This is a genomic window from Rhodoluna sp., assembly GCF_024639375.1.
In the GTDB taxonomy this organism is placed as follows: domain Bacteria; phylum Actinomycetota; class Actinomycetes; order Actinomycetales; family Microbacteriaceae; genus Rhodoluna.
In genome coordinates this window covers 1-112,893 of record NZ_JAHEIM010000011.1, presented here as the reverse complement: position 1 = coordinate 112,893, position 112,893 = coordinate 1, and the positions used below count along the sequence as shown (strand labels likewise).

Here is a 112,893-nt window from a genome sequence, read left to right as displayed (position 1 = left end):
ACCCAATTTTTGGCACCAACGAAGATTTCGATGTGCTGTTGGCGAAGGCAAAAAAACTTGGCATTCGAATCATCGTTGACATCGTGCCAAACCACACGAGCGATCAGCATGCATGGTTTCAAGCAGCGCTGAAGGCATCCGAGGGTTCAATCGAACGCGATTATTACCACTTCAAAGATGGCAAGGGCGAAAACGGCGAATTGCCCCCGAACAACTGGCAGTCAATTTTTGGCGGCCCGGCTTGGTCGCGCACCACTAACGCCGATGGCACACCTGGCCAGTGGTACCTGCACCTTTTTGACTCGACACAGCCTGACCTAAATTGGAACAATCCTGAGGTTCCAAACGAGTTCGATGAGATCTTGAGATTCTGGTTGAAAAAGGGCGTCGATGGTTTCCGAGTAGATGTTGCGCACGGAATGGTCAAGCGTGATGGTTTGCCTGATGCCACGATTTACGACGAAAACTTACGTGAGCGTTCAATTTCTAACTTGACGCTTGAAGAAGCTGAATTGGCTGTGCCTTATTGGGGCCAGCCTGGTGTGCACGATGCCATTCGCCGCTTTCGCCGCGTGATCGACGAGTTTGATGACCGTGCAATGTGCGCCGAGGCTTCGATGAGCCCGTTGCCAAGATTGGCAATGTGGGTGCGCCCGGATGAGTACCACCAGTCATTCAACTTTGACTACATGCACAGCGCCTACGAGCCTTATGCGATTCAAAAAATCGTCACCGACTCGATTGTTGAGTACGCCAGAGTTGGTGCCTCAAGCACTTGGGTTCTTTCGAACCACGATGGAATTCGTCACGCCACCCGACTGGGCATTGCCCCGGAAAACACTCCGCGACCTGGCGATGGAATTCACCCAACCGACCCGATGCCCGATGAAGCACTAGGCCTTCGTCGCGCTCGTGCCGCAACCTCGTTCATGCTGGGTCTGCCTGGTTCTTCTTACCTTTACCAAGGTGAGGAACTGGGCTTGCCAGAGGCTTGGCAGCTTGAGGGTAAGTACCGACAAGACCCAACCTATGCACGCACCAAGGGTGAGCGAATTGGCCGCGACGGCTGCCGTGTGCCGCTGCCTTGGGAAGCTGGAGTGGGCGCCGCAAACGGATTCAACACCACCGGAAAATCTTGGTTGCCTCAGCCAGATAACTACCGAGTGTTCTCGCGTGATTTGCAAGAGGGCATCCCTGGTTCAACTCTTGAGCTTTATAAGCGACTGCTGAAGGTTCGCAAGGCCGAGGGTCTTGGTGCTGGTGCAATGCGTTGGGCACCGGAGTATCAAGACGACCACACATTGGCTTATGTGAACAACGGTGTGCTCGTGATTGCAAACTTTGGTGGCGATGCATTTGCATTGCCTGAGGGTGAACTGCTGGTGACCACCCAGCACGACCTAACCATCGAAGGCGTGCTTGAACACGACCAAGTTGCATGGATTAAGTTGTAGTCATGGATATTTCGACTGCGGCTCGTCACTCTGCTAACTACGGAAAAGAATGGTGGCGAGCTGCCGTCATTTATCAGGTGTACCCGCGATCGTTTGCTGATTCAAATGGCGACGGCATGGGTGACCTGCCCGGCATCACTTCGCGATTAGATTCACTTGCAGCACTCGGCATTGATGCAATTTGGTTGTCACCATTTATGCGTTCGCCGCAAAAAGATGCTGGCTACGACGTTAGTGACTACACCGACGTTGACCCGCTGTTTGGCAATCTCGATGACTTCGATGCGATGGTTGCCCGTGCACACGAATTTGACATTCGAGTTTTGGTTGACCTTGTGCCTAACCACACCAGCGATCAACACAAATGGTTTCAAGCAGCCCTTGCTGCGGCACCGGGTTCTGCAGAACGCGCTTTCTATCACTTCAAAGATGGCAAGGGTGCAAACGGTGAATTGCCCCCAAACAACTGGCTGTCTATGTTTGGCGGCCCAGCTTGGACTCGCACCACAAACTCAGATGGCACACCTGGCGAATGGTATTGCCACCTGTTCGATTCATCGCAACCTGATTTGAACTGGGAAAATCCAAAGGTTCAAGAAGCATTCGAAGACATTCTTCGTTTCTGGCTAGACCGCGGTGTTGACGGTTTCCGCGTTGACCAACCTCATGCAATGGGCAAGGCTCCTGGCCTGCCAGACCACCCAGATGTTGATCGCGCGGGAGCCGGCTTTATTGAAGGCGAAGCGTCACCACCGATGTGGTTCCAAGAATCGGTGCACCCAATCTTCAGAAAGTGGCGTGCAATTCTCCAGAGCTACCCTGGCGAGCGTGCGATGTGCGGTGAGGCATACGTGCTGCCACTTTCATTCATGGCTCTTTGGGTTCGACCAGATGAGTTCAACCAAACTTTCAACTTCCGCTTCTTAGATTCAGAGTGGAAGCCAGAGATTCTGTTCAACTCAATCAACGAATCCTTTGATGCGTTTGATTCGGTAGGCGCACCTTCAACCTGGGTGCTTTCAAATCACGACATCATTCGTCACGCCACTCGCATGGGTGGCGTTAAGGGTCGACCAACTGCCTCGGATGGCATTGGCCCTAATGACCCACAGCCAGATCGCGAACTAGGTTTGCGTCGCGCACGCGCGGCAACTTTGTTCACACTTGCGCTGCCGGGTTCGATGTATTTGTACCAAGGTGAAGAACTTGGTTTGCCAGAGCACACCACTCTTGCGCCTGAATATAGGCAAGACCCAACCTATGCACGCACCAACGGTGTGCGCGTTGGTCGCGATGGTTGCCGTGTGCCACTGCCTTGGGAATCTGGCGTTGGTGCAGCAAACGGGTTCAACTCGACCGGCAAAGCATGGTTGCCGCAGCCAGAAATTTATGCGAAGTATTCACGCGATCAGCAAGAAGGCGTTGAGGGTTCAACTCTTGAGCTTTACAAACACGCATTGAAGTTGCGCAAAGAACTTGCTATTGGCGAAGGCTCATTCGAGTGGTTGCCGGGTTATGTTGGCGACAACGTGCTTGGTTTTAGAAACGGCGACGTAGTTGTGATTCACAACTTTGGTCACGAACCAATCGACTTGCCTGCTGGCAAAATCTTGGCTTCGAGTTTGCATGGCATGACCGAAGGTCACGCACTTGCTGCAGATCAAACTGTTTGGATTTTGGCACTCGACATCGAAGAAAACGCCACTAACTAAAAACTAGTCGTGCTCTAGCGGCATACGATCGCGATCAGTGGTCGCGGTTGTGTAGCCGTGTGGCATCGGGCGGCCTTCTTTATCGAGACCAACAAACACGATGTGATCCACGGTCAAAATATTTTTGCGGGTAACCATGTTGCGCACCTCGGCGCGCATCGTGATTGATGTGGTGCCAAACTTTGTTGCAACCAGACCCATCTCAATTAGGTCGCCAGTGATTGCCGATGCGACAAAGTTGATTTCGGAAATGATCTTGGTCACCACTCGACGGTTGCCCAATTGCAGAATTGCATAGATGGTGGCTTCTTCGTCGATCCACTTGAGCAGGCTGCCACCAAACAAAGTGCCGTTGGCGTTTAGGTCTTCGGGGCGCACCCATTTGCGGGTGGTGAATTCAATTTCAGACATCAAGGCACCTTTGCTTTGGATAGTTTGTTAATACATAGTATCCGCAACCCCGCCGCCTGGGTAGCCCCAATTACTCAGCGGCTAGTTCAGCTTTTGCCTTTTGTGCGTATCGAATTGCGTGCGGTGCGTGAGTAATAACGTGTGCCACGGATGCCGCCTGGCCGCAAGAGCGCGCTGCATAACGCGCGGGTAAGTCTGAAACATCCCTGGCTGCTTCGTGAGCATCGAAAGCAGCCTGCCGCACTTCGCCCACGGTGGCGTTGCCCTTCATCCATGCGACCAATGCATCGAGCGCTTTGCTAGGTCTATCGTCGCCAGGTTCAACGGCTAGAAAAATCGGCAAAACCTCGCGAGCTGCAGCCAATGCTTCTTCGGCGGCAATAAGTTGATCGGTGCTTGGTGACAACTTTTTTACAGCGAGTCGATTGCGTGGTTCAAGGTTGCTGAAGGACGCATCGCCTTAAGAACTAGTTCTGCGTTTGGTAGGTAGTAGCCGCCAATTTCTACCGGCTTGCCCTGAACCGCAATTAGCTCTTCAACAATCTTTGATTCGGCATCGGTTAGGGTCTTGGCAACGTTGGCGAACTTTGCAGCCAATTCAGCATCCGCAGTTTGTGCTGCCAATTCTTGCGCCCAGTAAAGACCGATGTAGAAATGACTGCCGCGGTTGTCGATGGTGCCAATCTTGCGACCAGGTGAACGATCTTCTTCCAAGAATGTTCCGGTGGCGCGGTCAAGAGTGTCAGCAAGCACTTGAGCCTTGCTGTTGCCCTTGGTTGTTGCAAGGTGTTCGAACGATGCGGCGATTGCAAAGAATTCGCCGAGTGAATCCCAGCGAAGGTAGTTTTCTTCGAGGAACTGCTGCACGTGCTTAGGCGCCGAACCGCCAGCACCGGTCTCGAATAGACCGCCGCCGTTTAGCAACGGAACAATCGACAACATCTTTGCACTGGTGCCAACTTCAAGAATCGGGAACAAGTCAGTTAGGTAGTCGCGCAATACGTTGCCTGTTACTGAGATTGTGTCTAGGCCCTCGCGAATGCGACCGAGTGAATACTTGGTCGCAGCAGCAGGCTCCATGATCTCGATGGTCAAACCATTGGTGTCGTGATCACCTAGGTATCGGTTCACCTTGGCAATTAATTTCGCATCGTGTGCGCGTGCTGCGTCTAGCCAGAAAATCGCTGGCACATTTGTTGCACGAGCACGAGTCACAGCAAGCTTGACCCAGTCACGAACCGGCTCATCCTTAGTTTGAGTCGCACGCCAAATGTCGCCCTTTGCAACCTCGTGTGAAATTAGAACTTCGCCGCTTGCGTTGACAACATCAACGCGACCTGCAGATTTGATTTCGAAAGTCTTGTCGTGGCTGCCGTATTCTTCGGCGGCTTGGGCCATCAAACCAACGTTTGGCACCGAGCCGATAGTTGCTGGGTTTAGCGGACCATTCTCGATTACATCTTCGATGGTGGCCTGGTAAACGCCGGCATATGAAGAGTCTGGAATAACTGCGAGTGTGTCGGATTCAGAACCGTCTACGCCCCAAAGCTTGCCACCGTTGCGAACCAGCGCTGGCATCGATGCATCGACAATTACGTCAGACGGAACATGCAGGTTAGTGATTCCCTTGTCACTGTTCACGTAGCTCACGCGTGGGCCAACAGACAACTGCTGATTGAAGTCGGCGATGATCTGTTCTGCTCCAGCAACATTTGCAAGACCAGCAAGAATTGCGCCTAGACCGTCGTTGGCATTTAGACCCGCTGCTTCAAGGGCTGAGCCGTGCTTTGCAAAGACATCGGCAAAGAAAACCTTGACCACGTGACCAAACAGAATTGGGTCGCTCACTTTCATCATGGTTGCCTTCAAGTGCACAGAGTAAAGAACGTCGTCGGCCTTGGCTTGCTTTAGTGTTTCAGCCAGGAACTCATCCAAAGCGGCAACATTCATGAAGGTTGCGTCAACAATTTCACCGGCAAGAACTTTGAGCCCGGTTTTTAGGTCGGTTGTTGAACCATCAGCGGCAATGTGGCGAATGGTGAGCGCGTCTGCTGCGGATAGAACCACTGACTTTTCGTTTGAGAAAAAGTCGTCGTGCCCCATGGTTGCAACACGCGTTTTTGAACCAGCAGCAAAAGGCTTGTTCAGGTGCGGGTGCTTGCGTGCGTAAGCCTTGACCGACAGTGGAGCGCGACGGTCGCTGTTGCCTTCACGAAGCACTGGATTTACGGCACTGCCCTTGACCTTGTCATAACGGCTGCGTGCATCGCGGTCGGCATCGGTTGACGGCTCGTCTGGGTAGTCCGGAAGATCGAATCCGAGGGCCTGCAATTCAGCAATGGCTGCTTTTAGTTGCGGAATAGATGCAGAGATGTTTGGAAGCTTGATGATGTTGGCTTCAGGAGTTTTTGCAAGCGCACCAAGTTCGGCAAGCGCATCGCCCACACGCTGGTTCTCTTTTAGGCGGTCACCAAAGACGGCAAGAATTCGGCCCGCAAGTGAGATGTCACGAGTCTCGATGTTTACATTTGCCACCTTGGCGTATGCCTGAACGATTGGCAAAAGTGAAGCGGTAGCAAGTGCTGGGGCTTCATCGGTGTAGGTGTAATAAATGGTCGATTCGTGCACGGCGCGTGGTTCTCCGATTCTCTTTGTCTGCAACTAGTGCTTCAAGACTACCCTTTGGGCCTAAGGCGCCTTTTGGATAGTGAGGGATTCGTCGCTGCCCTCGCTAGAAGCCAGATGAGCAAAAAACCCGCCCAACCGGACGGGTTTTTTGTTTATGTGGCTAGTGAGGGATTCGAACCCCCCGAAGGCTGAGCCGGCTGATTTACAGATGGGTGCGAAATAGGTTTCGTGCCCGAGTCCTCGATAAAAAAGTCGGTGACCTAGGGGTTCTCTGTCTTGAAGGCGAAGTAATAAGATCTAGGGTCAGGTCCACCAAAGGTTACCGCCTTGACTTCAACGGCTACGATTTTGAAAAGGGTTGGAACGTCGAAAACCCAAAGAGCATCTGCACTGAATCCAGGGTTCATGAAGACATTGCAACCTGGATTTCCTTCAACCCTATGTCGGTTAGGTAAATAGCTAAATCTCCGGAATGAGGTGTCGATGACCTTCACTTCAACTTCGAACGAGCAGGTTAGATCAACCCATTCATCGGTCATGTTCAATACATTCAACTTCACCCCATGCAGCTGAGCGCCCGGGCTAGGTAACAGATCTCCGTATCTGCTCTGCTGTGGAACAAAGCTAGGCTGACTGGTCTCTAGAAGCCTTAAGACAAGACCCGCGGATTCAAATGTGTTCTCTCGCGTTGCCGTCAAAAGAAACTTCGGACTTGCTTTGGTCCAGGCTCCAGACTGCATAAACTCAATGCCTACATATCCGCCATATTGCAGCCATGATTGTGACATCCGAGGCATCACAAAACCGAGTTTTGTCTTGCTGCGATTAGTTAATTTCGACAGAATCACCCCACCGACGCGAACCCGAGTGACTTTGTCCAAGCCTTTACCGGTGACAACTATTTTGTCGCCGCCAGCTGAAGAGGCTACATTTGGCGAATAACTCTGGATTGATAGAGAGGCTGCCTGTGCCGGGTAACTTGGCAAGGTTGCAGTGAGCAACACCAATGAGACGATTGCCGCTAGGAGCAATGAACTCCTGCTTGGTTTCGCTGATTTGATCGAACTACTGTTCATTAGGACCCCCGCGACTTAGCCTACTCAATTTTTGTTTGACCGAGCCAAGAGTGCTAAGCACTGGCAAGGTCAAAAATGTTTACAAAAACAATAGAAGTCGATCTGGTTCGTCGACACCTGCAGGAACCGTTTGCCACGGTGAATCCCCTGGAGGAGCATCCGCGAGTCGGGTCAAACGGAATGTAAACGGAATAGAAAACGAACCTAGAACCTCGTTTGATGCGACTCCTCAGTCAGCAAGCAAAAAACCCCTGATTTCTCAGGGGTTTCAAGCGTGTGGCTAGTGAGGGATTCGAACACCCTCACGCCTAACAACATCTAGGAACAAACTGTAGCAACTGCGCACCTAGAGCGACCAATTCTCACGCGACAATTCACATTAAGTGCATCGGGATACGTCTAGAGACACCGACGGCAGCACAAGAGATTGCACACGCATGTGCAAGACTTCGCAGTTAGCGAAATTGAATTCGAACTTGGGACCCTCTCCGAAACCAGTGCTATTATTAGAACAACTGCTTCAACTTAGACAAGGAGGACAAATGTCCGAAAACGTGGATTTCAAATGGATTTCCGAAGACTCGGACGTTCCCCTGAGTAGCGTCTACCTCTACAACCGCACGGGCGAGGGCCCGCGCTCGTACAAAGTTGGTCGTCGCTATTGGGTGACGCGGGCTGATTACGACCAATCGCTTCGAGAAAAACGTGGCCAAGCCTAAAGAAAAAGAAAAAGAAAAAGACCCTGGCGGTAACCAGGGCCTTCATTCACAACCGAACTAAGCCAGTACATCAATACAAGCCAGAAGCTGCTCCCTCAATTATATCAGGGTTCTTTCTTCTGGAGCATCGCCCTCTTCCCAGCTTTACAGTTTGGCCATTTGGCCACTTTGGACACTGGCCAGAGGTTCGCGTACTTGCCCTAAAGAGTAAGAAAGATTTTCTTTCTTTATTCATTTTTTGGCGCGATTGCGCGAATTCGCAAAACGCTTGGCCAAACGGCCAAATGTCCAGAACATAAGGAACCCTCAAATGACTAACTACAAAGAGGCCTCGCGCCTCTATCGCACTTTGGGCTGGGACGTAGTTGCCCCTTCAAAGCCTGCACCTGATTCAAAGAAACCAGCGGAAGTAATTTCCAAGGTTTTCGGACGCGGCAACACTGCCACTTCAGAGCAGATGGATTTTTGGGAGGAAAACTATACCGACCGCAATTGTCTCCTAAAAATGCCCAATGGAATCATCGGCATCGACGTAGACCACTACTGGAAAAAGCGTAAAGACGGCACCTGGGAACTTAAAAAAGGTTATGACTACCTGCTCGAAGACATTGTTCGAGTTGGCGACCTACCTCCTACATACTCCTCAACATCACGAGGCCCACAGCAATACTCTCGAATCCTTTTTTACAAAGTTGAGTCGGGAATCGAATTTGAAACACAGCCGTATCGAGATGTTGAGTTAATTCAAAATCACCACCGATACGCGTGTGTGTGGCCTTCTATCCACCCCGACACAGGAGGCGAGTACAAATGGTACGACCCTGAAGGCAAGGAGTGCGCTCCTCCTCAACCAGCGGAAATTTCCGAATTGCCTATCGAGTGGTACGAACCATTACTGACGTCAAGTAGGAATCCCAAGAAGACTCAGATAAAGACTTCTCCGCACACAGGCACTTCAAGTCACCAGGCGTATTCAGGTTCTGCAGAGGACTGGGTTGATGCCCTAGACGATTCTGAAATGTCGTTCCACATGCACCTGTTTTGGAGTCAGGTGGACGAACGCGCAACTCCGCACATCGGCCACGACGAACTTCTCTCAGTGCTTGGCAAGCTCAATCACCTTCAGTTCAACCGTGGAGAACTTGGCGCTCGCCGAGTCTTTGACCTGATTATCGAAATCTACCTAGCTCACACCAACGAGATTAACCCAATGACAGAGCTAACAAACGCAATCAAGTACGTAGCTGGAAAGGACTTCAAATCATGCCAGAACTAAAACCTGATATGACCTATACCGAAAAAGAGTTTTGGGGCGCTAGACCGCTTCTGAAGCGCGTCAAACTCGTTGCTAGTAAAACTCGTAAGTCCCCTCACGCAATTCTGGGCTGGCTAATGGTTTGGATGCTAACTCGAATCAGCTATGAGACGACTTACGCGACTGAAGTAGGAAAAGCTTCCTTGAACATGCTCTTCCTGATGAGCGCTGCGACGGGCGGTGGAAAATCAGCGGCCAGAAAAGTTGCCCAAGATAATTTCGTTTTCCAAGACCTAGGTTTGAGTTGCCCTTCGCCTGTACAGGCAGGTTCAGGTGAAGCTATTCCCGATTCCTTTTACGTGCGTGTAAAGCAAATTAACGAAGAAGGCAAGGAGGTTTGGACGGAAGAGTGGCTAAACCCTAATCACTGTCGCATTTTTTACAACGACGAGATTTCATTCCACAAAGGTAAGGCGCAGCAGAACTCAAGCACTTTAGAGGCAACTTACCTGAGCATGTATTCGGGCGACTACCTTGGCCGAACTTTGGCTGGCGGGAAAGGCAAGGAAGTACCCGCTGGAAAATACCGTGCAATTACAGTTTTCAATGCGCAACCAGAGAACGACCCATTTCGAAGCGACGCATCGATGGCATCTGGCATGCCAAGTCGTTTGCTCAATTTGAATGCAAGCAATCCGACCGCACGAGCGGATTATGAGTCTGCATCAACTATTCCTATGCCACAACCTTTCAAGATTCCTCTCTTCGGAAGTCCTGGTGACGCGATGCGTCCGCAATTCCGAGCCTTACCCGAGATGGAAGCTGCACATGCAGAGGAGGACTTCCTTGCTAACGAAGGATTACGTGAACACGGACGCTCGCACACCTTACTGACAAGAGCTAAAACAGCTTGCGTATTAGCGGCTCTAGAAGGTCGCGACTACCTGGTAATCGAGGATTGGCACCTAGCGGGTCACCTAATCGAACACTCGAATGCAATCGACTTCTCAATCAAGAGGGCGCTCAGCGTAGCTGCCCGCACAGAGGCTGGAAAAGCTGGCGCGATTCTAGGCGTGAAGCTTGGCGCATCTGACGAATCTAAATACCTATACGCCGTTGAACGTGTGGCAAAGAACCTAAAGAAACACGCCAAGGAGTGCGGATATGACCTCTCTCGACCACGCACCGACGACGTCAACTTGAAGCCCATGAGCGCCTTAAATCTAAAAATTTCTGGACGCGATAGAGACCTGATTGAGCCCGCCTTGAACTCAATCATCAATGAAACGAATAACAAGAAAGAAGATAGTAATGAAAACTAAAAAACATGTTGAACCAAACGAGCTGGGAAGTTTGCAAGAAGTTGTTGGATTTGCCATGAAGACCTCTTACGAACATGTGGAGAGGTTCCGCTTCATTGGGCCAGTCTCTAAGGAGGTGAACTAATGAATGCAAATCGCATTCCAATTGCTTGGCTTCCAGCCGACACATTTAGCGAGCCATCAGAGAATAAGTTCTTAGACCTGTTTACTGACCTAATCTCAACAGGCCCCTCATTCAAAGTTAAGTTCTACACATTGAACGAAGACCGCTACGAGCTTGCAGTTGAGGCGTCTATCGCTAGAAGTTCAGCAGCTGTAGAGATTAGCCTCCAGGCTTCTAAGCGACTCCAGAACAAAGCAAATGTCGCTGAGCTTGAACGCCGTTCTTATAAACGCAACCATCCGACCTCAACTAAGTGGACGCGAACCATGGCTGGAACCCCTGCAGCTCACATGGTGTCAAACCATTTATTGAGCGGTATCAAGCACCTAATTGGTTTTGACACTGGCATGTGGTTTAGCGTCTCTGCTGAAAGCAATCAGACACAGAAGATTCTTGATAATGTCCTGTCTAAAAACACTTCATTGCACATTGCAGCGCACGGAGGTGTTTACCGCTTTGAGACGCGAGTACCGCGTATTTAGCAGAGCGGTTGTCGCTCACTTTGTACATAAGAAATTGAATGTTGTTACTGTATAAGGAAAGACACATTTTTAGTACCTTATGACTACAGAGTGGGCGACTAATCGGCTGCTATCAAACACTCCTCTCGGTTGTATCCCCGCCCGTCGAGCAAGCTATATCATCGATTGCAAAGTATGCAACATCTGCACTGTCTGTTCCCACTTCGACTACTTCACCCGACCTAAATGTCGAAGCCGTTATCACGTGTGTTTGGCTGTCCAAGAACAAGTCCTTATCGTCCGAGACGGTGAAGGAAACTAATACGTCTGCCGAGCACGCAACTCTCTCCTCAATTACAAGAAATACGCAAGACTCATAAATGCTGCAATCGGGGGAAGGTTCATACCACCAGGCATTAAAGTACTCATAGCTCCATTTGTCATGTTCCCAGGGCGATGCAACGGGATTAGCTGAATTCAATTGAGCTTGAGCAATCAAAGCAATACAGCTGGTCAGAGCACATAGGCTGGCACCAATCTTCCAAACGTCCACTTGAAACACCCTTCTCGGGTGTAACGGTATTCGGCACGTATGACTTTTTAATAAGGGCATCTTCAATTAGCGAGCAGTTTTCGCAGAAATAATGTGCAGCTCCCTGGACCTGAGAAATGTCAACTAGGTAAAGCTCACAACTAGGGCAAATAGTCTTCATATCTCAAACGGTCGCAGGATATATCTAGAAGGCCTTAAGTTATCCACAGGGGAAAGAGATTAGTTCATGTCAAAAACCCTCTCACGGGCATCACAAGGCCTTCTGAGATATATGTAGCGCCCGTGGCGTGGAGCTGATGTTATTCGAGTGCTTCGAGGTCAGAATCACCGTTGTTTGAAACGGTGCTAACCCAAGCTTTTGTCCATTCGGACAGCACAAGATTCTGTTTATCGGTTAGACCATATAGTTCAGCGACTAGTTTGTTGAGCTCTTCGTCGCAGGCCTCCATCCCGCGAACATCATCGGTCATTGCAAAACGATGATTCTGCTTTGCTAATTCTGCAATACGTTTGAAAATTTCTCTATTTGCACTGGTCGGAGCTGGTATCGGCGTCGCGGAAAGCGGCTCTTCATACATCTCGATGAGGTTTCCCTTGCGTTTTCCCCGCTGCCAATACCAGGCGTTCAAAAGTTCAGAATTGAGGATGCCGAGTAACGCCCACAACGAAATCTCGCTGTTTCTTTCGGTAATGAAATAAATGTCACCTGAACCGTACCAAGGCCCCTCTGCCATCGAGAACCGAACTCCAGGAGTTTTGTACGGAGTAACAATCTTCGGCACTTCGTAGTTAATAGACCGAGGCCTATGCATGTATGGGCTATTCGAACTGGCTGCATCGATTATTTGGCGGTACAGATTTAGATGCTCAAGAACTTTGGGGCGGGACTCTAAGGTTTGTTGCCGCTTGTCGGCGAACAATACGACTTCAGAATTATTCGTATTCAGCTTGTACCGACGAATATCGCTATTTTTGAACCAAGGCTTAACTATGGCTGATTCATGTTCATCAAGGGATAGCTTGCTGAGTTCGTCAGGACTCAATACAAAGATTCCTCTGCCTAAGTGCTCTTCTGGCAAACCAAATTTACGAATATGCGCCTTAGAAACCCTGTCTGCCTGTGTCTGAGCACCTTGCTGCGCGTTAAAATGCAATCCGAGGGTGTGCGAGCAAGCCGCTACCACATTCAAAACACTTTCAATAGCATGCGATTCCGCATTAGTTAGACGAATTTGATTATTTGTAAATAAATCGTCGAAGTGTATGTTTTGAACCTCGACAAAATCAGGATTCTGACTAAAGACACCGTCCAGGAAGTCTTCCGTGGCTTTAGAGTCCTTATCAGTTCGTGCTACAAGTGTTTTGCAGTCTCCATGAGATTCGTCCTTTGAGACCAAAGTAATCATGTTGTGTTGGCCAGCTGCAGACTCAAAGATTTTCAACTCACCGAAATTCAAGATTATTTTTGGGCTTGTTCGTTGCGCTAAGTCAGCTCGTAACTTGTTGGCGTAGGTTGCCGTAGTGAAATAGTTAGTCGTTATGAAGCTTAGGACGCCACCCTCCTTCAATAGGTCTAGGCCACCGTGGAAAAAGAAATAGAAGTAATCCATTTTGCCCACGTAGAAACGCTTACCTATTTGTGAATACCTAACTGGCCGAAAAGTTTCTCCATGACCCTTTTCGCTTAGGTAAGGAGGATTTCCTATGACTACATCAAATCCACCTTCAAGACCGAATATGTGCTCAGCATCGAAAAATTCAGCGACTGCGTGAGGCGAAAAGGGGTTGAAGGTTTTAAGTTGCTTAGACCGTTCGTCAAATTCATCGAACAAGCTTGGCTCGATTAGGCTCTGATAATCGCTTTGCAGCTTGTTTTTCTTAGTCGGAGTATTGGCTTTAAAGTACTCAGTGCGCAACTTGGAGAGTTGAGCAATTAGTTTTTCGTCAGATAGTAGACCTTCTCCGTCGAGCGGAACAAGGCTATTTGCTGCAACGAAATTGAATTCAAGGTTAGGAAGAGGCTGTACTGCCTTCGACCCTCCCTCTTCGACAATTAGAGAGAGCCAAGAACGTAACCTTGAAATCTCAACTGCCATCGGCTCAATGTCAATTCCGAAGATGTTGTTCTGGAGAATTGAAAGCTTGGCTGTGTAAGTATCTAACTTAGGGTCGAGCCTGTGATGAATTTTTGCTAGAAGGTGCAAAAGACCCAGTGGAAAGGCCCCCGAACCACATGCAGGGTCGATTGTTTTCATTGAACCGAGATGTTCAACGATGCTCTTACGCATATCTGCTGGGATGTCTCGAACACTATTTGAGCCAGCAATCGCCCAGTCTTGGTCGCTTGTATCTAAAAGTTTTGATACTACAATCTCACTTCGACCGTCAGCGCCTAACTTCGTCAGCAAATACTGACGTACGGTTTCTTTGACCATATATGCAACAACCGCACGAGGCGTGTAGTAGGCCCCTTTAGCCTTTCGCCCTTGCTCTCCAGTACTTTCAATCTGACTTGCGAGCAAACTTTCAAAAACTCGCCCAAGCATCTCTGGGTCGATTGCCACCTGCTCGAATTCAGGGGTCGATTCATCTGTCGTGAAGTTGAATTGGGAGAAGTGCGCGTAGAGACGAGTGAAATAGAAAGCAGGGAACGTGACACTTGTATCAGCAACCCAGTCATCTTCACGCGGAGAAAAGAGACCTCCATTGAGATAAGGCGTATCCAGGTCAATAATTCCGCCCTGGTTGGCACGATTCTCGACAGGAGTATTCAGGGTCCCAAAGAATAGAGGCTCAAGTTTCAGGCGGTAGTACTCGCTTGACTCCATGGAGTCAGCCTCGAAATACTCCTGACTCTGTGACACCAGATCCATTTTGCGCAAAAACCAAAGAAAGATTAATCTGCCCAAGAGTCTGCTCGTAAATAGCTTGGCTTCTTCGGGGTCCTTACCGAGAATTACAAGATGAGCAACTAGCTCGTTGAATGCATCTGAAACACCAGCATAGAAGAACGAATTTACTGTCTGTAACTTGAAACTCTCCCAAAGAAGAGTATGTAAAGCCTCATGATTTGTCGAGCCTTCAACGGTTGTCCACTTTTCAAATATTTCTACTTGAGTGTTGGTCAACTTCTTTTCAAGTTCTAGAACTCGCAGGCGCCCTCGATTAGAAAGTACGACTGTTATCGATTGCCCACTTGGCGATAAGAAGAAATCAACGCCAACTTTGAAGTCGACTGTGCGTGTGAAGTCGTGGTCTTCCCAATTTTTAGTGAAGTGCACTGCCCCAGCTACAAATGCTGTGCCTTTTTTCTTGAGCCAATAAAACTTTGCCTGTAGAGGCATTGCGGAAGAGTCGACTAGCTCAAACGCAGACCTCTCTCCTCTCATCCAAGGGTGTTGCTGAAACCAAGGGTCCTGGCGCTCTGAATTAGGCAACTTCAGAAGTCGACCATCAACGACATCCGAACTTTGAGGGGCATCTGCAACGCCAAGAAGGCCGAGAATGTCCAAGGAGATTTGAAGGCCCAGGTCTAAGTCGGGACCGTACGACAACTGTTGCAGCTTGTCGTTGAGATTAGTAATTGCCAAGCGGAATTTATCGTCCAAAATGCAGTACTCCGACAACTCCAGTGGACGATATTTCTTTCTGAGGGAGAATCTTCTTTGACATTTGCATAGAAAAATCAGCTAGCTCGGCGACAGTTTCACTTGCCAAAATTCCACTGCCTTTAATGTCTCGATTGCCTCGCTCGACCAATGCGCGGGCCCGCTTGCTCTCCTGTTTTGTAGTTATTTTCCTGAAAGCATCGTGCAACTCTGCTTGAGGTGCTTGTGCCTTGAAAGCATCAAGGATTTTCGTGACAGAAGGAGTTAGCCTGAAGAATGTTGGCGTGTTCCTTGCATGTGCCCGTGCAACTTGAATCGCTCTTTGAGCAATCTTCCCTCTTTGAAGATTGATGTTGTCAGGCTCAAAGTTCTTGTCAGTTTTGGGAACTCTTAATGCAGACAACGCATCCATCGTCTCCACGGCACCGACGGAATCGGTAGTGCTTACAAAGATATGATTCTCAAAATTCTGCTCCATGCCAGCGACGGTTCCAACTACCTTAACTAGGGAAAGCGCTATCGAAGAATCCAACTTTGACGAGCCTTCTTGAGTGATTCTCCCCCACTTGCCTGTTGGAATTTTGGAAATTAACGCCCTTTCACCAGGAGTTGCAGAACGCTCAAACTCTCGTAAGTCCAATATGAACTCATCTTCGCTGAGGAGACTCTGGTCATCGTCAAGTTTTTGAAGTGTTGCCTCGGCATTATTTGCGCTGTACAAAGCAAGTGTGACTTGTGATTCAGAAATCGCTTCGTCAAGGTCATCCACATACTCGATTGGATTTGCATCTTCGCCAAGAACTGATTGGTCTGTTCCAACGGTGTATCGAATCCTGTCAATCTTGCGCTCAAGACGATTGACCAACGCCAAATACTCATCCAGGTCCACGTCAGGGTGAATGTTGTATATGAAAACCTCCTGGTGCTTTGAGCCCAGGCGGTTAATTCGACCATTCCTTTGAATCATGCGCACTGGATTCCAGTGCAAGTCAAAGTTGATAAGAATCCCACAGTCTTGAAGGTTTTGCCCTTCACTAAGTACATCCGTCGCAAAGAGAATATCTATTTCACCCTGGTCTGCAACATCCTCCGCGCCACCTTTGGAGTTTGGTGAAAAGCGCTTTGCCAGGGTTTCAATTTGCCCCTTAGTCTTACCACTCGTGAAAGCCGCTACCGAAGGAATTGATTCTTTTTTGTAATAGTTGCCGAGGGAAGACTGCAAGTACTCAATGGTGTCTGAATAGTAACTAAAGACGAGCACTTTCTTGCCTGCAGGTTGCACGGTCCTCAAATGTTCCAACAAGGAGCTGAAATTGGAAAGCTTGTCGTCGTGCTTGCCCAGCGTCTCGCACATCTCAATTAAGACTTTTATGAGCAACCTGTCTCTATCAAGGTCAGCCTTTAGCGATTCCAAATTGAAAACCTTTGGGTCTGCAACGACGTGTTCAACTGCAACTCCGTCGGACTCTAGGTCGAGCAGTTCAAGGTCATCGCCAAACTGTGCTTTGAGATTGCGAATATCTTTCACAGAAGAAATCACATTCTGTTTTAGCAAGATGCTTTCAAATTCTTCAAGTCGATTTAGGTAATTTATAAGAGACTTTTTAAGTGCAAATTGCGAGGATTCCAAACGCTTTAGAAGAGTTACCCTCAACATGTTGTGCACACTGAGTTGGCTATTCACCTTGAATGACTCTTCGGGCTTCAGTCGGAATGTCTTGAATTCTTCAGGTGACTTGTTGTAAAACTTGTGCTTATAAATTTCTGTTTTATAGGGAGCAAATCCAAGGAGAAGTAGGACCTGAAAGATTCTCTCGAAAGCTGTTTCAGACACTCCTTCGCTTCTATACGATTCTGCAGTGACTGTGTCCAAAGGATGCTGGGCTCGCTGGGTTAATTCCAAAAGCCAGGTCAAGCTCAAGCGTTCGGGAATTATTTCACCAAAAACACTTGAGTTTGCTTTTGTGATGCGAATTAGCTCGTCCAACAATCCAGGAGAAAATTCATACGGCGTTGGAATTACTTTTGACTCAGGGAACTTGCGGACTTCGCCATTTGGCAAAGTGATTCCACCAAACTCACGCTCAATTCCACTCCTGGTCGTGCGAACCAGAAAATGTCTAAGCCCTTGGCGCATAACACGATTGACCTTGTCAAAGTCTGGCTTCTTATCTTCTCGTTCAGCGGTGTTGATGTCTTTAGTTAGTCGTTTCACCGCTTCAAAGAAATCTATGACTTCAGTCTTTTTTGAGGTTGGATAAACCACTGGGAAAGATTCGAGCTTGCCTTTCGCTGCAAGTTGAATCTGGTTTACAAAATCTGTTAAGGAGTTATTTATTGGCGTAGCGGTCAGAAGTAGCACATGGCTATCTGGATTCTCGCTGAACCAGTCGAGCAGTTCGTCGTGCCTACTGCCGCCGCCACTCCTAAGGTTGTGAGCTTCGTCAATAACGAAAAGGTCCACGCTGGCATATTTGTCTATCGCTCGTTCTGCCTTGATGCGACCCAAGTCTTGCATGGAAATTACTTCAAAACCGTGGAAGAGCCCGTGGACTTTTGCAAGGTCCTGCTTCCACTGAAATGCCAGGCTTGCTGGAGCAATAACGTAAACCCGTTTCGAACCGAATTCCTCAAGGTAGTGTCGAACGACCGCTCCTGCTGTAATTGTCTTTCCCAGGCCAACGGAGTCAGCGAGCATAGCTAGGCCATTTTTCTGGAGCTTCTTGAGTAGGAGTTTCGCATTCCTAAGCTGAAATTCGTAGAGAACATCCTCAATGTTTTTTGAAACTTCAGTATCAGGCACAAGTTCGTCAGAGTAAATTTCATAAAGGGCTTTGATGTACATCAGATATGGCGAAAATAGTTGGTCGCCCACGGGAGACTGTTCAAGAATTTCTGTGAACTTTCCATCCCATTCTTCTGATGAAGGGGAAGTCCATAGTTCCTCGAACCAACTCAAGTGTCCATGTTCATCAGTCTGTATGTGGGGTTGAGATTTCACAATTCGAGCATCATCCTCTAAGGCGTTAAGCTCAACATTTCGTGTAAGTCCAGCTTTTGTGAAATTCGATGAGCCGATAATGCCGACGGCTTCTTTCGAATTGAGGTCGCCAAAAATGTATGTCTTGGCATGCATGAAGTCTCCACGATAAATCTTGACTTCAAACTTTCCTGCCTCGATTAGCTTCTTGAGCGCAACTACCAGTGCGCGTAGTTCATTGGAATGCTCCAGCGACTTAAGGTTTTCCACCATCTGAAACTCAGGAAATGTTTCGTCAAGGGCTTGCAAGTCTAAATTGGAGGCGTACTGAGGAGGCAGGGGCTCCTGGCCAATTAATAGGCGAATTGATTCATAGTTACTTATTGACTCAAATAGCTCTTGTAAGCCTGGGAGGTCCCAATAGCCTGTGGCTATTGATAAGTGCTTGTGTTTCGGCGCAATCTCGTTCAACACTGTTGCAAGTTGAACGCGCTTGTTGTCTATTATTCGAGCACCCATGGAATTAGAGTCTACTTTTCGCCATACAAAAGTCTGAGGACCGCCTCGTCTTGGTGACTTTAGGCGTGCTCATCGTCTTCACCACTGAAATAGTCTGCTGCGTATCCCCCGTCATACCCCATGCCCTCTCGCCCACCTGGGACTGAATGGATATTCCCTTCGTCACCAGCGGTCAACGTCGAGTCGGTTGAACCATTCGCGACACTTGGTGCACTAAATCCAAATAAGAACCCGAAGCATCTTTGTTTGTTAGTTGTCATGTTCCCCCACCACTTTAAACCTACGCATAACCTCAGACTTTTTAGTTTCCCCGCAACCTTTGCCCCGCACTCTTCTTTTTCTCAAGCGAGTGGGCTCCAGGAAGTGGAAAGTTTCGGGCAATTTTTGAAATATGGAAATTTGCATTCGTGCGTGACCATTTCATGTAGGCCATGATGCTGCCTCTTGGGCTCCCCCAGCTGATGTGTTCGAACCAGTACACCTGAGCAAGGAAGGTAGGGCCTTCACGCTTAAGAATCTCATTTGCATCCAGGTGAGCCCAAAGTCTTGCGTTTGGGACCACCTCAATGGCTATAGCCCTGATAACTGCAGGAAGTGCCAACTGGGTTAGGACCTTCGTAGACACAAACTTCCCGATACTTTGCACAGAAATGGTTTGAATTTCGAGTTTGTCGCCTGTGAATACGCATTCCACAAGGGCGGAAATGCCCAGGTCTGGATAAATTACCCGACGTGTAAGAGTTTCGGGAATTGACTGCTGGGTGCCTGTTTCATGGTCAAAAGGCCCAAATTCAACAGTTTTACCGTCAGGTACACCAGCAGATTCAAGTTTGAACGACAGAGACATAAAACCATCTTACTAGAACCCCTTCCAAAAAGGGTATTGACAAGTTGCAAAGTGCTCGGTATTGTTTTCAATAGTACCTTCACCGAAGGGAGTTCTAACCAACTTCTAATGAAGCACCTGGCCCCAGGACTTCAGAATTGGAGCAAAACATGTCACTCGAAGATATCGGACAGCCAAACGACGCGGTAATAACGCGCTCGCAGGCTGCACGTCTATTGAAGTGCGACCCACGCACTGTCTCACGCGGAATCGAATCTGGTTCAATTCCCGCTATCAAGCTTGGGCGCCGTCAGGTTATCCCTCGCACTCCGTTCCTTAAGCTCCTTGGCCTAGTTGGGGGTGACATCTGATGGCAAGAAAGAAAACACGCAGTTATGGCAAGGGCTCTGTTTACGCCTACAAATCCAAGGCGGGTACCCGCTACCGTTGGCAGGCGAGTTTTCGCATTGACCCTGACGATGAGAACAGTCCGCTTGAGCGTCTTGCTAAGGGCGGCTATGAATCGATGTCACTCGCTAATGAGGCCATGCAACTAGCTCTTATTGAAGCCAAGAAGGGACTCAGCCCAAAGACAAGCTCAGAGAAGTTTGGAGCGTATGCGATGAAGTGGCTCGAAATTCAAAAGTTAGCGAACTCGACGATTAAGGGCTACGAAAAGATTATCCGTGTGCACCTGATTCCTGAATTCGGGTCGCTGACACTTGGTCAGATTATTCCAAGTGCAATAGCAAAGTTCTATAAGGAATTAGAGACTTCGGGTAACAAGGGTCGGCTAACAAAAGGTCTACCTTTGTCTGCGAATTCTGTAAATAAAATTCACATCGTTCTTGGTTCGATTTTGGATTCTGCGGTAGCTGATGGATTAGTGCGGGTGAATCAGGCACGCAATAACCCAAAAATTATTCAGGCCCCGACGGGACGTTCCATTCGCATGCAAAAGAAAGAGCTCAAGACTTGGACCACACAAGAAGTAAATGACTTCCTGAAGTGGAACAAGGAAGTTTATGAAGATGAGTTTTATGCTTTGTGGCACGTCTATTGCTGGTCAGGAATGCGTCGAGGTGAAGGCGTTGCTCTCCAGTGGGATGACATAAATTTCGATACTGGCGTCATCTCCATTAGGCGCGCATCCGACTCTGGCCTAAGAAAATCTGTAAAGCAAACAAAGACCTACAAAGAGCGCGCCGTGCTTATGGACGAGGATTCATTGGTGATTCTGCGAGCGCATAAGTCAATGCGTGCACAATTGGGACTTCAGTTTGTGCGCGGCGACTCATATGTGTTTGGAAATCTAGATGGCACAGTGCGCAACCCTGGCGACATCGGGGAGAAGTGGTCGAAGACCCTTAAGAAAGCTCAAGCTGAGATTCCTGACCTCAGCCACCTGACCATTAAGGGCATTCGTCACACACACGCAACTTTGCTGATGGAAGCGGGTGTGAGCGCAAAGGTCGTTCAAGAACGACTCGGTCACAGCAATATTTCTACGACGCTAGACATCTATGCGCACGTGACGCCTACCTTGCAACAATCTGCCGTCGAGGCTCTGGGTAAATATCTAAAAGGCGCATAAACCGAAGTGACAAACTAAGGGGGCTACGGAGTTCCGCTAACCAAGTTCATATTTGGTTGGCGGCACTGTCGTTTAATCGGTGCCGACTAGGCAGTACTCGAAAATCTATGCCCCTTGGTCGGCCGCAAACTCATTCTTGGCATGCAAGGCCTAGCTAATGGTGAGGAATTGACACCCTATCTCCCCAGAGCTTATGAGGCTGCAATAGAGTTCTAAGGGAGATATACAGGGGGATTCATGTTCAGAAAAATTATTGGAGCTTTGCTCGCAGGTCTGATTGCCGCGACGCCAACGGCGGCATTCGCTGCAGTAGAAGACACGGTAGTCGCCCTCAAAGACTCCAACGGAGTGGGAATTCCTGATGTTGAACTCTGGGTTTACGCCTCAGCTCTAGGCACCGACTTGAAAATAAAGACAGATGCCTCTGGAGTAGCTCGACTTCCTGCACTCAAAGGTAAGGGAAGCTTTCAAATAAATCACTGCAAGCAGGCTGCTTCATCAATCGCTCTTCAAATCTACGACGTTAATTATGGAGATGGCGGTCAGATACTCACCATCCAACTGCCTGCACGTCCAAAAACCTATGAGTACCAAATCAAAAGCTCGAACGGACTAAGCATCCAACGGCCAGAACAAATCGGTGTATCAGCTACTCCGTCAGCATATTCTTGGGTGCAAGATTATGGCACTTTTTCAACCCCACTGGGAAAGGCTCGAATTTCCTCTTGTGGAAGCGCATGGTTTACAAACGACGTTCTGCGTGTTGCTCCATTTGCCTCTTCGGAGTCTGAACCCCAAGTTGGTCTGCCACAAACAATCACAGGGGGAACGACAAATCGTCTGTACCCAATAAGTGAGTTTTCAACCACGTCAACAAAGACGCTCATCATTGAGAATTTCAAATACATCGAGGTTTCCGATGTGAGCAAAACTGTCTATGCTCGCCAGCCGACTAGGGTGACTGGAAAGTTTCTCGGAATAGCTTCGCCTTCAGACGTGCCGCTCAACTCGTTCTATGGCGTGCGTTGCCTATCAAAGTCAAACATTGGAATGCAGGCGGGCGGCATGGCTTCAAAGGTGAATGACGATTTAACTTTGGAAGCTACGGTGACCTTCGAGACCGAAGGCACGTTCAGGTGCCTCCTCGGAGGAACTAGCATCAGCGCCACAAATTCCCTGGGCTTTGACGTGAAAGTCCTACCGATTAAAGTGTTTGCCAGCGCAACGAGCAAAAAGTACAAGAGCTGCGCGGCACTAAACAAATTCTTCGACGGTGGACTTGCAAAGTCGATTAAGGCCCAAACTTCCAACTTAACTTCCGAGTACCTTGCCGCGGTTTCAGCTGCAGGTTACAAGCTAAATTCGGCGCTCGATAAAGACAAAGATGGGGTTGCGTGCGAGCGGTAGCACAATAAATTGCACATTAGATAACGGAAAACCCCGCTAACACTGATACTTGCCAGTGTTGGCGGGGCTCCCCTAGGTGGCTAGTGAGGGATTCGAACCCCCGAAGGCTGAGCCGGCTGATTTACAGTCAGATCCCTTTGGCCGCTTGGGTAACTAGCCATTTGGTTTAGTTTGCAAGGCAAACGAACCTCAAGAAGTTTAGCCCAATAATGCTCGGGGGTGAAACCAGACTTAAATCAGTTGTTGTATCCCTTCGATGGCCAGAAGAAGCTCTTCTTTGAAATGAACGCCAGTGCTGGCACAACCACTGTGCGCACCAGCAAGGTGTCAAGCAGCACACCGATGCAAACAATCACACCGATTTGCGCCAAGGCCACCAAAGGCAACACGCCCAGCACAGCGAACACCGCGGCAAGCAAAATACCTGCGCTCGTGATTACTCCACCGGTTGCCGATAGCGCCTTGATCATTCCCTGCTTCACACCAAAGTTCGCTGCCTCTTCGTTAGCTCGAGTAACCAAGAAGATGTTGTAGTCAACACCAAGCGCCACCAAGAACAAGAAGCTGTAGAGGAACACACTCAGATCAAGCGCCGGAAAGTTGAAGAAGTTTACGAACAACAACCATCCGAGGCCCATGCTTGCAAAGAATGACGCAACCACAGTGGCTAGCAACAACACCGGTGCAACCAGTGCGCGCAGCAACAAAATCAACACGATGAAAACAAGCCCCAGGATGATAGGAATCACCAGACCCTGATCGTGTGAGTATGCATTCTTCACATCAAGCTGTTGAGCATCGAGCCCGCCAACCAAGGCGTTCGCTCCGTCAATTTGCGATAGCTCGGTGCGAAGGTTGCCCAACGTTGCATAAGCAGCATCAGACTGGCTTTCGGCATCGAGCACCACATTGATCTTTGTGTATTCAGCAGTTTTGGTAGAAATTTCTGTCGACGCAACACCATCAACCGCCTTAGCTGCATCGGCAACTTGTTGTGCAAAGTCATTCTTGGCAACCACAACCGCCGGTGTGGTTGTTCCTGCTGCGAATGCCTCGGCCAAGATTTGCTGACCGGCAACGGCCTCAGGAGTTTTCAAGAATCGCTCGGTTGAAGCCAAACCAACTTGAATGCCTGATGCACCGCTGGCAAAGACTGCCAACAAAATGGCGCCTACGATGGCCACCGAAACCGGGCGCTTGCTTACGCCTCTGCCCAGCTTGCCCCAGACGCCTGCTTCGCTCTTGTTTACGCCACCAAACTTTGGCACGAAAGGCCAGAACAAACCGCGGCCAAACACAACAAGCGCCGCCGGCAAAACTGCAAGCGCAGAGATCATGGCAACGACAACACCGGTTGCACAAACCAATCCGAGTGCTCGGTTGCCTGCCAGGTCGGCAAAGCTAAGAGTTAGCAATGCCAAGGTTACGGTTGAACCCGAAGCGATGATTGCTGGGCCAGCACCCTTGAGCGCTTTAGCCATGGCCTCGTGACGATCTTCAAACTTCAACAACTCTTCGCGATAGCGAGCAATCAATAGCAATGCGTAGTTTGTGCCGGCACCAAAAACCAGCACCGACAAGATTCCAGTCACCGAAGCGTCTGCGTTAATTCCAAACAGGCTGGCAACTTGTCGAGCAAGTTGACCCGACATGCCATCCGCGGTGCCAACCACCAAAAGTGGCACCAACCAAAGCACCGGGCTTCGATAGGTAATAAGCAAAAGAACTGCAACAACAATCACTGTGGATAGCAACAGCGTGAAGTCTGCGCCGGCGAATACCCCAGCTAGGTCAGCCTGAAAACCCTCAGGCCCGGTGACGTAAACCTTCAAACCCGAAGGCATAGCTTCTTTGGCAATTGCTCGAATGTCGGCAACGCGCTTTGTGATTTCATCCGAAGCCTGGAGTTTGTCCATCGGAATGGCAATTACAGCGGTTGTGCCGTCGTCAGACAAAGTTGCTGGCGGCACAAATGCTTTACCGGCTACTTCTGCGTTTGTGAAGTCAAGAAACTTTTCATTAGCTCCACCTGCAGGCATGCGAGTTTGGGCATCGAACTCACCTTGAACCCAAAGTTTTTGTTCATCGGTCATTGCCGAAGAACCAGAGGTATAGACCACAACTGTTGCCGTGGCATCGCTGCCAGGCATGGTCTTCAAAATCTCGTCAACCTTGACTGACTCTGCGCTCGATGGCAGACCAACGCCAGGTTGAATGTCGGTAGTGGCTGCCTTGAGAGGGCCAAATGCAAGGCCCGCAAAAATGAGGCCAAGCAGCAAAGTTACCCATGCGGTTTTCTTGCCGGTGATGAAATTGATTACGCGATTCACAAACGTCTCCTTCGTTGACGATTTCACAATAGCGAATATAGTTTGATAATCAAAATTCTTTATACACTAAACTTTAGGCACCATGAAAAACCTCCACTCAGCGCACGAAGCACAGGTTGCGGCTCAGCCGGCAACCAAGCTGCTGCGCGAAGTGATTGAGCAAAGTGCCGACTACTCAAGAATGATTGGCGCTCACCTCGATGTGAACCCAACCGATTTCGAAGCCATGGAACACCTAATTGAGCAGGGGCCCATGACTGCGGGTGACTTAGCCAAGGCGGTGGGCATTAGCCCCGGATCAGCCACTGTGATGATTGACCGCTTGGTGGCCGTGGGTCACGTGACCCGCGAACCAAATCCGAATGATCGCCGTGGCGTACTGGTGGCTCCGAACCCTAAGTCGGTTGCCCAGGCCTGGAAGCACATTAGCCCGCTGATTTTGGCCAGCGAAAAGGCCCTTGCGGACCTAATACCCGCAGAACGTAAGGCAATTGAGCTTTATCTCACCAAAATGCTTGAGGTTTACAAAAACACCCGCTGATTGCTTTGTAAGCGGTTTACACCTAATCTTTGTAAAAGATTTGTGGTTTTACATTTTTTACAGAGAGAATCATGGCTGGCATCGAAGACGTTGCAAAACTTGCGGGGGTTTCCACTGCAACGGTTTCACGCGCGCTCTCTGGCAAAGACCATGTTTCAGACCGTGCCCGTGAAAAAGTCGAGGCCGCTGCTCAAGAACTTGGTTACGTTGCCTCTCACAGTGCCTACACGCTAGCCACCGGCCGAAACCGAAACATCGGCGTAGTCATGCCATATGTAGACCGCTGGTTCTTCTCGGCTGTTCTAGAAGCCATCGAGTCAACCCTCATCGAAAATGGCTACGACCTAACCCTTTACAACTTGAGTGGTGGCCAAGAACAGCGCACCAAGATCTTCAACGAATTTCTACTTCGCCAACGCGTGGATGCGGTGCTAACCGTTGCAGTTCACCCAAACGAAGCAGAGCTTGAGCAACTAAACAAAATGGTGAAGCCAATCATTGCAATTGGCGGCCAGGTGCACGGTGCTCGAAGCCTTGCCATGGATGACCACCACGCTGGAAAGCTAGCTACCGAGCACCTGATTGCGCTGGGCCACACTCGCGTTGCAAACATTAGCGGTGCGATTGGTAGCGACCGCGAATTTGATCAGGCCAATAAGCGCAAAGAAGGCTACCTCGAAGCCATGCACGAGGCCGGGTTAGAGGCTCGACCAAACTGGCTTGCCGAAACCGACTACACCTCGGCCGGTGCATACAAAGTGACTAAGCAAATGTTGGGTGAACCAAAGAACGCACCAACTGCGATTTTCTGCAACTCAGATGAAATGGGCTTCGGCGCAATCATGGCCGCCAAAGATCTTGGCCTGCGAGTGCCACAAGACATTTCGGTGATTGGCATCGACAACCATGACATGTCTGAACTCTTCGGATTAACTACTGTGGACCAACGCGTTCGTGAACAGGGAGCCGAAGCCACTCGCCTATTGCTCGAAGTGCTAAACGACCCTGCGCTTGATTCACACGTGAACATTGAAGAAGACGTTGAATGGAAGGTGAGCCTGCTGGTTCGTTCAAGCACCGCTCGCCCATCCCAAGGTTCTCGCTAACCGCATTTGCACCGCTTGCTGGGTAAACTTGCCCCATGGCTGATTCAACATTCGACATCGTAAGCAAAGTAGACAAGCAAGAAGCGAACAACGCCTTGATGCAGGCGCAAAAAGAAATCGAGTCGCGCTACGACTTTAAGGGCGTAGGTGCAGAGATTGACTGGAGCGGCGAGAAGATTTTGATGAAGGCTTCGAGCGAAGAGCGCGTGAAGGCTGTGCTTGATGTTTTTCAATCAAAGCTAGTTAAACGCGGCATCTCGCTAAAGAGTTTTGACGACGGCAAGCCTTACCCATCGGGCAAGGAATACCGCATCGAAGGCGAACTAAAAAACGGCATCGAGCAAGAGCAGGCAAAGAAGATCTCAAAGATCATTCGCGAAGAAGGCCCAAAGAGCGTTAAGTCACAGATTCAGGGTGATGAATTGCGCGTTCAGAGCAAGAGCCGCGATGACCTGCAAGAAGTTATGGCTTTGCTAAAGGGCAAAGACCTAGAAATCGATATTCAATTCACGAACTTCCGCTAAAAACTATTCAGCAATAATTCCCATTGCGCCGGTAGGCGGAAACGCATTCGTAACGGCCTCGTGGTGCTTTGCGCGCTTGGCCACAAACCCTGCCAGCACTCCAGCGATAAACAAAGTAAGAGTTGGCAACAAGAACGCGATGGTCAGGCCAACACCTTGAGCCAAGCCACCCATGGCAATCTTTGCCGCCATGATGAGCAGCTGGTTCACCAAACTCATGCGAGCAAGTGCTTGCGCAGTATTTAGCCCCTTCACATAACCTGCGGCGCTAAAGAACGATGGCACCATCGGTGCACAGCCAAGGCCAACACCAACAAACAAAACAGAAACCACTACCAACGCCAAAGTTTCGTCTGTGTCTTTCAGCATTGAACCAAGAACAACTGCGGATACCAGAGACAAGCTGCCAAAGATTCCGGCGATGCGAGCCAGTTCACTCAGGTGACGTTTCACAGTGAGGCGGCCAATAGCCAAACGCCCAAGAATCATCGCCGCCGAGAACGCAGTGAATGGAATAGCAGCAAGGCCAAGGCTTAGGCCAAGCTCTTTCTCTGCAAACACAGATGACCAGTCCATAAGCGCAAGCTCAGCAAAGACACCGGTAAACAAACCGGCGGCCAAGAGCCAAACCTGCGGTGGTGATTTGAAGAATGGAATCTTGTTGACAACCGTGCGCTTGTCGCCGTGACCATCCTCAGAAGAAAGCAGCAAACCGCGACCGAAGTAAAACAGCGAGGCAATACCGATTCCAGGAATCAAAATCATGTGGGCCCAAAGTGGCATAAAGGTAACCAACACCGCACTAAGCGCAGTCGAAGTTGCAGCTCCGATACTCCAGGCACCGTGAAAGCGACCGATGACAACTTTGTTGAGCGCCTTTTGCAAGGCAACTGTTTGCGAGTTGAGCGCGATGTTTACGGTGGCACCGGCGAAGTTCATCGCCGCTGAGGCAATGAAGAAAAGAATTGGGTCATGAATCAAACCAAAGGTGCCAATAAATAGTGACTGAAAGGCACCACCGAAAATAACTACCTGGCGAGTTCCGTATTTGGAAATCAAACGGTTTGTCACCAGCAAGCCGAGCAAGGCGCCCATTCCAGAAACACCAACGATCAAACCCCAGGTTGCAAAGTCAACGTTGATGTTCTTGATCAGCTCTGGAATTCGAGGAATGTAGGTGAGGCCAACAATCGCTTGAATAAAAAAGATTGTTATGAGTGCAGTCTGTGCCGACTTTGCGCGTGCTGCGGTGAGTGCCAATTTAGACTCGACTAACTTCGATAAGCATGGCCTGCTCTGGGTGCAGCACAGGTGATCGCAATCCTACGGTGGCTAGCAAGGCGCCCGAAAGCTGCACGCCGGCATACCACTTTGGTGGCAACAATTGCATTGCGGTTGCTGGGCCGGCTGGCTCAACTACTCGCACTCGATATTCGGCATTCTCATCCAAGCCGGTGAGGCGAATGTTTGCCGGACGAGAATAATCCGAGGTCGTCAACTGCGCATACATAAAGATGGCTTCGCTCTTGTCGTTCGACACAACACCGTGAATGAAACTTGTGGTTTCGGTTTGGTCGGCACGAATGGTCTTGCCCGAGTGCAGCAAACCGCGCTTGCTCTTGTAATAGGCAGCCCAAGATTTCAGCAGCTCGCGCTCCTCGGCGTTCGCTTCGGTTAGATCCCATTCCAAACCGGCGTGGCCCCAGAGTGCAGTGACTGCTCTAAAGGTGTGGCTGTGAGTGCGACGAGTCGAGTGCGCCTTGGTTGGCCCAATGTGGGTGCCCAACATCTCTGGCGGAATCACGATTGATGTGTAGCGGTTGATTGACTGACGCTCAAGGGCGTCGTTGTTGTCGCTGGTCCAGAAGCGGTCGGCGTGGTCAACCATGCCAAGGTCAATGCGGGCGCCACCCGATGCACAGCTCTCAATTTCAAGCCCCGGATGCGCTGCCTTAAATTGGTCGAACATGCGGTAAATAGCCTGCACCTGGCGACGAACTGCAGCTTGGCCTAGGTGCGCAGCTTCGGTGAGCACGCGGTTGTGGTCCCACTTGATGTAGGCGATGTCATATTCACTCAGAATTGCGTTGACCTGATTGAACACGTGCTCAAATGCGCCCTCGTGCGCCAAGTCGAGAACCTGCTGGTCTCTAAACGTTGGTGGCACTCGCCCACCGGCGTGCAGAATCCAGTCTGGGTGGGCGCGGTAAAGGTCGCTGTCGGCGTTAACCATTTCGCCTTCAAACCAAAGACCAAACTCCATGCCAACAGACTTGACCTTGTTTACTAGCTTGCCCAAACCCTCAGGCCAAACATCAGCGCTAACTACCCAGTCGCCAAGGCCAGACTTGTCATCGCGACGTGAGCCGAACCAACCGTCATCGAGCACAAAACGCTCAACACCAATTTCGGCCGCGGCGTCAGCCAAAGCTGAGAGCTTGTCAAAGTCGTGATCGAAGTAAACGGCTTCCCACACATTCAATGTGATTGGTCGCGGGCGAATGTTGGTTGGGTGGTTTGCACGGGCACGCAACATTTGGTGCAAACGGTGGCTTGCGCCATTTACACCTTCATTTGAATAAACCGCAACCGCAACCGGTGCTTCATATGTTTCGTTGCTCTTCAAAATAACTTCGTCAGCCAACAGCAGTTCTCCGGCCGCAATGCTGGTGCGGCCAATTGCTGTGCGCTCAACGAGTTGACGACTGTTGCCCGACCAAGCCAGGCTCAAACCCCAAACTTCACCGCGCTCATAAGTTGCTGCTTCGGCCAATGCAAATTGAATTGTGGTTGCATCGTGACCGGTGCGGCCTTCGCGCCCTTCGCGCAACCAAGTGCCAACTCGAATTTCTTGACGCTGCGGTTGACGCTCGCGCATCCAACGACCGTGAAAATCAAGAACTGACTTTGTGTAATCAGGTACTGGCAAGAATGTTGTAATTCCATCAACGCGGTAATCGGTGAAACCCAAGTTGGTTACCTGCTGTGAAACTTTTAGAACACCTTGCGCAGTCAACTCAAAGCGCGCCAGCACCTCAAGTTCCGCCTCGGCATCCACAGAAATAAAAGTGGCAACGTTGCCATCGACTTTGGTGTCACGCAACACAAACTGATTGCTAAAGTCGCGGCCAGAGCGAGCGCCAACCAAAGTGGGCTGGCCAATAAAGCCACGAGAGTTTTCACGCCAAATGCCAATGGTCTGTGGCGCATCAAAATCACAGTGCGGGGTTGGCTCAACCTGAGTCAGCACTAGGTCATCCACGTTATGAATTGCAGGTAATGCCTTGCCCCAGTGCAAAATTGCTGGAGTGCCCGAGGTGGTGTCGATAACAACCGAAACGCCGGCCTGCGATAGGTGGATGGTGTTGCTCAAGGCGACTCCTTTAGCGGTGAGAAAGTACTAGTTTGAGCGGTCGATGACTGCTTGTGCAAATTGCTCAAGCGCTAACTTCACCGAGCCGTTTGGCAGCGGCTGAATAGCTTCAACCGCCTCATCTGCCCATCGCTTTGCTTCGGCATAGGCCTGCTCTCCAAGGCCACGATCGCGCAGCGCGGCTAGCGCCTGAGCCAAATCTGAATCGTCTTCAAGACCACCGTCAATAAGGGCCACAAGTTCGGCCGCACCAGCAACACCGGCGGCTGCATCACGGCGGAGCAAAAGCACCGGCAAGGTTGGCACACCGGCGCGAAGATCGGTGCCCGGAGTCTTGCCAGATGGGCCCGCCTCTGAAATGTCAATCACGTCATCAATCAGCTGAAATGCCACGCCGATTTTCTCGCCGAATACACGCATCGGCTCTTCATACTCGGCAGGTGCACCAGAAAGAATAATTCCCAAACGAGCTGAAGCCGCAATCAATGAGCCGGTCTTGTCGGCGAGCACCTGAATGTAGTGGGCAATTACGTCATCTCCATCGGCCGGGCCAATGGTTTCGTGCAACTGCCCCAAACACAAACGCTCAAAGGTATCGGCTTGCAAAGTTAGTGAAGCTTGACCCAGGTGTGAACCAACTTGGGATGCACGTGCGAACAGTAGGTCACCAGTCAAAATCGCAACCGAGTTGCCCCACTTCATTTGCGCAGTTGGCACACCGCGACGAGTAGGAGCATCGTCCATAACGTCATCGTGATACAACGTTGCCAGGTGAGTTAGTTCAACAACAACCGCTGCATCGAGCACTTCTTGGAGGTTAGGGTTGCCCAGTTGTGCGGTTAGCAATACCAAAGTTGGTCGCACGCGCTTGCCGCCAGCTTCAACTAGGTGACGTGATGCCTCGCCCGCAATTCGGTCTGCGTGAAAAGTTGCTTCGAGCAATTGCTCTTCAACTTTTTCAAGCCCGGTTTCGAGTGACTTTAGTAGGGCGCGGTCTGAAACTTTTCGAAGTTGCTTGGGCAACTGAATTTTTGTCACTTGGTTGCCTTCTTGCGAGCACGGTGAATAGCAACGATGCCACAGGTTAGGTTCTGAAACTGAACGCTTTCATAGCCAGCCTTAGCGATTTGCAAACCAAGTTCTTGCTGGTTTGGCCAAGCCATGATTGATTCCGAAAGATAGCTGTAGGCCTCTGGGGTTTTGCTGGCAATCGAAGATAGCGCCGGCAATAAACGACCCAGGTAGAAGTTATAGAAAGGGCGCAAGAAACGATTGCTCACCTTTGAGAATTCGCAGATCACCAATTGACCACCCGGTTTGGTAACGCGGTGCATCTCGCTAAGCGCCTTTTTCACATCTACAACATTGCGCAACCCGAATGAGATTGTGACGGTGTCGAATTCATTGTCGGCAAAAGGCAACTTGGTGGCATCGGCAAAAACAAATTCGATGTTCGGGTGACGCTTGCGGCCAACTGCCAACATGCCCTCAGAAAAATCCCCGGCTACAACTTTGACGCCATCGGCCAAAAACGCTGCGGATGATGCACCGGTGCCAGCTGCTAAATCAAGAATCTTTTGACCAGCGGTTGGGGCAACGGTTTCACGAACGGCATTGCGCCAGGTGCGATCTTGACCAAATGAGAGCAATGAGTTGGTGCGGTCATAGGTGGCGGCCACGTCGTCAAACATGGCGGCAACTTCGGCAGGTTTTTTAGCTAGATCGGCTTTGCTCACCCTGCAAGTCTACTTGCGACGAATTGCTCGGGTTCCGGCGGTAATTCCAAGAGCAAGGGCACCAATTGCCATTGCGCCAAGGCCTACATAAGCTGCCTCGATAAAAGTTTCAGCCGGTGTTTTTGCATCCGAATTGAAAGTGCTGATGTCGATGGCCGCTCCACCAACCGGATTGATTGAAACGCCCGTTGTTGTGCCATCTAAATTCGAAGCCGTGTCATTTAGCGATGAATCGGTTGCCTGAGGAGCTACAGCCACAAAGTTTTGAGTCGATTTTTGAACGCTGACCTCTGGTGAATTGGTTTTCGAAGACGTGCCAGTGACGTTTTTCAATGATGAACTCGATATTTTAGGATGCAATGTGGTCGATGACGTGCCCGACAAAACCTTAGGTCTTGGGCTGGCTACCACTTCATTTGGACGAACTCTGCGAATGACGATAGGCGGCACCGAGATGCGACCCGGGTTCATATAGATGCCGTCGATTTCTTTGTGCTTGTCTTCGGTCTCTTGTTTTTCACTTTGAGACTTGCTTGAACTGCTCGAACTGCTGGATGGCGAGTCGTCTTCATCATCATCGGCAAAAGCCGCAGAAGGCAAAAACAGACCCGCAAGCAGGGTAGCCAAAAGCACACCTAACGCCACTGGGGCTGGCTTGCGCATTTGATCACCTTTTCTGCGGAGGAGCTCTTCGGTTTTAGACTACTTATTGCTGCCGCTTGCCTGAATGCCAGATGCAAGGTTCTCAGCGAACACACAGATTGATTGATAGGGGCAAACCATGGCTTTGTCGCTTGTCACACAAGAACTCGAGCTGGCCGACTTCGATCTGCTGCAGCACCTGCCTAGCGATCCGCTCACCTTTATTCGCAATGGCCAAGGCATCGTGGGCTGGGGCGAGGCCGTGCGCCTCGAGTCATCCGCGGTAAATGGGCGCATTCAAGATTTGGCCGCCCAGTGGCAGGCGCTGGTGGCCACCGCACAGGTGGTTGACCCAATCGGCTTGCCGGGCACCGGCCTAATCGCCTTTGGCACACTCGCTTTTTCTGATGCCAGCAAAACCCCGAGCACGCTGATTGTGCCCAAAGTCGTTTTGGGCAGCCGCGATGGTCGTGTTTGGTTAACCACTGTGGATGGCGTCGATGCGCACGACTTTTGGTCGAAGCCGGCAACCTATGCGCACAACGGCGCAACCGTTTTTGCAAACGGCCAAGTGAGCCCTGCGCAGTTCAAAGAGAATGTTGCTGCTGCCCTTGAGCAAATTGCCGCGGGTCAGGTTGAGAAAATCGTTCTAGCTCGCGACATCACCGCAACTGTTGCGGTGGACTTTGATGTTCGCCCGTCGCTAGTGCGATTGGCGAATCAGTATCCGAGTTGCTGGGTTTACTCGGTTGATGGAATGTTTGGTGCCTCACCTGAACTTTTGGTTCGCGTTTCACACGGTCAAGTTTCAGCTCGAGTTTTGGCGGGCACTGCTGGTCGCGGAACGGACCCAGGTGTTGATCAAGCAATTGCCGCTGCACTCGCAGATTCTGAGAAGAACAAAAATGAACACGCCTTTGCCGTGAACTCATTGGTCGAGGCACTTACTCCATTTTGCGAACACGTTGATGCCGATGCGAACCCGTTTAGTTTGGCGCTGCCAAATCTTTGGCACTTGGCCAGCGATGTGCACGGCGTGCTCAAGCAAGATTCATCGGTGCTCGACCTTGCTGCGGCGCTTCACCCAACTGCTGCAGTTGCTGGCACTCCAACCGCAAAAGCGCTGAGTGCGATTTCAAAGATTGAAGACATCGACCGTGGTCGTTATGCCGGGCCAGTTGGTTGGATTGGCGCAGATGGCGATGGCGAGTGGGCAATCGCATTGCGCGGTGCGCAACTTGAAAAAATGAACAAGACACAACTCGACCACTCCGATGCGTCACAGGCCAGCGAACTAATTATTCGTGCATTTGCTGGTTGCGGAATTGTTGCCGGCTCAACCGCCGATGCAGAACTAGAAGAAACCGAATTGAAGTTTCGCCCAATTCGCGACGCGCTAATTTAGCTTTAGCTCAACCGCACATCAATTAGCACACGGCCCGAAGTTGCCAGCGCCTCGTCAAGTTGGCCACGAGATTCGACTCGCAAATATTGCCAACCATAAGCCTGTGCCAGTGCCCACAAATCTGCTTGCTGCGGAGTTTGAAAGAGTCGCTCAAACATTTGCGGTGAAAGTGTCTGCGCCATCTCGAGAGAATTAAAGATTGTGCCACCGTGGTCGTTGCCAACAATCAGCTGAAGGTTCAGATCGCCGTCTTGTTTGTCGATAGACAATGAACCAGCATCGTGCAACAGGGTTAGGTCGCCCATCAGCGCGCGAGTTGTGCCTTCACGCTCAACCAGAGCAATGCCGGTTGCCGTGGCAACAGTTCCGTCTATGCCAGCCAGCCCGCGATTTGAAAACACTCGGATGGCCTTGGCCGGAGCCCAAACATCGGCCTCGCGAATCAGGCGCGATGCCCCGAGCAACAATTGATCGGCGCCAGTGGTGGCACCCCAGACCGCTTCAACCAGGGCGCGACGGTCAAGCTCTGCGCCGGCATCCGCGGTGTGTCGCGCATCGGCAAGGCGCCAGCGCTCTAGCCACTCAAAATCAACCTCATCGTCGACAGTGATTTCATCAACCACGTGTGCGGCACGGCGAGACACATCGAAGTACCCCATAGTTTTGCTTCGCACCACAACAACTTCAACCTCGGGTGCAAACATCAATTGAATCACTGCACGGCCAAGAGTCGGTTTACCCAAAACAATCACGCGTCTAATTTCGTTGGTTAGTTGAGCGTGCTCGTCGAGCAGTTTGCGATATTTCAAAATTGCGTTTGCACCTGCACGCGCCCCGGATGACGGTTCAGCAAAAAGCGGCCAACCAAAAGCCTCGGCCAATTCAATTGCATCTTCGCCCGCACCTGCACCAGCCACCACAACGGTTGGCAACGCTGCACTCAGCAAAGCGAAATCTGGATTCGGTTCAAAAATGTTTGGCAGTGCAACCTGAGGGTTCAGAGTTGCCGCGTTTGGTTCGGTGGCCGAAAGTGGTTCGCGAAAAGCCAAGTTCAATTGCACCGGACCGGGCTGGTCACCGTCGTAACCCATGGCAACAGCAATTGCATTTGTTGCAAGCTCAGCCGCCTCGCGCAATTCTCCATCGTTGCCGTTTGGTGCAGGCACGTCAACGCACTCGCGCACCGCATCGGCAAAAAGGCCAACTTGGTTTGTGGTTTGGTTGGCACCAACACCGCGCAATTCATGAGGGCGATCTGCGGTGAGCAAAATAAGTGGTACACCCGAGTGATGCGCTTCAAGAACCGCCGGGTGCAAGTTTGCAACCGCAGTGCCCGAAGTTGTGATGATTACCGAAGGTTCGCCACTGGTTAGCGCTGCGCCTAGTGCGGTGAAACCAAGGCTGCGCTCATCCAAGCGAATGTGAAGTTTGATTTTGTCTGCTTCGGCAAGTTGGCCAACTGCAATTGCCAGACTTTGCGAACGCGCACCGGGAGCTAAAAAGAAATTGCGCACGCCAGCTTTTGCTAGGGCAGCGAGGAGGGTGGCAGAAAAAGCTTGGGCTGGTGAATTACTGCTCACCGGTTTTGCCCTCATCGTCTTTGTCTTTGTCTTTTTCCTCTTGCTGCTTTAGGCGCTCGGCCAGATCGCGAAGAAACTTCGGGTCGTCATCCGGGGCAGTAGATTTTGACTTTGCCTTTGATCGGCGCGAGCGCTCAACCAAAAAGCTAATGCCATAGACCAGGCCGAAAATCGCCAAGATTCCGGCCGCGATGGCAACAAAGACAATCCACTTCATGGGTTAACTCTAACCAGCGGCAAACTTAGACTTATTCCATGAAAAACCCTTGGCTCGTTTATGCAGCTATTCGCGTTGGCATCTTTGCCGGCATTCTGGCAATCATGCTTTTGTTGCGGTTCGATGCGTTCTTCGCGGCCCTAATTGCGGCAGTGCTTTCACTGGCAATCTCGATTTTGTTCTTGGGCAAGCAGCGTTCAGCGGTATCCGAGGCTATTTATAAGGCACGCCAGAACAAGGCAGACCGCGACACCATTGCTGAAGATGGCAAGCCGGCCGAAACCTCAGACTCAGCCGAAGACAGCGCTAAATAGCAAAGTTGATGGCCGCTAAGCCAAACCCAAACAACAGGGCATAGCCCAGGGCCGCAAAACTAGTGAGCTTCAGAGCCAAGATCAACTCTTTTGGAGTCTTGGCCGTTGCCACGATGAGGGTGACCGGAATCAACATGAAGGCCACTGCCCAGGCAAAGAATGTAGCCGGGTAAATCACGGGGTAGGCAACCAGCAGCCCCATTGGCAACCAAATCATCGCAAAGAACAACGCCTTGGCCCAACGCTTGCCTAGCTTCACCGCGAGCGTGCGCTTGCCAACGTGCTTATCGGTGTCGATGTCGCGAATGTTGTTGACCATCAATACCGCGGATGCAAACAGGCCGGTGGCTGTTCCGCCGAGAAGTGCATTCAAATCGAAGCGACCAATCTGAATGTATGCGGTGCCATAGGTGGCAACTAAGCCGAAGAAAATAAATACGGCTAGTTCTCCGAGGCCGGCATAGCCGTATGGATTTTTGCCACCGGTGTAAAACCAGGCCGCAACAATCGAAGCTGCGCCAACTGGCAAGAACCACCAGTGCTGGGTTAGCAACACAATTGCCAATCCGGCGAGCGCGGCAAGTGCAAAGAAAATGAAGGCTGCGTTTTTAACGGCCTGTGGCTTTACCGATTTTGAGCCGGTTAGGCGAAGCGGGCCAACTCGTTTGTCGTCGGTGCCGCGAATTCCATCGGAGTAATCATTGGCGTAGTTCACGCCGATCTGCAAAAACAAGGCCACGGCCAAAGCCAAAAGCGTTAGACCCAGCGAGAACTGATTAGCCGAAGCTGAAGCACCTGCGCCAATTGCAATAGGTGCAATTGCAAGTGGCAGTGTGCGCAGGCGAGCGCCTTCGATCCAAAGTTGCACATTCTTTTTGCGCTTCGACATCATTTCTCCTCAAAGAGTTGTTTTATTGCTCGCAGATCTGCTTTGCCAGTGAACAACTTAGGCAGTTTATCTACTCGCAGAATTCGAACTGGGCGACCGGCTGGACCAAGGTCATTTGCAAGCGCGGTTGCCATGTCGTCGGCTACCTCTGGGCTGCCAACATAAACCACACCCACACGCTCGCCCCATTCAACATCTTGAATTGATGAAGCAGCAACATCGCTAACGCCATTTACTCCGTGCAAAATCTGTTCAACGCGATCTAGCGAAATCTTGATGCCGCCAGAAATCAAAACTCGATCGGCCCGACCCAACACGGTGAGTTTGCCAGTGGAATCAAATTCGCCAAGGTCGTTAGTCACAAACGCAGGTGCAAAACCATTCGCCAACACCGGCCCCGAAACCACAATCACTCCCCCGCGCAAATCAAGCTCAACACCCTCGAGAGGCACTCCGTCGTAAACACAACCACCGCAGGTTTCGGTCATGCCATAGGTGACCACAATGCGCACGCCAAGGGTGCGCAATTTCTGCAGCACCTCGGGCTGTGGCGCCTGGCCACCAATCAAAATGGCATCAAACTTGAGCATCTGGTTCAGCAGGTAAGGGTCTTGGTCAACCGCCTGAGCCAAGCGATTCAACTGCGTTGGCACTAGGGATGTGTATCGGCGCTCACCAGTCATCAGGCTGGCAGCACGCGCGAAAGCATCCGCGGTAAATGGCACCGAAGTGTTCATCAAGATTGGCTGCGTCTCGGCCACCAAGGAGCGAACCAAAACGTTACTGCCGGCGATGTAGTTGGTTGGTAGTGCCAAGAGCCACTGCCCCGGCCCGCCGAGGCGCTCTTGAGAAGCGAGCGCACTGGCCAACAAGGCTTCGCGAGAAAGTTCGATTCGTTTTGGAACACCAGTTGAGCCCGAGGTTTCAACAATCAGCGCACCCGATTCATCAACCTCGTTCGGTAGGCCGTGCTGATCTGGCATCTTGCCGTTGATTTCTGGAGCGGTGATAAAAACTGCGTGCTTGCCGGCGAGCATTTCACCGAGTGCAATGAGTGCGCCAAAGGTGTCGTTTGCGGCAACAAGTTTTAGCTCAAGCACAATTTGCTCTTGTGTTTAGAACTGCCAAGGAAAAGGCGACCAGTCGGGTTCGCGCTTTTGCAAGAACGAGTCGCGACCTTCAACTGCTTCATCAGTGCCATAAGCCAAGCGAGTTGCTTCACCAGCGAATAGTTGTTGGCCAACCAAACCGTCGTCAACCATGTTGAACGCATACTTCAGCATGCGAACCGACTGCGGTGACTTGCGCAGAATTTCTGCGCCCCACTCAACGCCAACTTTTTCAAGTTCGGCGTGAGCAACGACTTTGTTTACAACGCCCATTTCATAGGCGCGCTGGGATGAATATTCTTCGCCAAGAAAGAAAATTTCGCGGGCAAACTTTTGACCAACCTGGCGAGCAAGGTATGCGCTGCCATAACCGGCATCAAACGAACCAACATCGGCATCGGTCTGCTTGAACTTTGCGTGCTCTGCACTGGCAATTGAAAGATCGGCAACCACGTTGAGCGAGTGACCGCCACCGGCAGCCCAACCTGGCACAAGTGCGATGACAACTTTTGGCATAAAACGAATTAGGCGCTGAACTTCAAGAATGTGCAAACGGCCAGAACGAGCCGGGTCGATTGATTCTGCAGTTTCACCTTCGGCATATTTATAGCCATCACGGCCGCGCACGCGCTGATCGCCACCGCTGCAAAATGCCCAGCCGCCATCCTTAACCGATGGGCCGTTGCCGGTTAGCAAAACTACGCCCACCTTTGAGTCCATGCGAGCGTGATCTAGTGTGCGGTGAAGTTCGTCGACAGTCTTTGGACGGAATGCGTTTCTTACCTCTGGGCGGTTGAATGCAACGCGCACAATTCCAAGCGAAATGTGCTTGTGATAGGTAATGTCTTCGAGTTGCTCGAAGCCCGGCACCTCGCGCCAGATATGCTCGTCAAAGAGCTCAGAAACTTTGCTTGCCATGCATCAACCCTAACTTGGGCCGGTTGCCAGCCCATAAACGCGAGACAAACGCTCCAACCACCAATCCATGCGGTGGTCATCGGCGGCAAACAGGTCTAGCTTGGCTGCGTCGACGGCCACACGGCGAACCGGCAGTTTGCCACCAACTGACACGAGCGGTTCACGAGTCACATCGCCAGCCAGCAAATGCCCAGTGGCCAGGCCGCAATCAAACTCAAGGTTGGGCAGCGCGGCAGCCAGGTGAGCTCCCATTGAAAGGCCTACGGATGACTCGAGCGCACTACTGACCACAACTGGCAAGCCCGCTTCGGCTGCAATCGCAAGGGAATTGCGGATACCGCCAAGTGGTGCTGCTTTGAGAACCAGAATGTCGGCTGCCCCGGACTGCGCCACCGCGAGCGGGTCGCTAACTTTTCGCACCGATTCATCCGCAGCAATTTTTACCCCGATGCGTGAAAGCTTGAGTCGAAGTTCTGCCATTTGAGCGATGGTGCCAACTGGCTGCTCAAGGTAATCAAGCGGCACGCCTTCGTCGACCAGAGCAAATGCCAGCGATTGCGCTTCGTCGATTGAATAGCCGCCGTTGGCGTCAAGTCGAATTTTTGCATTTGGGTGCAGCTCGTGCACGCGAAGCACTCGAGCCAAATCTTGTTGCAGAGTGTGCCCGGGTTCGGCCACCTTAATTTTGACGGTGCTGAATTCACCAAAACCTTTGAGCACCTTTTCAATTTGTTCCAGCGGCACAGCTGGCAAGATTGCATTCACCGAAATTGAATCGCGATGCAGTGGCGGCATTTCGCTATAACCAAACTCGATTGCGGCACGCAACCAGAGTGCTGCTTCTTCGTCGCCATACTCAACAAATGGTGACCACTCGGCCCAGCCCATTTGGCCTTCGAATAACAAAAGTTCGCGTTCTAGTAATCCGCGGAATTTAGTGCGCAGCGGTAATGCCACCACTCGCGCGTTTGCGAGCAGCTCATCGAGAGTTGGCTTACTTGAGGCCACTGTAAACGTGAAGACCCTTGAAGAACAGGTTCACAACTGTGAAGTTAAACAGAATCGCCACGAAACCAACCACGGCCAACCAAGCTGAACGCTTGCCCGTCCAACCTCGAGTTGCATTGGCGTGCAGGTAGCCGGCATAGATAGTCCAGATGATGAAGGTCCAAACTTCTTTGGTGTCCCAGCCCCAATAGCGGTGCCAGGCCCGCTCGGCCCAGATGGCGCCGGCGATCAAAGTGAAGGTCCAAAGAATGAAACCGATGATGTTGAAGCGGTAAGCAAGACGCTCGAGCTTTTCTTCGTTTGGAAACAATCCGAGGATGCGACGCATCGCGCCAACCAACTTGAGCTTTGAATTCTCAACCCACTTAGCAGTCTTGAAAATGTAAGCAATCGAAAGCGCTGCGGCGATGTTGAAGAATGCGGTTGCCAACACGGCAACCAAAACGTGAATCACCAACCAATAACTCTGCAGTGCTGGCGGCAGTGGAGCCACACGAACATAAAAGACGGTGGTGGCGACGCCAAGAATCAAAAGATTGAAGCCAGAAACAAAAGCTGCAATCAAGCGGATGTCGCGAATCTTGAGTGCGATCAAGAAAATTGTGACCACGATGAATGAACCGGTGATTGAGAATTCATACATGTTTGCCCAAGGCACACGTGAGGCGGCAATGCCTCGAAGAATCACACCAACACCGTGAAGCACATCGGCCATAATCAAAAGTGTGATGCCCACACGCTCAAGCTGAGATGCCCCGGCGCGAATCTTTTTCTTGTCGCTGCTTAGGCGAGTTAGTTGCCAGCTGAATGACAAGAAAGAAACGGTATAGACCAGCATTGCTCCATAAATGAAAAGCAGTGAGATCTGCGAAAGACTGTCGTTCAGGGCAACTGGGGTCATTTCTTATCTTTCTGAGTTAGAGCTGTTGCAACTTCGTTGACAACCTTTTCAAGAATAGGGTCATCGCCACGGGCCAGAGCTGCCACTTCGAATCCGGTCTCAGTCTTGCGAACCCAAACGCGCCGACGCGGCACCAATAGCGAGGTAGTCAAACCGGCCAGCGATAGCAACGCAAACACCAGCACCCACAGAGCGCCCGGGTTGTAGTCCACATCCAAAGAAGCAAAACGCTTGAGACCATCAAAGCTCACGGTGCCCAAACCGTTAGGCAGCTCGGCGCTTTCGCCAAGCTTTAGACGCAAGCCCTTCACACCACTCTTGCCGCCAGCCACCTGAGTCATGTTTGAGGTGTCGAGGGCATAAACATTGCGCGGCACTCCGCCATCTAGGCCAAGATCACCCGCATAAACGTTCATGGTTAGCATCGGATCGATTGGCGCCGGGAACAAAGAGGTCAATGCACCGGTTGTCAGTTCATCAACCGTTGGATAGAAAAACGCGATGATGCCAAATTGGCGTGCGGTGTCTGGAACCTTGATTACACCGAGCGATGTGTAGGTGCTCGACTGTGGCAAGAATGCGGTGGCACCCGAGTAAACAATGTTGCCGTCTGCATCGCGAATGGTCATCACCGGGGCATAACCGTTGCCGGTTAGGTAGACCTTGGCATTTGGCATTTCGAGTGGTTCATTAACGCGGATAACCGTGCTCTTTTCTTTGCCATCAACGCCCAGCTTTGTGGTCACCTGAGCGCGAAAGTCGAGTGGCATGCCTTTGCTGGTTGGGCGAATGTCAAACTCGGCTTTGAACTTTTGCAGTGTCATGCTGAATGGCACTAGCTCGGCTTCTTTGAAGAATGTGCCTGGTGCAAATGAGTCATAGGCGGCCAAGTTGTTTACAAAAGTTTCGCCCTCAACCAATACACGTTGACCGCTGTAGCTCATGCCACCACCGATGCCAACTGCAAGCAGCACTCCAATTAGTGAGAAGTGAAAAACGAGGTTTCCGGTTTCGCGCAGATAACCGCGTTCGGCAGAAACCGCATCGCCATCAACCACAACGCGGTAGCCCTGCTTCTTTAGCAAAGCAGTTGCGCGCTCAACTAACTTGCCGCGCTTGCTAGCAACTTCGATGTGTGCCGGCATGCGAGAGAAAATTCGAGGTGCTGCTGGCGGTGCCGAGCGCAATGCATCGAAGTGCACAGCGGTGCGCGGCAACACGCAACCAATCAACGAGATGAAAAGCAAAATGTAAATTGCAGAGAACCATGAGCTGCTGTAAACATCAAAAAGTTGAACTGAATCAAGAATCGGCGCAAGAGTTGGGTTGGCGTCAAAATATTGCGTCACACCATTTGGGTCTGCAGAGCGTTGCGGAAAAATCGAACCAGGAACTGCTGCGACCGCCAACATCAAAAGCAAAATCAGCGCGGTGCGCATTGAAGTTAGTTGGCGCCAGATCCATCGGGCCCAACCGAACACACCGAGTGCCGGAGAAATAATCTCGTCGTTAGATTGCAAGTTGGAAATAACCAAACACCTCATACTGAATCCAGCCAGTGATCTGGCTCCAAAGGCCGGTGGCCAACAACAAACCAAGTGCAATCAATAGCACGCCGCCAACAATGTTGAAGGTGCGAATGTGACGCTTCACAAAGCCAACTGACTTGGTGGCCCATCCGAAGCCAGCCGCAATCGCAATAAACGGAAGGCCGATTCCAAGCGCATAAACAAAGGCCAACAGAGCGCCCTTGGCTGGGGATCCGCTATCCGAAGCCAAAGTAAGCACGGCCGCGAGTGTGGGGCCAATGCATGGAGTCCAGCCCAGACCAAAGGCGATGCCCAGCAACGGGGCGCCAATCAGGCCCAGTCTCGGTGAAACCTGCATTTTGAAAGTGCGTTGCATGAAACTAAATTGGCCAACCAAAACCAAACCGAGCAAGATCACAAGCACGCCCAGAATTCGTTGCACCCACGAAATGCCCGCTGCATAAATTGCCGCGCCAATTGTGCCGAAGACCGCACCAATCAGAACAAACACAACCGAGAAACCCAGCACAAACAAAAGTGAGCCAAGCAACATGCGACCTCGGCTAGAAGAGAAGCCGGAAACAAATCCTAGATAACCCGGGATGAGCGGCAACACGCAAGGACTAATGAATGAAACCAAACCAGCGAGCAACGCCATCGGAATAGCAGCAAACATGCTGCCGTTCAAAATGATTTCGCCCGGGTTCAAATTATTCGCCTGCCGCTGTTTCGATTAGAGCTTTAAGAATTGACTTGTCGATTCGACCAAGCACGCGCGCAGTAACTTTTCCGTCTTTGCCAATCACCAATGTGGTTGGCACCGCTTGCGGAGTTACGATGCCGGTGAATGCCAGCATCACGCTGCCGCTTTGCGCATCAACAATTGATGGCCAGGTGATTTTGAAATTGCGTTCAAAAGCTGCAGCAGTGGCAGCGCTGTCGCGCACGTTCACACCGATGAATTGCACATCTTTATATTTGCCAGCCAGCTCAAGCAGATCTGGGGCTTCTGCTCGGCAAGGCGCACATCCGGCGTACCAAAAATTCAACACCGTTACAACGCCGGCCAAATTTGCACTCGAGATAGCTTCGCCAGTTGTTGAAACCCCCGACCACTTAACGGCAACTGGGCGGTTCGCAGCCGCAAACTCTGTCACGCTGCCATCCCCAGCGATGTAATTTTTGTTGTCGCCAGCTTTGAACTGATTTGCCAACGGATCGTTAGCAGCGCAACCAGATAGTGAGCCCATGACTACAACTGCAATCAAAAACACAATCGCCCCAGTTAGAAACCAGCGCTGATACTTTCTCAAACGGCACCTCTATCGATAGCGCGCAATGCGGCGCTCGGGTCGCGATAACCCACTTCAACAAATTTGTTGCCCTGACGCTCAATGGTGGTGATACTCGACAACGCAGTGCGACGATTTCTCGGGCTGTGCGGCAGAGCCATTCCGGTCAAAGAACGGTGCACCATTTCAATGGGCAATTGGTGCGAAACCAACACTACGTCGCCATCCTGAGTATTTTGCCAAGCTTCTTCAATCACTTCGAGCATGCGATCGGCAATCTGGCGAAACGGCTCACCCCAGCTTGGCTGCAGTGGGTTTCGCAAGTGGTAATAAAGGTGTGGGCGCATCAAAACGTGGCCCAGGCCAAGGCGGCGACCCTCAAAGGCGTTGTATGGCTCAACCAAGCGGTCATCGATTTTGGGTTCAAGGCTAAAAGTGCGCTGCACAGGTTCGGCCGATTCACGGGTGCGCAACAAAGGGCTCACATAAAGTGCCGAAATCTTGCGGCCCTCGGCCTTTAGTTCTGCGGCGGCGGCCTCGGCCATCTTGTGGCCGCGCTCGCTCAACGCAAAGTGCGGAAGCCTGCCGTATAGAACGGCATCGGGGTTGTGCACTTCGCCGTGACGAATGAGATGAATGCGATCGGCGGGCATGAGGTCAAGTCTACCCTCGGCTAAACTGGCCCTTATGAGAGCCCGTGCATTAGTAAAAGACCTTGCCGCCCTGCCAGACGGACCAGTAACTATCGGTGGATGGGTTGAAAAGCTTCGTGATCAGAAGCGCATCCAATTCATCATTATTCGCGATGAATCTGGGGATGTTCAGGTGACCTACCCTCGCCCGGTAGTAGACGAGCAGCCGGTTGAGGATGACGCCCTTGCTGCCAAGGTTTCGACCCTAACCAACGGTTCATTCGTTTGGATCACCGGTCGTTTGGTGCACGACGAGCGCGTAAAGCTAGGCGGTCTTGAGATTCAGCTTGATGACGTTGAAATCGTCACCATGGCTGACCCGGAGACCCCAATTGCCGATGACACCTCTATCGACAAGCGCATGGACTGGCGCTTCTTGGACCTTCGTCGCCCAGAGATGAACTTGGTGTTCCGAATTCAAACGACCATCGAGCATGCTTGGCGTGAATACTGGACTGAAAACGGCTTTGTTGAGATTCACACTCCAAAGCTGATGGCCTCGGCTTCTGAGTCAAACGCCGAGCTCTTCAAACTTGAGTACTTCGAAGGCCACGCCTACCTGGCTCAGTCACCACAGTTCTACAAGCAGATGGCAATGATGTCTGGCATGGGTCGAATCTTTGAAATTGGCCCAGTGTTCCGTGCCGACCCATCGTTCACCTCGCGTCACGCAACCGAGTTTGTTTCGGTTGACATCGAAGTTTCATGGATTGACTCACACGAAGACATCATGCAGATTCAAGAGCAGTTGCTGCACCGCGCAATTAGCGCAGTAAAAGAAAAGCACGGTGAAGAAATCTTGAAGCACTTCGGCATCGAAGTTAAGGTTCCGAGCATTCCGTTCCCACGAGTGACTTTGGATGCCGCAATCGAGATCATCAACCAGCGCGGCCACAAAGTTGAGCGCGCAGGCGACCTCGACCCAGAGGGCGAGCGTCAAATTGCGGCTTGGGCCGAAGAGACTCACGGTCACGAATTTGTATTCGTCACCGACTACCCTGCAACCGTGCGCCCGTTCTATCACATGCGTCACGCCGACAACAATGCGTTGACCAACAGCTACGACCTAATCTGGCGCGGCACCGAGATTACCACCGGTGCTCAGCGTGAACATCGCTTGGATGTCTTGATCGAGCAGGTAAAGCAGAAGGGTCTAGAACCAGAAGGCTTGCAGACTTACCTCGACTTCTTTAAGTACGGTGCTCCAGCCCACGGTGGTTTTGGCATGGGCTTGCTTCGCGTTTTGATGCTGCTATTGCACCAGCCAAACATTCGCGAAGTTGGTTTCTTGTTCCGTGGTCCAAACCGCCTAGAGCCATAAGCCCGGCACCGAAAAATGTCGCTGCTACCTAAAAGCAAACTTGGCACCTGGGGTTTCTACCTAACAGTTGCATTCGCAGTTTTGTTTTTGCTGGCCACAACCGTGAACGTGATGTTCATTCCGGCCTTTGCGATTTTTGCACTCGGCATTGCCGGCGTGATTCTCAACATCATCGCGTTCATCAAAAAAGATTTCTCGTGGCTCGGCGTAATCATCGGCGTGCTGGTTGGCGCCTTTGTGATTTTCTGGGTCGGCGGAGAACTGCTGTTCCCTCACTAAAAATGTCCTATGTCCTTGATTTGCTAAGTCATGGACAACTTCTACGCATTCATAGATGAATCGCGCGAGGGCAGGTACACGCTCTGCCTTCTTCGAGTTCAGGATCACAAATTATCCGACCTTCGTAAAGCCATGGAATCCCTTCGCAAAAATGGCCAGTCGCGAATTCACATGAAACAAGAGAGCGATTCAAGACGACGAGAAGTCCTCGCAAAATTGAATTCTCTGGCTAACTGGGATGCTCTAATTCTTGAATCGAATACGAAGAGTCGTATTACAGCTGCAACTCGCCAAGACCTTTTTCTTCTAATGGCTCAGCATCCTCTTTGGCAACGGGGTAACGAATTAGTTGTTGAGGATTCAACTGATCGCAGTAGGGACAAGCGCACTCTGGCTTGGCTGGCTAAAAACGGCAACCACACATTTCGATATTCATTTAAGAAACCATCGGATGATCCAGGTCTATGGGCTGCTGACGCAATCGTTTGGGACTTCGCCAAAGGCGGAAATTGGCGCAAAGCAGTCATCGGGAAAGTGACTAAAGTTTCTGCACCCTGATATGAGCATTAAATACGTTCGCCCAAGATGAGTCCGTCCGGACAAGTCTTGGGCGTTCTTTCTCGGGCTACTGCCCTCGACATTCCAACTATAAAACTCAAACCCTTCAAAAATCAACGCAAAAAGAGTATTTACATATTGCACAGTACTCTGTAATGTGTAATACTGAACCCATCGAAAGGGGCACCATGGATTCAACCCAATTGCTCAAAGGCGTTTTAGATGTGGCGGTGTTAGCCGTGATCGAAAACGAAGACGGTTACGGCTACGACATCGTGCGCCGACTAAAACAAGCCGGCCTCGATGATGTTGGCGATGCCTCTGTGTATGGCACACTTCGTCGCCTATTCACTGCCGGGGCACTCAACAGCTACGTGGTGGCATCCGAAGATGGCCCACACCGCAAGTACTACGGCATCAACGAAGTTGGCGCCCAGATGCTTGCCGACCAACGCGAGAGTTGGAAGACCTTCAGCAATCAAATGACCGCGCTGCTTGAGCCGCGCAAACGCAGCAACCGAACCTACGGAGGAAACTAATGCAAGCTCTAACCGACAACACCATCAAAGATTTCGCCGCTGCGGTTCGTGCCGAACTAGCCGACCTGCCTAAGCGCGAGGTTCAAGAACTTACCGATGGCCTTGAGGCTGACCTGCACGATCGCCTAAGCGAAGAGGGAGAAAGCTTTGACCCAGGCTCGGCTGCAACTTATGCAGCAGAACTGCGCGAGGCCGCAGGTGTTGCACCAAAACTGGCGAAACGAAAAGAGTTTTCGTCAGCTGCCCTTGTGCAAAGCACTGAAGATTGGTTTCGCAAGACTGCATTTGGAACCGCCCTTCTAGAATTTGGCGTCTCGGTTCGCCCGGTCTGGTGGGTGCTTCGAGTGGTCGTGATGTTTGTAATACTTGAGGCATTCCGCTTGCCGCTATGGCTGTTTCCGGTTGCAGCGTTCCTAAGCATCATGTGGGGTCGCGGCACCTGGTTTAATAGCGGCTTCTTCAAGGCAATCTTGCTGCCTCTCAACCTGATCGCAATCTTGATGATTATTCCAGCCGCAGATTCTGCAGCCAGAACAATTGACCAATACATTGCCAACACTGACCTCGTGCAAAGCGGTGCTTACGCCAACCGAGCCGGTCTGCAACTCAACGGCGAGCAGGTCTTAGAGATAAAGGCTTTTGATGCAACGGGTACCGAAGTCATCGGCTTGACCTATCAGGATCAAAACGGAAACCCACTATTTGAAGTTCAGGCAGAGCCAATCGTAGTGCCAGACATTTCTGGCATGACAATTCCTGAATTCCAGGCCGCGCTGACTGCCGTGGGCATTGAAAACGTAGAAATCAATTACCTAGATGACGCCGAACCAGTTGGCGACGTTGTGGTTCTTCGAACAGAGCCAGCAATTGGTTCATGGATAGACCCAAAAAGCACTTTGTTAGTTGTGATGGATCACCAAAAATAAACCGAGCTTCTAATCCCCCAGGAAAAGAAGATCCCTCGGCGTTCACGGCAACCAAGCGTGTGAATGCCGAGGGTTTTCTTAGGTGTACTTGCGAATGGTGTCGTGGGTCTTTTTAGCCCATTCGTGCTTCTTGCCAAGACGACTCAGCACGATTAGCAAAATTGGAAACCAGAAGCGTTTCAGAATCCATCGAATTACAGCAAACATTTGAACCTATCCAACGCATCGATTGTTTTTGAGATAACTAGGTTTTGAAACCAACGCATACAACGCGCGCTTGAGGCGCTCGTCATCGATGCGCCAGTAGTTGTGCACTTTGCCATTGATCAACAGCACCGGAATCTCTTCGGAGTATTTCACTTGCAGCGCTTCGTCTTCAAGAATGTTTTTCTCGGTGACAGTGATTGACGCTGCAGGGTGTGATGCCATAAAGCCAGTCACAACTTCGTCAACAACTTCGCGGGCATCCTCGCATAGATGACAACCAGGCTTGCTAAGCAAGAGAAGTTCAATTGTGTTGCTCATGTGTTTAGCCTAGGTCAAAGGCCCCAGAGGCCTAAACTTTAGAAGTGCCGAAACCTGCAGAAAAGCCCAAGAAACTCGAAGCTGCCTTCTTCGACGTTGACAACACCATTTTGCGTGGCTCAAGTAGTTTTCTTTTTGGCAAGGCAGCTTTTCACCACGGCTTTTTTAAGCGCACCGATGTGTGGCGCTTTGGCTGGGAGCAACTTCGATTCATCGCTCGTGGTGAAACCGCAAAGACCATGACCATGATCAAAGACCGCGCACTCGGTTTGATTGAAGGTCACGATGCCGCCGAATTGGCAGCGCTAACCGATGAGGTTTACGACAACTACATTCAGCCAAAACTTTGGCCAGAAACCGTGCGTCTAGCCCAGCAGCACATCAAAGACGGCCGCGAAGTTTGGCTAGTCACCGCAACTCCAAAAGAGATCGCCGAAGTTATCGCTCACCGTCTTGGCCTAACCGGCGGTTTGGGCACAATTGTTGAAGCTAAGGATGGCGTGCTCACCGGCAAGCTGGTTGGCGAAGCATTGCATGGCGCCGCCAAGCGCAAGGCAGTTCGCAAACTTGCCAAGGAGCGCAACATTAGCCTCAAGCGTTCATTCGCCTACAGCGACAGTGTAAACGACTTGCCACTGCTAACACTTGTTGGCAATGCCATCACAGTGAACCCAGACTCACAACTCAAGCGCTATGCCCAGGCTGCCAACTGGAAGATCCTAGATTTCAAAAAGCGCGAACTGCGTGCCAATAAAAAGACTGCCGCCAAAAAGACCACCAAGAAATAAGAAATCCCGCCGGTTGCCCGACGGGATTTAGAACCGATAAATCGGCTTACTTCTTATTGCGACGCTGGTGGCGAGTCTTGCGAAGCAGCTTGCGGTGCTTCTTCTTCGACATACGCTTGCGGCGCTTCTTGATGACTGAACCCATGAAGACCTCACAAAATTTGGTTGCCGCCAGCAGATTGCCGGCCAACAAAACGATTTCCCTAGTCTAGCCCAATAGGGCGTAGCCTGAGACCGTGACTAAGAATCAGCCATTTGAAGTAGTCGAATCATTCGATGATTTCGAGCTTCGCCACTATCCGGAGTGCATTTTGGCTCAGGTAACTACCGCCGGCCCCTTCATGCGCGCGGGCAATAGCGCCTTCTACCCGCTATTTAACTACATCAGCGGGGCCAACCAGACTCAGACCAAAATCGCCATGACGGCGCCTGTGATTCAGCACCCTGGTGCCGACGAATCGCACGTGATCAGTTTTGTGATGCCTGAGGGCATGAAAGCTGCGGATGTGCCTGCGCCCACTGGTTCAACGGTGACTACGCGCGTGGTGCCCGAGCACTATTCAGCGGTGCGCAAATTCCGCGGATCATGGCAGGAAGATCGGTTTCGTATAGAAGGTGAACGATTGCTGCTTGCGGTGAGGCAGGCGGGCCTCAAGACTATTGGCGACCTATACTGGGCGAGATTTGATCCTCCATTTAAACCAGGATTTATGAAACACAACGAAGTTTTGATCGACCTAGAAAGGTAAGTATGAAAATCAATATCACCCTCAAGAAGGCAATTGTTGAATTTCTTGGCGCTCTCATGTTTACAACCGCAGTTGTTGCCAGCGTCTCAAGCCAGCGACCTCTGCCACAACTTGCAATCGCTGTCACACTTGGCCTCGCGCTATTGATTACTTCATCGATTAGCGGCGGCCACTTGAACCCAGCGGTTTCACTTTTCTTCTATGCGCGTCGCGAGCTTTCACTTGGCGACCTAGCGGTTTACATCGCAGCCCAGATTGCCGGTGCATTCTCGGGTGCTGTTATCGGGTCATTGCTGTGGGATAAAACTCTCACCGCATTTGAAGCCAATTCAATGCCAGCCTGGTCAACGCTCGGTGGCGAATTGTTCGCAACCGGCGGCTTGGTTTTTCTCTTCGGATTCCTGGCAAGCACAAAGCGCGTTGCCTTGATTCCAGCGGCGGCCGGCCTTTGGATTCTTGCCGTAGCCTCATTCACCCAGACTGGCGCACAGGCTAACCCTGCGGTTTCGCTGGCTCTAACCATTGCCGGCCAGGGCACAGTGAGCTCGGGTTGGTTCATCTTGGCTCAGCTTGCTGGTGCATTGATTGCCACCGGCTTCTTGATTGTTTTCAACGCTAAGGCCGTAAAGCCTGCCAAGAAAAAAGCTAAGAAGTAAGCAGTTTTTAACTGAGGGGCGTCGGGCAACCGGCGCCCCTTTTTTACCCTTTGTTTACCTGCAAGTGGCATTCTTAACACATGACTACAAAAGCCTCTGTTCTATTCGTATGTGTTCACAACGCTGGCCGTTCTCAAATGGCCGCCGGTTTTCTAAAGGAGCTAGCGGGCGACCGCGTACAGGTTCTTTCAGCGGGAACTGACCCAGGTACCCAGGTAAACCCATCCGCAGTTGAGGCAATGGCTGAGCTGGGCATCGACATCAGCCAGAACTTTCCTAAGCGTCTAACCGACGAGGCAGTCAAAGAATCTGACTACGTAATCACCATGGGCTGTGGCGACACCTGCCCGTTCTTCCCTGGCAAGACCTACCTTGACTGGCCTTTGGATGACCCTGCCGGCCAGGGCGTTGACGCGGTTCGCCCAATTCGTGACGCGGTTCGCGCAAAGGTTGAGGCACTAATCGCAGAAATTGACGCCAAGAACTAGGTTTTCTAGAAGTTTTAGGCCAAAATTTCTAAATGGCCCCCACTTCTAAAGTCGCACCCGCCCCTAAGCAAGAGCGCGCAAAAGACACCGTATCCGCAGTTTTAAAGGCAACTAACGCTGCCCTCAAAAAAGGCGGTGAAGCTTCGGTGCGCATTCAGGACATCTCGGCAATTACCAAAGTTTCAATTGGTTCGATCTATCACCACTTTGGCGACCGCGACGGTTTGATTCGCGCGGCTTATGTTGAGAATTATTCGGCGGCCATCAAAGACGACATCGAACGCGTGCGTCGGTTTATGCAAAGCATGAACAGTGCAAACGACATTCAAGAAAATTACGAAGAGATGGCTGCGTTCATCACTGAGCACTTCGTGAAGTTTCCGGCACGCGAGCAAGCATTTGTAATTGGCAGCACCGCGGGTCGCCCGCTATTGCGCGAGGCAATCATTAAAGTTCAAAACGAACTAACAAACGGGCTAACCGAAGTGATGCAAGTTCTAAAAGATCGTAAAATCTTGAAACCTGGCCTTGAACCTCGTGCCGCAGCTGTGTTTGTGCTTGGCATGTTGCACGGTCGCATCATTGCAGAGTTCGATCGCAGTCCAGTCAGTGACAAAGATTGGAACTTTGCGATGCTTACCGCGTTTAACGGACTATTTGCCACTAGCTAGTTCGCGAGAGCGAGCCAATGCGGCTTGCGTGCCCTCAACAAACATTGCAGTCAAGTCAGTTTGATCGAAGCGTGCGATGGCGCGCTCAGTTGTGCCATTTGGGCTAGTCACTTGCTTGCGAAGTTCTTGCGGCGACTTGCCTGATTCAACCAAAAGCTTGGCAGCTCCCAAGAATGTTTCGTTCACCATCAGTGCTGCATCGGCATCGCTAAAGCCATGAGCCTTGGCAGCTTCGGTGAGTTTCTCAACCAGGTAGAAAACGTAGGCCGGACCCGAACCCGAAATTGTGCCGAGTTCGTCAATTTTGTCTTCGCCCAAAACAATTACTTTGCCAACCGTTTCAAAAAGTTGTTTAGCCGTTTCAACATTTTCTGCGGATGCTCGTGAGCCAGGTGCGACACCCGTAACCGCTAGGCCAACAATTGCTGGGGTGTTTGGCATGGCTCGCACCACGGCAACATCCGCAGGAAGCACAGCTTGCATTGCAGCGGTGGTGATGCCGGCGGCCACGCTGACCACCAGCGCATCGTCGTTGAGTGAATCGGCAACATCGGCAAGCACCTCGGTTACATAAGCCGGCTTGACGCCAACCAAAATTACATCGGCACCAGCAACAGCCATCTGGTTTGCGTCTTCGCCGTTTTCGAGTGCAAAGGTGAGCACGCCAAACTGCTCGGCCAATGCGGTTGCGCTGGCATCTGAGTTAGTGGTCACTGAGATGTTGCTCGGCTCGAAGCCAGACTTGATGAGGCCAGCCAAAATAGCGCCGCCCATTGAGCCAGTGCCAAGAATTGCAATTCGAGAGATGTTCACGAGTTCAGTTTAGGCGCGCGCTAGTTGAGGATGAACTGGACGGTGTCTTTAGACTTCACGCCGTTGACCTCGGCAGTCAGGTGATACGAAGCACCGCCGCCGCTGACTGGGTTCTGGTCAACGCCGCATCCGGTGCCACTTGAATAAACGCGGAACCACTCGCCCACCGGTGCTGTTTTAGTCTCACCTGCAGCAATTTCGATTGGCGCTGAAGTGAGGCTGGTGCGGTCACAGTTGTGGGAATCCCAAATGGTTTCGCTGCCGCTGGTGACCGTGAAGAAGGTGTTGATTGGGCCTAGGTCAAAGGTGCATGCCGCGCCAGCGTTATTAGTGATTTGGTAGCCAAAGTATGGGTTTGAACCCGAGGCAAAACTCGATTGTGAGCTGCCTGCCGCGTTGGCCACGACAGCTGTGACGGATAGGTCTTTGGCATTGCAGGCCCCGCCTGCCGATGCCTGCGGCGATGAGCTAGAAGTTGGCGCAGAGTTGCCACCAAACATTGACTGCACACCAGTGACAATTGCCGAGATGCCCGCCCACACCAGAATCACGAGAACAACAACTACAACCAGCGCAATGATGCGACGAATCTTATAGTTTGGGCGACCCTGAGGGCGGCGATTGCGTGGGTCAATTTTCTGGTTGCTCATGAATAAAGGCTAACCAAAGCAGGCTCTAAAGCGTCTTAAGCATCCTGGTGTTGCCAAGGGTGTTCTGCTTCACGCGCGCGAGATCCAAGAACTCGGCCACACCCTCGTCGTGCGAACGAACCATCTCTTCAAATGTCCCTGGGTCCACCGGCACATCCGAGATTTCTTGAAAGCCGCTCTTGGCAAAAAATTCGGTTTCAAAAGTAAGACAGAAAACACGCCTAATTCCTAGGGATGCTGCACGCGCGAGTAGACCTTCGAGAATTGCTTTACCAACTCCAAGGCCACGGCTTGTTTCGGCAACTACCATCGAACGAACCTCGGCGAGGTCCTCCCACATCACATGCAGCGCACCCGCGCCAACAACTTTGCCGGCGGCATCCACGGCAACCATAAACTCTGGCACCGCTTCATAAAGGCTCACCAGTTCGTGGCCAAGCAAAACTTTTGAACTCTCGAGTTGCTGACGCATAGCTTGAATGGCCTTCACATCAGAAGTGCGTGCAGCACGCACGGTGATTGAGTTGGCGACCATACCCCCAAGAATACTGGGATGATTATTGAATGAGCGACTTAGTGACGATTCCAAAAACCAATCTTTATGTTTATCCGGTGTGCTTTGGCGGCAACGTCTTTGGCTGGACCGCAGACAAAGCCCAAAGCTTTGAATTGCTAGATGGCTTCAGCGCAAAGGGTGGCAACTTTATTGACACCGCGGATGTCTACAGCGAATGGGCACCGGGCAACGCCGGAGGCGAAAGCGAAAGCATCATCGGTGAGTGGATGCAATCAAAGGCGAATCGCTCAGGCATGATCATTGCCACCAAGGTCGCAAAACTTTCAACCCGCCCAGGCCTAAGCCGTGCCAACATTATTGCGGCCGCCGAAGATTCACTTCGTCGCCTCAACACCGACTACATCGACCTTTACTACGCACACGAAGATGACGCCAACACTCCACTTGAAGAAACTCTTGGTGCCTTTGATGAATTGGTAAAAGCCGGCAAGGTGCTAAACATCGCAGCATCAAATTATTCGGGTGCTCGCTTGATTGAGGCTGTAGAGGTTAGTCGTGCAAACGGCCTAGCCGAATACGTAGCTCTTGAAAATGAATACAGTTTGATGGAACGAAGCGCGTACGAAAGCGACAGCATGCCTGTCTTGAAGCAACTGGGCATCAGCGGATTGCCTTACTTCAGCTTGGCAATGGGTTTCTTGACTGGCAAGTACGAAGAAGGCAAGCAAGTTGAGTCGGTGCGTGCCGAGGGCGTTAGTAAATATTTCAACGAAGCCGGTTGGGCCACAGTTGCAAACCTAAATGAAATTGCCGCCGAAATTGGCTGCTCAATGAGCGCAGTTGCAATGGCTTGGCTGCGTCAACAACCTACTGTTTCGGTGCCAATCGCGAGTGCGCGCACAATGCAACAGCTAGACGAGCTAATGCAGGTAGTGACACTCACCGACCAGCAATTAGCCCGCCTTAGCTAAAGCAATTTATAGAAACTAAACCGAAGCCACCGGTTCGCGAAGGCGGCTAGTGAACACAAATTCATCGTTCACAAAGTCAACATCCACGTGCGCTGCATTTAGCAACTCACCGTGCAGAATCTTCTCGCTGAGCTTGTCTTCAACTTCACGCTGAACTGCGCGACGCAATGGTCGGGCGCCCAGGGTTGGGTCAAAGCCAATCTCAATCAGGCGATCCTTAGCTGCAGTGGTCACAGCCAAAGTCATGTCGCGGTCTTCTAGGCGAACCGCTAGACGCTTGATGAATAGATCAACGATCTGCACAAGCTCTGGCTTGGTTAGCTGAGGGAACACGATGGTCTCATCAACACGGTTTAGGAACTCCGGACGGAAGCTCTTCTTTAGTTCTTCGTTGACCTTGCCCTTCATGCGCTCGTAGTCGTTGGCGTTGTCGCCTTCGAGTGAGAAGCCCATTGCGCCGCGAGAAATGTCGCGGGTGCCAAGGTTGGTGGTCATGATGATGATGGTGTTCTTGAAGTCGACAACTCGACCCTGGCCATCGGTCAAGCGACCCTCTTCAAGAATCTGCAACAGAGAGTTGAAGATGTCTGGGTGAGCCTTTTCGATTTCGTCGAACAGTACAACGCTGAATGGCTTGCGGCGAACCTTCTCGGTTAGCTGGCCACCCTCTTCGAAACCAACGAAGCCCGGAGGGGCACCGAACAAACGAGAAACGGTGTGCTTCTCGCCGTACTCACTCATGTCTAGCGAGATCAAAGCGCCTTCGTCGTCGAACAAGAACTCGGCTAGAGCCTTGGCCAACTCGGTCTTTCCAACACCGGTTGGGCCGGCAAAGATGAATGAACCAGATGGACGGTTTGGGTCCTTGAGTCCCGCACGCTGACGGCGAATCGACTTCGAGATCGCGGCAATTGCGTCTTCTTGGCCAATAACGCGCTTGTGCAATTCGTCTTCCATAAAGATGAGCTTGGCGCTCTCTTCTTCGGTTAGTTTGAACACCGGAATGCCGGTTGCCTGAGCAAGCACCTCGGCAATTAGACCTTCGTCAACAATGCCCTGCGCGGCAACTGAGCCGGCACGGTACTGCTTCTCCATCTTCACGCGCTCAACGTTTAGCTTTTTCTCTTCGTCGCGCTTGGCGGCTGCAAGTTCGAAGTCTTGGTCTTCGATTGCCTTCTCTTTTTCAACCTTGAGCGCAACAATCTTCTCTTCGATTTCACGAAGCTCTGGTGGTGAAGACAAGATCGACAAACGCAAGCGAGCGCCGGCTTCATCGATTAGATCGATGGCCTTGTCAGGCAAGAAGCGGTCTGTAATGTAGCGGTCTGAAAGCTGAGCCGCCGCAACCAATGCGCCGTCGGTGATTGAAACCTTGTGGTGCACTTCGTAGCGGTCGCGAAGACCCTTCAAAATGTTGATGGCCTGCGGCAACGATGGCTCGTTAACTGTGACCTGCTGAAAACGACGAGTTAGCGCTGCGTCTTTTTCAAAGTGCTTGCGGTACTCATCCAAAGTGGTTGCACCAATTGTTTGCAGTTCACCGCGAGCCAATAGTGGCTTCAAGATTGAAGCTGCATCGATTGCACCTTCGGCGGCACCGGCGCCAACCAAGGTGTGAATCTCGTCGATGAAAGTGATGATGTCGCCACGGGTGCGAATCTCTTTGGTTACTTTCTTTAGGCGCTCTTCAAAGTCACCGCGGTAGCGAGAGCCGGCAATCAATGAACCCATGTCTAGGGTGTAAAGCTGCTTGCCCTTCAAAGTCTCTGGAACGTTGCCGTTAACAATTGCCTGAGCCAAGCCCTCCACAACGGCGGTCTTACCCACGCCAGGTTCACCAATCAAGATTGGGTTGTTCTTTGAACGGCGAGACAGAATTTGCATTACGCGTTCGATCTCGCGCTCGCGACCAATCACTGGGTCTAGCTTGCCATCGGCTGCTGCCTGGGTTAGGTTGCGACCAAACTGGTCAAGAATCTGCGAGCCTTTTTGCTTTTCGCCATTGTCGCCACCAACTGCAACGGTCTCTTTACCCTGAAAACCTGAAAGCAACTGGATAACCTGTGCGCGCACTCGGTTGGTGTCGGCACCAAGTTTGGTGAGCACCTGCGCAGCCACACCCTCGCCTTCGCGAATTAGACCCAGCAACAAGTGCTCGGTGCCAATGTATGAGTGGCCCAGCTGAAGCGCCTCGCGAAGCGATAGCTCAAGAACTTTTTTAGCGCGCGGAGTAAAAGGAATGTGGCCGGTTGGCGCCTGCTGGCCCTGACCGATGATTTCTTGAACCTGCTCGCGCACAGAGTTTAGGTCGATGCCCAAAGACTCAAGGGCCTTGGCGGCAACGCCTTCGCCTTCGTGAATCAAACCAAGCAAGATGTGCTCGGTGCCAATGTAGTTGTGATTCAGTAGCTTGGCCTCTTCTTGGGCAAGCACTACAACGCGACGGGCTTTGTCGGTGAACTTCTCAAACATCTTTACTCCTAGGGCAGGTATAAAGATGTTAAGTGCTTACTTGGCCTTCTTATTCGGCTGTTCGCTGAGGGGTAAATCGGCCTTTTCGAGCTCGGCGCGCATCTTGGCTTCCATCTCGGCATAAACCTTGCGTTCGGTAGCATCCGCACGCAGAATTCCACGCATGATGATCCAGAAAATGCCGCCAACCAGCAACGGTGGCACAAATGAAAGAAGTGAATCCCAAAGAATTTGCCAGTCCACGATGCCTACTTGACCAACGGGAACATGATGGTCTCGCGAATGCCAAGACCGGTGAGGCTCATCAATAGGCGGTCGATGCCCATGCCCATGCCGCCCGAAGGTGGCATGCCAAACTCCAGCGCCTTCAAGAAGTCTTCGTCTAGCTTCATGGCCTCTGGGTCGCCCGATGCGGCCAGGGTTACCTGCTCAACAAAGCGGGCACGCTGAATAACCGGGTCAACCAACTCTGAATAGCCGGTGGCTTGTTCATAACCGCGAATGTAGAGATCCCACTTCTCCACCACGCCAGCCTTGCTGCGGTGGTCGCGAGTAAGCGGTGAAGTGTCAACCGGAAAATCAATTACGAAGGTTGGCTTCACAAGGTTGCCCTTTACGAAGTGCTCCCACAGTTCTTCGACATACTTGCCAGGCAGCGGGTGATCGATTTCGATTTCAACCGATGAAGCCAGCTTCTTGAGTTCTGCCATTGGTGTCTCTGGTGTGATTACCTGACCACAAGCTTCGCTTAGTGATTCATACATCGAAATGCGTGGCCATTCGCCACCAAGGTCGTTGATCTCGCCACCCTCAAGTTCAACCTGGTGAGTTCCGAAGACATCCATAGCGGCATTTTGAATTAGCTGCTGAGTTAGGTCGGCGATTGAGTTGTAGTCACCGTATGCCTGATAAGCCTCGAGCATCGCAAACTCAGGTGAGTGAGTTCGGTCGGCGCCTTCGTTTCTAAAGTTGCGGTTGATTTCGAAAACGCGATCGATGCCACCAACTACTGCGCGCTTCAAGAAAAGCTCAGGTGCGATGCGCAAGAACAACTCGGTGTCGAATGCGTTTGAGTGGGTCTTGAACGGGCGGGCCGAAGCGCCACCGTGAATGGTCTGCAACATCGGAGTCTCAACCTCGATGAATTGCTGTGCGTCAAAAGTTCGACGCAGTGACTGCATCACCTTTGAACGAATCTGCACAACCTCACGAGCGCGGTCGCGAACAATTAGGTCAACATAGCGGTGACGAACGCGGTATTCCTCGCCAAGTTCGTTGTGCATGTTTGGCAACGGGCGAATGGTCTTTGCAGCCATCAACCACTCGTCGGCAAGAATCGAAAGTTCGCCGCGCTTTGAGGTGACTACCTCACCGGCAACAAACACGTGGTCGCCAAGGTCAACGAGTTCTTTCCAAGCTTCAAGCTGCTCTTCGCCAACTTTGTCGAGCGAAAGCATGGCCTGAATGCGCTGACCCGAACCAGCCTGCAAGGTTGCAAAGCAAAGCTTGCCGGTGTTGCGCTGAAAAACAATTCGACCAGCCAGGGCAACTTTGTCACCGGTGGCCACGTCAATTTCAAGTTCTGGATAAGCCGCGCGCACACCGTCGATTGTGTGGGTGATTGGCAGGCTCACCGGGTAGGCGTCGTTTAGCTCGTTTAGGCGTTCACGCTTGGCAAGGCGAACGGCAATCTGCTCGGGCAGGTCTTGCTCTAGATCCAGCTCAGTTTCTGGCTGTTCGCTCATGCGGGTGCTCCTAAAAAACGATTTCGATGTTGTCGATCAATCGGGTTGTGCCCACCACAGCTGCGATAAGCATTAGCGCCCGGCCCTTGAATCCATCTTGAATGGCCTCAAAGCTGTTTGCATCGACCAAGGCAATGTAGTCAAGTTTAGCCTCAGGCACCTTATGCATCACGGTTCTAGCCGATTCCAAGGCTGCGGATGGGCTCGTGGCCGTTGCATGCCCAACGCGAAGCGCTGCCGAGAGTTGCGTGGCTACCGCATGCTCATGCTGGCTCAAATAGCGGTTGCGGCTCGAAAGCGCCAAGCCACTTGGCTCGCGCAGAGTGGGTGCCTCGATTATCCGAAGCTTTGCAAACTGCTTGGCGGCCATTTGGCGAACCAGAAAAACTTGCTGGGCATCTTTGGCGCCAAACACGGCAATGTCAGGTTGAACCAATTCAAAGAGTCGAGCCACCACGGTGAGCATGCCATCAAAGTGACCCGGTCGAGAAGCGCCTTCAAAAAGCTCACCGATGTGACCGGCTTGCTGAGTAATTTCGGTGTTGCCCTGATAAACATCGTTCACGGTTGGCAAAAACAAAAGATCGGCGGCGGCGCTTTGCAACAGTGCCGAATCGGCGTCAATGGTGCGCGGGTACTTTTCAAAATCTTCACCAGCACCAAACTGCAACGGGTTCACAAAAATTGAAACCACAATAAAGTCGGCGTGCTTTTTTGCTTCGGCAATCAAAGACAAGTGGCCTTCGTGCAACGCACCCATGGTTGGCACGAAGCCAACTTTTTTGCCTGCAGCTTTTGCGGCACCAACTGCAGCGGCAAGCGCTTCGCCAGTTTTTGCGGTTATCAACCCAGCAGCTCCTCGGGGTCGAGTGGTTTGTGGCCATCGGCTAACGCTTGCTCAACCGAACTGCGCACCAACGGCCCCAGCACAGCGCGAGCATTCTCGGCACCGATGCCTTCAAGCAAACCAATTGCCTGATTCACAATCATCGCCGAGAAATTGCTGGCAACCGAAACTGATTCAAAATAAGTTGCACGATTTTCTTCGCTAACCACAATTGGCTCGGCGCCCATTTCAATAACCAACGCTTGCGCAATTGGCAGTGCAGCATTTGGTGCCGAAACCGCAAAATAACTTTCGCGAATTTGCGCTAGATCAATTGAGGTTCCGGTGAATGACATCGCTGGGTGAATTGCAAGTGGAATCACACCTTGCATTGCAGCGGGAGACAGAACTGAGTATCCAAACTCGCCTGCAGTGTGCGCCACTAGTTGACCTTGACGCCAAAGTCTGCCCTCGGCAATTGCGCCAACCAAGGGTGCAATCTCTTTTGCCTCAATGGCCAACAAAACTAAATCGGCTTGCTCGATAATCTGCGGCATCGAAACAATAGGCACACCGGGAAGCATCGCATCGACGCGCTCTTGGTTAAAATCTTCGATGGCAGCCAAGCCAACCAGCACGTGACCGGCCCCAGCTAAGGCCTGACCCAAAACCACACCAACCGGCCCAGCGCCAATTACGCCTACGCTTAGTCTTCCGTCACTCAAGCTGGGGTCACTTCTGATGAGCCGGCGCCTGGCCCGCTACCGATGGTGCCGTTGCCGTCATCCTTGATGCGACAAGCCTTTTCAACCAGTATTCCCGCTAGCAGCATGACCAGCGAGACAACTAGGCCAGCGACGTTTTGCCAAATAGCGGTTGAGATAACCGGGGCGGTTGCCTGAAACCAAACCAAACCAATGTGCCATCCGGTGAATAGTGAAGCAGCAATTGCGATTGCCTTAGCCAACAGCACCAAGCGAACCGCATAAAAAGGGTTCACGCGTTTTGCAACGACCCCGGATGCCTTCTTGAGTGCGCGGTTGTATTTGAAAACTGGGATTGCCGCGAGCGCCAAAATAATTGCAATCGCCGGAAGAGTGATGATGATGTTTAGTTGCGCAACTGGCACTGAGCCACCATTGGCAACAATAAGTTTGGGCAAAAGATAACCCGCTGTGGTTGCAGAAATTGCCCACCCCAGCAATGTCACCAAGCGAGTTTGTTTCACTTGACCAACCAAACCTGATCTTTTAGCGGTGCTGCCAATTCGGCAACGCGACCGTAGCCCGGCAAAACAGCTTCGGGCTCAAGCATCGCCCATGGCACCAAAACAAATGCACGCTCAGATGCGCGCGGGTGCGGAATGGTGAGCTCCTTAGAAACTTTCAATTCAGAGCCAAAAGTGATGATGTCGATATCTAAAGTTCGAGAACCCCAAGGCTCAAGTCGAATGCGACCGTGTTCGTTTTCAATGCGGCGAATTTCGGCAAGAAGTTCTTTTGCCTTCAACGTAGTTTCAATCGAGACAACGCCATTCAAATACTTTGGCTTGGTTGCATCAACACCTTCAACAGTCACTGCGTCTGATTCAACAAAAGGTGAACACAACACGTTTTTGATTCCAGGTGTGCTGGCCAATGCTTTTAGTGCCGATCGCAAAGTTTTGCGACGCTTGCCCAGGTTGCCGCCGATGGCCAAGATTGCGTGTTCGGTCATTACTTGGTTGCTCCAACGGTTACCGAAACATCGGTGAACACATGATCAATTGGTGCGTGCGGTTTGTGCACTGTGATTTCGGCATCGATGATTGGGCCAGGCAATGCCAAAACCATCGACAGCAAACGCTGCGCCAAAGTTTCAATCAGGTCCACTGGTTCGCTAGCAACATTGGCAGCAATCAGGTCGGCCAACATTCCATAGTTCACGGTCTTAGCCAAGTCATCCGCTTTAACTGCCGCGGATGCATCCAGCCACACGGTTGCGTCGATGAAAAACTCTTGCCCGTTGGTGCGCTCAAAGTCCATAACTCCGTGGTGCGCAAAAACGCGCAGACCAGTCAGTTTGATTTTGTGCATGGGTTAACTCTGCCCTATAAATTGGGGTTATTTTTCACCGGCCGAGTGCAGTGCCTCGACCATGGCAATAGCATCGCTGGTGGCAATCACGTTGTGCACCCGCACGGCCCAAAGCTTGCGTTGAATCAACAGTGCGGTGAGCACGGCAGTGGCCAAATCGCGACGCTCGTTGCCAATTTGCCCGTCTTCACTGGTCTCTAGCTGGGCATCCAGCGCGGCGGCAATAAATCGTTTGCGGCTGGCACCCACCAAAATTGGCAGGCCAAGCTTCTCAAGTTCATCTAGGCGGGCAACCAACTGCCAGTTCTGCTTCATGTCTTTAGCAAAGCCAAGGCCCGGGTCAATCACTATCTGGGCTCGAGCCACTCCGGCGGCTTCGGCCGCAGCCACTCGTTGATGAAGCTCGGCGGTAACCTCAACTGCAACATTCTGATAATCGGCCAGCGAATCCATGGTGTCGCTAAAGCCGCGCCAGTGTGAAATTACCAAGGTGGCACCGGTGGATGCTGCAACGGCCAACATGTTGGCATCAGCCAAACCGCCAGAAACGTCATTGATGATTTTGGCTCCCACAGCAACTGCGGCAGCGGCAGTCGAAGCGTTCATGGTGTCGATGCTGATTTGCACTGATGAATTTCCAGTGGTTGCCAGCTCGGCAACGATTGCCTCGATAACTGGCAGCACTCTTTGCTGTTCAACTTCAGCACTTACTTGCGCGGCGCCTGGCCGAGTTGATTCGCCACCAACATCAATGATGTTTACGCCACCCATAATCAAAAGGCGTGCGTGGTCGAGTGCTGAATCAACTGAATTGAACTGCCCGCCATCGCTGAATGAATCTGGTGTGACATTGAGCACACCCATAATTAGGGGCCGGTGAAAACTGCTCATTTAGAAATGAGGCCCATTACTTCTGCGCGTGCCGCTGGTTCTGCATAGCAACCACGACTTGCCATGGTGATGGTGTTTGCTTCTGGCTGGCGTGCACCGCGAGAAACTACACAGTGGTGACGAGCTTCGATAACCACCACAACACCCTTGGTGCCCAAGCCTTGTTCAAGTGCATCGGCAATTTGTGCAGTTAGGTTCTCTTGCAACTGTGGTCGTGCAGCAACAATTTCAACAAGCTTTGGCAAACGACCAAGACCAACAACGCGATCGGTTGGCAAGTAGGCAACGTGTGCCACACCTGTAAATGGCAACAGGTGGTGTTCACACATCGAAACGAATTCGATGTCTTTCAAGATCACAACGTCGTTGTGTTCGGCTTCGAATGTTTCACCGAGTGATTCACTAGCGTCAACGCCAACGCCTTTGAAAAATTCACCGTATGCAGCAGCCACCTTTTCTGGGGTGGCAACCAATTCAGAACGCGTTGGGTCTTCGCCGATGGCCAACAAAAGTTCAACCACCGCCGCCTTTACGCGTTCTGAATCAATCACAGTGAACTACGCCTTTGGCTTGCGTGGTGTGGTCTTGCGAGCAACCGGCTTCGCCGCCTCAGCCTTTGGTGCAGCGGTCTTGCGCACTGCAGGCTTACGGGTTGGCTTAGCAACCTCAGCTGCTTCGGCGGCGGCGCGAGCCTTGACCTTTGCAGCCGACGAGCCCTTTACCGGAATGGCAATTGGGCCCTGCTTTGAAACCGGACGGCTCTTCTTTGACAACCACTGTGGGCGCTGCGGAAGCTTCTTGACCGGCTTGAAGATTGTGGCAATCTCATCGGCCTGCAAGGTCTCGCGCTCCATTAGCTCTTTAGCCAGTGCGTCAAGCACTGCACGGTTCTGGTTCAAAGCCTTGTAGGCCTCGTCGTGAGCGGCATCCAAGATTGCTTGAATCTCGAGGTCAATCTGCTGCGCGGTTGCTTCTGAATATTCACGAGCCTGAGCCATGTCGCGACCGATGAAAACTTCACCGCCGTTGCCGAATGAAACCGAGCCAAGCTTGGCGCTGAAACCATATTGGGTAACCATTTGACGAGCAATTGAAGTTGCCTTTTCAAAGTCGTTTGACGCACCAGTGGTTGGGTCATGAAAAACAATTTCTTCAGCAACGCGGCCACCCATTGCATATGCAATTTGGTCAAGCAGTTGGTTGCGAGAAACGCTGTAGCGATCTTCAAGTGGCAACACCATGGTGTAACCCAATGCACGACCACGAGGCAAAATGGTTACCTTTGAAACTGGGTCGCTGTGGTTTAGCGAAGCAGCAACAAGCGCGTGACCAGCTTCGTGATAAGCGGTGTTCAAACGCTCGCGGTCTTGCATCAAGCGTGACTTCTTTTGTGGGCCACCGATAACGCGATCGATTGCTTCATCCAAAGTTGCTGCAGTAATTTCTTTTTCGTCTTGACGTGCGGTCAACAACGCGGCTTCGTTCAAAACGTTGGCCAGATCAGCACCGGTGAAACCAGGTGTGCGTCGAGCAACACTTGCCATGTCAACATCCGCAGCAATTGGCTTGCCCTTTGCGTGCACCTTAAGAATTTGCTCGCGACCCAAAAGGTCTGGAGCGCCAACGCCAATTTGACGGTCGAAGCGACCCGGACGCAACAACGCTGGGTCAAGAATGTCTGGGCGGTTTGTTGCAGCAATCAAAATCACGTTGGTCTTTGAATCAAAACCATCCATCTCAACCAACAACTGGTTAAGGGTCTGCTCGCGCTCGTCGTTGCCGCCGCCGATGCCGGCGCCGCGGTGGCGACCAACTGCATCAATTTCGTCAACAAAGATGATTGCCGGTGCAGCTTGCTTGGCCTGCTCAAAAAGATCGCGCACGCGTGAAGCACCAACACCAACAAACATTTCAACAAAGTCAGAACCTGAGATTGCAAAGAATGGAACGCCGGCTTCACCAGCAACTGCTTTGGCAACCAATGTCTTACCGGTTCCCGGAGGGCCATACAAAAGAACACCGCGAGGAATCTTGGCGCCAACCGCTTGGAACTTCTCTGGCTCCTTTAGGAACTCTTTGATTTCTTGTAGTTCTTCAAGAGCTTCGTCTGAGCCGGCTACGTCGGCAAAGGTAACAGTCGACTGCTCCTTGTTAACCAACTTGGCGCGTGACTTGCCAAAGTTCATAACCTTGCTGTTGCCGCCCTGCAGGCCAGACATCAAGAACCAGAAAATGGCACCAATGATGATGAACGGCAGCAATGTGCCAAGCAGAGCCAAGTACCAAGGGGTGTTCTGAACGTCGTCGTTGTAGCCCTGGGTGATGTGGGCGTTAGCAACTGCCTCAACTACCTGTGGGCCACGAGCAGCAACGTAATAGAACTGCACGTGCTTGCCATACTTGGCGTCTTCAAGCACCAAAGTCATGTCAACGCGCTGGTCGGTGCCAAGCACGGTGACCTTTTCAGCCTTGCCATGCTCTAGCAAACTCAAGCCATATGCGGTGTCAACAGTCTTTACGCCTGAGCCGCTGATCATTGAAGAACCAACGAGCAGCACCATTACGGCCACAAAAATCCAGATGAATGGACCCGCGAGGATTTTTTTGAAGTTCATGAGTGAGGACTAGCCTCATTCCTTTCTAGGAGTAAACCGCCGGTGAAAGCACTGCAACGCCTTTTAGCGTGCGGTAATTCTCGTTGTAGTCAAGGCCATAGCCCACTACAAACTCGTTCGGAATATCAAAACCAACAAGTGCGACATTTACTTCCACTTTTGCTGCATCTGGTTTGCGAAGCAGTGCAACTACCTCAACCGAAGCGGCACCGCGAGCCTCTAGATTGCTCACCAACCAGCTCAAGGTAAGGCCTGAATCGATGATGTCTTCAACAATCACAACGTGACGGCCCAGCACGTCGGCATCCAAGTCTTTAAGAATTCGAACCACGCCAGAAGAAACCGTGCCCGAGCCGTAGCTAGAAACAGCCATCCAGTCCATCTGAACCGGAATCTGCAGCGCACGAGATAGGTCAGCCATAAACATGACCGCACCCTTCAGCACGCCAACCAGCAAAACTTCTTTGCCCGTGTACTTCGTATCTATGGCGGCAGCTAGTTCAACAACTTTGGCTGAAATCTGCTCTTCGGTGACAAGCACCTTGGTGATTTGATTTTCTACCTTCGAGAGGTCCACTCAGCAGGCTCCTGGCTTAAGGGTTTTTGTGGTCTTTAGGGCGATCTGGTCGCCCATTCGTTCAACTCTAATGCCTGGCAGGGTGAGCGGTTTTTGCCCGTGCCAGCTATCCACAAGGTCGTCAACCCCGCGGATGTGCACGCGCGCAAGCATCGGTGCTCCAAGGGTCTCGGCTGCCCGCTGCACAACTCGATGACGAATGGCCAATGGCAATTTTGCGAACTCGGCAACTTCGAGGTTGATTTGGGTGGCCTGAAGCTTGGCCACACGTTCAAATGCCTCATCAGCCAACTGGGTTAGCACTTCGTCGTCTTCGCGCATTTGGGCCGCGGTTCGAGCCAATGCCTCGGCAACCCCTGGGCCAAGCTCGGTTTCAAGCGCCGGCAACAAGTTGTGTCGAACCCGCACCCGGCTAAAGCGTTCATCTTTATTCATTGGGTCGTGCCAAACCTCAAGGCCGCTATCGGCACAAAAGGCTTCGGTAGTTTCGCGGGTGATTGCCAATAGTGGGCGAAGGTAATTGCCCGAATCGGCGGCCATGCCATTTAGCGATCTTGCCCCTGAGCCACGAGCCAAACCAAGCAGCACGGTCTCGGCTTGATCATTCAGGGTGTGACCCAGCAAAACCTTGGCCGCGCCAAATTCAATAGCCGCTTCGGTGAGCGCCGCATAGCGAGCATCGCGGGCCGCCGCTTCAGGCCCGCCAACTTCGCCAACCTCAACGGTTCTGATTTCAACTGGCGCCAGGCCCAAAGCACGAAGACGTTCTGCAACTGTTGCGGCTACCTGCGCCGAACCCGGTTGCATTTGGTGGTCAACCACCACTGCCCCGGCGCGCAATTCAGCACGAGGTGCTTCAAACGCTGTTGCGGCAGCCAGGGCCAAACTGTCGGCACCACCGCTGCAAGCAACCAAGATCAATTCGTTGGCATTCAGGCCGGCGGCATCCAAAGCGCCTCGCACAGCACGACGAACGTCGGCAATAGCCGGCGTTAGCCTTGGGCGGTCTGGCATGGTGGCTCTTTTCGGTAACCTTTTATTAGTCGCATGAGCACCTACAGCCGCGCGAATCAATGCTCGCCTCAACTCTATTTAGGAGAACCATGGGTTACGAAGTAGTTATCGAGATTCCTCGCGGAAGCCGAAACAAATATGAAGTCGATCACGAGACCGGTCGCGTGCACCTAGACCGCGTTTTGTTCACTCCTTTTGTCTACCCGGTTGATTACGGATACTTCGACAAGACCCTTGGTGGCGATGGCGACCCACTAGACGCTTTGGTGCTTCTTGAGTTCCCAGTGTTCCCAGGTGTAGTTGTAGACGTTCGCCCAGTTGGCGTTTTGCCAATGGAAGACGATGGCGGCATCGACGAAAAGTTAGTTTGTGTTCCAACCAAAGACCCACGTTGGTCACACATTCAAGACATCAACGACGTGCCTCAGCAAACTAAAGATGAGATCAAGCACTTCTTCGAGCACTACAAAGACCTAGAGCCTGGCAAGTGGGTAAAGGTTGGCGAGTGGGCTGGCAAGGATGTTGCCGAGAAGCTAATTGCCGAAAGCTTTGCTCGCTACGAAGGCTAAAAGTTTTGCAGTAAAAAATCCCCAACCGACGGGTTGGGGATTTTTATTTAAGTCTTAGGCAGATGGTCTACCCGCGTAAGGAAACAACTCTCCATAACGCAACGGCACAATGCGCACTGTGCGCGCAGGGTTCGGCGCTTCCATCATCATGCCGCCACCGAGAAAAATCACCACGTGATATTTGTCGCCGTTGAATGCACTCTCTTGTGAGTACCACATGAGGTCGCCGACAACCGCTTGGTTCAAAGGAATCAACTTGCGTGCCTGCGCCAAGGTGTTGAACTGGTTTGTTGCAGAGTGAGTGCCGATGTAAATTCCGGCAGCTGCATAAGAAGCCTTGGTTAGACCCGAGCAGTCCCAAACATCTGGGCCCATTCCGCCAAGCACATAGCGCTCACCGAGTTGTTCTTTTCCAAACGCAATTGCAGTTGCAACTTTTGCTTCGTTGGCTGAGCCAACGTTGTAAAGCTCAGGCGCAATCGGCATTGAGGTGCCTGCGTTCTGGCGGGCTTCTGCAGCAAGGCCTTCGGCTCGCTGACGTTCGAGATCTGCGGCAGTGTCTTTTAGATTTGCAAGCTGCGCATAGGCAACTTTGTTTTTGCGTTCGCTTTCGTCAACAATGTTTTGCACTTCTTGGGCAGCATTGGTTGCTTCAACAAACGCACTCTTCGCAACTGCCGCGCGTGATGCCAATTCTTTTTTAGCAACTGCAAGTTCATCAGAAACACTTTGCGCGTAGTTCTGTTTCAAAATTGCTGCGTTATAAATTGTGTTGCTTTGCTGAGCAACTTTTTCTTGGGCGCCCAACTGGTAAAGCAGGTCTTCGGCTTTGCCGGAGTTCAAAAACAAATTCATCGATGTGCCGCTTGAGCCATCGCGATACATCTGCGCAGCAATTTGACCGAGTTGCTGTTTGGCTTCGTTAGCTGCGGCACTGGCCGCATCGGCCTGGCTCTGCAATGCATTCACCTTGGTGGTCATTGCGTCTACCTGGTCTTGAGCCTGGTTAAAGGCCTCTCCCTTTATCTGGGCAACCTTTGCGGCGGCATCGGCCAGCTTGGCCTGAGCGGCAATTACCGCTTCAAGGCGAGCAATCATGGCCTTCTTCGCTGTCACGTTTCCCCGGGCCGCAGCTACTTCAGCGGCGCTCGGATAACTTGGCACCGCCCATGATGGAGACACCGCTAATCCAGTTAAAACCAAGCCACTGACCGCCGCGAGGGCAATCAGCGAGCGAGAAAAACGGATTTGCATAACTTCGAAACTAACACGGGTTGGCAATAAAGCCACGGAGCGACTATTCTTGACCCTTGGTGCTATGAAGTATCTCTTTGTAGGCCCCATCGTTTAGTGGCCTAGGACGCTGCCCTTTCACGGCAGTAGCACGGGTTCGAATCCCGTTGGGGTCACCAAATTATGATTTAGTAGTAGCAACAAATGGTCCTGTAGCGCAGTTGGTTAGCGCGCCGCCCTGTCACGGCGGAGGTCGCGGGTTCAAGTCCCGTCAGGATCGCTTCACACGAAGCCCTTCATTTGGAGGGCTTTTAGTGAAATTGGACACTTTGTGTTCAAGGCTCTGTAGCTCAGTTGGTAGAGCGAACGACTGAAAATCGTTAGGTCACCGGATCGATGCCGGTCGGAGCCACGAAAACCTCATGACTTCTCACGAGCATGAGGTTTTTGCCTTTAAGGGGCAACCTAGACTGAAAACATGTCAACTACCCCAGCCTTAGTAATCAAGCAAGCCAAAGCGGCCATGGTCAAATATTCAATTGAGCGCCGTGAAGTTGGCACCACCGATGTAAAAGTGGCTATCGCCTACTCGGGCATCTGCCACTCAGACGTTCACCAGGGCCGCGAAGAATGGGGCAGCGCCTTATTCCCAATGGTTCCGGGCCACGAAATCGTGGGCCACGTAATCGAAGTTGGCGCTGGGGTCACAAAATTCAAACTTGGCCAAACCGTTGGCGTTGGCGTTTTCGTAAACTCATGCCGCGAATGCGATGCTTGCAAAGCAAACCTTGAAAGCTACTGCGAGAAGGGGCCGGTTGGTTCTTATAACGCCACCGATTACAACGGAGAAGTTCAATACGGTGGCTACGCAAAAGAGATTGTCACCGACGAGCACTTTGTAGTCAGCATTGCCGACGGCGTAAATCTTGCTGAGACCGCGCCACTGCTCTGCGCGGGAATCACTGTTTATTCACCACTAAAGCACTGGGGCGCAGCACCCGGCAAAAAGATTGCAATTCTTGGCATGGGTGGTCTTGGGCACATCGCGGTTAAGTTTGCCGTTGCCCTTGGTGCCGAGGTAACAGTGCTCGGTCACTCGCTAAATAAAAAAGATGACGCAATGTCATTTGGCGCAATTGACTATCGTTCCACCGCAGACAAGCAAACTTTCGTTGATCTCAAAAACAAGTTTGATTTCATTTTGAACACCACCAGCGCAAACATTCCAATTGACGATTTGCTTGGGCTAATCAAGCTTGATGGTTCGTTGGTTTTTGTTGGACTCCCGAGTGAGAGCCAAGAGTTCAATGTCTTCGGTGTCACAGGAGCCCGCCGTTCAATTAGTGGATCACAGGTTGGTGGACAAGTTGAAGTTCAAGAAATGCTTGACTTTGCAGCCGAGCACAAAATTGGCGCAACCATCGAGCTTCTTGATGCAACCGAAGCGGCAACTATTGACGCCGCCTGGAATCGCGTTGTTTCAGCCGACGTTCGCTATCGCTTTGTGATCGACGCACAAACAATTTAATTTCGACTGCGCGAAATTAAATGACGGCCATAGTCCTCGGATTCATAACCTCACTGGTTTATGGCTTTGCCGACTTTGCCGGCGCAATCGCAGCCAAGAAAATCAAACCGATCACCGTCACATTTGTTGCCGGTTGTTCTGGTTTGGTGTTGTTGTGTTTTTTCAGCATCTATCTTGGTGCCAATTTCTCATCCGAAGGTTTGCTGTGGGGCGTGCTGGGTGGCATCGCTTCGGCATTTGGCATCGCGTGCCTTTATGCGAGTTTGGCACTTGGTCCAATTTCAATCGTCTCGCCACTTGGCGCAGTGATCTCGGCAATCGTGCCGATGATTGTTGGCTTTGCGCAGGGTGACCGCTTCTCTGCTCTGGGCTTTGTGGCACTCGCCGTAATTTTGATAGCGGTTGTGTTAGTTGGTTTTGTTCCCGGCGATGACGTGCGGTTGCCGTCGGTTCGAGCCATTTGGTTTTCAGTTGGTGCAGGTGTTGGCATTGGCTTCGTGATGATTGCTATGGATGCGTTTCCGCGCAACTCTGGTCTGGCTGCACTCATCACTTTGCGAACCGTCGCCATCACGCTTTTGGGTGCCTTTGTTTTGATTTCGTATTTGCGCACTCGAGGTACCGCAGCAACCCGCGAACCTATTGGCATCAAGTGGTGGCTGCTGGTTTCGGCCACTGGCTTCTTAGACGCCTCGGCCAACGTCACCTTCTTGTTGGCAACCCGCGTTGGTTCGCTTTCGGTGGTCAGTGTTCTAACCGCGCTCTACCCGCTGGGCACCATAATTTTGGCCCGCATCCTCTTGAAAGAAAAAATCGCCCGCACTCAGCAGCTGGGCATTTTGTTGGCGCTTGCGGCCAGCGCCGTGCTTGCCATTGCCTAGTCAATAACCAAAGTAGATTTGGCACATGTCTAAAACACCTAATCGCTGGATCGGCCTCATCTTCATTTCGATGGCCATCTCACTTGTCATCATCGACGGCACCATCGTCAACACAATCTTTCCGGCGGTAATCACCGATCTGCAGCTCAACTCATCCGAGGTGCAGTGGGTTCAAGAGAGCTACGTGCTCGTATTCGCCTCTCTGCTTTTGGTGTGGGGCTCTTTGGCCGACAGATTTGGTCGTCGACTCATTCTTCTAATCGGTATCGCCATCTTTATTGGTGCTTCGATTTGGGCAGGTTTTAGCACCGATGCCACTTCAATGATTTTGGCTCGTGTGGTTCAGGGTGTTGGCGGTGCAATGGTTTTGCCAACCACCTTGTCTTTGGTAAATGCAAACTTTGAAGGCAAAGAGCGCGGCATTGCCTTTGCAATTTGGGGTTCAACCATCGGCGGCATGGTCGCCGTAGGCCCTGTGCTTGGCGGCTGGCTGGCGACTGATTTCAGCTGGCGCTGGGCATTCAACATCAACGCACCAATCGGAATCGCAATCGTGATCGGTCTTTTGATTTTCGTGCGCGAGTCAAAGCAAGCTCACCGCGAAGGTGGCGTTGACTTTGTTGGCGCAATCATTTCGGTGTTCATGTTTGCCACTTTGGTGTTTGCCCTTATCGAAGGTCGCGCCTACGGCTGGTGGATGGCTAACGCTAACCACCCATTCGAAATTGGTTCTTTCGCGTGGCGCACCGACGGCATCTCAATCATTCCGGTTGCCTTCATGTGGTCGGCTGTTTTCTTCTTTCTTTTCGTTGCGTGGGAGCGCCGCCGAGAGCGCGCTCACAAGAACGTGCTGCTTGATCTTCAACTTTTCAAAATTGCAAGTTTCCGCAACGGTTCAATCGCAGCACTCATTATTTCTATGGGTGAGTTCGGTCTTTTGTTTGCAATTCCACTTTGGTTGCAAAACGTTGAAGGCCTAAGCGCAATTTCTTCTGGTTTGGTTTTGTTGTGGCTTGCCGGTGGAGCCTTCCTTGCCTCAGCAGTGGGCGGCGCAATGTCGGGCAAGTTGCCGGCAACCTATGCGGTTCGCCTTGGTGTTGCACTTGAGATGGTTGGTGTGGCCGGTATCGCTTTGGTTGCATCACAAGCTGGCGGCTGGTTGCAAGTTGCGCCCTTCCTGCTTCTTTACGGAATCGGTGTTGGTTTGGCAACAGCACAACTTACCGGCGTAATCATGGTTGATGTTCCGGTTCAAAAAATTGGTCAGGCATCGGGCTCACAGAGCACCGTTCGCCAGATCGGTTCAGCCCTCGGCATCGCCGTATTGGGAACAATCCTGTTCACCTCAAGCCAGAGCGCAATTGAGGCACGCATCATTGACCTCGATGCACTGCAGAGCAGTTCGCCTGCCGACCGCGCATCACTGGCACAGGCAATTGCGTTGCCGGTGGTCGACTCAGCCGGTTCAAACATCCCAAGCATTTCGCCTTCATTGGTTGCAGCCGGCGCACCTCAGTCGACTGCCGATGCTATTGAAAATGCCGCTAGAGATGGATTTACCGATGGTGTAAAGGCTGCTGGCTGGGCTGCTGCTGGTTTCTTGGCACTTGGTTTTGCTGCTACTTTCAACCTTGGTTCAAAGGCTCGCAAGCCTGAAGAAGAGGCCGAAGAGGCAGAAGTAGCCCAAGGCTAAATCTCGTTCTTTTTAGAGGAGTAGAGTTTCTCCTCGTGAATGAAATACAGCCAAAACGTTGGTTTCTGGGCAAAAAGCTTTCGAGCAAAAACCTAGAAGGTCAGCTACTTCCTAAGTTCATTGCGCTACCGATTTTTTCTAGCGACCCACTTTCATCGGTTGCTTATGGTCCGCAAGAACTCTTGATGATTCTGACCCTCGGAGGTGTGAGCTTCTTAGCTTTCGCGCCGGGCATCGCGGCTGTTGTTGTCTTGTTGCTAAGCGTCATCATCCTTAGCTACCGAAAAGTAATCAAGGCCTACCCCTCTGGTGGTGGTGACTATGAAGTTGCCATGAAGAACCTTGGCAAAAAGCCCGCACTCGTTGTGGCTTCGGCTTTGTTGCTTGACTATGTGATGACTGTTGCAGTTTCGATTGCTTCTGGAACAGACAACCTAATTTCGGCTTTTCCTACCCTGGACCCATATCGCGTTGAGATCGCAGTTGGGTTCATTATTTTGTTGACCGTTGTAAACCTTCGCGGTGTTCGTGAATCTGGTGTTGCATTCGCGATTCCTACTTACCTATTTATCTTGACTGTGTTCGTGATGATTGGTGCCGCGATTGTGAAGCTCATTGCCGGCGAACCAATCACCGCACCATCGGCGCAATATGCAGTGCACATTGAAGATGCTGTTGCCGGCACCACGCAAGCGGCCATGATTTTGCTGCTGCTGCGCGCATTTGCATCTGGTGCTGCTGCGCTAACCGGTGTTGAGGCAATCGCCAACGGTGTTCAGGCTTTTAGAAAGCCAAAGATTCTCAACGCACAAAAGACCTTGATGCTTATGGGCATCGTGGCGATCTTGATGTTCATCGGTGTAATCAGCCTGGCTCTCATCTCTCAGGTGCACTACGCCGAGTTCCCTTGTGAGCAATTGCCTGACTGGAAGGAGTGTGCCACTGCACCTCAGCTTTCAGTAATGGCTCAGATTGGTGTGGCAGTGTTTGGCCCGGGCTCAATCTTGTTCTATGTGTTGCAAGCAGCAGCCACCGCAATTTTGTTGTTGGCAGCAAACACCGCATTCAACGGGTTCCCGCTTCTTTCTTCAGTCTTGGCTAAAGACAAATTCGCACCTAAGGCTCTGATGACCCGCGGTGACCGTTTGGTTTACTCAAACGGAATGCTTTCGCTGATGCTGGCATCACTCGTAATGATCATCGTGTTCCAAGCTTCGGTTACCGCACTGATTCAGCTTTATGTTTTGGGTGTATTTACCTCGTTCACCATTGGCCAGATTGGCATGCTCAAGCACTGGGGCAAGCTCATGAAGCCAAAGAAGAAGCTCACCGATGAGCAGAACACCGCTCATCGCAAGGAGGGCATCTCTGGCATTTTGATCAACGGACTCGGTGCCGTGATGACCGGTTCGGTTTTGGTAATCGTAACTATTACCAAGTTCTCACACGGTGCTTGGATGGTTTTCATCATCATGCCGATTCTGTTCTTGGTGATGTTCTACACCAACCGCTACTACATGCAGGTTGAGCGCGAAATTAAGATGGATGGCGAAACTCAGTTTGGCGCCAAGGGCGACTACGCAGTTGTGCTGATGGACAAACTAAACAAGCCTCAGCTAAAGGCTTTGGATTACGCGCTGTCTTCACGTCACACGCACCTTGAAGCACTGCACGTTGCAATCGACCCTGAAAGTGCTAAGAAGTTTGCAGCCGAATGGAAGAAGTACGAGAACGAACTTGGTTTGCCACTGCGCATTATTGAGTCGCCTTATCGTGAATTTTCTGAGCCGCTAATTGAGTTCTTGCAAGAGCACCGCAAGAACAACGGCAGCGAACGCATTTCCGTTTACTTGCCAAAGCTTGTTGTTGGTCACTGGTGGGAGCACATCTTGCACAACCACCGTGCCGGCCGTTTGCGCAAACAACTTATGTACCTTCGCGGCGTGATGGTTACCCTTGTGCCTTGGCGCCTTGAGTCTGCGGAATACAAAGACATCTTTGCTCGTCGCCCACTGCCAGGTGATGCACGTCGTGGTCTAGTGCGACCAGCACCTCGCCGTCACGGCAATGCTCGTAACACCGTTGCCCGCGTTCGTGCAAAGCGCATCGACGAAGACTAGTCTTCAATTTATGAAACCAACCGCCAAGAGCGCCGCACTAGTTTTTCTAGGTGGCGCTCTTGGCACATGGGGCCGATGGTTCATCGCCGAGGCTTCACAAAATCTTTTAGTCACCACCAACGAATTTGCTCACTACGATCAAGTGCTGGCTGCAACAATCGTCATGCTGTTTGCAGTCAACCTACTTGGCGCAGGCTTCTTGGGCTTCTCCAATAACTACAGTCGCTGGCAAAGTGACCTGCAGCGTGCGTTTTGGGGCATTGGCTTTGCTGGTGGCTTCACCACCATGAGCGGTGTGGCGCTTTGGATGTATCACCGCTCATTTTCTCCGGATGCGATCGCACTAACCATTGCGATGTTTGCTCTTGGTATTTGGGCCTATCGATTGGGTGCCAAATGGGCTCGCTAACCGTGGCACTTTGGGTGACCCTGGCTGGTGGCCTTGGTGCAGTCTTGCGATTCATCCTGGCTCAGTGGATTGGTCAATTGCCTTGGGGCATTCTGTTTGCCAACACCGCAGCTTCATTCTTGCTTGGCCTATTCATCAATGGCGACCTAGCCACCACCGTGATTGTCTCGGCTCTTGCCGGAGGGCTCTCGACCTTTAGTTCTTTTGCTGGCCAAACCGCCGCATTCTGGTCGCTTCACCATCGCGCTCAAGCCATTCTCAATTTCGTGGCCAATCTGGTGCTGCCATCCACAGGCGTAATCGTGGGCGCAGCTCTGGCAACCACCCTGCTAAAATAGCCCATAGTTTTTACTCCCACACAGGTTAGGGGGGTCTCGCCATGGGGCGTGGCCGTCAAAAAGCAAAACACACCAAGGTGGCTCGCGAGCTAAAGTACTTTAGCCCGAACACCGATTTGACTGCGCTTGAAAAAGAAATTGGGCACATTGCCCCTGCTGCCACCGGCTTTGCCGGCGATGCCGAACCTGAATACGAAGACAAGTGGGCCGATCTTTACGGTGACGACGAGTCAGAAGACGACTCCGACGAAGACGAAAAGTAGCGCTAGAGACTTTCGGTGGCACTAACCCTTCTGGCAACAAATTATCTTGAGTTGCCGCTGGCCGACCTAGAGGTCTTAGACCAGCACGCAGGTCAAATTCGAGATGCCCTACTGGCCAACAAGACAATTTCAGCCGCCGGCGCCGTGGTGCTCAACACCTGCAACCGTTTTGAAATTTACCTGGATGCCGACGCGGCTTCGGCTAAACCAGCACTCACCGAAATCAGCTCGGCAACCGGTTTATCCGTGGAGTATCTAAGTCAGGTTTTCAAGATGTCGACCGATAACCTCGCGAGCCAACATTTATTTGCGGTTTCGGCCGGTCTTGAATCAATGGTGATTGGAGAGGAAGAAATTGCCGGTCAAGTAAAGCGCGCATTCACTACTGCGCAATCGCATGGCCAGGCATCAACCTCACTGATTCGCCTGTTTCAAAAATCAGCTTCGGTTTCAAAAGCGGTTACCAGCAAAACTGGCCTTGGTGCTGTGGGGCGATCAATCATCAATGTAGCTCTCGATTATTTGACTGAACGCCATGGTGATTTGAGCGCCAAAAAGGTTTTGTTGTTTGGCACCGGTGCCCACGCTCGCATTGTGGTTTCGGCGCTGCAGCGTTTAGGCATTTCACACATCGAAGTTTTCTCATCCTCTGGTCGCGCACAAGACTTTGCAGGCACTCGAGGTTTGATTGCGGTTGCCGCGGATGACTTCGATAGCGCAGTTGCTCGCGCACAATTGATTGTTGCTTGCAGTGGTTCACAAGGGCACATTATTGATGCCAAATCTTTGGCCGCGAATTCATCAAAGCCGTTGTTGATTATTGATGTTGCATTGCACGCCGACGTTTCACCCGAAGCGGCCAACTCGCCCGATGTCGATTTTGTGAACCTCGATGTGATTCGTCGTCACGCTCCTGCCGAACACAGTGAAGCAATTTTGCAAGCACAGCAAATGGTTAGCGACGCAGCAACCGAATTTGAGCAAGAGCAGTTGCAACGAAACCTTGATCCTTTTGTTTCTGCGATTCGCGGCAAGCTCACACTTTGGATAGACGAAGAAGTTGAGCGAGTGCGATTGCGAGACGGTGAGGCTGCGGCCGAAGAGATCAAACTGCAATTGACTGCGATGGCCAACTCGATGCTGCACGAGCCTCTCACCCGCGCCAAAGCATTGGCCGCCACTGGCGACGAAGAGAACTACCGCAAGGCACTTTTGGTGCTGTTTGGAGACCCTCGTGTCTAGCCCACAACCCGCTCTGCGCCTGGGAACCCGCGGTTCTAAGCTGGCCCTCACCCAAAGCAAAATGGTGGTCGAAATGTTGGCCAAGGTGCTCAAGCGCGACATCGAATTGGTAGTCATCAAAACCGAGGGCGATGAAAATCAGGGTTCGCTAATGCACCCAATTCGCCCTGGTGTTTTTGTCTCGGCAATTCGCGATGCGTTGTTGGCCAACGAAGTTGATTTGATTGTGCACTCGATGAAAGATCTACCAAGTGCAGGAATGCTTGGCTTGCACCTAGTTGCAATTCCTGAACGCGAAGATTACCGTGACGTGATTATTTCTCGCAGTGGTGAGGGCCTCATGCAATTGCCAGCTGGTTCAACCGTTGGCACATCGTCACCTCGTCGTGCGGCACGCATTAACTTTTTGCGACCAGATCTTGAGACCAAACCCATCCGAGGCAATGTTGATTCACGCGTGCAAAAAGTGCGCGATGGAGAATTCGATGCAGTGGTGTTGGCAGCTGCCGGTTTGAAACGACTAGGTCGCATCAGCGAAGTGACCGAATACCTAACCGCAGATCAACTATTGCCGGCACCGGCACAAGGTGCGCTTGCAATTGAGATTCGAAACGGCGACCGCGACCTAGCCAAGGCGCTTGAAAAACTTGATAACAAAATCACCCGCACAATCGTTACCGCAGAACGTGCAGTATTGGTTGGTCTTGGTGCATCTTGCCGCACCGCTATTGGTTCATTTGCGCAACTAAACAAAAACACGCTCACTCTGGTTGCCGAACTCAGCGATGCAACAACGAACGAGCATGAACGTGCCGAGATGTCGATTGAACTCACCAACGTTGACCCGGTTGGCGAAGCGTTTCAGTTGGGCCTGCTAGTTGCCAGGCAATTAGCCGATACCAAAGTTGGCAAACGATTGGCCCAAAATGACTAAACCGGTTTTGCTGATTCGCGCAGATGCCAACGAGCCCGATGCCGAAGCACTAAAAGCGTTGGGCCTTGGTTCGGTAATTGACCCTTATATCAACATCGCCAAAGCAACTAGCGCCACCGATGCTGTCACCCTGCTGGCCGCAATCAACAACGCGACGCATAACACCTGGATGGTTGCCACCAGCGCAAATGCAATGCGTTGCCTGGCCGAGTTGGTTGGCGAAGCAAATCTTCGCGCTGCGATGAAAAACCCAAACTTGCGATTCGCGGCGGTTGGCGAACGCACCGCCAAGGCACTCGTGCAACTTGGTGCACAAATGGTGGCCGCTCCCGAGCAAGCCGACTCGCAGAGCCTCGCTCAACTTCTCGTTGAGCTAACCCCGGGCACCGCGATTATCCCAAGTGGGCAATTGGCCCTGAAAGAGTTGCCTGCCGCGCTCACTTCGGCGGGCTGGCAAATCATCAGCGGTGTGGTTTACACCACGGTGACCGTGCCAACCGAGCCAACCACCGCAGCCGCCGCGCGAGCCGGCGAGTTTTCGGCCGTCGTCTTTAGGTCGCCAAGTGCCGCCCGAGCCTTCTTGCAATTCGTACCACAGCCCGCAATGCCATTGATCGCGGCCGGTTTTACTACGGCAAAAGTCCTTGAGGATTGGGGTCTGCAGGCAATTTCGGTAGCCTTGAACCCTACGCCCGCGGCTGTTGCCCAGGCAACCAAAGCCGCCACAGAAAGCTAGTCATGATTCAACGCCCACGCCGCTTGCGAGCCAATCAGGCAATTCGCAACCTGGTGAGCGAATCACATGTGCGCCCCGAGCAACTGATTTTGCCGCTGTTTGTGCGCGAGGGCCTAACCGAGCCGAAGCCGATCAAGGGTCTGCCTGGCACAGTGCAACACACCCCGGATAGCCTTCGCGCCGAAATCGATCGTGCGATTGCGGCCGGTATTGGTGGCGTGATGGTTTTTGGTGTGCCAAACCACCGCGACGAAGATGGCACCGAAGCATGCAACCCAAACGGTGTTCTCACTTCTGCCATTCGTTCAATTCGTGAGCAAGCTGGTGATCGCCTGGTTGTGATTGCCGATCTTTGCCTAGACGAATTCACCAGTCACGGCCACTGCGGTGTGCTTGATGCTCGAGGCGAAGTAGACAACGACCGCACACTTGAAATTTATGGCCGCATGGCAGTGGTGCTAGCTGAAGCCGGCGCGCACATGCTTGGCGCAAGCGGAATGATGGATGGCCAAGTTGCTGCCACTCGTGCCGCACTAGACAAAGCAAACTTCAAAGACGTTTCGATTCTTGCTTACGCAGCGAAATACGCATCTGCTTTCTACGGGCCATTTCGCGATGCAGTTGAATCTCAACTTGATGGCGACCGCAAGACTTATCAGCAAGACCCGCGCAACTCACGCGAAGCAATTCGCGAAATCAAACTAGATGCAGCCGAAGGCGCAGACATCATCATGGTGAAGCCGGCACTCGGTTATCTAGACATCGTTAGCCAGGCTCGTCAACTTGTTGACTTGCCAATTGCGAGCTATATCGTCTCTGGCGAAACAGCAATGATCGAGGCTGCAGCCGAGCAAGGCTTGCTGGAGCGCGAGCGCGCAATTCTTGAAACACTATCCTCGGTGCACCGCGCCGGTGCAAACATCATCTGCACCTACTGGGCAATCGAAGCCGCAGCCTGGCTCTAACCATGACTCAAGATATTCACAACTCGCAAAGTTGGCACCAACGTGCGCAGCAGGTTATCCCGGGTGGAGTTAGCTCACCGGTTCGCGCATTCAAAAGTGTTGGTGGCACACCACGTTATTTTGTTCGCGGCGAAGGTTCACACATTTGGGATGTCGACGGAAACGAATACATCGATCTAGTTGGTTCATGGGGGCCAATGATTGTGGGCCACGCCCATCCGCAGGTTGTTCTCGCAGTCACCGAGGCAGCAAAACTTTCGGCATCATTCGGTGCGCCAAGCCCCAACGAAGTGTTGTTGGCCGAAGAAATTATTAGTCGCGTGCCAACCATCGAGCGAGTGCGCTTTGTGTCTAGCGGCACCGAAGCTGTGATGACGGCCGTGCGTCTTGCCCGCGCCGCTACTGGGCGAGCGCTGATTGTGAAGTTTGCCGGTTGCTACCACGGGCACAGCGATGCCCTGCTGGTGCAGGCCGGTTCGGGTGTAGCAACCCTTGGTTTGCCCAACTCCCCCGGCGTCACCGAAGGCCAAGCTCAAGACACCCTCGTTCTTGAATACAACAACTTGCAACAGTTGCAAGAATTGTTCGCAACACGCGGCAGCGACATTGCAGCGGTGATTACCGAACCGGTGCCCGCCAACATGGGTGTAGTGCCGCCGATCGAAAACTTCAACGCAACCATCGCTGCGATCACCAAACAACACGGTGCAATTTTTATCTTCGACGAAGTGATGACCGGTTTTAGAATTTCTCGCGGTGGCTATTTTGCTGCACATCACACCGAAGGCTGGGTTCCCGACCTATTTACCTTTGGCAAAGTGATTGGCGGCGGATACCCGGTAGCCGCAATTGCCGGTGGCGCACAAATAATGGAACTGCTCGCACCAACCGGGAGTGTTTATCAAGCCGGCACCTTGAGTGGCAACCCGGTTGCAACTGCTGCTGGTCTTGCAACGTTGCAATTGTGCGATGAAGCGCTCTACAAAACGCTCGACACTCGAGCCGCTCAGGTTGGCTCTGCGATTAGCGAGGCACTAGCTGCCGAAGGCGTGGCACATCAATTGCAAAATGATGGCAATCTGTTCTCGATTTTCTTTACCGATCAACCGGTGCGCAATTTTGCCGACGCGTCAAAACAAAACACCAAGCAGTTTGCAGCTTTCTTCAACGCGATGCTTGAAAACGGAGTCTCAATTCCGCCTTCTGCTTTCGAAGCGTGGTTTGTGTCTGGTGCGCTGAGCGACTCAGATTGTGAACGAATCAGCCGGGTTGCGCGGATTAGCGCCAAACACGCGAGCCAATTCAGTCATAGCTAATTCTTCGTTCTTCACTTGCTGCACGGTTGCATAAAGTGGGCGCGATTCCCAAGCACCAGGTTCATCCAAAAGCTTTTCAACCGAGTCATCAAATTTGTTATTGCTCACGTCGGCAAGGGTCACGTTTTCAAGAACCTTGCGAAGCGATGCACGCAGCGCAACCCAAACATCACGCAGATGTTCTGAGGCTCCGTCATAGGTGACGTCTTCTGGTCTGGCTCCGCGCACTGCGGCCAGCGGCCCATCCAAAGCGCGCACTACATCGGCAAGTGAAATTTGTGACGGATCACGACTGAGGCGGTAGCCACCAACGGCACCGCGCTGGCTCACAACGAAGCCGGCGTGACGAAGTTCAGTGAGAATGCCCTCTAGAAATTTGAGGGGAATTGATTGGGCCTGCGAGATTTCCTCGCCCTTCATCAGCGAGGTTTCGGCTCCCTTATAGGCGGTGGCCAGCTGCAACAAGGCGCGCATTCCGTAGTCGACCTTGGCTGAAACATGCATGCGTCTATCAAACCATGAAACAAAAAGACACATTCACCGCGCCAGCACTGGGCTGGGATAATGTCTACTAATTACATAGGAATTGTGGCAATTGTTCGAAAATCGGGGTGATCACGTGAAAAAAGCTCTCAAAGCCATTCGGCTGAGCATCGTGCCGGCGCTGTTGCTAGCCCTTATGTTTACCGCCCCCATCACAAACACCAAGCCCGCTGCAGCCGTGGCTCAAGGACTACCCAGCGTGATTCGCATCGGCTACTTTGCCAACATCACCCACGCCCCCGCACTCATCGCCGCACAGCAGAATCTATGGCAGCAGGCTTTGCCTGGCGTGACCATCGAACCGTTCATTTTCAGTTCGGGTTCAGCTGCGGTTGAAGCCCTAAAGGGTGGCGCACTAGACGTTTCATACATCGGGCCTAACCCAGCCATTGCCGGCTACAACACTACGGATGGCACACTGCTGCGCATAGTTTCTGGGGCAACCTCGGGTGGCGCTCAATTCATCACCAACAAATCGATTCAGACCGTTGATGATCTTGGTGGCAAGAACTTTGCGTCACCTGGCTTGGGTGGCACGCAAGATGTGGCTCTCAAGTTCTTCTTGCATGAGCGCGGCCTAACGCCAAACGTTGATGTCACAGTGACTCCAACCGAAAACGCAACCACGCTTCAGCTTTTTCAGCAAGGTCAGATTGATGGCGCGTGGGCGCCAGAGCCTTGGGCATCACGCCTTGTGCTCGAAGGCAACGGCAAGGTATTTGTTGACGAAGCCGATCTTTGGTCAAACAAATCATTTGCAACCACCAACCTGGTTGCCACCACAGCTTTTCTAACTCGCTACCCGGCTGCCGTCAAAGCAATCGTGGCAACCAACCTTCAGGCAATTGACCTAATCAAGAATGACCCAGTCTTGGCCAAAACATTGGTGCAAGCAGAAATACTAAAACAATCGGGCAAGCAACTTAGCGATGCAGTTATTGAACGCGCTTGGCTAAACCTACAATTCACTGCCGACCCGCTGGCAACATCCCTAGCCACCAATGCAAAACAAGCCGAGGCAGTTGGTTTGCTAAAGCTGGGTGCGGGTGGCCTTAAGAGCATTTTTGACTTGCGCATTTTGAACGAGTTGTTGCAGAGCAAAAACCTGCCACTAGTCTCGGCAGCATCAAACGGAAAGCAATAATCATGGAAACCACCGTTGCTCCAGTGATAGAGATTAAGAATCTCACCAAGCGCTACAGCGAGTCTGGGCCAATCGTTATTGACAGCCTGAACCTAACTATTCAGCCCGGAGAGTTTGTTGCAATCGTTGGCGCATCTGGTTGTGGCAAGTCAACCTTGCTCAATATTCTTTCTGGCCTAGAAAAGCCAAGCAGTGGCTCTGTTGAGCTAAACGCCAAGGCCAGCCTGATGTTTCAAGAGTCAGCTCTGTTGCCTTGGCTAACCGCCGGCAAGAACATTGAACTGGCACTCAAACTAAGCGGCTACCCCCCTGAAAACCGCAGGGCCCGTGCCCAAGAACTGCTTGAGCTGGTGCACCTAAGCCACGCCTACAACCAGCGCCCTCACGAATTATCTGGCGGCATGCGCCAGCGCGTGGCTATTGCCCGAGCCATCGCTCAAGACCGCAAGATTCTGCTGATGGACGAGCCGTTTTCTGCTTTGGATGCCATCACCCGCGATCTGTTGCACGACGAACTGATTCGCATTTGGGAAGAAACTGGATTGGCTGTTTTGTTCGTGACTCACAACGTGCGTGAGGCCGTGCGTCTGGGTCAGCGCGTGATTTTGATGTCATCAAAACCAGGCAAAATCATTCGCCAGTGGAAGATCGACTTTGCTCAACCACGTCGCATTGATTCAAACGACGTTGCGCACTTCGCTTCGGCAATCACCGATCAATTGCGTCAGGAGATTATTCGCCATGCCTAATTTTGAATACATTCCCGACGACCAAATCAAAGAAGCACGTCAAAAACAACTTGAATCACTAAGTGCCGGTCTCGACAATCTAGAGTCCGACTCAGGTTCTAAGACCAGCGTTTCAAAGCGCGCGCTCAAGGCCATTGCGCCACTTGCCGCTGTTGTAATTGTGCTGGCCATTTGGCAACTTCTTGTAATTCTCAAGTGGCAGCCGACCTGGGTGCTGCCATCCCCAGCAATGGTGGTTGATTCACTGGTGCAGCAATACAACCAAGGTTTGCTGGTGCCTTCGGCAATCAACTCGTTGCGTCGAGGTGTGCAAGGTTTTGCAATTTCACTTTTGATTGCGACCCCAATTGGAATTGCTCTTGGTTTGAATGCAAACTTGCGCGCGATTGCCCGACCAATCATCACCGGTCTGCAGCAGTTGCCATCGGTTGCTTGGGTGCCGGCTGCAATTATTTGGTTTGGCTTATCAGACGCAACAATCTTTGCCGTAATTCTTTTGGGTGCGGTGCCATCGATAGCCAACGGATTGATTTCTGGCATCGACCAGATTCCGCCAATTTATTTGCGCGCCGGTAAAGTTTTGGGCGCACGCGGTCTAACTTCAATTACTCACATTGTGGTGCCAGCTGCTTGGCCGGGATACCTAGCCGGCCTTGAGCAAGGTTGGGCATTCGCTTGGCGCTCACTAATGGCCGCAGAGTTGATTGCCATCGCACCATCGCTTGGCCCCGGTTTGGGTCAGATGCTAGACACCGGTCGCCAGCTTGGTGACATGTCATTAGTGCTGGGTGCAATCGTCACCATCATGGTTGTTGGTGTGTTGGTTGAGCGCTTGGTGTTCTCGCCAATTCGCCAGAACACTCTGCGCAACCGCGGATTACTTCACGCTCGATAAATAGGCAGTAGCCGGTTGTTGCTATACAGCAGCTCCGGTTCGGCTAATCTCAACCTGCTCGTCACGGTCAACAACCTTCACGCGCTCACGCTCTACGTGTGAGGTGTCGGCTGCGCCTAGGGCCAACTCGTATTCATTCAGAGCCAACCAACCGTTCCAATTGGTGTACTTCACCCCGCGGCTATCCAAAGTGGCCAACAAATCAGCGCTGTCTGGGGTTGCTGGGTCGGCCAAGTTGTCTAGGTCGGCAAGCAGGTTCTCAATGGTCTCGGTGGCATCGCTCTTGGTGTGACCAATCAGACCAACCGGGCCACGCTTGATCCAACCAGTTGCATAAATCGCTGGCACCTGGGCGCCAGACTCATCAATCACACGGCCACCCTCGTTGCGAATCACACCGAGCTTCTCGTTGAACGGCACCTCTGGCAGCTCACTGCCAAAGTAACCAATCGCACGATAAACAGCCTGCACTGGGTATTCAACGAACTCGCCAGTGCCGTGCACCGAAGCGCCATCAGGGTTTAGCGCAGTGCGCTCAAACTTGATGCCGGTCACTTTGTTGTCACCAAGAATTTCAACCGGGCTAGCAAAGAAGTGCAGGTGCAAACGACGGCTTGCAGGCTCGTCAGTTTTTTCGTGCTGCTCTTCGCGCCAACCTTCGATAATGCGAGCCATTACCTTGTGCTGGTTGGTAACACCTTCGGCGTCTTCGTTGAACCAACCCTCAGGAAAGTCTTCGTCGTAAAGCACTAGATCTACATCTTCAATTTCGCCAAGCTCACGCAATTCAATTGGAGTGAACTTGATCTGTGCTGGGCCACGACGACCAAACACGTGCACATCGGTAACCGGTGACTTCTTCAAACCTTCATAAACGTTCGCCGGAATGTCAGTTGACAGCATGTCATCAGCGTGCTTCGCCAACACGCGCGCAACATCCAAAGCCACGTTTCCGTTGCCAAGCACTGCAACTTCTTTAGCCTCTAGCGGCCAGGTGCGTGGAAAGTCTGGGTGACCGTCATACCAAGAAACGAAATCTGCAGCGCCATAAGAACCTTCAAGGTCAACACCCGGAATGTTTAGCGATGCATCTTTGATTGCACCGGTTGCAAAAATCACTGCGTGGTAGTGCTGCTTAATGTCGGCAAGGTTTAGGTCTTTGCCAAACTCCACGTTGCCATAGAAGCGAATGTGGCCACCGTCTAGCATTTCGTGCAACGAGTTCACGATGCCCTTGATGCGCGGGTGGTCAGGAGCAACTCCATAACGAATCAAACCGTAAGGCGCAGGCAGCGAGTCGAACAAGTCGATGTCCACCTCTGGGTACTTCGAGGCAAGAATGTTTCCGGCGTAAATACCCGCCGGGCCCGCGCCAACAATTGCCACTCGTAGTTGCTTACTCATTTGATTCCTTTACTGATTTTTGGGCCGCGGATGCAGCCGGGGCGAGTTTCACAACATCGCCGATGATTACTACTGCAGGCGCCTTCACGCCGACTTCTGTTGCATCCTTGGCTACACTGCCAAGGGTTGAAATTGTCACTCGCTGGTTGGCACCAAAGCCTTCTTCAACGATAGCCACTGGGCAATCAGCACTGCGACCTTCGGCCTGCAGGTTAGCTGCCGAGTCGGCCAGGGTGCCCACACCCATCAAGATCACAATCGTGTGATCGGCCCCGCCAGGCAGGTTGCTCACCGGCTCGTGGCCAGTAACCACGGTGAAACTGGTGGCTAATCCGCGGTGAGTCACCGGGATTCCCGCGAGAGCTGGCACAGCAATCGAACTGCTGATGCCCGAAACAGTGAAAGCAGTCACACCATTGGCAGCACAGAACTCAAGTTCTTCGCCACCGCGACCAAACACATAAGGGTCGCCGCCCTTTAGGCGAACCACGCGCTTGCCGAGCTTGGCCTGGTCGACCAAAATCTGGTTGATCTGCTCTTGTGGCACCGGGTGATTGTCTGGCGCTTTGCCAACATCAATCAGCTCAACGTCGTCACCTAGGTTCTCAAGCAAACCTGCTGGTGACAAACGATCGAATACAACCACATCGGCACCTGCCAAAAGTTTCTTGCCAGCAACGGTAATCAAGTCAACATCGCCAGGGCCACCACCGACAAGTGCAACAGTGCCTGGGGTTTGCACAAACGGTTCAGCTTGCAACCACGAAGCGATTTGATTGCGAATCGCTTTTGCACGACGTGGCTCGCCATTGCCAAAGGCTGCAACAGTTGCATCTTGCAAACGCAAAACTGCAGGCACCCATGCTGTTGACTTCTCAGCCTCTGCGGCGTTCACGCACAAAATGCGCAACGATTCTGCTTCGCGAGTAACGGCATCATCAGCTGACGCAATTCCAGTGGCAGTGTGCACCAACCAGGCATCGGTCAGGTCACCCGCTTCATATTCGCGCGAAATCAAAACAATGCGAGCATCCGCGGCAAGTTGTTTCACTTCTTCGGTTGCGGTTGGCGAAATCACCGTGATAAAAGCAGCTGCATCAAGCAGGCCTTTCACGCGACGAGTGCCAACAACGCCTGCGCCAATTACAACAACCTTGCGGCCGGCAATGCGCAATCCGAGTGGATACAACTTGCTATCGGTCATATCGTGTAGTTCACCAATTGCAAGTTCGTGTGAATACCAGCGGCAAGTGTTGCACCATCCTGAGGTTGAATAATCAAGAACGCGCCAGCACGACGGTAGTCGCGGTAATCCTCTAGCGGTTGTGGCACTGCCAACTTGATCATCACGTGACCAATGTCATTCACTTCAATCTTGTCGGCTGGATCGATTGCCAAAGTGTCGAGGTTGCGCTTGCCAATAATCTGCGAGATCACGGCTTGGCAAGTTGATGTGCCGGTCTTCACCAACACACGTGCACCCACTTCAACCGGGCGTGGGTCTAGCCAGAACACTTCGGCCTCAAACAGGTTCACTGGCTCAGGCAAGGTGCCAGCCGCGCCAATCAATGCTCCACGGGCAACATCGAACTCATCGGCCAAACGCAGCGAAACCGACTGTGGCGCAAACGCTGTGTCAACGCTCTTGCCCGCAACATCGATGCCAACCACGCTGGTCTTGAAGTGCCCAGGCAGAATCTCAACCTTGTCGCCGACGGCCACAACACCAGAAGAAATCTGGCCTGCATAGCCGCGGTAGTCGCGATATACCGCGTCATCAAGCCCTGCAGCCAAGCCACCCTGCGGGCGAATCACTAGCTGCACCGGAAAACGGAACTCTTCTTTCTCGTTCTCGATCTCATCGATTGCCGGCAACTCTTCGAGCAGTTCAATCAGAGTTGGGCCGGTGTACCAATCGGTGTTGGTCGAGCGCTCAACAACGTTGTCACCCTCAAGCGCAGAAACTGGAATCACGTGAACATCACTCATGTGCATGCCAGAGGTCAGCTTGTGCAGGTCGGCAACGATGTCTTCATAAACCTTCTGATCGAAACCAACTAGGTCAATCTTGTTCACAGCGACAATCACGTTTGGCACGCGAAGCAAATTCACTACGGATAGGTGACGGCGAGTTTGCTCGAGCACACCCTTGCGTGCATCGATCAAAACCACAACGGCATCCGCGGTGGCAGCACCGGTGACCATGTTGCGGGTGTATTGAACGTGACCTGGGCAGTCAGCCAAAATAAAGCTGCGCTGCGCTGTTGAGAAATAACGGTAAGCAACATCGATGGTGATGCCCTGCTCGCGCTCGGCTCGCAAACCATCGGTTAGCAAGGCAAGGTCAAGACCACCGGCGTCGCCACCAAAGCCACGCTCGGCAGATGTGCGAGCAACGGCCTCAAGCTGGTCAACCAAAACTGATTTGCTGTCGTGAAGCAAACGACCAACCAAAGTCGATTTGCCGTCGTCAACCGAACCGGCGGTTGCAAAACGCAACAGGGTGCGAGTTTGATTTAGGGTTGCTGAATTCAAAGTGCTCATTAGAAGTACCCTTCTTTCTTACGGTCTTCCATAGCGGCTTCAGAAATTCGGTCGTCTGCGCGAGTGGCACCGCGCTCGGTTAGCGTGCTTGCTGCAACTTCGAGCACAACATCGCTAATGCTGCGAGCTGGTGATTCAACAGCACCGGTGCAACTCATGTCTCCCACTGTGCGATAGCGAACCAAACGCTTCTCAACAACCTCGGTTGCGGTTGGCATTGAAACCGGGCCAACTGCTCGCCACATGCCATCGCGTGAATAAACCTCGCGCTCGTGTGCGTAATAAAGCGGTGGCAACTCAATGCCCTCGCGCTCGATGTAGCGCCAAATGTCTAGCTCTGTCCAGTTGCTAATCGGAAAAGCGCGAACGTGCTGACCAGGCAGGTGGCGACCGTTGTAAAGGTTCCATAGCTCTGGGCGCTGGTTGCGTGGGTCCCACTGGCCAAATTCATCACGAAGGCTCAGGATGCGCTCCTTGGCGCGGGCCTTATCTTCGTCCCGGCGGGCGCCACCGAAAACGGCGTCGTACTTGCCCTTGGTGATTGCCTCAAGCAATGGCAGGGTCTGCAGTGGGTTGCGGGTGCCGTCTGGGCGCTCCTGCAATACTCCGCGATCGATGTAATCCTGAACCGAAGCAACCTCAAGGCGAAGACCTAGGCGCTCAACGGTGCGATCGCGAAACTCGATTACCTCTGGAAAGTTGTGACCGGTGTCAACGTGCAGCACCGGGAACGGAACCTTGCCAGGCCAGAACGCCTTGGTTGCCAAGTGCAAAACCACAACACTGTCTTTGCCACCAGAGAAAAGCAACACAGGCTTTTCAAATTCGGCCACGACTTCGCGAATGATGTGAATCGATTCGCTTTCTAGAGTGTCTAGCAAATCTAGACGGCTGTCAGAAAGTTTTTGACTCATAGGTGCAGACCACACTCAATCTTGTTAGCGCCTGCCCAACGACCCGAACGTGGGTCTTCGCCTGGTGCAACCTGCTTGGTGCAAGGTTCACAACCAATCGATGGGTAGCCGTTTGATAGCAAAAGGTTCACTGGCACTTGGTGTGCGGTTGCATAGTCGATCAGTTCGTCAAAGGTCCACGCAGCAAGCGGGTTCACTTTAACTAAACCGTTCTTTTCATCCCAGCCAATTAGCGCAGTGTTAGCACGAGTAGGGGCCTCGTCGCGGCGCACACCGGTGAACCAAAGTTCGTAGTTCTTTAGTGAATCGTGCAGCGGGTCAACCTTGCGCATCTGGCAGCACTGGTTTGGGTCGCGTGAATAAAGCTTCTCGCCAAACTTTGCGTCTTGCTCGGCAACGGTTAGCTTTGGCTTCACATCAACAATGCGCACTGGCAACGCACGCGCAACCTCATTGCGTGTGGCGAGAGTTTCGGCAAAGTGATAACCGGTCTCTAGAAACAAAACTTCTGCGTTAGCAATTTTTTGCGTCACGATGTGCGGCAAAACTGCATCAGCCATTGAACACGCAATTGCAACAGCGTCAACATCAAAGTTTGCAGCAACCCAATCAATCACTTGCTCGGCGGTTGCTTCACCAGTTGCATTCGCTGCACCAAGTTCGGCAAGCTGTGCCAAGCCAGCTTCAACCAAACTCTTCAGTTCAGCTTCGCTGCGGCGAGTTAGAACGCTCATTGAAGTGCCTCTTCTTCTGCACGGTGTGCCCACTCAGCAAATGTCTCGTCGCCTTCGGCTTCTGAAACATACTTGCGAGTCACACGCTCTACGTATTCGCTTAGGTTTGCTGCGGTCACCTTTAGGCCACGCACGGTGCGGCCAAGGCCAGCCTCGTCGCGGTCGCGAGACGCCAAGCCACCACCTAGGTGCACCTGGAATCCAGGCTCGGTGCCGCCGTTGCCATCAGGCAGCAACTGGCCTTTAAGGCCAATGTCGGCAGTCTGAATGCGGGCACAAGAGTTTGGGCAACCGTTCACGTGCAACGAGATTGGGCGCTTCAACTGAATATCAACCATGGTGCGAGTCAGCGACTTCACTGCCTCGGTTGCAGTTTCTTTGGTGTCAACAATTGCCAACTTGCAAAACTCAATGCCGGTGCAAGCAATGGTTGAACGCTGAAAGTCGCTTGGTCGGGCATTCAAACCAAGTGCATCAAGTTCAACAATTATGTTCTCAACATCGGCTTCGGCAATGTCAAGCAAAACCAACTTCTGGTGAGGTGTGGTGCGCAAACGCTTTGAGCCATACTTCTCAAGCACGTCTGCAAGATCACTCAGGATGGTGCCAGACACACGACCAACAAACGGTGTGACGCCAAGATAGAACTTGCCGTCTTTCTGCTTGTGCACACCAACGTGGTCACCAACAGTTTTTGGAGTTGGTGCAGCAGGGCCATCGGCCAACTTGTACTTCAAGTATTCGGTCTCAAGAATTTCGCGGAACTTCACCGGGCCCCAGTCAGCCATCAAGAACTTCAAACGAGCCTTGTTGCGCAAACGGCGGAATCCGTAGTCGCGGAAGATTGAACAAACGCCGTACCAAACTTCGGCAACCTGTGCCGGTGAAACCCAAACACCCAAACGCTCGGCAAGTCGAGGTGCGGTTGACAAACCACCACCAACCCAAAGGTCAAAACCAACACCGTGCTCTGGGTGGTTCACTGCAACAAATGCAAGATCGTTGATTTCGTGAACTACGTCTTGGCTTGGGTGACCGGTGATTGCCGACTTGAACTTGCGTGGCAAGTTGGCAAGCTCTGGGTCGCCAATGTACTTCAAACGAATTTCTTCGATGATGTCGGTTGGGTCGATCAACTCATCCTCAGCAATGCCGGCAACCGGTGAACCCAAGATCACACGTGGCACGTCACCACAGGCCTCTGTGGTTTCTAGGCCAACGCTTTCGAGGCGGCGCCAAATTTCTGGCATTGCCTCAACTTCGATCCAGTGCAACTGAATGTTCTGGCGGTCGGTTAGGTCGGCGGTGTCGCGACCAAAGTCTTTTGAGATGCCGGCGATTACACGCAGCTGCTCGGTGGTTAGCTGGCCACCGTCAATGCGCACGCGCAGCATGAAGTACTTGTCTTCGAGCTCGTGCGGCTCAAGGGTTGCGGTGCGGCCGCCATCGATGCCCGGCTTGCGCTGGGTGTAAAGACCCCACCAGCGAAAACGACCGTGCAGGTCGGTGCCATCAATGCTGTCGAAACCGGTCTTCGAATAAATGTTCTCAATGCGCTCACGAACCGAAAGGCCACCGTCTTCTTGCTTCCAAGATTCGTTGGCGTTCAGTGGCTCAGTGCCGTCAACCTTCCACTGGCCGTTTGAGCGGCCCTCGCGTGGAGGTCGAACTTCAGCATTGGTTCCGCCGGTCACGTGTTCAGTCATTAGACATCCTAAAAAAGTGAATGCTGCCGCATAGTCGGCAGCGCTGGGTCTATTTTCGCCTATAAAAACGAATCCCGCTTGGGGGCAACTTCCGCACCACAGCGCCGATTCCGGCCCACTCACCCGATTCGAATTCCTACTGTTTTGCTAGGCTTTTCGCAATCCCTTTTATCTATTGAGGTTTCTCATTCGCACACTCATCGCGGCATCGCACGGCACCGACAATTCCAACGGTGCTTTGGCCATCTCGCGACTCGTAACAAAAGTTAATGAAGCCTTAAACCCCGCGGATGTTCGCGAGGCCTTCGTCGATGTGCAGCAACCAGATGTGCCAACCGTGCTGGCACAGGTATCCGAGGCAACAATCGTGCCGCTGCTTTTGGCCACCGGCTATCACGTGCGTCAAGATATTGCCGATGCCGCTTTTGAACACGGCGACGCCACAATCACCCCAGCCCTTGGCCCAGACCAAAGACTGGTTGACGTTTTGGTGCAGCGTCTTGCCGAGGCCGGTCACCAGGCAGAAGATCTTGTAGTTCTCACCGTTGCCGGTTCGAGCGATGCGCGCGCACAAGCCGAAACCAGCAAAGTGAAGGCAATGCTCGAGGCATCCCTGGGTAAGCAAGTTGAGTTGGCATTTCTTTCTGCGGCCGAACCGAAGCTCAAAGACCTAGTGCCAAAGCTAAAGTTTCAAAACCCACGCAAGCGAATTGTGGTGAGCACCTACTTATTGGCGCCCGGTTTCTTTAGCGACCTGATGCAAAAGGTTGGCGCGCACATTGTGACCAACCCGCTGCTTTCGCCAGAGCTTGAAACCCCGCAGCAACTGATTGACATTGTGATTGAGCGATTTACCGCGGGCCAGAAACGTTCAGGCCAAACCGGTTGTCTCGATGGCATGCGTGGCAAACCGTTTGAGGGTTGTGCCGCAGGTTGCGCTAGCGCTTGTCGCCAACCGGCCTAACTTGCTAGTGCGAAGCAACCGAATCGCCCGCAGGCTGCTCGGTCTTTACTGGTTCTTTGATTAGTAGGGCCAACACCAAAGTTGCTATCCAAATGATTGCGCCAAGCAAGAACGCTTGTTGCGAACCGGTAGTCACTGCAAGCGCAGCATCTGACTTCACCTGAGCACCAGCGATGGTGAACACGGTGATGAAGATTGCTGTGCCGGCAGCGCCACCAACCTGCTGCAGTGTGCCAACGGTTGCACTCGCGTGTGGGTAAAGCTGTGGCTCAACCGAACCCATGGTCAATGAGAACAGCGGAGTGAAGAAGAAGCCGATGCCAATCATGAATGCCATGTAGGTCAACAGCAGAGTCCAGAAAGTTGTGTCGCCGTTGAAGGTAGTCATGTAGGCCAAAACCACACCAACAAAAATCGAAGCCGGAATCAAAAGTTTGCGCGCACCAAATTTGTCATAGAGGCCGCCGATAACCGGGCTAAGCAAACCCATGGCCAAACCACCAGGCAAAAGAATCAATCCGGTGGCAAGTGCATCCATGCCAAGGCCGTCTTGAATGAACAGCGGCAACAGAATTCCGAAACCAAACATCACCAACATGGCAACCAGCATCAGAGTTAGGCCCACTCTAAAGTTGGCCGATCTAAAGGTGCCTAGGTTCAAAAGCGCGTGACCGCCGGGTGCCAGCTTGATTTGGCGGCGCACAAAGAGCCCCAAGAACACCAGGCCGAGTGCGAACCAAACCCAAGGTGAAACGGCAACGTTGGTGCGAGCTGCTTCGCCAAATGAGCTGAGGCCATAAACCAAGCCACCAAAGGCCAAGCCCGATAGCGCCACCGAAAGAATGTCGATGGATGCCTTGTTAGGCGTGTGCGAAGCCTTCAGTTTGAGTGAACCAATAACCGCGGTCACCAATCCGATTGGCAGCATTACCCAAAACAACGCGCGCCAGTTAAGTGAATGCAAAATCAAGCCAGAAACAGCTGGCCCCATTGCCGGCGCAACCGACATCACAATGCCGATATTGCCCATGATGCGCCCACGGGATTGCTCTGGCACTAGATCCATGATGGTGGTCATCAAAAGTGGAAACATAATGGCCGAACCAGAGGCTTGAACAATGCGGCCCAACAAAAGAATCTCAAAGCTAGGCGAAAACGCACCAAGCAAGGTGCCGACTACAAACGCCAGCATCGCCGCCATATAAAGTGCGCGGGTTGAAAAGCGCTGCTGCAAATATCCGGTGGTTGGAATCACGATTGCCATGGTCAACATAAACGCGGTGTTCAACCACTGACCAACCGAAGCGGTGATGTTCATGTCTTGCATGATTACTGGCAGTGCCACACCAAGAAGAGTTTCGTTTAGAAATACAACGAACGTGCTGATCAGCAGAATCGAAATTATCAATACGCTTTCAGCCGATAATTTCGACGCTTTGCTCACTATTTATAGTCTCCAACTAAACGCACGGCTCCGCCGTCAACGCCTTTTGCACCTTGCACGTAGCCAGAAAGATCTCCGACTGCTTTATCGACAACACCAAGTTGCCAGGTATTTATTCCGAGTGAATTCAAACGAACTGCAACTTCGTCGGCACGGTCTGCAGCTACAACAACTGCCTGACCCAAGCCAAGGTTCCAAGTTGATTCAACACTCTGCAGTGAGAAGCCGCCCCAACCAGCAAGCACCTTGAATACATCCTGAGGCGACCAAGTTGAACGGTCAACATCGAGTGAAACACCCTGCGGCAAAACACGAGCCAAGTTAGCTGCAATGCCACCACCGGTGATGTGACTCATTGCGTGCACCGCTGCACCCAGTTCGCCTTCAAGCAAAGTGTTTAGCACGCCGGTGTAAAGCGCGGTTGGCTCAAGCAAAACTTCACCCAACGAGCGAGAATCAAATTCAGCGACACTCTTGGTGTAATCAAGCTTGCTATCAGCAACAATCTTGCGCACCAATGAGTAACCGTTTGAGTGCAAACCAGATGACTGCATGCCAAGCACAACGTCACCAACCAAAACATTTTGTGGGCCAAGCAAACGATCTTTTTCAACCACACCAACTGCTGCACCTGCAACGTCGTAGTCATCTGGGCCAAGCAAGCCTGGGTGCTCTGCGGTTTCGCCACCAACTAGTGCAACACCAACGTGAGCACAAGCTTCGGCAATGCCGCGCACGATGTCGGCAATGCGAGTTGGCACAACCTTGCCGCAGGCGATGTAGTCGGTCATAAACAAACTCTTTGCGCCAACCACAACGATGTCGTCAACAACCATGCCAACTAGGTCTTGGCCAATGGTGTCGTGCTTGTCGATTGCCTGTGCAATGGCAACCTTGGTGCCAACACCATCTGTGGATGTTGCCATCAGCGGGTGGTCATAAGACTTCAAGAAACTGACATCCATCATGCCGGCGAAACCACCGAGGCCGCCAAGCACAAGCTCGTTGTGGGTTGCGCCCACGGCCTTCTTCATTAGTTCAACAGCTAGGTCACCGGCTTCGGTGTCTACGCCAGAGGCGGCATAGGCATTAGTCATTCAGGGTCTCCTGTTGCTGACGAACAAGTTCGTCGGTTTCGCTGTCTGGGCCAGGGTTGCAAGCTGCATCGTCGCGCTCAAGCAAGTTCTTGCCAAGACGATCTGCGGTTGGCAATTCAATTGGGTAACTGCCGGTGAAGCAAGCGGTGCAAAGTTCACGCTCTTGCTGGCCGGTTGCGGCGATCATGCCATCCTTAGTCAAATAACCAAGTGAGTCTGCGCCAATTGAGGTGCGCACATCTTCAACTGCAAGACCAGTGGCAATTAGTTCGGCGCGAGTTGCAAAGTCGATGCCATAAAAACATGGCCAGGTGATCGGTGGCGAAGAAATTCGCACGTGAATTTCTGCAGCGCCTGCTTCACGCAACATTTGCACCAACGCACGCTGAGTGTTGCCGCGAACAATTGAGTCATCAATCACGATGATGCGCTTTCCGGCAATAACTTCTTTGAGCGGGTTCAACTTCAAACGAATACCGCGCTGGCGAATTGTTTGTGAAGGCTGAATAAAGGTGCGGCCAACATATGCGTTTTTCACTAGGCCGTGACCAAATGGAATTCCCGACTCTTGTGAGAAACCAATTGCGGCTGGTGTGCCAGATTCTGGTGTTGGAATAACTAGGTCTGCATCCACCGGATATTCGCGCGCCAACTGACGACCCATTTCAACTCGAGCGTCATAAACGTTCTTGCCATTAATAGATGTGTCTGGGCGAGCCAGGTAAACATATTCAAAAACGCAACCGGCGCGCTTAACTTCGGCAAAGCGAGTTGAACGCAAACCGTTTTCGTCAATTGCAATTAGCTCGCCGGGTTCAACCTCGCGCACGAAACTTGCACCAACAATGTCGAGTGCAGCGGTTTCTGATGCAACCACCCAACCGCGCTCCAAACGTCCAAGCACAAGTGGGCGCACACCCTGTGGGTCACGCGCTGCATAAAGTGTGGTTTCATCCATGAAGACCAAACAAAAAGCGCCCTTGACCTTTGGTAAAAGTTCAAGAGCGGTGGCTTCAAGTGAGTGGTCTAGGTCGCCGGCCATCAATGCGGTTAGCACTGCAGTGTCGGTGGTGTTGCCGCCGGTGATTTCGTTGGTGCCCTGGTCTGGGTAGCGCGACTGCAACAGGTCAAGCAAATCTGCGGTGTTGGTTAGGTTACCGTTGTGGGCCAATGCCACGGTGCCGGCCGAGGTGCGGCCCAAGGTTGGTTGCGCATTGCGCCAGTGTGAGGCACCGGTGGTTGAGTAGCGGTTGTGACCAACTGCAATGTGGCCAATCAAAGATTCAAGGGCGCTCTCTGAGAAAACCTGAGAGACCAATCCCATGTCTTTGTATACGAGGATTTTCTTGCCGTCAGAGGTGGCGATGCCAGCAGACTCTTGACCGCGGTGTTGCAAAGAATAAAGACCAAAGAAGGTGAGCTTGGCAACTTCTTCGCCTGGTGCCCATACGCCGAAGACTCCACATTGGTCTTGTGGATTCTTGTCTCCGTCTACCCCTGAATCGAAATTCAGCAGGCCGTCACCGCGCATCACGCCTCTAGTTTAGTTGCCTTGGCGGTCTTGGCCCGAGCCAGAAAAATTCGGTCCAGCACCACGCCAAGGGTCAAAGCCAAAGCCGCGCCACCACCAGCAAAATAGGCAATCAAATAGGTGATGATTGGCTCTGCGGTGCGCTGCTCTTCAGGAATAGAAAAGCCAACGATCAACGCCAACACAAAACCAACCACGCCACCGGTAAGCAAAAACTGCAAATACTTCGGTGAACGGCGGATGCGAACATCCTCAGTCTTGATTGTGGTCTTTGGTTTCTTCGATTCAGCCATAGGTCTATTCAACTACGAGCCAGGGGCAACACTTGCCCCAAATCGGCTCTCACGCCCGAGGCCGAAATCTGCGCGCCCGCCACGGCATCGGCCCAGGCCAACTTGCCGGTTGCCACAGCAAACCAAACCTCGGGTGACATCTCTACTGTGTTGGGCGGGGTGCCGCGAGTGTGGCGCGGGCCCTCAATGCACTGCGTGGCACCAAACGGCGGCACTCGCACTTCAACCGAATTGCCCGGGGCTACTGCGGCCAACTCTTCAAGCAAAAATCTAACTGCGGATGCCAGCTGCGCAGGGTCGCCCGCTTCAACGGCGGTTACGGCAGCCCAGCCATCCGAGGTTGAAATTCTGCGACGAGCCATAGTTGAGCGATTACTTGTTTTGAATCAGTTTGATCATCGCGATTTCGATGGTCTGCACCTGAAGCACGCTTGTGACCAGCTTCTTCAACTCAGGGTCGGTGGTCTTTTGAAAAGCTGCGGCCATGGTTAGTGCACCTTCGTGGTGCGACTTCATTCCAGCCAAAAATAGTTTGTCAAAGTCAGCACCCTTGGCTGCTGACAATGCCTTCATCTCGGTGTCGCTGAGCATTCCGTTAGACATTGCGTTGGTTGGCACCGTTGCATCGCCCAACCAGCCCTTCATGGTTTCAATCTCGGCGGCCTGCTCGGTGTAAATCTGCTCGGCCAACTTAAGAACATCTGCGTTCTTGGCGTTGTCTTTTGCATAAGCACTCATAGTGATGGCCTGCATGTGGTGAGGAATCATCATCTGCGCAAACATCACGTTGTCGGCAACCTTAACGTTTTGCCCCATGCTGCCCATGTCATGACTTGCCATTGGCGCAGGTGTTGATTCTGTGGCACACCCAGTTAGTGCAATTGAAATTGCCACTAACCCAGTGGTGGCAGCTAAAACACTCTTAGAAATTCGCATTCCTAAATCTTAACTGTCGAGCACACTGTGCGGTTCATTCACAGCCACCTCTCAGCAAGCAGGCATTTACTTGCGCCTATGACTTCATCGACAAAAACTTTGCTGGTCAAAGTTCCAGCCGTCACAGCATTTTTCTGGATCATCAAAATTCTTGCCACCACCGTTGGTGAAACCTTCGCAGACTTTCTAAATGAAAAATTGGGCTTCGGCCTAAGCGGCACCTCCCTTGTGATGGGTACCGCACTTGTGGCTGCACTAATCGTCCAGTTCGCTGTGAAGCGATACATTCCGGTGGTCTACTGGTTGGCAATCGTGCTCATTAGCGTGGCCGGCACACTCATCACAGACAACCTCACCGACGGTCTGGGTGTTGCACTTTGGATTTCTAGCGTGGTATTCGCTGCGCTGCTGGCAATTACATTCGCAATTTGGTTCCGCGGTGCACGAACCCTGGCGATGAAGAGCATCGTCACCAAAAAACGCGAAGCCTTCTATTGGTTGGCAATCTTGTTCACCTTCGCACTTGGCACTGCAACTGGCGACTGGTTGGCCGAAGCGGTTGGCCTCGGATACGGTGTCTCGGCGCTGGTTTATGGCGGCGCAATTGCCGTGGTGGCGTTGCTTTGGAAGCGTGGTCTAGTCGGTGAAATCACCGCGTTTTGGATTGCCTACATTCTTACCCGCCCGCTTGGTGCATCTATCGGCGACCTGCTTTCACAAAGCCACAAGAGCGGTGGTTTGGGTCTTGGCCCAACCAATACCAGCTACATATTTTTGGCGGCAATCCTCGGCGCAGTTATTTACCTAAGTGTCAGCAAGAAAGACCGGCTCAAGGCCTAATCTCGAGCGCTAAATCACCCTGATTTGCCACCGGTAACATTGAGCAGGTGAAGATACTTCTTTTGGGCCAGGGCGCCCGCGAGCACGCCATTGTTAAAGCACTGATTCGCACCGGCACACCTGCCGCCGACATCACCGTTGCCCCGGGCAACGCTGGCATTGCTCAAGAAGTTCACTGCGAGCCAGGCCTCGACCCAAACAACCCACTCGAAGTCACCAACTTTGCACTGCAGCACAAGGTTGAACTAGCCATCATCGGCCCAGAGGCCCCACTAATCGCCGGCGTTAGCGACGCACTTCGCGCCCAGGGCATTGCAGTGTTCGGCCCTTCACAAAAAGCAGCCCAGCTTGAGGGCTCAAAGAGTTTCGCTAAAGAAGTTATGTCTGCCGCCGGTGTGCCAACCGGCCGTGCCCACGAATGTTCAACCCTCGAAGAAGTTGCCAACGCTTTGGATGACTTCGGCGCCCCATATGTAGTGAAGGCCGATGGCCTGGCTGCCGGCAAAGGTGTAATCGTCACCGACGACCGCGCCGCCGCACTTGCACACGCCGAGAAGTTCATCGACATGGGCATCTTGGTTGAAGAATTCCTAGACGGCCCAGAGGTAAGCCTGTTCTTCTTGAGCGATGGCAAGGGTGTTGTTGCACTTACCCCAGCACAAGATTTCAAGCGCGCCTTCGATCACGACAAGGGCCCAAACACCGGTGGCATGGGAGCCTATTCGCCACTGCCTTGGTTGCCAGCAAACTTTGTGGAAGAAGTCGAAACCACAATTGCAATGCCAGTGATTCAAGAAATGGATCGCCTCGGTGCACCATTCGTTGGCTTGCTTTACTGCGGATTGATTCTTACCGAGCGCGGTGTGCGCGTAATCGAATTCAACGCACGCTTCGGTGACCCAGAAACTCAGGTGGTGTTGCGTCGCCTAATCACCAGCTTGAGTGGCTTGCTTTACAAGGCAGCAACCGGCCACCTTGAAACTTCAGCACTTCCAGAATTCTCTAAGGATGTTGCCATCACCGTTGTTCTCGCTAGTGAGGGCTACCCAGATTCAGGTGCACCGAATCGACCAATCCACGGATTGAAAGATGCCGAAGCTGATGCGCACATCGAAGTGTGTCACGCAGCAACCGCAGAACAAGATGGTGAATTAGTTTCAACCGGTGGTCGTGTGCTTTCAGTAGTTGCAACTAACCGCACATTTGCTCACGCACGCAAGCACGCATACGAAGCTCTTGAAAAGATTCACCTCAAGGGTTCGCACTACCGCAAAGACATCGCTGCAAAGGTTGCCGAGTAGTGGCAATCGAAATCGACGGCTGGAACCGCGTTTATAGTGGCAAGGTTCGCGATCTTTATGAATCGGTAAACCCAAAGTATGCGCACCTAATTTTGGTTGTTGCATCAGACCGCGTGAGTGCATTCGATCACGTGCTTGAACCAGCAATCACAAACAAGGGCAAGCACCTAACCACACTTACCAACTGGTGGTTCGATCGCCTTGATGTGCCTAATCACATTTCGCACGAGGTTGAAGTGCCAGCCGTAGTTGCCGGCCGTGCAACCATTGCCAAAAAACTTGAGATGTTCCCAGTTGAATGTGTGGTTCGCGGATACATCAGCGGTTCTGGCTGGAAGGAATACCAGGAGACCGGCGAGATATGCGGAATCAAGTTGCCTGCAGGTTTGCACTTTGGTGCCAAGCTGCCTGAGCCAATTTTCACCCCGGCTTATAAAGCGCCGATGGGCGAACACGATGAAAACATCACCTTCGAGCGGGTTGTTGAACTAATTGGTCAGAAGCACGCCGAGCAATTGCGCGATCTGAGCCTGCATGTTTTTAACCGCGCCAGCGATCTTGCCGAGCACGCGGGTTTGATTCTTGCCGATACCAAGTTTGAATTTGGCATCGACCCAGAAACCAACCTCATCACCCTTGGCGACGAAGTGCTAACCCCAGACTCGTCACGCTTCTGGAGCAAAGCTGCCTGGGAGCGCGGCGAGCGCAAAGACAGTTTTGACAAGCAGATTGTGCGCAACTGGTTGGCCGATAACTGGAACCAAGAGGGCACACCACCAGTACTACCTACTGAGATTGTTGCTCAGACTGCAGCAAAGTATGCCGAGTTGGTTGAGCGCCTAACTCAAGAAGTGGCCTAGTTTTTTACCTCGGATAAACCGGGCGCTCAACCAGCATCATCTTTTGTGCAATGCGTACAACTTGGTTTGAATAACCGTTTTCATTGTCGTACCAAACGTAAACAACACCGTTGTTGCCGCCGCCCTGGGTAGCAAGACTGTCAACCACACCAGCATGTGTTGAACCAACCAAATCGGTCGACACAACTTCTGGCGATTCAATGTAATCAATTTGATCGCGGGTAACTGGGTCTAGCGCTGCATCACGCAAAACTTTGTTCAATGACTCGATCGAAACCTCTTTGTCAAAGTTCAAGTTCAAAATTGCCATCGACACATCCGGGGTTGGCACGCGAATCGAGCTACCCGTTAATTTGCCAGCAAGTGCAGGCAGTGCCTTGGCTGCAGCTTGCGCTGCACCGGTTTCTGTAATCACCATGTTCAACACCGCAGAGCGACCTCGGCGGTCACCACTGTGAAAGTTGTCAATCAAATTTTGGTCATTGGTAAATGAGTGCACGGTTTCAACGTGGCCATGCTTAACTCCAAATGCATCGTTCAAAACCTTTAGCACCGGCACCACGGCGTTAGTTGTGCAAGACGCAGCCGAAACAATTTTGGTAGTTGCATCAAAGTCATTTTGATTGATGCCGAAAACAACATTTGGCAAACTGCCTTTGCCTGGTGCAGTCAGCAGAACCTTGGCAGCGCCTTTGCTGCTGAGGTGTTGAGTCAACCCAGCTTCATCGCGCCACTTGCCGGTGTTGTCAATCACCAATGCGTTGTGAATTCCGTGCGCTTCATAATCAACAGTGCTCGGGTCATTTGAGTAAATAACTTTGATCTGGTTCCCATTCGCAATGATGGAATTCGAATCGGCATCCACGGTAATAATGCCGTCAAACATACCGTGCACAGAATCGCGGCGAAGCAAACTTGCCCGCTTGGCCAAATCATCTTTGCCACCGTTGCGCACCACAATTGCACGCACCTTTAGGCCACGGTTGCCGGCATCTTGTGCCAACAAAATTCGGGCCACCTGGCGGCCAATGCGACCAAAGCCATAAAGCACAACATCGCGCGCACTGTCATCGCTTGGTTCAATCGCGTTCAATTCCTCGGATGCAAATGCTTCGATGCTCTTGCCCGAAGCAGCCTGCTTTGCCAACATTGCAGCCACGTTGATCTCGGCAGATGGCAGCTGCAGTGAGTCGATGGTTCGAACCAATTCGGCAACTCGGTTGATATCGAGGGTTTCACCATCACGGTGCCGGGCAAATCTCATCGCCTTCAGAAGGTCGATTGCCGTGCGATTGATCAGCGGTCGGCCATGCACCGAAAGCAGAATTCCATTCGATCGGTATAGGCGGCCAATAATCGGCACAAGCGATTCGGCGGTGTTTAGAGAAGCGGCCCATTCGGGGCCATTAAGCGCAAAGTTTTGCATAACCAGCTTTCGTCATTGAAAGTTAGGGCCCCACATTGGGCATACCCAACAAGGTTAACAAACGCCAAGGCTTGTAAGCGCTGACAGTGAAAAGAATTTTCAATGAATGAGAAAACCCCGGAGGTTATCCGGGGCATTCAAAAGAACAATTACTGGTTGCAGGTGCAAAGCTGCTCTTGAGGAACACCCTCAAGCGCTTCTTCGATGTGACCGCCACAGCCGGTCCAAGTAACTTTGCCGCAGTTGCTGCATAGAGCTGGTGAACACATAGTTTTTTCCCTTCGATGAGTTGTTGAGGATTAGAAAATTTCGATTACTTCTTGCCAAATAGTCGAGCAAAGAAACTTGGACTTTTAGGGTCGTTGGCGTGACCCTGACACTGCTGTGACTTTGGAATGCCGCGCATTACTTCGTTAACGTGCTGACCGCAGCCAGACCAAGTTGCTTTGCCGCACTTGCGGCAGGTGACGCGAGAACACATTTATTGCACTACTTTCATGTTGGTTAGTTGGGCAGCATCAACCACGCCACCGCCGTTGGTGAGAGTGCCGGTGAAACCCGCACCCTTCATAAGTTCGATTGCTTGACCCGCACGGTTGCCTGAGTGGCAATAGACCACATAGTTGGCGGTGTGATCAAGAGCATCCACCGCGGATGCAAAATCAGCACCCTGCACATCGATGTTGATGGCACCGTCGAGGTGGCCGGTGGCCCACTCAGCTGGAGTGCGCACATCGATAACCGCAGCAACCGAAGACATATCCATAGGCTGCGAAGCGGCACAGGCGCTTAGCGAACCAATGGCAAACAGAGCGATCAAACCCGCTGCCAGAACTTTGATGAAACGTGACATTCGCACTTCCCTTCGTATACCCCCTAGGGTATAGTAAGAAATACCAAAAGCGCAACTACCCAGGAGCAAAAAAATGCAACTTGAACCAGCCGAACTGAAAGCAGCCCGCGATCGCCTAGTGCGTGTGCAGGGCCAAATTGGCGGCATAGTAAAGATGCTCGACGAAGGTCGCGAATGCACCGAATTGCTTAACCAGCTGTCGGCGGCATCCACAGCACTTACCCGCGCTGGTTTCACCATCATTTCAACCGGCATGCGCGCCTGTGCCCATAACCCAGAGGGTGACGCAGAACGCGTGGCCCTTGAAAAAGCATTTATGTCGCTGGCCTAATCTTGGCCTAAAGCAAACACCTAGAGTTTTCGTAGCTACATATAAAGGAGTGACCTTGAAGGTTGTAATCATTGGTGGCGTTGCCGGCGGTATGTCTGCAGCAGCGCGTTTGCGTCGACTAGACGAGCACGCCGAAATCACCGTATATGAAATGAGCGAGCACGTTAGCTATGCCAACTGTGGCCTGCCTTATTTTGTGAGCGATGTAATCTCGCGTCGAGACAACCTGCTGCTGCAAACTCCGGCTGCACTCTTCAGTCGCTTTCGCATCAAAGCACACGTGCAGTTGATGGTTACCAAAATCAACCGCGCCGAAAAAACTATTGAGGTTAAAAACTTGCAGACCGGCACAACACACACCGATAACTACGACAAACTGATCATTTCTACCGGTGCAAGACCACGCAAACTTGACGTGCCTGGCATCGAGCGAGCAATGTGGCTGCGCAATGTCACCGATGCAGACGCCGTGAAAGCGGCATTGCAAAATCTTGAAAATAAATCGGTTGCAATCATTGGTGCAGGTTTCATCGGCATCGAACTTGCAGAAAATATTCGTCACCTAGATATTCCAGTGACCATCATTCAACGCAGCAACAGCATCCTGGGGCAATTTGACCCAGAGATGATTCAACCGTTGCACGCACGCTTGCAAAAGCACGGCGTAGTAATCGAACTCAATGCACAACCAAAACAAATTACCGATACCCATGTTGTGTTAGCCGATGGCCGCAAGATTGATGCCGGGTTGGTATTCACTGCTGCTGGTGTTGACCCAGACAACACACTTGCACGTGACGCAGGCCTCAAGATTGGTGAGACCGGCGGCCTGTGGGTCGATGACCAACAAGGCACCAGTGACCCAGATATTTTTGCCGCTGGCGATGCCGTTGAAAAACATGGCGAACTTACTGGCAACCAAACTTTGATTCCGTTGGCAAACTTGGCAAACCGTCATGGCCGCTTGGTTGCCGATGTAATTGCAGGCCGCAACACCAAGGCGCGCAACGCTGTGGGCACGGTAATCATCGGCGCCTTCGGCCTAGCAACTGGCATCACAGGCTTGAGTGAGCGCGCTGCAACCAAGGCTGGCATCAAGCACCAGGTGATTCACATTCACCCAAACAATCACGCCGGCTACTACCCTGGCTCAAAGCGCCTAAGCATGAAGGTGCTCTTCGACCCAGCAACCGGCAAACTACTTGGCGCCCAGGCCTATGGTGAAGACGGCGTTGACAAGCGCCTCGATGTCATTGCCACCGCAATGATGGGCGGCTTAACCATCGACGACCTAATGGATCTCGAGCTTGCTTATGCACCGCAATTCGGCTCGGCCAAAGACGCAATCAACATCGCCGGCTACGTTGGCAACAATGTCTTCAATGGCACAACACCAACATTGCAGTGGCACGAACTCGAGGCCGCTCGCGCAAATGGCGCTCAGGTTATCGACGTTCGTTCGGGTGGCGAGCACGGCTTCGCCAACATCCCAGGCACAATCAATATTCCTGTGGATGAACTGCGTGACCGCCTTGCAGAAGTGCAAATGGAAGATGTTGTGGTGTATTGCCAGGTGGGTCAGCGTGGTCACATCGCCACTCAGATTTTGAAAGCTCACGGCGCAAACGTTAAGAACCTGAGCGGCGGATACCTAACTTGGGCCGCCGGCGAAGCGGCACTCGCAAAGTAAGTTTTAGTCGGAGCCCAGTCAACGCCCAGCCTAGAAAGTTAAGATGCGAGCATGACTATTTCACGCAGAACAGTTCTCTTTGGCGCAGGCGCTGCTGCAGGCACGGTTGCATTGGCCGCTTGCGGTTTGTTATCCCCAGTCGCACAGGTTACCGTTGCACCACTTGAACCCAACATTTTGCGCAGCAAGAATGGCAAATTAGTAGTTGATTTAGTCGCACAAAAAACTGACGTTGAACTTGCTGGTCAAACGGTTCATGCCAAAACTTATAACGGCACCTTGCCTGGCCCAACCTGGCATGTGCAACCCGGCGATGAAATTACCGTGAATTTCAAAAACCAACTTGGTGAAACTACCAACTTGCACACGCACGGTTTTCACGTTTCACCCGAGGGCAACAGCGACAATGTGATGCTCGAAATAAAAGACGGCGAGAGCTTCACCTACAAATACCAAATTGCTGCCGATCATCCGAGTGGTACTTTTTGGTACCACCCTCACCACCACGGCTTTGCTGCCGACCAAGTATTCGCCGGTCTCTATGGCGCAATTGTGATCGACGACAAAGAATTAATTGAAAACACCTTTGAACGAGTGCTGGTCATTTCTGACATCGCATTCGACAACGCAGGCCAAATTGCGACGCCAGACATGATGTCAAAAATGATGGGCCGCGAAGGTTCGTTGGTTCTGGTCAATGGCCACAACATTCCAACTTTTAATTCCCTTACGAATGGCCGCGAGCGCTGGCGCATTGTGAACGCCTGCACTTCAAGATTTGTAAATCTGCACGTTAGCGGCGCAACTCTGCAATTGCTGGGCATGGATTCAGGTCGCTACCAAAACGCCAAAGACTTCCAAAGCCTTGTGCTTGCACCGGGCAACCGCGCCGACATTGTTGCCACCATGAGCTCGCAAGAAGTGCAGCTGATGTTTGACTCAATCGCGCATCCAGACGCAATGATGTCAACCACACCAATCACCAATCAAGTGATTGCAAAATTCACCCCAAGCGATTCAGCCTCGGATGCCGGGCCGGCCGCCAGCGACTTGGCCGCCTTGCCGGTAGGCACTAAGCCTCGCGACATCCGAGGTAAAGCAGTAATTGCCAAGCGCAACTTCAGCCTTGAAATGCCAGCAATGGGCTCGATGATGGGTGGCATGAATGGCATGGGCTCAACGAACCACGCCATGACCGGCTTCACCATTAATGGCGAGGCATTCGACATGACCAAGGTAAACACCACGGTGGCTATGAACACCATTGAAGAGTGGACCATCACCAACACCAGCAACATGAGCCACCCGTTTCACCTGCACGTGTGGCCGATGCAGCTGTTGAGCGTTGGCGGCGATGCTATTGCCGATGCCCAGTGGCAAGACGTTGTGATTGTTCCGCCGCTCAGCACATCGGTGGTGCGCATTGCATTTGAAAACCATTCGGCTAACGCCGTTTATCACTGCCACATTCTTGATCACGAAGACGCCGGCATGATGGGCATTATTCGAGCCAAGTAGCCCATCGACCGGCCCAAAATCGACGATAAAATTAAACTTCCATGACTCCAGCCAAAATTGTTAGAGACAAGCGCCAAGAAGATATTCTTGCTGCAGCGCAGTCGCTAATTGCTACATCAGGAGTCGATGCGGTTTCGATGGCCGGCCTTGCCAAGGCAACCGGCCTTAGCCGCCCAGCGATTTATCAATACTTTGCTTCTAAAGAAGATGTGCTCGCCGAACTTGTGATCAATGAGATGGCCGACTTGAGCAACGCCATTGAAATGCACATTGCAAAACTTGAAGACCCGCTTGAGCGCATTCGCATTTGGATTCATTATTCGCTGGCTCACCTGGCAAGTGCCGAGCACAGAATTATTCGACAAATTTCGATTGATTCATTGCCTGCCGAAAAACGTGGCATGTTGAATGCGATGCACGGTCACTTCATGATGGCGCTGCTCAGCCCAATCGGTCAGTTGGGCGTGCAAGACACAACTGCAACTGCACACTTAATTTACGCATCAGTGGCAGCCTCGGCCAAACGAATTGATGAAGGCAGCGACTTCAGCAGAGAAGCCGCCGCCCTCGAACAATTTGCGATTGCGGGTATTACCGCAAGTATTAGCGCAACCTAACTAGCTCGCGGTAGATCTCGATTCCATCGGCAACCACAACTACGGTTGCGGCCTTCAACTTCTTGTTTGCTGGCAATGGCAACTTAGCGACATAAACGGCACCCTTCACAACGCGGGTGTACTTTTTGTTGCTCACGCTGATGACAACTTTCTCGCCGTCAACATTGTTTAGGGTCACAGCCAACTTCTTTGCAACAACTGCAGCAGTTGCACTCTGAGTAGTTAGGTCAGCAAAGGTTACTGGCACTACACGGTCAAGCGAAAAGTCAGTTGGGTTTAGGTGATCACGGCGAATGTGAATGCTGCAAGCCTGAGTCAAGCAGTTAACTGCGGTGGTGCCCGAAACAAAACTTGCCTGAACTGCAAGTGCAATTGGCTTTGATGCATCGCTAGCGTGCTGAGCAATTGAGGTTGCGGCATTTGAAGCCCAGGCACCCTGACCAAAGCAGCTAGTTGGGCGGGCCTTCAACGCATCCGCGGCACTGCCCGCACAAAGGCGCACATAAACGCCGGTGTCTGCAGGCAAGTTGTTCAAGGTTACGTTTACGGTGTCGCCAGCTGCATTTAGGCCAACAGACTTGTCGGCGGTCACGCTAAAGTCGGCTGCCTGAGCCGGTGCAACGGCAACCATTGCGCTCAAAGCAGTTAGTGCTGCTGCACCAAGTGCAATTGCACGAATACGAGTGTTGTTCATTTTTCTCCTTATTTAAACGTGACGGGGATAATCACGTCGGCTTTTCGGTTATCCGAGTTGGTGTGATCGGCGCGAGTAAGAATGGCGCAGCGTTCAACTGTGCAGTCGATGTTGTCGCCGATGGTTTTATCGATTGGCATTTTTACTTTGAATGTGCCGCCCTTGCCAAATGGAACGACAAGCAACTTTGCATAAATCGGTGGGTTTGAGGAAATCCAAACCGATTGGTTGTTGGCTCCGGTGATATCAAACGGGCCACACAACTCTGGGCGCTTGCCCTTTTCGGGAATCACGCAAAACGTCACATAAATTCCGAGCTTGGTGTTGTAGCCCCTGCCCGTGATGGTGACCGTGGTGGTTTTGCCGGCTGCCAGCACACCACGCGAAATGTTGGCGGTGAGCACCTGACCGGTGGGGCCCTTAGCTGTTGTGGTTTTGCCAACCGTTGCAGCAACTGCCGCAGATGAAACCCCGCCACCCAACAACGCACCGAATGTGACTACGGCGACCAAAACGCGTATCCAAAGTTTTTGCACAAAGTGAATTTAGATAAAAGAAAAAATCGATGACTGACACGGTGTCAGCAATCATCACCTGCACAGCCGGGGCAGCCGGGGCCCTGTTCGCTTTTCTACTCAGGTTTATATATATCGGCGCGGTGTTCGATGCGCGCCACCGTCACGATTACCTCGTAGTCATTTATCAAATAAATGATTCGGTAGGAACCTCTTTTTGCGTAGTAGCTTCCGGCGTATTTATTACGCAGCGGTTTGCCAACCCGATATGGGTTGTCTAAAAGAGGTCCGTCGCAAAAATTTACGATAGCGTCAACGACCTTCAGCGGTAGCTTGGCTAAAGATCTTTTAGCTGCGGGTTTGTAAACGAGTATGTACCTACTCACTTTTGCCCTCACGAGCCCATCGCTCGTCAAGGATCTTTCGCATTTCTTCGCCAGTCACAGACTCCTCAGGGTGAGCCTCGTTATAAGCAATGTCGTCTTCAATCTGCTTTATGAGAATTGGATTTGTATAGAGTTCGAGTTCATCATGCATGTCTTCATAATCATCGATTCCAAGAATGATGGCTGCGGGTTCGCCATTTCTGGTGATAACTATGCGCTCGTGAGTTTCTTCAGCTGAATCAATCAATTTGGCAAAATTCGCCCTGGCCTCGGCCATTGAGTAATACTTCATGTACATAATCATGTACATACCCGACCAAAAAGTCCAGAGTCAGCTGAGAACCCCCGACACCCGCTAAAATAAAGGCAATTCCCCCTTCAATTGGAGCAAAAATGCCAAAAATCATCGTTGAAGTTATGCCAAAAGAGGTACTTCTAGACCCTGCCGGCAAGTCAGTAAACAACGCACTCCACCGCAAGGGGCACAAAGACATCACCGCGGTTCGCATTGGCAAGCGCATTGAACTTCACTTCGACCGCCCAATCACCGATAAAGACTTGGCTGAAGCGCGCGAAATTGGCGAAGGCTTTCTTTCAAACGGCGTCATCGAAGACGTTGTAAACATCTCTTCAGAGAACTAAGGGGTACCGCAATGAAGATTGGTGTTGTCACCTTTCCTGGCACCCTTGATGACCGCGACGCGGCCCGCGCAGTGCGCCTAGCCGGCGGCGAAGCCGTGCAACTTTGGCACGCAGACACCAACCTTCACAAGGTTGACGCAGTAGTTCTTCCTGGTGGCTTTTCATACGGCGACTACCTTCGTTGTGGCGCAATTGCCGCACAGGCACCAGTAATGGAAAGCATCATCAAAGCAGCCAACGGCGGTTTGCCAGTGCTTGGCATTTGCAACGGTTTTCAAGTTCTAGTTGAAAGCCACTTGCTGCCTGGCGGTCTAATTCGCAACGAGAACCAGCACTTCATTTGCCGCGATCAAAAACTAATCGTCGAGTCAAACACCACCGCGTGGACCAACGACTTTGCTCTAAACGAAGAAATCACCATTCCGCTAAAGAACGGTGAGGGCGGCTACATTGCCACCGAAGAAACTTTGAAGCGTCTTGAAGGCGAAGGCCTAATTGCGTTCCGCTATAAAGAGGTAAACCCAAACGGTTCAGTGCACGACATCGCCGGCTTGCGCAACGAGCGCGGCAACGTGGTTGGTCTAATGCCTCACCCAGAGCACGCGGTTGAGCCGGGCTTTGGCCCAGACACATCCGTGGCAATGCGCAGTGGTGTTGACGGTCTCAAATTTTTCACATCAGTATTGAAGGCAGCGGTGAACGCATAATGGCACTTTTCAAAAAGAAGCAACTAGAGCCGTCTGGCGTTGACACAACTGCCAATGCATTTGCCACCCCAGATAAAGTGCAGCCGTATGCAGCACTTGGTCTAAAAGATGATGAGTACCAAAGCATCCGCGACATTCTTGGTCGCCGCCCATCATCAAGCGAGCTTGCAATGTATTCGGTGATGTGGTCTGAGCACTGCTCATACAAGTCTTCAAAGATTTACCTTCGTCAGTTTGGCGAAAAGGTAACACCTGAGATGAACAAGAACCTAATGGTTGGCATGGGCGAGAACGCCGGTGTGGTTGACATTGGTGAAGGCTGGGCTGTGACATTCAAGGTTGAGTCACACAACCACCCTTCATACATTGAGCCATTCCAGGGTGCAGCAACCGGTGTTGGCGGCATCGTTCGCGACATTCTCACCATGGGTGCACGCCCAATTGCAGTGATGGATCAGCTTCGTTTTGGTGAACCTTCAAACCCAGACACCGCACGCGTGGTGCATGGTGTGGTTGATGGCATCAGCTTTTATGGCAATTGCCTAGGCCTGCCAAACATCGGCGGCGAGACAGTGTTCGACAAGGTCTACCAGGGCAACCCACTGGTTAACGCGCTAAGCGTTGGTGCACTTCGTCACGAAGACCTAAAGCTGGCTAAGGCATCAAACCCGGGCGACCTAGTGATTCTGTTTGGTGCGCGCACTGGTGCCGATGGCATTGGCGGCGTGAGCGTGCTTGCCTCTGAAACTTTTGACAGCACCGGCCCTGCAAAGCGCCCAGCCGTTCAGGTTGGTGACCCATTTGCCGAGAAGGTTTTGATTGAGTGCTGTCTTGAGCTTTATGCGGCTCAGGTTGTTGCCGGCATTCAAGACCTTGGTGGTGCAGGTATTAGCTGTGCAACATCAGAGCTTGCCTCAAACGGTGGCGCTGGTATGCGCGTGCAGTTGCAAGATGTTCTAAAGCGCGACGAGTCACTAACCCCAGAAGAAATTCTGATGAGTGAATCTCAAGAGCGCATGATGGGCATCGTGCCAAAGAAAGACTTCAAAAAGTTTGAAGCAATTGTTAACAAGTGGGAAGTTGAGTTCTCGGTTATCGGTGAAGTTATTGCCGAGGATCGTCTCTACATCAACTGGGGTCACGAAGAAATCGTGAACGTGCCGCCTCGCACAGTTGCTCACGATGGCCCGGTATACGAGCGCCCAGTTGCGTTCCCTTCATACCAAGATGCACTAAACAACGACAGCGTTCATTCCCGCGGATTATGGCGTGCCAACGACAACGCATCAGAACTTGCTGCGCAGTTGGTGCAAATTGTTTCTTCGCCAAACCAGGCAAGCAAGAGCTACATCACCGATCAGTACGACCGTTATGTTGGTGGCAACACCGCACTGGCACAGCCAGATGACTCGGGCATGATTCGCGTGAGTGAAGAATCTGGTCTTGGCATTGCGTTGGCTACCGATGCGAATGGTCGCTACTGCTACCTAGACCCATACCAGGGCGCACGTCTTGCACTTGCCGAGGCTTATCGCAACGTTGCGGTTAGCGGTGCTAACCCGGTTGCGGTCACCAACTGTTTGAACTTTGGTTCACCAGAAAACCCAGAAGTGATGTGGCAGTTCAAGCAGGCAACTGCAGGTCTTGCCGATGGCTGTTTGGAACTTGGCATTCCGGTTACTGGTGGCAACGTTTCGTTCTATAACCAAACTGGCGATGTTGCCATTCACCCAACCCCAGTGGTTGGTGTGCTTGGTGTGATTGACGATGTTGCAAGAAGAATCCCTTCTGGCTGGCAAGACGAAGGTCACAACATCTACCTTCTTGGCACCACCAAAGACGAGCTAGATGGCTCAGTTTGGTCTGAGGTTGTGCACGGTCACCTTGGCGGTCGCCCACCTGTGGTTGATCTTGGTTTTGAGAAGCAG

General features: G+C 52.0%; 116 protein-coding genes and 4 tRNA genes (1 of these 120 only partly in view). 55 read left to right on the top strand and 65 right to left on the bottom strand.

The window, feature by feature from the left end; genetic code table 11:
* Together Q0L28_RS05150 and Q0L28_RS05145 are read left to right on the top strand one after the other, a co-directional pair.
* Positions 1-1,454: the 3' portion of a glycoside hydrolase family 13 protein gene (locus Q0L28_RS05150; protein WP_296632515.1), read on the top strand. 250 nt of this gene lie to the left of the window's left edge; the window shows 1,454 of its 1,704 coding nt (coding positions 251-1,704); its start codon lies beyond the left edge, outside the window; it ends in the stop codon at positions 1,452-1,454.
* Between the two features lie 2 nt (positions 1,455-1,456).
* Complete coding sequence (locus Q0L28_RS05145) at positions 1,457-3,166, top strand: glycoside hydrolase family 13 protein (protein ID WP_296632512.1); 1,710 nt, start codon at positions 1,457-1,459, stop codon at positions 3,164-3,166.
* A 3-nt stretch (positions 3,167-3,169) separates the two neighbouring features.
* Here Q0L28_RS05145 and Q0L28_RS05140 read toward each other — a convergent pair whose 3' ends face one another.
* The 4 genes from Q0L28_RS05140 to Q0L28_RS05125 form a co-directional block, all read right to left on the bottom strand.
* On the bottom strand, positions 3,170-3,577 hold the full coding sequence (locus tag Q0L28_RS05140) for a hotdog domain-containing protein (protein ID WP_296632509.1): 408 nt from the start codon (positions 3,575-3,577) through the stop codon (positions 3,170-3,172).
* A gap of 70 nt (positions 3,578-3,647) precedes the next feature.
* Positions 3,648-3,983, bottom strand: coding sequence for a putative immunity protein (locus tag Q0L28_RS05135; protein WP_296632506.1), 336 nt, complete (start codon positions 3,981-3,983; stop codon positions 3,648-3,650).
* 5 nt (positions 3,984-3,988) lie between these two features.
* Positions 3,989-6,205, bottom strand: a complete 2,217-nt coding sequence (locus tag Q0L28_RS05130) for an NADP-dependent isocitrate dehydrogenase (RefSeq protein WP_296632503.1) — start codon at positions 6,203-6,205, stop codon at positions 3,989-3,991.
* A 260-nt stretch (positions 6,206-6,465) separates the two neighbouring features.
* Positions 6,466-7,281 carry an IPT/TIG domain-containing protein gene (locus Q0L28_RS05125; RefSeq protein WP_296632498.1) on the bottom strand — a complete coding sequence of 272 codons (816 nt, stop codon included), beginning with the start codon at positions 7,279-7,281 and terminating at the stop codon, positions 6,466-6,468.
* A gap of 542 nt (positions 7,282-7,823) precedes the next feature.
* Here Q0L28_RS05125 and Q0L28_RS05120 point away from each other — a divergent pair.
* From Q0L28_RS05120 to Q0L28_RS05105, 4 genes are all read left to right on the top strand, one after another.
* Complete coding sequence (locus Q0L28_RS05120) at positions 7,824-8,000, top strand: hypothetical protein (RefSeq protein ID WP_296632496.1); 177 nt, start codon at positions 7,824-7,826, stop codon at positions 7,998-8,000.
* A gap of 310 nt (positions 8,001-8,310) precedes the next feature.
* Positions 8,311-9,276 carry a bifunctional DNA primase/polymerase gene (locus Q0L28_RS05115; RefSeq protein WP_296632494.1) on the top strand — a complete coding sequence of 322 codons (966 nt, stop codon included), beginning with the start codon at positions 8,311-8,313 and terminating at the stop codon, positions 9,274-9,276.
* A complete protein-coding gene (locus Q0L28_RS05110) occupies positions 9,264-10,577 on the top strand; it encodes a hypothetical protein (RefSeq protein WP_296632491.1) in 1,314 nt (437 codons plus the stop codon). The genes Q0L28_RS05115 and Q0L28_RS05110 overlap by 13 nt, the downstream gene beginning before the upstream one ends.
* A 123-nt stretch (positions 10,578-10,700) precedes the next feature.
* Complete coding sequence (locus Q0L28_RS05105) at positions 10,701-11,222, top strand: hypothetical protein (RefSeq protein ID WP_296632489.1); 522 nt, start codon at positions 10,701-10,703, stop codon at positions 11,220-11,222.
* An 831-nt stretch (positions 11,223-12,053) separates the two neighbouring features.
* Here the strand turns inward: Q0L28_RS05105 and Q0L28_RS05100 are convergent.
* From Q0L28_RS05100 to Q0L28_RS05090, 3 genes are all read right to left on the bottom strand, one after another.
* The gene (locus Q0L28_RS05100) at positions 12,054-15,344 is read right to left on the bottom strand and encodes a DNA methyltransferase (RefSeq protein ID WP_296632486.1); all 3,291 of its coding nucleotides are present in this window, start codon (positions 15,342-15,344) and stop codon (positions 12,054-12,056) included.
* 7 nt (positions 15,345-15,351) lie between these two features.
* Positions 15,352-18,861, bottom strand: a complete 3,510-nt coding sequence (locus Q0L28_RS05095) for a helicase-related protein (RefSeq protein WP_296632483.1) — start codon at positions 18,859-18,861, stop codon at positions 15,352-15,354.
* 301 nt (positions 18,862-19,162) lie between these two features.
* On the bottom strand, positions 19,163-19,708 hold the full coding sequence (locus Q0L28_RS05090; protein ID WP_296632480.1) for a hypothetical protein: 546 nt from the start codon (positions 19,706-19,708) through the stop codon (positions 19,163-19,165).
* Positions 19,709-19,857: 149 nt separating this feature from the next.
* Here Q0L28_RS05090 and Q0L28_RS05085 point away from each other — a divergent pair, with 149 nt between their 5' ends.
* The 3 genes from Q0L28_RS05085 (at position 19,858) to Q0L28_RS05075 (ending at position 22,688) form a co-directional block, all read left to right on the top strand.
* Positions 19,858-20,058 carry a helix-turn-helix domain-containing protein gene (locus Q0L28_RS05085; protein WP_296632478.1) on the top strand — a complete coding sequence of 67 codons (201 nt, stop codon included), beginning with the start codon at positions 19,858-19,860 and terminating at the stop codon, positions 20,056-20,058.
* The gene (locus Q0L28_RS05080; protein WP_296632475.1) at positions 20,058-21,281 is read left to right on the top strand and encodes a site-specific integrase; all 1,224 of its coding nucleotides are present in this window, start codon (positions 20,058-20,060) and stop codon (positions 21,279-21,281) included. The genes Q0L28_RS05085 and Q0L28_RS05080 overlap by 1 nt, the downstream gene beginning before the upstream one ends.
* Before the next feature lie 237 nt (positions 21,282-21,518).
* Positions 21,519-22,688, top strand: coding sequence for an excalibur calcium-binding domain-containing protein (locus Q0L28_RS05075; RefSeq protein ID WP_296632474.1), 1,170 nt, complete (start codon positions 21,519-21,521; stop codon positions 22,686-22,688).
* Between the two features lie 77 nt (positions 22,689-22,765).
* Here Q0L28_RS05075 and Q0L28_RS05070 read toward each other — a convergent pair.
* Positions 22,766-22,847, bottom strand: a tRNA-Tyr gene (locus tag Q0L28_RS05070).
* A 77-nt stretch (positions 22,848-22,924) separates the two neighbouring features.
* The gene (locus Q0L28_RS05065; protein WP_296632472.1) at positions 22,925-25,018 is read right to left on the bottom strand and encodes an MMPL family transporter; all 2,094 of its coding nucleotides are present in this window, start codon (positions 25,016-25,018) and stop codon (positions 22,925-22,927) included.
* Positions 25,019-25,100: 82 nt separating this feature from the next.
* Between Q0L28_RS05065 and Q0L28_RS05060 the strand changes: the two genes are divergently transcribed.
* The 3 genes from Q0L28_RS05060 to Q0L28_RS05050 all read left to right on the top strand — a co-directional run bounded on the left by Q0L28_RS05060 (position 25,101) and on the right by Q0L28_RS05050 (position 27,189).
* A complete protein-coding gene (locus Q0L28_RS05060; protein ID WP_296632470.1) occupies positions 25,101-25,559 on the top strand; it encodes a MarR family transcriptional regulator in 459 nt (152 codons plus the stop codon).
* A gap of 71 nt (positions 25,560-25,630) precedes the next feature.
* Positions 25,631-26,665: a LacI family DNA-binding transcriptional regulator gene (locus tag Q0L28_RS05055; RefSeq protein ID WP_296632468.1), complete on the top strand. Its 1,035-nt coding sequence runs from the start codon at positions 25,631-25,633 to the stop codon at positions 26,663-26,665.
* A gap of 35 nt (positions 26,666-26,700) precedes the next feature.
* A complete protein-coding gene (locus Q0L28_RS05050; RefSeq protein ID WP_296632466.1) occupies positions 26,701-27,189 on the top strand; it encodes a YajQ family cyclic di-GMP-binding protein in 489 nt (162 codons plus the stop codon).
* A 3-nt stretch (positions 27,190-27,192) separates the two neighbouring features.
* On the opposite strand, the gene Q0L28_RS05045 is transcribed toward Q0L28_RS05050, so the two are convergent.
* The 5 genes from Q0L28_RS05045 to Q0L28_RS05025 are packed head-to-tail and all read right to left on the bottom strand — an operon-like array spanning position 27,193 to position 32,961.
* Entirely contained in the window at positions 27,193-28,449 is a 1,257-nt protein-coding gene (locus Q0L28_RS05045; RefSeq protein WP_296632464.1) for an MFS transporter, read from the bottom strand.
* A gap of 1 nt (position 28,450) precedes the next feature.
* Positions 28,451-30,562, bottom strand: a complete 2,112-nt coding sequence (locus Q0L28_RS05040; protein ID WP_296632461.1) for an alpha-galactosidase — start codon at positions 30,560-30,562, stop codon at positions 28,451-28,453.
* 27 nt (positions 30,563-30,589) lie between these two features.
* On the bottom strand, positions 30,590-31,600 hold the full coding sequence (locus Q0L28_RS05035; protein ID WP_296632459.1) for a polyprenyl synthetase family protein: 1,011 nt from the start codon (positions 31,598-31,600) through the stop codon (positions 30,590-30,592).
* On the bottom strand, positions 31,597-32,298 hold the full coding sequence (locus Q0L28_RS05030) for a demethylmenaquinone methyltransferase (RefSeq protein ID WP_296632457.1): 702 nt from the start codon (positions 32,296-32,298) through the stop codon (positions 31,597-31,599). The genes Q0L28_RS05035 and Q0L28_RS05030 overlap by 4 nt, the downstream gene beginning before the upstream one ends.
* A 9-nt stretch (positions 32,299-32,307) precedes the next feature.
* Complete coding sequence (locus Q0L28_RS05025; protein WP_296632455.1) at positions 32,308-32,961, bottom strand: hypothetical protein; 654 nt, start codon at positions 32,959-32,961, stop codon at positions 32,308-32,310.
* Positions 32,962-33,079: 118 nt separating this feature from the next.
* On the opposite strand from Q0L28_RS05025, the gene Q0L28_RS05020 reads away from it, so the two are divergent.
* The gene (locus Q0L28_RS05020; RefSeq protein ID WP_296632454.1) at positions 33,080-34,345 is read left to right on the top strand and encodes an isochorismate synthase; all 1,266 of its coding nucleotides are present in this window, start codon (positions 33,080-33,082) and stop codon (positions 34,343-34,345) included.
* A gap of 2 nt (positions 34,346-34,347) precedes the next feature.
* Here the strand turns inward: Q0L28_RS05020 and menD are convergent, their stop codons facing one another.
* Positions 34,348-35,925 (bottom strand): 2-succinyl-5-enolpyruvyl-6-hydroxy-3-cyclohexene-1-carboxylic-acid synthase, encoded by a 1,578-nt coding sequence (gene menD / locus Q0L28_RS05015; protein ID WP_296632453.1) that lies wholly within the window; start codon positions 35,923-35,925, stop codon positions 34,348-34,350.
* Positions 35,915-36,142: a hypothetical protein gene (locus Q0L28_RS05010; RefSeq protein WP_296632452.1), complete on the bottom strand. Its 228-nt coding sequence runs from the start codon at positions 36,140-36,142 to the stop codon at positions 35,915-35,917. Before Q0L28_RS05010 ends, menD begins: the two co-directional genes overlap by 11 nt.
* 38 nt (positions 36,143-36,180) lie before the next feature.
* Here Q0L28_RS05010 and Q0L28_RS05005 point away from each other — a divergent pair, with 38 nt between their 5' ends.
* Positions 36,181-36,456, top strand: coding sequence for a DUF4229 domain-containing protein (locus Q0L28_RS05005; protein WP_296632451.1), 276 nt, complete (start codon positions 36,181-36,183; stop codon positions 36,454-36,456).
* Here Q0L28_RS05005 and Q0L28_RS05000 read toward each other — a convergent pair.
* The 9 genes from Q0L28_RS05000 to Q0L28_RS04960 are packed head-to-tail and all read right to left on the bottom strand — an operon-like array spanning position 36,449 to position 44,755.
* Positions 36,449-37,345, bottom strand: coding sequence for a 1,4-dihydroxy-2-naphthoate polyprenyltransferase (locus Q0L28_RS05000; RefSeq protein ID WP_296632450.1), 897 nt, complete (start codon positions 37,343-37,345; stop codon positions 36,449-36,451). The genes Q0L28_RS05005 and Q0L28_RS05000 overlap by 8 nt on opposite strands.
* Complete coding sequence (locus tag Q0L28_RS04995; protein ID WP_296632449.1) at positions 37,345-38,445, bottom strand: AMP-binding protein; 1,101 nt, start codon at positions 38,443-38,445, stop codon at positions 37,345-37,347. Before Q0L28_RS04995 ends, Q0L28_RS05000 begins: the two co-directional genes overlap by 1 nt.
* 15 nt (positions 38,446-38,460) lie before the next feature.
* Positions 38,461-39,372: a 1,4-dihydroxy-2-naphthoyl-CoA synthase gene (locus tag Q0L28_RS04990; RefSeq protein WP_296632448.1), complete on the bottom strand. Its 912-nt coding sequence runs from the start codon at positions 39,370-39,372 to the stop codon at positions 38,461-38,463.
* Between the two features lie 9 nt (positions 39,373-39,381).
* Positions 39,382-40,380, bottom strand: a complete 999-nt coding sequence (locus tag Q0L28_RS04985) for an o-succinylbenzoate synthase (protein WP_296632447.1) — start codon at positions 40,378-40,380, stop codon at positions 39,382-39,384.
* Entirely contained in the window at positions 40,367-41,281 is a 915-nt protein-coding gene (ccsB, locus tag Q0L28_RS04980) for a c-type cytochrome biogenesis protein CcsB (protein WP_296632446.1), read from the bottom strand. The genes Q0L28_RS04985 and ccsB overlap by 14 nt, the downstream gene beginning before the upstream one ends.
* Positions 41,278-42,801 (bottom strand): cytochrome c biogenesis protein ResB, encoded by a 1,524-nt coding sequence (locus tag Q0L28_RS04975; RefSeq protein WP_296632445.1) that lies wholly within the window; start codon positions 42,799-42,801, stop codon positions 41,278-41,280. Before Q0L28_RS04975 ends, ccsB begins: the two co-directional genes overlap by 4 nt.
* On the bottom strand, positions 42,791-43,519 hold the full coding sequence (locus Q0L28_RS04970; RefSeq protein ID WP_296632444.1) for a cytochrome c biogenesis protein CcdA: 729 nt from the start codon (positions 43,517-43,519) through the stop codon (positions 42,791-42,793). Before Q0L28_RS04970 ends, Q0L28_RS04975 begins: the two co-directional genes overlap by 11 nt.
* 1 nt (position 43,520) lies before the next feature.
* A complete protein-coding gene (locus Q0L28_RS04965; protein ID WP_366843546.1) occupies positions 43,521-44,123 on the bottom strand; it encodes a TlpA disulfide reductase family protein in 603 nt (200 codons plus the stop codon).
* Positions 44,120-44,755, bottom strand: coding sequence for a histidine phosphatase family protein (locus Q0L28_RS04960; protein WP_296632443.1), 636 nt, complete (start codon positions 44,753-44,755; stop codon positions 44,120-44,122). The genes Q0L28_RS04965 and Q0L28_RS04960 overlap by 4 nt, the downstream gene beginning before the upstream one ends.
* A 34-nt stretch (positions 44,756-44,789) precedes the next feature.
* On the opposite strand from Q0L28_RS04960, the gene aspS reads away from it, so the two are divergent.
* The 5 genes from aspS (at position 44,790) to Q0L28_RS04935 (ending at position 48,417) form a co-directional block, all read left to right on the top strand.
* On the top strand, positions 44,790-46,115 hold the full coding sequence (aspS, locus tag Q0L28_RS04955) for an aspartate--tRNA(Asn) ligase (RefSeq protein WP_296632442.1): 1,326 nt from the start codon (positions 44,790-44,792) through the stop codon (positions 46,113-46,115).
* Positions 46,116-46,130: 15 nt separating this feature from the next.
* On the top strand, positions 46,131-46,394 hold the full coding sequence (locus tag Q0L28_RS04950; RefSeq protein ID WP_296632440.1) for a hypothetical protein: 264 nt from the start codon (positions 46,131-46,133) through the stop codon (positions 46,392-46,394).
* Between the two features lie 30 nt (positions 46,395-46,424).
* Positions 46,425-46,952 carry a hypothetical protein gene (locus tag Q0L28_RS04945; RefSeq protein ID WP_296632438.1) on the top strand — a complete coding sequence of 176 codons (528 nt, stop codon included), beginning with the start codon at positions 46,425-46,427 and terminating at the stop codon, positions 46,950-46,952.
* A 188-nt stretch (positions 46,953-47,140) separates the two neighbouring features.
* The gene (locus Q0L28_RS04940) at positions 47,141-47,491 is read left to right on the top strand and encodes a PadR family transcriptional regulator (protein WP_296632436.1); all 351 of its coding nucleotides are present in this window, start codon (positions 47,141-47,143) and stop codon (positions 47,489-47,491) included.
* Positions 47,491-48,417, top strand: a complete 927-nt coding sequence (locus tag Q0L28_RS04935) for a PASTA domain-containing protein (protein ID WP_296632433.1) — start codon at positions 47,491-47,493, stop codon at positions 48,415-48,417. Before Q0L28_RS04940 ends, Q0L28_RS04935 begins: the two co-directional genes overlap by 1 nt.
* Before the next feature lie 78 nt (positions 48,418-48,495).
* Here Q0L28_RS04935 and Q0L28_RS04930 read toward each other — a convergent pair whose 3' ends face one another.
* Both Q0L28_RS04930 and Q0L28_RS04925 read right to left on the bottom strand, forming a co-directional pair.
* Positions 48,496-48,624, bottom strand: a complete 129-nt coding sequence (locus Q0L28_RS04930) for a hypothetical protein (protein WP_296632430.1) — start codon at positions 48,622-48,624, stop codon at positions 48,496-48,498.
* 6 nt (positions 48,625-48,630) lie between these two features.
* Positions 48,631-48,942, bottom strand: coding sequence for a glutaredoxin family protein (locus Q0L28_RS04925; protein WP_296632426.1), 312 nt, complete (start codon positions 48,940-48,942; stop codon positions 48,631-48,633).
* Positions 48,943-48,986: 44 nt separating this feature from the next.
* Here Q0L28_RS04925 and Q0L28_RS04920 point away from each other — a divergent pair, with 44 nt between their 5' ends.
* Complete coding sequence (locus tag Q0L28_RS04920) at positions 48,987-49,730, top strand: HAD family hydrolase (RefSeq protein ID WP_296632423.1); 744 nt, start codon at positions 48,987-48,989, stop codon at positions 49,728-49,730.
* A gap of 46 nt (positions 49,731-49,776) precedes the next feature.
* On the opposite strand, the gene Q0L28_RS04915 is transcribed toward Q0L28_RS04920, so the two are convergent.
* Positions 49,777-49,875 (bottom strand): AURKAIP1/COX24 domain-containing protein, encoded by a 99-nt coding sequence (locus Q0L28_RS04915; protein ID WP_005504750.1) that lies wholly within the window; start codon positions 49,873-49,875, stop codon positions 49,777-49,779.
* A gap of 91 nt (positions 49,876-49,966) precedes the next feature.
* Between Q0L28_RS04915 and Q0L28_RS04910 the strand changes: the two genes are divergently transcribed.
* From Q0L28_RS04910 to Q0L28_RS04895, 4 genes are all read left to right on the top strand, one after another.
* Complete coding sequence (locus Q0L28_RS04910) at positions 49,967-50,479, top strand: heme-binding protein (protein WP_296632419.1); 513 nt, start codon at positions 49,967-49,969, stop codon at positions 50,477-50,479.
* A gap of 2 nt (positions 50,480-50,481) precedes the next feature.
* On the top strand, positions 50,482-51,135 hold the full coding sequence (locus Q0L28_RS04905) for an aquaporin (RefSeq protein WP_296632416.1): 654 nt from the start codon (positions 50,482-50,484) through the stop codon (positions 51,133-51,135).
* A gap of 80 nt (positions 51,136-51,215) precedes the next feature.
* The gene (locus Q0L28_RS04900; RefSeq protein ID WP_296632414.1) at positions 51,216-51,623 is read left to right on the top strand and encodes an arsenate reductase ArsC; all 408 of its coding nucleotides are present in this window, start codon (positions 51,216-51,218) and stop codon (positions 51,621-51,623) included.
* Positions 51,624-51,655: 32 nt separating this feature from the next.
* Positions 51,656-52,294 carry a TetR/AcrR family transcriptional regulator gene (locus Q0L28_RS04895; protein WP_296632410.1) on the top strand — a complete coding sequence of 213 codons (639 nt, stop codon included), beginning with the start codon at positions 51,656-51,658 and terminating at the stop codon, positions 52,292-52,294.
* Here the strand turns inward: Q0L28_RS04895 and proC are convergent.
* The 3 genes from proC to Q0L28_RS04880 are packed head-to-tail and all read right to left on the bottom strand — an operon-like array spanning position 52,277 to position 54,292.
* Complete coding sequence (gene proC, locus Q0L28_RS04890) at positions 52,277-53,107, bottom strand: pyrroline-5-carboxylate reductase (protein ID WP_296632409.1); 831 nt, start codon at positions 53,105-53,107, stop codon at positions 52,277-52,279. The genes Q0L28_RS04895 and proC overlap by 18 nt on opposite strands.
* 20 nt (positions 53,108-53,127) lie before the next feature.
* On the bottom strand, positions 53,128-53,757 hold the full coding sequence (locus Q0L28_RS04885; protein WP_296632406.1) for a hypothetical protein: 630 nt from the start codon (positions 53,755-53,757) through the stop codon (positions 53,128-53,130).
* 25 nt (positions 53,758-53,782) lie between these two features.
* A complete protein-coding gene (locus Q0L28_RS04880; protein WP_296632404.1) occupies positions 53,783-54,292 on the bottom strand; it encodes an amino-acid N-acetyltransferase in 510 nt (169 codons plus the stop codon).
* 29 nt (positions 54,293-54,321) lie between these two features.
* Here Q0L28_RS04880 and Q0L28_RS04875 point away from each other — a divergent pair, with 29 nt between their 5' ends.
* Entirely contained in the window at positions 54,322-55,245 is a 924-nt protein-coding gene (locus Q0L28_RS04875; RefSeq protein WP_296632401.1) for an aldo/keto reductase, read from the top strand.
* A 15-nt stretch (positions 55,246-55,260) separates the two neighbouring features.
* On the opposite strand, the gene Q0L28_RS04870 is transcribed toward Q0L28_RS04875, so the two are convergent.
* The 13 genes from Q0L28_RS04870 to tilS are packed head-to-tail and all read right to left on the bottom strand — an operon-like array spanning position 55,261 to position 67,460.
* A complete protein-coding gene (locus Q0L28_RS04870; protein ID WP_296632398.1) occupies positions 55,261-57,717 on the bottom strand; it encodes an ATP-dependent Clp protease ATP-binding subunit in 2,457 nt (818 codons plus the stop codon).
* Between the two features lie 36 nt (positions 57,718-57,753).
* Positions 57,754-57,960: a hypothetical protein gene (locus Q0L28_RS04865; RefSeq protein ID WP_296632396.1), complete on the bottom strand. Its 207-nt coding sequence runs from the start codon at positions 57,958-57,960 to the stop codon at positions 57,754-57,756.
* Positions 57,961-57,965: 5 nt separating this feature from the next.
* Entirely contained in the window at positions 57,966-59,462 is a 1,497-nt protein-coding gene (lysS, locus tag Q0L28_RS04860; protein WP_296632394.1) for a lysine--tRNA ligase, read from the bottom strand.
* A 10-nt stretch (positions 59,463-59,472) separates the two neighbouring features.
* Positions 59,473-60,309, bottom strand: coding sequence for a pantoate--beta-alanine ligase (gene panC / locus Q0L28_RS04855; RefSeq protein ID WP_296632391.1), 837 nt, complete (start codon positions 60,307-60,309; stop codon positions 59,473-59,475).
* A complete protein-coding gene (locus Q0L28_RS04850; protein ID WP_296632388.1) occupies positions 60,306-61,013 on the bottom strand; it encodes a Rossmann-like and DUF2520 domain-containing protein in 708 nt (235 codons plus the stop codon). Before Q0L28_RS04850 ends, panC begins: the two co-directional genes overlap by 4 nt.
* On the bottom strand, positions 61,010-61,516 hold the full coding sequence (locus Q0L28_RS04845; protein ID WP_296632385.1) for a DUF3180 family protein: 507 nt from the start codon (positions 61,514-61,516) through the stop codon (positions 61,010-61,012). Before Q0L28_RS04845 ends, Q0L28_RS04850 begins: the two co-directional genes overlap by 4 nt.
* On the bottom strand, positions 61,513-62,004 hold the full coding sequence (folK, locus tag Q0L28_RS04840) for a 2-amino-4-hydroxy-6-hydroxymethyldihydropteridine diphosphokinase (protein WP_296632382.1): 492 nt from the start codon (positions 62,002-62,004) through the stop codon (positions 61,513-61,515). The genes Q0L28_RS04845 and folK overlap by 4 nt, the downstream gene beginning before the upstream one ends.
* Entirely contained in the window at positions 62,004-62,363 is a 360-nt protein-coding gene (gene folB / locus Q0L28_RS04835; protein ID WP_296632379.1) for a dihydroneopterin aldolase, read from the bottom strand. Before folB ends, folK begins: the two co-directional genes overlap by 1 nt.
* Positions 62,364-62,390: 27 nt before the next feature.
* Positions 62,391-63,254 (bottom strand): dihydropteroate synthase, encoded by an 864-nt coding sequence (gene folP, locus Q0L28_RS04830; protein WP_296632376.1) that lies wholly within the window; start codon positions 63,252-63,254, stop codon positions 62,391-62,393.
* Complete coding sequence (gene folE, locus Q0L28_RS04825) at positions 63,251-63,802, bottom strand: GTP cyclohydrolase I FolE (RefSeq protein WP_296632537.1); 552 nt, start codon at positions 63,800-63,802, stop codon at positions 63,251-63,253. Before folE ends, folP begins: the two co-directional genes overlap by 4 nt.
* A gap of 9 nt (positions 63,803-63,811) precedes the next feature.
* The gene (ftsH, locus tag Q0L28_RS04820) at positions 63,812-65,869 is read right to left on the bottom strand and encodes an ATP-dependent zinc metalloprotease FtsH (RefSeq protein WP_296632370.1); all 2,058 of its coding nucleotides are present in this window, start codon (positions 65,867-65,869) and stop codon (positions 63,812-63,814) included.
* Positions 65,870-65,894: 25 nt separating this feature from the next.
* Positions 65,895-66,446, bottom strand: coding sequence for a hypoxanthine phosphoribosyltransferase (hpt, locus tag Q0L28_RS04815; protein WP_296632367.1), 552 nt, complete (start codon positions 66,444-66,446; stop codon positions 65,895-65,897).
* Positions 66,447-67,460: a tRNA lysidine(34) synthetase TilS gene (tilS, locus tag Q0L28_RS04810; protein ID WP_296632365.1), complete on the bottom strand. Its 1,014-nt coding sequence runs from the start codon at positions 67,458-67,460 to the stop codon at positions 66,447-66,449.
* A gap of 89 nt (positions 67,461-67,549) precedes the next feature.
* Here tilS and ppa point away from each other — a divergent pair, with 89 nt between their 5' ends.
* Positions 67,550-68,029 carry an inorganic diphosphatase gene (ppa, locus tag Q0L28_RS04805; RefSeq protein ID WP_296632364.1) on the top strand — a complete coding sequence of 160 codons (480 nt, stop codon included), beginning with the start codon at positions 67,550-67,552 and terminating at the stop codon, positions 68,027-68,029.
* Positions 68,030-68,083: 54 nt separating this feature from the next.
* On the opposite strand, the gene Q0L28_RS04800 is transcribed toward ppa, so the two are convergent.
* Positions 68,084-69,283, bottom strand: a complete 1,200-nt coding sequence (locus Q0L28_RS04800; protein ID WP_296632361.1) for an NlpC/P60 family protein — start codon at positions 69,281-69,283, stop codon at positions 68,084-68,086.
* A gap of 82 nt (positions 69,284-69,365) precedes the next feature.
* Between Q0L28_RS04800 and Q0L28_RS04795 the strand changes: the two genes are divergently transcribed.
* From Q0L28_RS04795 to hemL, 15 genes are all read left to right on the top strand, one after another.
* Positions 69,366-69,441, top strand: a tRNA-Glu gene (locus Q0L28_RS04795).
* 27 nt (positions 69,442-69,468) lie between these two features.
* Positions 69,469-69,542 (top strand) — tRNA-Asp (locus Q0L28_RS04790).
* Between the two features lie 59 nt (positions 69,543-69,601).
* A tRNA-Phe gene (locus Q0L28_RS04785) sits at positions 69,602-69,674 on the top strand.
* Positions 69,675-69,740: 66 nt separating this feature from the next.
* On the top strand, positions 69,741-70,790 hold the full coding sequence (locus Q0L28_RS04780; protein ID WP_296632359.1) for an NAD(P)-dependent alcohol dehydrogenase: 1,050 nt from the start codon (positions 69,741-69,743) through the stop codon (positions 70,788-70,790).
* 20 nt (positions 70,791-70,810) lie between these two features.
* Positions 70,811-71,671, top strand: a complete 861-nt coding sequence (locus tag Q0L28_RS04775; protein ID WP_296632357.1) for a DMT family transporter — start codon at positions 70,811-70,813, stop codon at positions 71,669-71,671.
* A gap of 25 nt (positions 71,672-71,696) precedes the next feature.
* Positions 71,697-73,364: a DHA2 family efflux MFS transporter permease subunit gene (locus tag Q0L28_RS04770; RefSeq protein WP_296632355.1), complete on the top strand. Its 1,668-nt coding sequence runs from the start codon at positions 71,697-71,699 to the stop codon at positions 73,362-73,364.
* 35 nt (positions 73,365-73,399) lie between these two features.
* Complete coding sequence (locus Q0L28_RS04765; RefSeq protein ID WP_296632353.1) at positions 73,400-75,484, top strand: APC family permease; 2,085 nt, start codon at positions 73,400-73,402, stop codon at positions 75,482-75,484.
* Positions 75,485-75,494: 10 nt separating this feature from the next.
* The gene (locus Q0L28_RS04760) at positions 75,495-75,893 is read left to right on the top strand and encodes a CrcB family protein (protein ID WP_296632351.1); all 399 of its coding nucleotides are present in this window, start codon (positions 75,495-75,497) and stop codon (positions 75,891-75,893) included.
* Positions 75,881-76,231: a CrcB family protein gene (locus Q0L28_RS04755; protein ID WP_296632349.1), complete on the top strand. Its 351-nt coding sequence runs from the start codon at positions 75,881-75,883 to the stop codon at positions 76,229-76,231. The genes Q0L28_RS04760 and Q0L28_RS04755 overlap by 13 nt, the downstream gene beginning before the upstream one ends.
* A gap of 41 nt (positions 76,232-76,272) precedes the next feature.
* Entirely contained in the window at positions 76,273-76,494 is a 222-nt protein-coding gene (locus Q0L28_RS04750; RefSeq protein ID WP_296632347.1) for a DUF3073 domain-containing protein, read from the top strand.
* A 15-nt stretch (positions 76,495-76,509) separates the two neighbouring features.
* Entirely contained in the window at positions 76,510-77,736 is a 1,227-nt protein-coding gene (locus Q0L28_RS04745) for a glutamyl-tRNA reductase (protein WP_296632342.1), read from the top strand.
* A complete protein-coding gene (gene hemC / locus Q0L28_RS04740) occupies positions 77,729-78,670 on the top strand; it encodes a hydroxymethylbilane synthase (protein WP_296632340.1) in 942 nt (313 codons plus the stop codon). Before Q0L28_RS04745 ends, hemC begins: the two co-directional genes overlap by 8 nt.
* Complete coding sequence (locus tag Q0L28_RS04735; RefSeq protein ID WP_296632338.1) at positions 78,663-79,406, top strand: uroporphyrinogen-III synthase; 744 nt, start codon at positions 78,663-78,665, stop codon at positions 79,404-79,406. Before hemC ends, Q0L28_RS04735 begins: the two co-directional genes overlap by 8 nt.
* A gap of 2 nt (positions 79,407-79,408) precedes the next feature.
* Complete coding sequence (hemB, locus tag Q0L28_RS04730; protein WP_296632335.1) at positions 79,409-80,371, top strand: porphobilinogen synthase; 963 nt, start codon at positions 79,409-79,411, stop codon at positions 80,369-80,371.
* A 2-nt stretch (positions 80,372-80,373) separates the two neighbouring features.
* Positions 80,374-81,687 carry a glutamate-1-semialdehyde 2,1-aminomutase gene (gene hemL, locus Q0L28_RS04725; RefSeq protein WP_296632334.1) on the top strand — a complete coding sequence of 438 codons (1,314 nt, stop codon included), beginning with the start codon at positions 80,374-80,376 and terminating at the stop codon, positions 81,685-81,687.
* Here hemL and Q0L28_RS04720 read toward each other — a convergent pair.
* A complete protein-coding gene (locus Q0L28_RS04720; RefSeq protein ID WP_296632331.1) occupies positions 81,616-82,191 on the bottom strand; it encodes an Rrf2 family transcriptional regulator in 576 nt (191 codons plus the stop codon). The genes hemL and Q0L28_RS04720 overlap by 72 nt on opposite strands.
* Before the next feature lie 115 nt (positions 82,192-82,306).
* On the opposite strand from Q0L28_RS04720, the gene Q0L28_RS04715 reads away from it, so the two are divergent.
* Genes Q0L28_RS04715 through Q0L28_RS04705 form a run of 3 tightly spaced genes read left to right on the top strand, consistent with a single transcriptional unit; the run spans position 82,307 to position 85,018 of the window.
* Positions 82,307-83,374 (top strand): ABC transporter substrate-binding protein, encoded by a 1,068-nt coding sequence (locus tag Q0L28_RS04715; RefSeq protein ID WP_296632328.1) that lies wholly within the window; start codon positions 82,307-82,309, stop codon positions 83,372-83,374.
* A 2-nt stretch (positions 83,375-83,376) separates the two neighbouring features.
* Complete coding sequence (locus tag Q0L28_RS04710; protein ID WP_296632325.1) at positions 83,377-84,123, top strand: ABC transporter ATP-binding protein; 747 nt, start codon at positions 83,377-83,379, stop codon at positions 84,121-84,123.
* A complete protein-coding gene (locus Q0L28_RS04705; RefSeq protein ID WP_296632322.1) occupies positions 84,116-85,018 on the top strand; it encodes an ABC transporter permease in 903 nt (300 codons plus the stop codon). The genes Q0L28_RS04710 and Q0L28_RS04705 overlap by 8 nt, the downstream gene beginning before the upstream one ends.
* Positions 85,019-85,039: 21 nt before the next feature.
* Here Q0L28_RS04705 and Q0L28_RS04700 read toward each other — a convergent pair whose 3' ends face one another.
* From Q0L28_RS04700 to Q0L28_RS04675, 6 genes are read right to left on the bottom strand one after another with little or no spacing between them, the layout of a single operon-like run.
* Positions 85,040-86,422: an FAD-dependent oxidoreductase gene (locus Q0L28_RS04700; RefSeq protein WP_296632319.1), complete on the bottom strand. Its 1,383-nt coding sequence runs from the start codon at positions 86,420-86,422 to the stop codon at positions 85,040-85,042.
* A complete protein-coding gene (gene cobA, locus Q0L28_RS04695; protein WP_296632317.1) occupies positions 86,415-87,626 on the bottom strand; it encodes a uroporphyrinogen-III C-methyltransferase in 1,212 nt (403 codons plus the stop codon). Before cobA ends, Q0L28_RS04700 begins: the two co-directional genes overlap by 8 nt.
* Positions 87,623-88,966, bottom strand: a complete 1,344-nt coding sequence (locus tag Q0L28_RS04690; RefSeq protein ID WP_296632314.1) for a GTP-binding protein — start codon at positions 88,964-88,966, stop codon at positions 87,623-87,625. The genes cobA and Q0L28_RS04690 overlap by 4 nt, the downstream gene beginning before the upstream one ends.
* Positions 88,966-89,880, bottom strand: coding sequence for a sulfate adenylyltransferase subunit CysD (gene cysD, locus Q0L28_RS04685; protein ID WP_296632311.1), 915 nt, complete (start codon positions 89,878-89,880; stop codon positions 88,966-88,968). Before cysD ends, Q0L28_RS04690 begins: the two co-directional genes overlap by 1 nt.
* Positions 89,877-90,614, bottom strand: coding sequence for a phosphoadenylyl-sulfate reductase (locus Q0L28_RS04680; protein WP_296632307.1), 738 nt, complete (start codon positions 90,612-90,614; stop codon positions 89,877-89,879). Before Q0L28_RS04680 ends, cysD begins: the two co-directional genes overlap by 4 nt.
* Positions 90,611-92,320, bottom strand: a complete 1,710-nt coding sequence (locus Q0L28_RS04675) for a nitrite/sulfite reductase (protein WP_296632304.1) — start codon at positions 92,318-92,320, stop codon at positions 90,611-90,613. The genes Q0L28_RS04680 and Q0L28_RS04675 overlap by 4 nt, the downstream gene beginning before the upstream one ends.
* 175 nt (positions 92,321-92,495) lie before the next feature.
* Between Q0L28_RS04675 and Q0L28_RS04670 the strand changes: the two genes are divergently transcribed.
* Positions 92,496-93,284, top strand: a complete 789-nt coding sequence (locus Q0L28_RS04670) for a sirohydrochlorin chelatase (RefSeq protein ID WP_296632301.1) — start codon at positions 92,496-92,498, stop codon at positions 93,282-93,284.
* A gap of 4 nt (positions 93,285-93,288) precedes the next feature.
* On the opposite strand, the gene Q0L28_RS04665 is transcribed toward Q0L28_RS04670, so the two are convergent.
* The 6 genes from Q0L28_RS04665 to Q0L28_RS04640 are packed head-to-tail and all read right to left on the bottom strand — an operon-like array spanning position 93,289 to position 98,585.
* Positions 93,289-94,728 carry an MDR family MFS transporter gene (locus tag Q0L28_RS04665; protein WP_296632298.1) on the bottom strand — a complete coding sequence of 480 codons (1,440 nt, stop codon included), beginning with the start codon at positions 94,726-94,728 and terminating at the stop codon, positions 93,289-93,291.
* Complete coding sequence (gene purM, locus Q0L28_RS04660; protein WP_296632295.1) at positions 94,728-95,825, bottom strand: phosphoribosylformylglycinamidine cyclo-ligase; 1,098 nt, start codon at positions 95,823-95,825, stop codon at positions 94,728-94,730. The genes Q0L28_RS04665 and purM overlap by 1 nt, the downstream gene beginning before the upstream one ends.
* Complete coding sequence (gene purF / locus Q0L28_RS04655) at positions 95,818-97,356, bottom strand: amidophosphoribosyltransferase (protein ID WP_296632534.1); 1,539 nt, start codon at positions 97,354-97,356, stop codon at positions 95,818-95,820. The genes purM and purF overlap by 8 nt, the downstream gene beginning before the upstream one ends.
* Positions 97,356-97,649 (bottom strand): hypothetical protein, encoded by a 294-nt coding sequence (locus Q0L28_RS04650; protein WP_296632293.1) that lies wholly within the window; start codon positions 97,647-97,649, stop codon positions 97,356-97,358. Before Q0L28_RS04650 ends, purF begins: the two co-directional genes overlap by 1 nt.
* Positions 97,650-97,657: 8 nt before the next feature.
* Positions 97,658-98,011, bottom strand: coding sequence for a sterol carrier family protein (locus Q0L28_RS04645; RefSeq protein WP_296632291.1), 354 nt, complete (start codon positions 98,009-98,011; stop codon positions 97,658-97,660).
* A gap of 10 nt (positions 98,012-98,021) precedes the next feature.
* Positions 98,022-98,585, bottom strand: a complete 564-nt coding sequence (locus tag Q0L28_RS04640; RefSeq protein ID WP_296632286.1) for a DUF305 domain-containing protein — start codon at positions 98,583-98,585, stop codon at positions 98,022-98,024.
* A 78-nt stretch (positions 98,586-98,663) separates the two neighbouring features.
* Between Q0L28_RS04640 and Q0L28_RS04635 the strand changes: the two genes are divergently transcribed.
* Genes Q0L28_RS04635 through Q0L28_RS04625 form a run of 3 tightly spaced genes read left to right on the top strand, consistent with a single transcriptional unit; the run spans position 98,664 to position 101,586 of the window.
* Complete coding sequence (locus Q0L28_RS04635; protein ID WP_296632284.1) at positions 98,664-99,425, top strand: hypothetical protein; 762 nt, start codon at positions 98,664-98,666, stop codon at positions 99,423-99,425.
* A 47-nt stretch (positions 99,426-99,472) separates the two neighbouring features.
* On the top strand, positions 99,473-100,726 hold the full coding sequence (gene purD / locus Q0L28_RS04630) for a phosphoribosylamine--glycine ligase (RefSeq protein WP_296632281.1): 1,254 nt from the start codon (positions 99,473-99,475) through the stop codon (positions 100,724-100,726).
* A 5-nt stretch (positions 100,727-100,731) separates the two neighbouring features.
* Positions 100,732-101,586, top strand: a complete 855-nt coding sequence (locus Q0L28_RS04625; RefSeq protein ID WP_296632531.1) for a phosphoribosylaminoimidazolesuccinocarboxamide synthase — start codon at positions 100,732-100,734, stop codon at positions 101,584-101,586.
* Between the two features lie 4 nt (positions 101,587-101,590).
* Here Q0L28_RS04625 and Q0L28_RS04620 read toward each other — a convergent pair whose 3' ends face one another.
* From Q0L28_RS04620 to Q0L28_RS04610, 3 genes are all read right to left on the bottom strand, one after another.
* Positions 101,591-103,012, bottom strand: coding sequence for a glyceraldehyde-3-phosphate dehydrogenase (locus Q0L28_RS04620; RefSeq protein WP_296632278.1), 1,422 nt, complete (start codon positions 103,010-103,012; stop codon positions 101,591-101,593).
* Between the two features lie 313 nt (positions 103,013-103,325).
* The gene (locus tag Q0L28_RS04615; RefSeq protein ID WP_296632277.1) at positions 103,326-103,493 is read right to left on the bottom strand and encodes a hypothetical protein; all 168 of its coding nucleotides are present in this window, start codon (positions 103,491-103,493) and stop codon (positions 103,326-103,328) included.
* Entirely contained in the window at positions 103,494-103,865 is a 372-nt protein-coding gene (locus tag Q0L28_RS04610; RefSeq protein WP_296632274.1) for a rhodanese-like domain-containing protein, read from the bottom strand.
* A 73-nt stretch (positions 103,866-103,938) separates the two neighbouring features.
* Here Q0L28_RS04610 and Q0L28_RS04605 point away from each other — a divergent pair, with 73 nt between their 5' ends.
* Genes Q0L28_RS04605 through Q0L28_RS04590 form a run of 4 tightly spaced genes read left to right on the top strand, consistent with a single transcriptional unit; the run spans position 103,939 to position 108,021 of the window.
* Positions 103,939-104,196, top strand: coding sequence for a metal-sensitive transcriptional regulator (locus Q0L28_RS04605; protein ID WP_296632271.1), 258 nt, complete (start codon positions 103,939-103,941; stop codon positions 104,194-104,196).
* 55 nt (positions 104,197-104,251) lie between these two features.
* Positions 104,252-105,886, top strand: coding sequence for an FAD-dependent oxidoreductase (locus Q0L28_RS04600; RefSeq protein WP_296632268.1), 1,635 nt, complete (start codon positions 104,252-104,254; stop codon positions 105,884-105,886).
* Between the two features lie 51 nt (positions 105,887-105,937).
* A complete protein-coding gene (locus tag Q0L28_RS04595; protein WP_296632266.1) occupies positions 105,938-107,404 on the top strand; it encodes a multicopper oxidase family protein in 1,467 nt (488 codons plus the stop codon).
* Positions 107,405-107,445: 41 nt separating this feature from the next.
* Positions 107,446-108,021, top strand: a complete 576-nt coding sequence (locus Q0L28_RS04590; RefSeq protein ID WP_296632259.1) for a TetR/AcrR family transcriptional regulator — start codon at positions 107,446-107,448, stop codon at positions 108,019-108,021.
* Here Q0L28_RS04590 and Q0L28_RS04585 read toward each other — a convergent pair.
* From Q0L28_RS04585 to Q0L28_RS04570, 4 genes are all read right to left on the bottom strand, one after another.
* On the bottom strand, positions 108,008-108,715 hold the full coding sequence (locus tag Q0L28_RS04585) for a hypothetical protein (RefSeq protein ID WP_296632258.1): 708 nt from the start codon (positions 108,713-108,715) through the stop codon (positions 108,008-108,010). The two genes, Q0L28_RS04590 and Q0L28_RS04585, sit on opposite strands and share 14 nt — an antisense overlap.
* Before the next feature lie 8 nt (positions 108,716-108,723).
* Complete coding sequence (locus tag Q0L28_RS04580) at positions 108,724-109,251, bottom strand: hypothetical protein (protein ID WP_296632251.1); 528 nt, start codon at positions 109,249-109,251, stop codon at positions 108,724-108,726.
* Positions 109,252-109,346: 95 nt separating this feature from the next.
* Positions 109,347-109,616 carry a type II toxin-antitoxin system RelE/ParE family toxin gene (locus tag Q0L28_RS04575; RefSeq protein WP_296632250.1) on the bottom strand — a complete coding sequence of 90 codons (270 nt, stop codon included), beginning with the start codon at positions 109,614-109,616 and terminating at the stop codon, positions 109,347-109,349.
* Entirely contained in the window at positions 109,609-109,920 is a 312-nt protein-coding gene (locus tag Q0L28_RS04570) for a type II toxin-antitoxin system Phd/YefM family antitoxin (RefSeq protein WP_296632242.1), read from the bottom strand. Before Q0L28_RS04570 ends, Q0L28_RS04575 begins: the two co-directional genes overlap by 8 nt.
* Positions 109,921-110,009: 89 nt before the next feature.
* Between Q0L28_RS04570 and purS the strand changes: the two genes are divergently transcribed.
* From purS to purL, 3 genes are all read left to right on the top strand, one after another.
* Positions 110,010-110,258: a phosphoribosylformylglycinamidine synthase subunit PurS gene (gene purS, locus Q0L28_RS04565; protein WP_296632239.1), complete on the top strand. Its 249-nt coding sequence runs from the start codon at positions 110,010-110,012 to the stop codon at positions 110,256-110,258.
* Positions 110,259-110,269: 11 nt separating this feature from the next.
* Entirely contained in the window at positions 110,270-110,965 is a 696-nt protein-coding gene (purQ, locus tag Q0L28_RS04560; RefSeq protein WP_296632237.1) for a phosphoribosylformylglycinamidine synthase subunit PurQ, read from the top strand.
* The coding region (gene purL, locus Q0L28_RS04555) for a phosphoribosylformylglycinamidine synthase subunit PurL (protein WP_296632235.1) at positions 110,965-112,893 on the top strand (1,929 nt) is incomplete at its 3' end. The genes purQ and purL, both read left to right, overlap by 1 nt.

What these genes read in the sequence shown, in the direction of transcription:
- Q0L28_RS05145 (WP_296632512.1), top strand. Translation starts at nt 1,457, where the DNA reads ATGGATATTTCGACTGCGGCTCGTCACTCTGCTAACTACGGAAAAGAA.
- Q0L28_RS05140 (WP_296632509.1), bottom strand. Translation starts at nt 3,577, where the DNA reads ATGTCTGAAATTGAATTCACCACCCGCAAATGGGTGCGCCCCGAAGAC.
- Q0L28_RS05125 (WP_296632498.1), bottom strand. Translation starts at nt 7,281, where the DNA reads ATGAACAGTAGTTCGATCAAATCAGCGAAACCAAGCAGGAGTTCATTG.
- Q0L28_RS05120 (WP_296632496.1), top strand. Translation starts at nt 7,824, where the DNA reads ATGTCCGAAAACGTGGATTTCAAATGGATTTCCGAAGACTCGGACGTT.
- Q0L28_RS05115 (WP_296632494.1), top strand. Translation starts at nt 8,311, where the DNA reads ATGACTAACTACAAAGAGGCCTCGCGCCTCTATCGCACTTTGGGCTGG.
- Q0L28_RS05110 (WP_296632491.1), top strand. Translation starts at nt 9,264, where the DNA reads ATGCCAGAACTAAAACCTGATATGACCTATACCGAAAAAGAGTTTTGG.
- Q0L28_RS05105 (WP_296632489.1), top strand. Translation starts at nt 10,701, where the DNA reads ATGAATGCAAATCGCATTCCAATTGCTTGGCTTCCAGCCGACACATTT.
- Q0L28_RS05095 (WP_296632483.1), bottom strand. Translation starts at nt 18,861, where the DNA reads ATGGGTGCTCGAATAATAGACAACAAGCGCGTTCAACTTGCAACAGTG.
- Q0L28_RS05090 (WP_296632480.1), bottom strand. Translation starts at nt 19,708, where the DNA reads ATGTCTCTGTCGTTCAAACTTGAATCTGCTGGTGTACCTGACGGTAAA.
- Q0L28_RS05085 (WP_296632478.1), top strand. Translation starts at nt 19,858, where the DNA reads ATGTCACTCGAAGATATCGGACAGCCAAACGACGCGGTAATAACGCGC.
- Q0L28_RS05080 (WP_296632475.1), top strand. Translation starts at nt 20,058, where the DNA reads ATGGCAAGAAAGAAAACACGCAGTTATGGCAAGGGCTCTGTTTACGCC.
- Q0L28_RS05075 (WP_296632474.1), top strand. Translation starts at nt 21,519, where the DNA reads ATGTTCAGAAAAATTATTGGAGCTTTGCTCGCAGGTCTGATTGCCGCG.
- Q0L28_RS05060 (WP_296632470.1), top strand. Translation starts at nt 25,101, where the DNA reads ATGAAAAACCTCCACTCAGCGCACGAAGCACAGGTTGCGGCTCAGCCG.
- Q0L28_RS05055 (WP_296632468.1), top strand. Translation starts at nt 25,631, where the DNA reads ATGGCTGGCATCGAAGACGTTGCAAAACTTGCGGGGGTTTCCACTGCA.
- Q0L28_RS05050 (WP_296632466.1), top strand. Translation starts at nt 26,701, where the DNA reads ATGGCTGATTCAACATTCGACATCGTAAGCAAAGTAGACAAGCAAGAA.
- Q0L28_RS05025 (WP_296632455.1), bottom strand. Translation starts at nt 32,961, where the DNA reads ATGCGCAAGCCAGCCCCAGTGGCGTTAGGTGTGCTTTTGGCTACCCTG.
- Q0L28_RS05020 (WP_296632454.1), top strand. Translation starts at nt 33,080, where the DNA reads ATGGCTTTGTCGCTTGTCACACAAGAACTCGAGCTGGCCGACTTCGAT.
- Q0L28_RS05010 (WP_296632452.1), bottom strand. Translation starts at nt 36,142, where the DNA reads ATGAAGTGGATTGTCTTTGTTGCCATCGCGGCCGGAATCTTGGCGATT.
- Q0L28_RS05005 (WP_296632451.1), top strand. Translation starts at nt 36,181, where the DNA reads ATGAAAAACCCTTGGCTCGTTTATGCAGCTATTCGCGTTGGCATCTTT.
- Q0L28_RS05000 (WP_296632450.1), bottom strand. Translation starts at nt 37,345, where the DNA reads ATGTCGAAGCGCAAAAAGAATGTGCAACTTTGGATCGAAGGCGCTCGC.
- Q0L28_RS04990 (WP_296632448.1), bottom strand. Translation starts at nt 39,372, where the DNA reads ATGGCAAGCAAAGTTTCTGAGCTCTTTGACGAGCATATCTGGCGCGAG.
- ccsB (WP_296632446.1), bottom strand. Translation starts at nt 41,281, where the DNA reads ATGACCCCAGTTGCCCTGAACGACAGTCTTTCGCAGATCTCACTGCTT.
- Q0L28_RS04960 (WP_296632443.1), bottom strand. Translation starts at nt 44,755, where the DNA reads ATGCCCGCCGATCGCATTCATCTCATTCGTCACGGCGAAGTGCACAAC.
- aspS (WP_296632442.1), top strand. Translation starts at nt 44,790, where the DNA reads ATGAGAGCCCGTGCATTAGTAAAAGACCTTGCCGCCCTGCCAGACGGA.
- Q0L28_RS04950 (WP_296632440.1), top strand. Translation starts at nt 46,131, where the DNA reads ATGTCGCTGCTACCTAAAAGCAAACTTGGCACCTGGGGTTTCTACCTA.
- Q0L28_RS04945 (WP_296632438.1), top strand. Translation starts at nt 46,425, where the DNA reads ATGGACAACTTCTACGCATTCATAGATGAATCGCGCGAGGGCAGGTAC.
- Q0L28_RS04940 (WP_296632436.1), top strand. Translation starts at nt 47,141, where the DNA reads ATGGATTCAACCCAATTGCTCAAAGGCGTTTTAGATGTGGCGGTGTTA.
- Q0L28_RS04935 (WP_296632433.1), top strand. Translation starts at nt 47,491, where the DNA reads ATGCAAGCTCTAACCGACAACACCATCAAAGATTTCGCCGCTGCGGTT.
- Q0L28_RS04930 (WP_296632430.1), bottom strand. Translation starts at nt 48,624, where the DNA reads ATGTTTGCTGTAATTCGATGGATTCTGAAACGCTTCTGGTTTCCAATT.
- Q0L28_RS04925 (WP_296632426.1), bottom strand. Translation starts at nt 48,942, where the DNA reads ATGAGCAACACAATTGAACTTCTCTTGCTTAGCAAGCCTGGTTGTCAT.
- Q0L28_RS04915 (WP_005504750.1), bottom strand. Translation starts at nt 49,875, where the DNA reads ATGGGTTCAGTCATCAAGAAGCGCCGCAAGCGTATGTCGAAGAAGAAG.
- Q0L28_RS04905 (WP_296632416.1), top strand. Translation starts at nt 50,482, where the DNA reads ATGAAAATCAATATCACCCTCAAGAAGGCAATTGTTGAATTTCTTGGC.
- Q0L28_RS04900 (WP_296632414.1), top strand. Translation starts at nt 51,216, where the DNA reads ATGACTACAAAAGCCTCTGTTCTATTCGTATGTGTTCACAACGCTGGC.
- Q0L28_RS04895 (WP_296632410.1), top strand. Translation starts at nt 51,656, where the DNA reads ATGGCCCCCACTTCTAAAGTCGCACCCGCCCCTAAGCAAGAGCGCGCA.
- Q0L28_RS04885 (WP_296632406.1), bottom strand. Translation starts at nt 53,757, where the DNA reads ATGAGCAACCAGAAAATTGACCCACGCAATCGCCGCCCTCAGGGTCGC.
- Q0L28_RS04880 (WP_296632404.1), bottom strand. Translation starts at nt 54,292, where the DNA reads ATGGTCGCCAACTCAATCACCGTGCGTGCTGCACGCACTTCTGATGTG.
- Q0L28_RS04875 (WP_296632401.1), top strand. Translation starts at nt 54,322, where the DNA reads ATGAGCGACTTAGTGACGATTCCAAAAACCAATCTTTATGTTTATCCG.
- Q0L28_RS04870 (WP_296632398.1), bottom strand. Translation starts at nt 57,717, where the DNA reads ATGTTTGAGAAGTTCACCGACAAAGCCCGTCGCGTTGTAGTGCTTGCC.
- lysS (WP_296632394.1), bottom strand. Translation starts at nt 59,462, where the DNA reads ATGAGCGAACAGCCAGAAACTGAGCTGGATCTAGAGCAAGACCTGCCC.
- folK (WP_296632382.1), bottom strand. Translation starts at nt 62,004, where the DNA reads ATGACCGAACACGCAATCTTGGCCATCGGCGGCAACCTGGGCAAGCGT.
- folB (WP_296632379.1), bottom strand. Translation starts at nt 62,363, where the DNA reads ATGCACAAAATCAAACTGACTGGTCTGCGCGTTTTTGCGCACCACGGA.
- folP (WP_296632376.1), bottom strand. Translation starts at nt 63,254, where the DNA reads ATGAGCAGTTTTCACCGGCCCCTAATTATGGGTGTGCTCAATGTCACA.
- ftsH (WP_296632370.1), bottom strand. Translation starts at nt 65,869, where the DNA reads ATGAACTTCAAAAAAATCCTCGCGGGTCCATTCATCTGGATTTTTGTG.
- tilS (WP_296632365.1), bottom strand. Translation starts at nt 67,460, where the DNA reads ATGCCAGACCGCCCAAGGCTAACGCCGGCTATTGCCGACGTTCGTCGT.
- ppa (WP_296632364.1), top strand. Translation starts at nt 67,550, where the DNA reads ATGGGTTACGAAGTAGTTATCGAGATTCCTCGCGGAAGCCGAAACAAA.
- Q0L28_RS04800 (WP_296632361.1), bottom strand. Translation starts at nt 69,283, where the DNA reads ATGCAAATCCGTTTTTCTCGCTCGCTGATTGCCCTCGCGGCGGTCAGT.
- Q0L28_RS04780 (WP_296632359.1), top strand. Translation starts at nt 69,741, where the DNA reads ATGTCAACTACCCCAGCCTTAGTAATCAAGCAAGCCAAAGCGGCCATG.
- Q0L28_RS04775 (WP_296632357.1), top strand. Translation starts at nt 70,811, where the DNA reads ATGACGGCCATAGTCCTCGGATTCATAACCTCACTGGTTTATGGCTTT.
- Q0L28_RS04770 (WP_296632355.1), top strand. Translation starts at nt 71,697, where the DNA reads ATGTCTAAAACACCTAATCGCTGGATCGGCCTCATCTTCATTTCGATG.
- Q0L28_RS04760 (WP_296632351.1), top strand. Translation starts at nt 75,495, where the DNA reads ATGAAACCAACCGCCAAGAGCGCCGCACTAGTTTTTCTAGGTGGCGCT.
- Q0L28_RS04755 (WP_296632349.1), top strand. Translation starts at nt 75,881, where the DNA reads ATGGGCTCGCTAACCGTGGCACTTTGGGTGACCCTGGCTGGTGGCCTT.
- Q0L28_RS04750 (WP_296632347.1), top strand. Translation starts at nt 76,273, where the DNA reads ATGGGGCGTGGCCGTCAAAAAGCAAAACACACCAAGGTGGCTCGCGAG.
- Q0L28_RS04735 (WP_296632338.1), top strand. Translation starts at nt 78,663, where the DNA reads ATGACTAAACCGGTTTTGCTGATTCGCGCAGATGCCAACGAGCCCGAT.
- hemB (WP_296632335.1), top strand. Translation starts at nt 79,409, where the DNA reads ATGATTCAACGCCCACGCCGCTTGCGAGCCAATCAGGCAATTCGCAAC.
- hemL (WP_296632334.1), top strand. Translation starts at nt 80,374, where the DNA reads ATGACTCAAGATATTCACAACTCGCAAAGTTGGCACCAACGTGCGCAG.
- Q0L28_RS04720 (WP_296632331.1), bottom strand. Translation starts at nt 82,191, where the DNA reads ATGCATGTTTCAGCCAAGGTCGACTACGGAATGCGCGCCTTGTTGCAG.
- Q0L28_RS04710 (WP_296632325.1), top strand. Translation starts at nt 83,377, where the DNA reads ATGGAAACCACCGTTGCTCCAGTGATAGAGATTAAGAATCTCACCAAG.
- Q0L28_RS04705 (WP_296632322.1), top strand. Translation starts at nt 84,116, where the DNA reads ATGCCTAATTTTGAATACATTCCCGACGACCAAATCAAAGAAGCACGT.
- Q0L28_RS04700 (WP_296632319.1), bottom strand. Translation starts at nt 86,422, where the DNA reads ATGAGTAAGCAACTACGAGTGGCAATTGTTGGCGCGGGCCCGGCGGGT.
- cobA (WP_296632317.1), bottom strand. Translation starts at nt 87,626, where the DNA reads ATGACCGATAGCAAGTTGTATCCACTCGGATTGCGCATTGCCGGCCGC.
- Q0L28_RS04690 (WP_296632314.1), bottom strand. Translation starts at nt 88,966, where the DNA reads ATGAGCACTTTGAATTCAGCAACCCTAAATCAAACTCGCACCCTGTTG.
- cysD (WP_296632311.1), bottom strand. Translation starts at nt 89,880, where the DNA reads ATGAGTCAAAAACTTTCTGACAGCCGTCTAGATTTGCTAGACACTCTA.
- Q0L28_RS04680 (WP_296632307.1), bottom strand. Translation starts at nt 90,614, where the DNA reads ATGAGCGTTCTAACTCGCCGCAGCGAAGCTGAACTGAAGAGTTTGGTT.
- Q0L28_RS04675 (WP_296632304.1), bottom strand. Translation starts at nt 92,320, where the DNA reads ATGACTGAACACGTGACCGGCGGAACCAATGCTGAAGTTCGACCTCCA.
- purM (WP_296632295.1), bottom strand. Translation starts at nt 95,825, where the DNA reads ATGACTAATGCCTATGCCGCCTCTGGCGTAGACACCGAAGCCGGTGAC.
- purF (WP_296632534.1), bottom strand. Translation starts at nt 97,356, where the DNA reads ATGCGCGGTGACGGCCTGCTGAATTTCGATTCAGGGGTAGACGGAGAC.
- Q0L28_RS04650 (WP_296632293.1), bottom strand. Translation starts at nt 97,649, where the DNA reads ATGGCTGAATCGAAGAAACCAAAGACCACAATCAAGACTGAGGATGTT.
- Q0L28_RS04645 (WP_296632291.1), bottom strand. Translation starts at nt 98,011, where the DNA reads ATGGCTCGTCGCAGAATTTCAACCTCGGATGGCTGGGCTGCCGTAACC.
- Q0L28_RS04640 (WP_296632286.1), bottom strand. Translation starts at nt 98,585, where the DNA reads ATGCGAATTTCTAAGAGTGTTTTAGCTGCCACCACTGGGTTAGTGGCA.
- Q0L28_RS04635 (WP_296632284.1), top strand. Translation starts at nt 98,664, where the DNA reads ATGACTTCATCGACAAAAACTTTGCTGGTCAAAGTTCCAGCCGTCACA.
- Q0L28_RS04620 (WP_296632278.1), bottom strand. Translation starts at nt 103,012, where the DNA reads ATGCAAAACTTTGCGCTTAATGGCCCCGAATGGGCCGCTTCTCTAAAC.
- Q0L28_RS04615 (WP_296632277.1), bottom strand. Translation starts at nt 103,493, where the DNA reads ATGTGTTCTCGCGTCACCTGCCGCAAGTGCGGCAAAGCAACTTGGTCT.
- Q0L28_RS04610 (WP_296632274.1), bottom strand. Translation starts at nt 103,865, where the DNA reads ATGTCACGTTTCATCAAAGTTCTGGCAGCGGGTTTGATCGCTCTGTTT.
- Q0L28_RS04605 (WP_296632271.1), top strand. Translation starts at nt 103,939, where the DNA reads ATGCAACTTGAACCAGCCGAACTGAAAGCAGCCCGCGATCGCCTAGTG.
- Q0L28_RS04595 (WP_296632266.1), top strand. Translation starts at nt 105,938, where the DNA reads ATGACTATTTCACGCAGAACAGTTCTCTTTGGCGCAGGCGCTGCTGCA.
- Q0L28_RS04590 (WP_296632259.1), top strand. Translation starts at nt 107,446, where the DNA reads ATGACTCCAGCCAAAATTGTTAGAGACAAGCGCCAAGAAGATATTCTT.
- Q0L28_RS04585 (WP_296632258.1), bottom strand. Translation starts at nt 108,715, where the DNA reads ATGAACAACACTCGTATTCGTGCAATTGCACTTGGTGCAGCAGCACTA.
- Q0L28_RS04570 (WP_296632242.1), bottom strand. Translation starts at nt 109,920, where the DNA reads ATGATTATGTACATGAAGTATTACTCAATGGCCGAGGCCAGGGCGAAT.
- purS (WP_296632239.1), top strand. Translation starts at nt 110,010, where the DNA reads ATGCCAAAAATCATCGTTGAAGTTATGCCAAAAGAGGTACTTCTAGAC.
- purQ (WP_296632237.1), top strand. Translation starts at nt 110,270, where the DNA reads ATGAAGATTGGTGTTGTCACCTTTCCTGGCACCCTTGATGACCGCGAC.